The sequence below is a fragment of the Sphingobacterium phlebotomi genome, from assembly GCF_008180195.1.
Classification (GTDB): domain Bacteria; phylum Bacteroidota; class Bacteroidia; order Sphingobacteriales; family Sphingobacteriaceae; genus Sphingobacterium; species Sphingobacterium phlebotomi.
The window spans coordinates 115344-230686 of record NZ_VTAV01000001.1; the positions used below are offsets into that span (position 1 = coordinate 115344).

Genomic DNA, 115343 nt, shown 5'->3' on the forward strand with positions numbered 1-115343 from the left:
GAAGGTTTGGTGAAAGTGCATAAACGTTGGGATGATAAAGAAAACATTGTACGTTTTGCCAAGAAAGGGGATATTGTAGGTCATCGCGGTATGTCACCGAAAAAATCTATTTTCCCGATTTCAGCTACCTGTTTGGAAAATACGGTACTATGTTTTGTCCCGATCGATTTTTTCCAGTCTCTCTTGAAAACCAATCCGATATTGACCTACGAGCTGTTGATGTTTTATGCAGATGAACTTCAAATCTCTGAACAAAAAGTAACCAATCAGGTGCAGTTGTCTGTGAAAGGTAGGGTCGCATGGAGCTTATTTCAATTGGAAGAAAAGATGGGGGTCGATCAGGACGGATACATCGGACTGATTTTGTCCAAAACAGACTTGGCATCCTATGTAGGTTCAACCTACGAAAGTGTGTACCGTATGATGACCGAATTAGTGGAGGAGGATATTATTGAGTCGGTTAATAAGCGCATCAAAATAAAAGATCGAACAATGCTTCTGCACTATAGTAAATCCTGATATTGCACGTAATTAGAAATAGGCTGAAAGGCGTGCTTCCAAGCCTAAATCTCCCTCATTTTTATAGGTTATAGTTTATTTCGGTCGTCTTCCATTTTCTAATACTGTCGGGCGTATTGTAGTTACGGAAATCTTTTGCATTCCCCGAAGCAGGAAGTTTTACCGCGCAAAGATTTTTTATAGCACGTTTTACGGAAAAGCCAGTCAGGTACCCATGTTGGTAATCGAGGAATAGTTTCTGTAGTCCGGAAGCGGTATAAATGGCACACAAGGGTTCGATCTGTTCATTTTTTGTATACAGATATACGTCAGCTCCCACAATCTGCCGACGAATGTCCAACAATCGTTGTAATAGTGGCGTTTCCATATCGATCATATCACAGGGTAGCACGAAGAGGTCTGCTTTGGGAAACAGTTGGTGAGCGCTCAACAAGCCGGCTAAAGGACCCTTTACATCGACTTGATCGATGATCAACGTTTCGGAAGAAAAAATGTGACGATAAGTGCTCTGCTGGAATGGATTAATAGAAAAATAGGTTTCCAGGTCCAGACTTTCTAACCTGTCGCTCATATGTCTAGCCCAGGTACAGCCATTCTTGCGTAACTGTCCTTTGTCGGTTCCCATACGGCTGCTTTTACCTCCGCATAGCACTAATCCTAACAATGTATGTGCTGTGTTTTCCATTGATAAATAGTAGATTTCCATGTCGTCCATTTACTTCTGTTGACAGGAGCAATGTCCTCCCCAGGCCCGCTCACCGTCCACGAAATGCTCACATTTCCATAGCGGAACATGATGTTTGATACGGTCGATGATATACTGATTGGCTGCGTAGGCTTCCTCACGATGGGCAGCAGCAGTAATGACTACCACTGCTGTTTCCATAACCGAAACTTTGCCCAACCGATGGACGACGATAGCAACTTGTAGCCCCCAACGTTGTTTTGCCTCATCCAGTAATGCCGCAATCATCTTGTTGGCCATCTGCTCGGCAGCCTCGTAAGAAAGGTGCGAGACTTCCTTTCCTTGGTGGTTATTCCGTACTTCGCCACTAAACAGCACGACTCCCCCTGCTGCTGGATGATGAGCCTGCTTCCAAAGTGCCATTACATCAATTTTTTCGGCGCTAAGATGTGTCATCACTAGCCTCCGCTACTAGGTGGAATGACTAAGATAAGATCGCCCTGACGAAGCTGGTAGTCCTCCTGCACAAACGTATCATCTACCGCAAACCGACATTGCTCCAATAATGTTGTGGCAAATGATTGCTGATCAATCAGGTAACGTCGTAAACGATTGATGTCTTCTGGGGTCTCTTGGACCTCCATAACGGAAGGAAAATAATCCTTCAATCCCGCAAAAAATTCCAAAGTAATCATATTTATCCTCCAATTGTTAACATACTTATTTCGCTTCCGGAAAATTGCATTTGTTTTTGCCCGAGTGCGGCATATAAACTCGTTTCCAATCCTTTCTGACTGCTGATCTCCCGAAGAGGTATAGGCGTATTACTACTTAAACAACCATAAATATTTCCCTGAGCGTCTAATCGCAGACGATTGCAGTCGGCACAAAAAGGATGGCTTTCATTGGCAATGATCCCGAAGCTATGGTCGCAAGCGGTGTTCCAGTACGTTGCGGTGTCTCCGTATTTCTTTGCCTGTTCGTCGATTGCATAGACACTACTTATTCTTTCCAGCATGGCTTGCCTCGAGAAAAACTTGCTGTCTGTATCGCCAAATAGATGGCCCATGGCCATCAATTCCAAAAAGCGTATTTTAATACCATGCCTAAAGGCAAAATCTAATAAAGGCAGGATCTCCTTATCGTTTTCACCGGCCATAATCACCGTGTTAATTTTTACCTCCAACCCTATTTTTTTGGCGGCTATTATTCCCTCGATCACCTGCTTTACACCCGCCCGTTTTGTGACCCTAAAGAAGGAAGTTTCGGATAATGCATCTAGCGAGACATTGATGGATCGAAGACCGGCTTCTTGGAGAGAAGTAACTTTTTTCGCCAGTAAAAAGCCGTTTGTCGTCATCTTAATATCATGGATACCCAGTTGCCGAATACCCGTTATTAATTTGGGGAGATCGGGATATAGCAGTGGCTCACCTCCTGTTAAACGGATTGTCTGTAGATGCAATACATCGTGCAAGCGACCTATGAGGTCAATGAGCTCATCGCTGGATAACACAACCGGCTTTGGTATGGCTGAGGTGATTCCATCTTCACATACACAATAGGTGCACGCAAAGTTGCATCTATCGAGCAGGCTCACGCGCAGGACTTTGAATGATCTTCCGATAGGGTCTGTCAATGTTTGCATTACATGAAAAATAATAGTTTACAACAAGCGATCAGGAGCACTACGCTCAGCAAGGTGCGTACAGTTGCCATAGGAAAACGCGCACTACCAAAATATGCACCCGTAAATCCTCCGGCAGCTGCCGCACAAAACCAGATGGCGAAGGATGTATCGATGTATATCGGGGTGGTATTACCTAATAAACCGCTGAAAGAATTTAACGTTATAAAAATAGCGGAGGTAGCTGCAGCCTCCTTGGCATTGGCCCAGCCCAATAAGATAAGCATCGGGCTTAAAAAGATACCGCCACCGATATTGAGCATACCCGATAGGAGGCCGATAATGGCGCCTATGAGTAATGCCAGCGGTATATTTACCGTTTTGCGTTCTGGGCGCTCTTTGGGTGTTATCCCCAGCAGCCGGATGATAGGCAATATTAGGGCAAGTCCAAGTAGTACAAAATAGACTTTCCCCTCAAGCGCATACCGTGCACCTAGGAATGCTGTTGGAATAGAGGTGATCAAAAATGGCCAACAGGTAAACCATCTGAAGTATCCGGCACGCCGAAACTGAAAGAATCCTGTGCCGGCAACGAGCATATTGAGCATTAATATAAGTGGTTTGTATTGCGCTACGGGAATGGAAAAGATGGAAAAGACAGCAATGTAGCCGCTGGCACCTCCGTGTCCAACCGAGGCATACAAAAAACCAACAACAAATAGGACGAATGCGATATAATAGAGTTCCATGTCAATGTTTTAAAGATGTGGTGTTGATTTGACAAATGCTATAAATTCTCTTTTGGGAGAACAGCATAGACCACAGGTATAATCTGCAGGTAGATCGTCGAAGGCGATACCTGGTTCTATTGACGCTAATACATCCCCATAAGCGGGATCATAAATACTGAGGCAATGTGGGCAGCGGAATAATGATTGCTGCGGGGTACTATGCGAAAACTCCGGTAAATCGGAGGGATGATGTTCAGGCTCCGGATTGCTGTTTTGTAATGTGGCATCGTAAAAGCAATCACAAAGTGTTTTTAGCGTGGCGGGTAACGATTTCTCTGTTACGCGTTGTTTATAGAGAACGAGGTTATAAGAGTTGGCCTTGAAATCTTGCGTGTGGAAAACATCGAAGTAAGGTTCACTGTTCCCATGGTTGATCTGTTTGATGATAATCGAACCCCAGATGCCACTGTTTGATCCAATCTTAATGCCAAAACAAAGTCGGTAAGTTCGAATATTCCAGCGATCAAAATACCTGACGATGGAACGCTTCAACTTTAGCGCTGGTTCGCACCAGTCTTCGATTTGCCAATTTAGCTCGTTGGAGGCGTGGCGCAAGTTAATACGGTGTTTGTCGAGAATGATATCCCATTCTTTACGATCTTGCTGTCGGATGTCTTTAATGATGAGAGACCGCCAGGGCGTCGTATATATCTGACCTACCCGAGATGTTTGGCAAACGTTGCAAACGTCCAGCAAAAAGGAAACGGTGTAACACTCGTCTGGCCGATAAATGCCTAGCCAATATTTATCGTCATATTGGTTAAAACCTTCATAATAGGGAAGACGGAAATCCGATTCCGTTAGCGGTTCTTGGACTTGTTGAAAATGAAACGCACCCGACGCTTTAATTTTTAATTCCAGATCCACACATACAGCAGCAATGTCGTCTTCTGCTATATCTTTGTTATCCATTATGGCGCTTTCCAGTTCCTTGCTGACGGCGGCAATATCCATGGAATAAATGAGTGATGACCAGCTTCTTACTTGATTTGTTTTGGGCCATCGGATATAGACATGCCAATAATTGCCTACTCCGGAGGATACAAAATTCAAATTACCGGTATAATAAGATACAAAAGACTGATTCGCATCTACAATGTTGATCTTTAGTTTGGGCGTAAATTCAAAGGACGCTAAAATATCTTTATAAATTCCCTCTCTCAACCAATGCGGTTGATTGTAAAGACCATCGGCCACATAAGAACTTACGATATTTGGATAGTGATTTTCATTTACTTCATACAGCAGTTCTTGATTAAAGAGCTGATATTCGATATCTTCCATTTGTGTTGGAGTGGCTGAAAAAAGCAGTTGTTGGCGTGTGCCGATCTTCACGGTTTTAACCTCTGCCGCATGCGCTGCTTCCAGTATGGCCTTGAAATCACCCACCGATACATAGCCTCCGGGTAGATTGATTTTCACGCGTTTCCATTCCTGTTGTATGTGCTTAGCCATTCGTGACCTCCATTTCTTCTTTTTCTGCTAAAAAATTATCCAAAATTGCCATCACCTGCGGACGGCATGAACCGCATCCTGTTCCGGCACCACTGGTTTCGCATAATGTTTTTAGCTCCGTGCATCCGGATTGGATGAGCTTTTGCAGGTTCCCTTCTCCGACTTGGCTACAACTGCAAATCAACTTACCGATAACCGGCTCTTTTGCACTGCCGCTACGCAACAATTGTAATCGTTTTTCACTAAGTTCTGTCTTGTTGGTGATCAGGTCTTTGAATTCTAGAAATTCATTCTTATCACCAATGAGTACAGCGCCTACTAAGCGATCTTGATGAATAATACATTTTTTATAATAGCGCTTTGCCTTGTCAATAAATAAAATCTCTTCATATTCCTCGTTCGGACAATCGACGATGCCAATACTACAAAGATCGAAGCCCTGTATTTTGATGATGTTCATAAAGACAGAACCTGGATATATACTGCCGATGTCGCCGTTATGATAACGGGCCACCACAGCGCTTTGCTGTTCAGCGGCAGCCGAAAAGCCGTACATTATCCCCTCAAATTCGGCAATTTCACCGATGGCGTAGATAGCTGGATCACTTGTTTGTAATCTATTGTTTACCACTACGCCACGCTGGCAGTACAATCCGGCGGCTTTTGCCAGCTCAATATTAGGCGTTGTACCGATAGCAACGATAACGGCATCGCATTTGATCTGTCGGCCACTCTTCAATTCCACCTTATTGACCTTGTTTCTGCCGTAATAGAGTTGTACCTCATCGTTATAAAAGACATCACAGCCTTGGTCAATCATCTCTTCATGGAGCAATTGACTACCAAGGACATCCAATTGCCGGTTCAAAAAGCGCGAAACACGCTGGACAACCGTAACCTGTACGTCCATCTCCCGCAAACTCGCCGCCATCTCCAAGCCCAACAATCCGCCCCCGATAATGACTACAGAAGCGTCCTTACGGAGGAATTTACGGAGATTATCGGCATCCGACCGATGTCTGATGCTGAATATCCCCGGTAGCGATGGAATATCTTTGGGCATTGCCGACCGACTGCCGGTGCCTAGAATCAAGGTGTCATAAGGTGTTTTTATTCCTCTTGAATCTTCGACGTATTTATGCTCGCGATCGATACGTGTCACGGTAACGCCTCTGATATGGTTAATGTTGTAGACATTCTTTTCTTCCTCATCCCGCATTTTGACGAGTTCCTCCCATTGTTGGTCGCCGCTTACATAATGTGGTAGCATGACCCGGTTGTAAAAGGGCAGGTTTTCATTGCTGATCACGGTTATCTCATCCCTTGTATTGATTTCCCGAAAAGCTTTGACGAAACCGAAAGCTCCGGCACCGGCGCCGACAATCACAATGCGCTCAAAGGGCTTCTCGTAAGGAACTACCTGAACGGCGCAGAATTTGAAATCCGGTTCTTTTGAAATGGGATCGAGCAGCGGGTTGGTGAGGTTATTTGCCCGATGTAAGTCCGTGTCACCGAGCTTTCCCCAGTGCATGGGTAAAAAGACACATCCCGGTTTTATGCTGGTGCTGAGGCTGGCCTTGACGCGTACATTACCGCGACGTGAGGTGATTTCGACCAGTTGTCCCTCCGTTACGCCGAGCCGTTCGGCATCCTCGCGATGGATTTCGAGCTGAGATTCGCTGATATGCTGTTTCAGCTTACTGACTTTGCCCGTCTTGGACATCGTATGCCATTGGTCTCGGATGCGTCCGGTGGTCAGAATAAAAGGAAAGGCCGCATCTGGTAATTCGCTACGCAGATCGGTATCCGGACTGTGGATAATGGCTTTCCGGGACGGTGTATAGAAGTCATGATCGGCAAATAAACGCGTTGTTCCTATTTTTCGCCGCTTATTGTAAGGCCATTGAATGGTTTTATGTTTGTCGATCTGTGTATAATCCAGACCTTCGATATGCAGATTTGTTCTGGCTGTGAGTCGCGTATGTTCTTTGTATATGGCTTCGGTGTTTGGATAATCAAAACCTGCAAAGCCCATTTTTTTGGCAAAACGACAAATAATTTCGGCGTCAGGAAGTGCTTCGCCCGGCGGGTCGATGATTTTGTGTAAATGACTGATCCGACGTTCGGAATTGGTCATCGTTCCTTCTTTTTCTGCCCAGGCAGCTGCGGGCAAAATGACATCGGCATAAGCTAAGGTTTGGGGCTTGTTACTGATCTCCTGCACCACGACAAATTTAGCCTTTTCCAAGGCCTGTTCTACTGTTCGCGTATCGGGTAGGCTTGTCAACGGGTTGGTACATAATATCCAGACGGCTTTCAGCTTGCCGTCGGCCAATGCTTTAAACATTTCGGTCGCTGTAAGCCCCGGTTTGTCGGATAGGGTAGTTCCTCCCCAAAAATCAGCCACTTCCCGCCGGTGCGCCTCGTTTTTCAGATCACGATGTGCGGGCAGCAAATTGGCCAGACCGCCGACCTCCCTGCCTCCCATAGCATTTGGCTGGCCCGTCAACGAGAAAGGTCCGGAGCCTGGTTTACCGATTTTTCCGGTAATCAAGTTTAGATTAATGAGAGACAGATTTTTATCCACACCTTTCACACTTTGGTTAAGCCCCATTGTCCACATGGTCAATAGGGTTTTCGATTCGCCGATATAGGTTGCGGCTTGACGGATTTCATATTCAGGTATACGGCAGATATGTGCCGCTTCCGTTGCGGTGCGCTCAAATACACGTGCTTTGTAATCTTCAAACCCCGCTGTATGGTGCGCTATAAAATGGTGATCAATATCATCCTGCTCAATCAGAAGCCTACCAATAGCATAATTCAAAACCATATCTGTACCCGGTTGGATTTGTAGATGTAGATCGGCAATAGCTGCCGAATCCGTTTTCCGGGGATCGACCACAATGATTTTTGTGTGTGGATGATTTGCTTTGTGTGCTTCTACCCGACGCCAGAGAATGGGATGGCACCAAGCGGGGTTAGCTCCTTCTACTAAAAAGCAATCGGAGAGCTCGATATCATCGTAGCAAATAGGCACGGAGTCCTCCCCAAGAGCCATTTTATAGGCAGCAACGGCACTACTCATGCATAGGCGTGAATTGGTGTCTATATTGTTGCTGCCTATAAAGCCTTTTATCAGTTTATTGATGACGTAATATTCTTCCGTGAGGCATTGACCAGATGCGTAAAAGGCGACCGCATCCGGACCGTATTTATCCATCATCGTACGGAATACAGCGGCTGTACGGGTGAGCGCATCTTCCCAGCTGACCCGTTGCATCGGCATATTGCGGTGATATCGCATTTGCGGATAAAGTAGACGGTCGGACTTATCGTTGACCGTGTACTGCAGATTCATGCCCTTGCTGCATAATTTCCCCCGGTTAACCGGATGTTCTCCGTCGCCTATTACCGTTACCGCATTGTGCTTATCTAGCTGAATTTTCACACCGCATCCGACACCGCAATAACAACAGGTACTTGTTACTTCTGTTTCTTTCATGTCTGACAAAAGGCAAATCAATTCCTATTTTATTGTTGAAAGTCGAGCTCTCCTGTTTCCATACTACGCTTGATTGCTGGCTTTGGCTGGAATCTAGTCAGTGCGACTAACAAACCGATGAGTACGACCCCTGCGCCGATATATTGAAAGGCATCCGTATAGGTCAGGTTTTCGGACTTGAACAGAAAACCAACCAACATGGCGCCAATGTTTCCGCCGGCACCTACGATACCGCTGACGACACCAATATTATCTTTGTTGATAAAAGGTACGATCCCATATGTACAGCCATTGGCCATCTTCAGAAACAAGGCGAAGATCAGCATGGAAACAACGGCAAAAACCAAAGTTCCTGAAGCAGCAAACAACGCGATACCCAGACCTTCCAAAACCAAAAGCAGCCCTAACAATGTCCCTTTTCCTTTTAGCCCGAATCGCTTGCCGACTTTGTCACTTACGATACCTCCCAGTGCACGGGCAAAAATATTCATGCCGCCGAATATACCGGCCATTGCACCTGCTACAATGATACTCGTGCCAAAACGGTCTATAAAAAATATGGCCGCCACATTATCTACGGTAATCTCAATGCCGAAGCAGGCGGCGTAAGCGAGTGTCAATACCCATACACGATAGTCTTGCAATGCTTCCACAAGTGATCCCTTGCTTTTTTTCTGATAAGCAGACACACCCTTTTTCTGTAAATCGCTAAAATTCCCTGCAGGTGCATCTGTCGTGTATCGGTAGTAAATAAAAGCCATGATCAGAAGGATGACGCCAGGAACAATCATGGCGAGTCTCCAGGAGTCCGCTTCGCTAACAAAACCCATAGCGGCAAAACCCGCAGCAATTAATGGCATAACCAAATTGGTAACGCCGCCGCCGAGATTTCCCCATCCACCAGTTACGGCATTGGCGGTGCCGACAATATTCGGCGCAAACATCATGGATGTATGAAATTGGGTGATGACAAAAGAAGCTCCAACAATTCCTATACAGAATCTGAATAGCAAAAAAGAGGCATAACTGTTGCTTAGGCCAATAAGCATGATTGGGATAGCACCCACAACTAATAAAATGGTATAAGTGAGGCGTGGACCCAGTGTGTCGCACAACTTGCCGATCAATAAGCGGGCAATAATGGTGGCGGAGACGGACGCTATAATGATATTGCCGACCTCACTCTTGGTCAAATTCAGCTGATCGCGAATCATGGGCATCAAAGGCGCGACACCAAACCATCCGAAGAAACAGAAAAAGAACGTTATCCAGGTGATATGGAATGTACGCATTTGAACACCTTTGAATGAAAAGATGTCGAGCTTTGAAAGGGGGGATTGATTCTGTTGCATCGTTAGTATGGTTTAAATAATATTAAAAAAAGGATGTAAAGAGAGTACCGGTATGCTGTCGTTTTCTGCAATTACATGTTTGTTATGGACATGCCAGCCGATACCGTCGCATCCGACAGTGGCTGTTATATCACCGGAGCCATGGTGAGGCTTCCAGGTGTATCCATATTCCCCAGCATGCCGAAAAACAGGAAAAAACTCATCGAGCGAAGATTTCTTACATCTGGGAATCATTAATGTCGACGTTTGGAAACGTTCGTTCGTAAATCCCAAACATCCGTGGAGATACTCCTCTACAAATAGTTTGAAGGTCATGAAACATGATAAGGGATTTCCGGGCAACGCAAATATAATCTTGCCTTCTGGTAAGCATCCGACCAAAATGGGTTTGCCGGGCTTAATGGAGACTTTATGAAATAGTACCTCTACGCCCAGTTCTCGTAAAATCTGGGGCACATGATCGGCATCGCCAGCAGAAACACCTCCGTTGATCAGGATGAGTTGCTGCTGCGTTGCTTGTTTCAGGGCCGCTGATAACGCTTTGGGTTCATCAGACACATGCTGACAAGACCGAATGGGCAATTGCCATTGTTCGCAAAGCGCGCGCAATAGATATTGATTACTGTTGCGGATTTGAAAGTGTTCTGGTTGCTGATCGATATCGACCACCTCATTGCCGGTGGTGACAATTCCTACAGTAGGCATCCTATAAACAGGAGCTTGGTGGGTGCCCAGCGCTGCCAATGTTCCGATCAGCGAGATATCACAAACCTGCGGTACGGTAACGGCCAGCTCGTTTTTCTTTAGATCTTCGCCTCGTTGTGCGAGGTGTTGTCCACGCGAGATAGATTCACCGAGAATAAGAGCCGTACCGTTTGGTGTAAAGGTAAGGTCCTCTTTCCTGATAATGGTGTCCGCGGGAACAGGGCAAGCGGCACCGGTCATGATCTTATAGCATTCGCCGGTTGCAATAGTTATAGGAGTTTCCATACCGGCAAAAATTGTTGTCCGAATACGGAATTCCCGGATGCCGTTATTCCAGTCGTCGATGCATATGGCTATTCCATCCATCGCTGCACGATGGAATGGAGGATAATCTCTATCCGCGAAGATGGGATGGGCCAGTATGCGATTTGATGCTTGGGTGAGAGGGATGCGTTCTGTGGGAAGTTGCTTTATCATGCTTCGAATCTTGTCCCGGGCTTCCAGATAGGTCAACATATCAATGCCCTCCTCCCATCATCATTTTCCGGGCGTGAAACAAAGCTGGCAAAATCGCCTCTAAACACTCCTTCACACCGTTGGTGCTTCCGGGTAACGTGACGACAAGTGAATTGCCGATTGTGCCTGCAACGGACCGACTCATCATAGCCAATGGTGTCCGTTGCTGCCCGTGTCCGCGCATAGCTTCTGCAATGCCATCTGCCCTTTTGTCTACTAATTCGGACACAGCTTCCACGGTAACATCCCGTGGTCCCAATCCAGTTCCGCCCGTTGTAAAAATAAAGTGTATGTCTCGATCAACCCAAGTTTTGATGGCTTGTTGGATGCGTGATTTCTCGTCCGCAACGATTTGGTAATCCAATACTTGTGCGCCGGTGGTCAGCAACATTTCTTCGATTTTTCGACCACTGTTATCCTGCCGCTGTCCGTTGGCGGTGGCATCTGAACAAACCAAAATAGCGCAGGTGGCAAGGGGTGCTAAAAAGCGATTATGATCCGATTTACCACCTGTTTTATTTGCTAGGCGAATATGGCCAATCTCCAATTGATTGTCGACAGGCTTCAACATATCGTAAAGCTCGAGTGCTGCTATGGATGCAGCAGTAAGCGTCTCCATCTCTATACCGGTACGACCTATCGACTTGGCAGATACTGTAATCAATATCCCGGCACGCAACTGCGGTTCGGTAAAAAAATCTGGATGGGAGCTGGGATAGATATATTCGAAATCGACCTGCATCGCGTCAATATTAACTGGGTGACAGTGAGGCAATAGTTGTGGGGTAGTCTTTGCCCCCAAGAATGCTGCTGCGCGAGCAACATCAAACAGGTTTCCTTTGGGAAGTTCATCCCGTTGGATTTTGACAGCTGTTAACTCGGTAATATAGATCACTGCATGAGCTAGAGCTGTGCGTAATGTATTGATTTTATGGCTTATATCTCGCATGTCTTCATTTCTGGGGTGGTCTCTGTTGGATCGGATTGCAAACTGGAAAAATTAATGACGCGTTTTTGAAGAGAAAGCACATCGAATAAAAGCAATTTACCCGTCAGTTTGTCTGGCAAATCCAATACTACTTTGATGGCCTCGTTTGCCATCAACATACCCGCTATCATACTGCCGATGACGTACGTGCCGGATACTTCACAAGGCATCCCTTCCGCAGCTGGCTGCAGGGTGAATACATCGTCTATGGCCAGGCGTTGCGCTTTATAGTTAAAAATGGTGATCTGCACTTCAGAACGAAAAATAGATCCGTAGATGACTGGTGTACCGAGCTGAATACCCGTATGGCCGATTAATAAGCGGGCAGGAAAGTTGTCCGTTGCATCGATGACGATGTCATATTCCGAAAATATCGAATGGATATTGGTTTCGTTTGCAAAAAATGGATATGCGATGAAGACGGTATCTTGATAACGTATCTTTAATTGGGTGATAGCAGCCGCAGTTTTCAATGTTCCGACTTGTGCTGGCGTATAGAGATATTGGCGCGCCAGATTTTTGAGCTCAACTTTATCGCCGTCTAGTATTCCAATATATCCGATACCGCTAGCGGCTAGTGCGGAAACCACAGGGCAGCCCAGACCACCTGCACCAACCACCAGAACGCGGGTACATTTTAATTTGTCGAGACCCTTCTTACCGATAACCGGCAGCTGAAGATGGTCACTAAAAAATCTGCTATGCATTTCACTCATTCAGTTATTTGTTGATCGCCATCTTATATTAGTTTTGTAATGCAATATATACGAACCCGTCTTCCACTTTTACTGGATAGGTTTTGATGGCGCATTCATCGCCAGAGAGACACTCGCCAGTGTCCAGTGCGAATGTTTTCTTGTGAAAAGGGCAGGCGATCTTGGGTTTGTCTCCTAACGATCCGATCATGCCGCGGCTCAGGATCATTTGCTTTTTATGGGGACATTCATTCTGTGTGGCGTACCATTCATTACGACGCTTGAAATAGAACAGCGCAACCTGCTGATCCTCTAATTTTAAACAGACACCTCCATTTTCAATGGTGTCTTCTACTCGACAAGCTAATTTCCATGAAGTGGTTGTTAACGTTTCCATAATGATATTGTGTTAAGTTTTATCTTTTATTGATTAATATGTTATTGGGGCATTCCAGTCAGCAGCTTTCTTTTGCCCGCGCATTTCTTCGAATTTTACCTTTTCATCTTTTTCGGATGGGGCGTTCACAAAATGAACAAACCGCTTGCGTATATCAGGGTTGTTAACCGCAACCTTCCATTCACATTGATAAGCGTCTACTAATGCCTGCATCTCTTTTTCCCAAGTTTCCGCCATTCCGAGGCTATCTTCCACAACAACATTCCGGAGATAATCGACGCCTCCTTCCATTTTATTTAACCAGGTGGCTGTACGTGTTAATGGATCGGCGGTGTGTATATAAAACATGAGGAACCGATCGAGATAGCGTATACAAGTTTCACTATCGATGTCACTCACCAAGAGATGCGCATGTTGAGGTTTGCTGCCGCCGTTTCCGCATACATACAAATTCCAACCTTTTTCCGTAGCAATGATTCCAAAATCCTTACTTTGAGCTTCGGCACATTCCCGGATACAACCGCTGACGGCCGATTTCAATTTGTGGGGAGATCGGATCCCACGATACCGTTCTTCGATCTGAATAGCAAAGGATACGCTATCGTGAAGACCAAAACGACACCACGTACTTCCTACACAGCTTTTTACCGTGCGTAAAGCTTTTCCGTAGGCATGTCCACTTTCAAAACCAGCTGCAATTAACTCTTCCCATATAAAAGGAAGGTCATTAAGGTGGGCTCCAAACATGTCGATGCGTTGTCCGCCTGTGATTTTGGTATAAAGCCCATATTTCTTAGCGACTTCTCCGATAACGATCAATTTTTCTGGTTGTATTTCTCCTCCCGGTACGCGGGGTACAACAGAATAGGTTCCACCGCGTTGTATATTGGCCAAAAAGCGATCATTGCTATCTTGAGCCACATCATTTCCCTTTCCCAGTATCATTTCGTTCCAAAGGCTGGCTAATAGCGAAGAAACTAGTGGTTTACAGACTTCACAACCGTGCCCTGTTCCAAGATTGTCCAGTACACTGTCGTAGGTTCTTAAATCATGAATCTTGATGAGATCAAATAGTTCTTGTCGACTAAAATTGAAATGTTCACATAGGGTATTGCGAATATATTTACCCTGTTTCTTCATGGTATATGCTACCAGGTCTTTGACCATAGGGACACAGCCACCACAACCAGATCCGGCTTTCGTGCATTTTTTGATATCATCGGCATGCTCACATCCTTGCTGACTTACCGCATCACATATTTGAGCCTTTGTAATGCCTTCGCAGCTACAGATCAAGGCTGTGTCGGGCAAAGCTTCCAGTCCTGTGCCGGCGGGTTTACTTTCACTTTGTTCTCCTAAAAGGAGTGTTTCAGGGTGTTCGGGTAGCGGCATATTGTTATTTACAGTCTGTAACAACATGTTGTAACTCGCTGCTTCACCCACCAAAATACCACCTAATAGCCTTTTGCCATCCGTACTGATATTGAGCCGTTTGTAAATACCTTTATTCTTGTCTTCCAGAAGAATGGTCCGAGCATGAGGCTCCGTGATAAATGGATCTCCAAAACTAGCCACATCGACGCCCATTAATTTTAGCTTTGTGCTCATGTCGAAACCAGCGAAAAGCTTCTGTTCGCCAGAAATAGTGGTTGCAGCGACCTCTGCCATTTCGTATCCAGGAGCTACCAAGCCATATATCATATCGTTATAAAGGGCGCATTCACCGATAGCGAAGGTGTGAGGGTCGGACGTACGCATGTTCTCATCGACTACGATTCCTCCGCGAGGTCCAATAGCTAGTCCCGCAGCTTTTGCTAACTCATCACGAGGTTTGATGCCTGCCGATATGATCAAGATATCGCTGTCCAATTGAGTGCCATCAGCGAATGCAAGCCCTGTTATTTTATTTTTGCCTAGTATTTGGGTTGTGGATTTTTGCAGAAAGCAGGTCAATCCAAGTGCCTGTAGTTTGTTTTGTAATATGCTGCTAGCCATGTCGTCAATTTGTCTGGGCATTAGTCGTGGAGCAAATTCCACAACAGCTGTTTTTTTTATGCCGAGATCTACTAGTGCTTTTGCAGCTTCCAGACCTAACAATCCACCGCCAATGACCGTGCCTTTATTTGCGGCCGAGGCATATGCTTTAATTTGGTCAAGGTCTTCGATAGTGCGATATAAAAATACCCCTTCTTTGTCGACGCCGGGAATTGAGGGGACGAAAGCAGCCGATCCGGTAGCTAGGATGAGGTAATCGTAATCTATCTGGATATTCTTTTTGGAATGGATACGTTTTTTTTCAATATCAATGTCTACAATAGGGTCATGGAGATATAAATCAATGTTATTTTCTTCGTACCACTCATTTTTTGACAAAAATAAATCATCTAGCGTCTTATTTCCGAAATAATCAGTGAGATGTACACGATCATAAGCCCTAATTGGTTCCTCACCGAACACTATTAACTTAAAATTGTTGCTTTTTGTTATTAATTTTTCGCAAAACTTATGGCTAACCATTCCGTTTCCGATTACGACAACTGTTTTTGTATTCATTTTTCAGATATTTAGAGGTAAAAAATGATTTTTCGTTATTTATTTTGCTAATTTATGTTTTTGATATCAATAAATGAAATATTTTCATGATATGTATCATATTATTTTCTATTTTTGATTGATTTGTAGTGAATTTTAATGATTTTTATATGGTAAATGGATTAAAAACTCTAAAAATAGTCGGTTCTGGTCCGGGTGATCCAGAATTATTGACGATAAAAGCGTATAAAAGCATAAAAAATGCCGAGGTAATACTGTATGATAACCTAATTAACGAAGAAATACTTCATATTGCTTCGGGAAAATGTTTAAAAATATATGTAGGAAAGCATCCGTACGGAAAATACATGCCACAGGAAGATATAAATACATTAATAGCTTATTATTGTGGGCGTTTTTCCAATGTGGTAAGGTTGAAAGGAGGCGATCCGTACATATTTGGTAGAGGATTCGAAGAGTGGTTTGTTGCAAAGGAGTTGGAGATGGAGGTAGAATATATTCCAGGGATCAGCAGTATGCAAGGTGTAGGATTGAGTGATATACCGCTGACACATCGTGGTGTTAGTGAAGGAGTGTGGGTCTTGACAGGTATGAAAAAAGACGGTGATATCGCAGCAGACCTTTCATTAGCGGTTCACTGTAGTTCTACAGTCGTTATATATATGGGTATGCGTAAATTGGCAGAAATCGCACGGATCTATCTGATGAATGGTGAGGGAGATCGTCCGGCAGCGATCATACAGCGGGCTTCCAGGGCAGATGAAAAGAAAGTGATATGTAAGGTTAAAGACCTGGTGAAGGCGAGTCAGCAAGCAGGGATGTCTCATCCTGCTATTATTGTTATCGGAGAAGTTGTCAATTTGCAGTATAATCTTTCTACTTTATTGCAGCGAGAAAGAAATATGGTGTAATTGTTTTGATAGTCGAGCGTACTATATTTGATTTTCTGCATGCTTTTTGATAGCATTAACATAGTTAAGGTTATAAACTAGAAAAGATATGAGGAAGATGCTGTTTGTGTGGCTAAGTATGCTGATTGGACTTCAGGCGATAGCGCAAAATAACCAAAATATAGCGGGGAAATGGAAAACTGTGGATGATGAAACGGGAGAGGCAAAATCCATTGTGGAAGTTTTCCAAAAAGCAGATGGTAAGTATTACGGAAAAATTAGTAAGCTTCTCATTAAGCCAGAGAACGATAAATGCATTCAATGTAAAGACGATCGAAAGAATCAACCCTTGTTAGGATTGGAAATTATCCGTGGGATAAGAAAAAATGGAGACGAGTTTTCCGGAGGCACTATCACAGATCCTAAAAATGGAAAGTCGTATAAATGCATCATAACGAGACAAGGAGATAAGCTTCTTGTACGAGGCTATATCGGTTTTTCTTTAATTGGAAGAACACAGACCTGGCAACTTGTAAATTGATATAGTCAAGAAAATATTCGGAAGGTTTGTTTTTCCACATTATTTCGTTTATTTTGGACGAAACAACGCGTCATGTCTGTTAATATGTCTTACCGTGAGAATGTTAAACTTGCCTTACAATCCATTGTAAGCAATAAGTTGCGTACCTTTCTCACAGCGCTTATCATTGCGATAGGCATCATGGCGCTTATTGGTGTGTTAACCTCGATAGATGCCATGCAGAGTTCGTTGACCAACTCTTTTTCGTCCATGGGATCAAATTCCTTCAACATACGTAATCGCGGGCTAAATGTTCAGATTGGAGCATCTGGAAGCCAGGCAAAAGTTTTTCCATCCATCACTTACCGGGATGCATCGGCGTTTAAGGAACGATTTGACTACAATGCCGTGGTTTCGCTTAGTGCAAATGTGACGGGCGGAGCGACTGCAAAGTACAAAGCAGAGAGAACTAATCCTAATATCAATGTGGTTGGTGGCGATAATCATTATCTACAAACCGCAGGTTATAAGCTTGCTGCCGGACGTGATTTTACAGAACAGGATGTGGATAATGCCAGTAGTGTTGCGATTATCGGAGAAGAGCTCAAGACTAAGTTGTTCAAAAACAATAAGAATCCGGTAGGCGAGTATATTACCATAGGCGGAGAACGGTTTACGGTGATTGGCGTTCTGGAAAGTAAAGGCTCCAGTGCGGGATTCGGATCCGATAAAACTTGTTTTATTCCTTTGTCGCGAGGAAGGGCGATGATGCATCAAGGAAACCCTTCCTATGTTATTACGGTCATGTCTACGGATCCTTATAAAATGGAAGGAGCAGAAGGGGAGGCCATTGCAACCTTCCGCAAAATCAGGGGATTGACGGCTAAACAAACCAACGACTTTGAGATTATCAAATCCGATGCGGTGGCACAGATGCTCATGCAGAATCTTGCCTACGTGACCTTGGGCGCCATTGTTATCGCTTTTATAACACTGGTTGGTGCTTCTATCGGTCTGATGAATATCATGTTGGTTTCTGTTACAGAGCGTACACGTGAAATCGGTGTGCGGAAGGCAATCGGAGCAACTCCTGCCGTTATTAGAAAGCAATTTTTAATGGAAGCTATTGTCATTTGCGTACTGGGAGGAATTGTAGGCATTGTCGTGGGTATTGCCATAGGCAACTTATTAGCGTTAGCTTTGGGAGCAGACTTTATTATTCCCTGGAAATGGACGGTTCTAGGCATGTCTGTTTGTGTCGGCGTCGGAATGCTCTCTGGCTATTATCCGGCTTCAAAGGCTTCCAAGCTAGACCCCGTGGAAGCTTTGAGGTATGAGTAATACCTCTATCTTAGCGTTTGTATCCGAAAGCAAACACTTTTGGAATCGTTTTTTACTTTTAACCGAGCTTTAGCGAGCTCATCTTTAGATAATTTTTACTTCAATCATGTACAAAACATTAAAACCAGCATTAGAAAAAGAGCTTGCAGCGATTAAAGAAGCAGGTTTGTATAAAGAAGAGCGCATTATAGTGACACCGCAGGGAGCAGATATCAAGGTCAGTACAGGGCAGGAAGTCATTAATTTTTGTGCAAATAATTATTTGGGTTTGTCTTCTCACCCGAGAGTGATAGAAGCAGCAAAGAAAGCCATTGACCAATATGGCTATGGTATGTCGTCCGTCCGTTTTATTTGTGGAACACAAGATATACATAAGGAATTGGAACGTAAAATATCCGAATTTTTGGGTACAGAAGATACCATTTTGTATGCAGCAGCATTTGATGCAAACGGTGGGGTCTTTGAACCATTGCTTGGCGCGGAAGATACTATTATATCCGATGAACTGAACCATGCCTCTATTATAGATGGCGTGCGTTTGTGCAAGGCGCAGCGCTTCCGATACAAAAACTGTGACATGGAAGATCTGGAAACGCAATTGAAGGTGGCTTCGGGAGCTCGTCATAAAATTATTGTAACCGATGGAGCGTTCTCCATGGATGGGGCAGTTGCGCCGTTGGATAAAATTTGTGATCTGGCAGACCAATATGAAGCGTTGGTAATGATTGATGAGTCACACTGCTCGGGTTTTATCGGGAAAACCGGTCGGGGGACACATGAGCTGTTTGATGTGATAGATCGTGTGGACATCATCACGGGGACCCTCGGAAAGGCATTGGGAGGAGCATCAGGTGGTTTTACGTCAGGTCGTAAAGAAATCATTGATATGTTGCGTCAACGTTCCCGCCCATATTTGTTCTCGAACACGCTGGCTCCGGCAATTGCAGGCGCTTCTGTCGCAGTATTAAACATGTTGAGTGAAACAACTGAGCTTCGTGACAAACTCGAAAATAATACGAAATATTTTCGTGAAAAGATGACAGAAGCAGGTTTCGATATCAAACCCGGTTTTCATCCGATTGTTCCGGTGATGTTATATGACGCTAAATTGGCACAGGAGTTTGCTGCTAAGATGTTAGCCGAAGGGATTTATGTAATAGGATTTTATTATCCCGTTGTGCCACAAGGAAAAGCTAGAATCCGTGTGCAGATTTCGGCGGCGCATGATCGCGAACATCTGAATAAGGCAATTGCTGCTTTCACAAAAGTTGGTAAAGAACTCGACGTAATAAAATAATAATCTAAAAAATAAAAATTTGAGGTGTAAAATGGTTATCTTTGCACCTCAAATTTTTTATAATACATTATCGCTCAATGCAAAACATCAGAAATATTGCGATCATCGCACACGTTGACCACGGCAAGACAACCCTCGTTGATAAAATCCTACATTATACAAATCAATTCAGGGATAACGAGAATACCGGAGAATTGATTTTGGATAACAATGACCTGGAACGTGAGCGAGGTATCACGATTGTGTCCAAGAACGTATCCGTAAAATATAAAGATACCAAAATCAACATTATCGATACGCCAGGTCACGCCGATTTCGGTGGAGAAGTGGAGCGTGTATTGAAGATGGCGGATGGGGTAGTGTTGTTGGTGGATGCGTTTGAAGGGCCTATGCCACAGACTCGTTTCGTTACGGGTAAAGCGCTGGCATTAGGAATTAAACCGATCGTCGTTGTGAACAAAGTCGACAAAGAAAACTGTCGCCCAGATGAGGTCTACGAACAAGTGTTTGATTTATTCTTCAATTTAGGCGCAACGGAAGAGCAACTGGATTTCCCGGTATTATACGGTTCGTCTAAACAAGGTTGGATGTCTACGGACTGGCAGCAACCCACAACAGATTTTACAGAGTTGCTCGAAGCTATTGTTACACATATACCGGCACCGAAAGTTTCTGAAGGTACGTTGCAGATGCAGGTCACGTCGTTAGACTACTCTACGTTTGTTGGACGTATTGCTATCGGCCGTGTTGCGCGTGGTACAATCAAAGAAAATCAACCCGTTTCCTTGGTGAAGCGTGACGGAAAAGTTGTGAAATCCCGCGTAAAAGAATTACAGATTTTTGAAGGTTTAGGACGCGCTAAAGTATCGGAAGTAAAAGCTGGCGATATCTGTGCGGTAGTAGGTATAGAAGGCTTTGATATTGGAGATACCATCGCTGATTTTGAAAACCCAGAGCAATTGGAGGTTATCCACATCGATGAGCCAACCATGAACATGTTGTTCACGATCAATAACTCGCCATTCTTCGGTAAAGAAGGTAAGTTTGTGACCTCTCGTCATATCCACGACCGTTTGCAGAAAGAATTGGAGAAAAACCTCGCATTGCGTGTCGTTCCTACGGAATCTCCGGATGCTTGGTTAGTGTACGGTCGTGGAATTCTGCATTTGTCGGTATTGATCGAAACAATGCGTCGCGAAGGATACGAATTACAAGTAGGCCAACCACAAGTAATCGTAAAAGAAATTGACGGGGTTAAATGCGAACCGATCGAAGAGATGGTTGTCGATGTTCCTGCAGATGTGTCAGGGAAAGTGATCGAGCTGGTTACCCAACGGAAAGGAGAGCTACTCGTGATGGAAACGAAAGGAGAAATGCAGCATTTGGAGTTTTCTATCCCATCTAGAGGTATTATCGGACTGCGTAATAATGTATTGACCGCTACAGCAGGTGAAGCCGTGATGGCGCATCGTCTGAAAGGATACGAACCATGGAAAGGCACTATTCCGGGCCGTCTGGCAGGAGTATTGATTTCATTGGATACTGGATCAACAACGGCTTATTCTATTGATAAATTGCAAGACCGAGGACGTTTCTTTGTTGATCCTGGAGCAGACATTTACGAAGGGCAAGTTTTGGGAGAACATATCCGCGATAACGACTTGACGATTAACGTTACCAAGGGGAAACAGTTGACGAATATGCGTGCATCTGGTTCAGATGATAATACACGCATTGCCCCAGCGATTAAATTCTCATTGGAAGAGTGTATGGAGTATATCCAAGCAGATGAGTATATTGAGGTGACACCTCAGTCCATCCGTCTGCGTAAGATTTATCTAACAGAAAACGAAAGAAAAATAAACGCAAAGAAATTCCAATAAATAAAGAACAAACGATTTTTTATATTTTGTAGAGACGCTATAGGCGTCTCTTTTCATTTTAAACATAGCGAGCGGTCATTACATTTTGTTATCTTTAGGTATGGATAAGGATAATGTGGAATGGTTTGCTATAAAAAAACCACATACGGAAGGAAAAATAGAGAAAGTAGAGGTCGACGGTAATAAACTCTGTATTATTTTATGGAATGGAAAGCTGTACGCGACGTCGAGTCGTTGCCCGCATGCAGGTGCCGATCTCAGTCTAGGATGGTGTGAAGATGAAAAAATAGTTTGTTCTTATCACCGGCATCGATTTGATTTGCAAACCGGAAAAGGAGATGAGGGCCAAGGCAACTATATTGATGTATTTCCCCTAAAAGAAGAAAATAACCAATGGTATGTGGGCATTAAGAAATCTTGGTGGAAGCGATTATTAACAAAATAATCTTTACTTTTGTAACGTATGGCTAAAGATCTTCAAGTAACAATTGATAAAGACTCCGGCTTCTGTTTTGGTGTTGTTTATGCTATTGATATGGCAGAAGAAATCCTTGAAGACGACGGATATTTATATTGCTTGGGCGATATTGTCCATAATGATGAAGAAGTAGCCCGTTTAAAAGCAAAAGGTCTACGTATTATCGGTCACGGAGATTTAGCTAGCCTAAAAAATGAAAAAGTCTTGATTCGGGCGCATGGAGAAGCACCTGAGACATATCGTACAGCGTTAGAAAATAATATTACCCTTATTGACGCCTCATGTCCAGTGGTACTCAAACTACAGAATAGGATAAAGACCTCCTATGATGGACAAGAAAAAATCTTAATTTTTGGCAAACACGGTCACGCAGAAGTAATCGGTTTACAAGGGCAAACAAACAATGAAGCAATTGTGTTTCAGGACTTAGAGGAATTGGATCACGTCGAACTTCCTTCGTCGTTTACCTTGTATAGCCAGACCACAAAAAGCGTCGATAAATTTTATGCTATTAAAGCGGAATTACAAAACCGAGGCTACGAAGTAAAAGCCAACGATACCATATGTCGACAGGTCTCCAATCGTTATGAAGATTTAGGTGATTTTGCTCGTCAATATAACAAGATTGTATTTGTGTCCGGAAAGAAATCTTCCAATGGAAAGGTACTTTACGATGTTTGTAAGCAGGCAAATTCTCAAAGTTATTTTATTTCTGACCCCGCGGAATTGGACGAAACGCTTTTTGAACCCAACGATACAGTGGGTATCTGTGGTGCGACGTCAACGCCCATGTGGCTTATGAAAAATGTAAAACAGGCATTGGAGCAGTTTTAAGCTCGGTCATGTTATTCTCATATTATATGCCTTTCCCCCTCTTCCCTGTAATTTATGGTTATTTTTGTAGCAAATGAATAAGAACGCTACAAAGGGAGTTCTTTTGGTGCAACTAGGCACACCGGACAACCCTACAACAGCTGATGTCCGTAGGTATTTAACAGAGTTTTTGATGGACCCTCGGGTGATGGATATTCCGTATCTGGGCCGTACACTATTGGTAAAAGGAGCAATTGTTCCGAAGCGTGCGCCACTATCGGCGGCAACCTATCACACGATATGGGACGATAAAACAGGATCTCCGCTGATGTATTATAGCGAGTTGCAACGTGATTTACTGCAACGTGAACTGGGAGAAGAATACCACGTGGAGTTAGCGATGCGCTACCAAAACCCATCTATTGCCTCGGCGCTTCAGAAAATGGAGGCCATGAGGTTGGAGTCTATTCGGGTAATTCCCCTTTTTCCACAATATGCTTCCGCAACAACAGGCTCGGTTATTGACAAAGTCATGGAAATTATGCGGAGTTGGCAATACTTTCCGCAGGTAACTTTCGTTAGTAACTATTGTGATGATGAGGAAATGTGCGAGACGTATGCCGATCATGCACGCAAGCACACGATAGAAGAATATGATCATGTATTGTTCAGCTATCACGGGTTGCCCGTAAGACAATTGGGGAAAGTTGATCCGACGGGAGCATTGACATGTCCTGATGCTGGTTGTGCTCCTTGTAGGGAAAGTAAGAAAACATATTGTTATCTTTCACAGTGTTATGCGACATCACGTACAATAGCAGCAAAATTGGGTCTCTCCAAAGAGCGATATTCGGTTTGCTTTCAGTCGCGGTTAGGGAAGACTCCGTGGATTCAGCCCTATACTTCCGATACGTTGCATCAAATGGCGGAACGAGGGTTTAAAAAGTTATTGGTATTTAGTCCGGCTTTTGTAGCAGATTGTATAGAAACATTGGACGAAATTCAGGTCGAATATGCAAATGAATTTAAGTCCTTGGGGGGAGAGGAGATCACGATGGTAGAAAGTTTGAATGACGATCCTAAATGGATTAATGTGCTGAAACGGCTGGCGCAGGGATAAAAAGATTGATATGTTATTATTTAACGCGATATTATTACTGATTTTTGATTTTTATATTTTCTTCGCCTTACGTGCGACGAAAATTAAGGCCGCGAAAACGAAATGGTTTTCATATGTGTGGTGGGGCTATTCTATAGGCCTTTTGCTTGGGCTTTATATCTCGACAAAATTTAATATACCGTTGGCATACAGATCCATTATTTTGGTTGCCTTTTTCATGACGGCGGTTAGTAAGTTTATCTTTATCATTATTTTGCTTCTCGACGATATTCGTCGGGGAGGAATATGGGTGGCAAAGCTTTTTTCACCACGTAGAAAGGAAAGTTTACCGGAGCGGTTAGAGGAGCTTTCGGAGCCCTTACCGGAAAAACCGGTGAATGGAATTTCCCGTTCGGAATTTTTAACCAAATCAGGTATATTGGTCGCATCGTTGCCTATATTCCCTTTGTCATGGGGAATGATTTCCGGAGGATATGACTATAAAGTCATTCGACAGAAATTGTATTTGCCGAATCTTCCTGCTTCCTTTCATGGTATGCGCATTGCGCAGATATCGGACGTACATTCCGGATCTTTTTATAATAAGAAAGCTGTACTGGGCGGGATAGAGATGTTGCTTGGCGAAAAGCCAGATGCGGTGTTTTTTACCGGAGATTTGGTCAACAATGTTGCTTCTGAAATGCGGGATTATCAAGATATTTTTACCAAACTAAAAGCAGATTTGGGCGTGTATTCGATATTGGGTAACCATGACTATGGAGATTACTATTTTGGTCGCGAGGATTCTGACGCAAAACGTAAGAACTTAAAACATCTCAAAGAAACACATAAAGTGATGGGATGGGATTTGTTGTTGGATGAGAATCGGGCCATCGAGGTAAATAACGAGAAGATATCCATTGTTGGAGTAGAAAACTGGGGTACAGGCCGCTTTCCGAAGAAAGGGGATTTGAAAAAGGCATTGATGGGAACGGAAGAATCTCCCGTGAAGTTGCTTCTATCGCATGATCCATCCCATTGGAGGGCACAGGTGTTAGATACCGATGTCGATGTGATGTTCGCGGGACATACCCACGGCATGCAGTTTGGCGTTCGTGGAGAACACTTCCAGTGGAGTCCTGCTAAATACGTATACAAAGAATGGGCGGGACTTTATGAAGAACAAAACCAAAAACTCTATGTAAACGTAGGTTATGGATTTTTAGGCTACCCAGGACGTGTAGGAATTCTACCAGAGATTACTGTTTTCGAATTGATAAAAGGAGAGAAGCCAATTCTTTCTTAACGAGTTTAGCGAATACATAAAGTGTAATAATGACACTTTTTTGTCTCTCCTATTTTGTTTTTGCAAAAAAAAGGTGATATTTATAAAAATATAACCTTAAATCATGTTGGACTTTGCAGAACAACCACACAAACGTAAGAATCTGTTAACTGGAGAATATATTCTTGTTTCTCCCCATCGTAGTAAACGCCCTTGGCAAGGACAAGTAGAGGATTTAGCACCGGACAACCGTCCACAGTACGATCCCAAATGCTATTTATGTCCAGGTAATACGCGTGCAGATGGTACACAAAACCCCGATTACAAAGATAGCTTTGTATTTGTTAATGACTTTTCGGCACTATTGGAAGAAACATCCATTGAACAGTTTGATGAAGAGCATTTGCTCGTTGCTGAATCTGAAAGAGGAATATGTAAAGTTATCTCCTTTTCTCCGCGTCATGATTTGACACTTCCTCAAATGGACTTACCCGCCATTAAGGCAGTAGTAGATCTTTGGCAAAAGGAATTTCGGGAACTTTCGGCAAAAGAATGGATAAGATATATTCAGATATTTGAGAATAAGGGCAGCATCATGGGATGTAGTAATCCACATCCACATGGTCAGATTTGGGCGGAAAGCTCATTACCCGTAGAGATAGAAAAAGAGAGTGCGCAACAGAAGGCTTATTTCAAACAGCACGGGCGTACGCTCCTTAAAGATTATGTAGCGCTCGAATTGAAAAAAGACGAACGTATCATCATCGATAATGAACATTTTGTGGCGCTTGTTCCCTTTTGGGCGGCCTGGCCTTATGAAACGATGATTATCAGTAAACGACCTGTACCGTCTATTTTAGCGTTTACGGAAGAAGAGAAAGAAGACTTTGCGCGTACATTACAGGAACTAACTATTCGTTACGATAATATTTTTAAGACCTCTTTTCCTTATTCGGCGGGTATGCACCAATCGCCCGTAAACTCGGGAGACCACCCAGAATGGCATTGGCACATGCATTTTTATCCGCCGCTGTTACGTTCAGCTACCATAAAGAAATTTATGGTGGGGTATGAGATGCTGGCTACGCCGCAACGTGACATTACTCCAGAGCAAGCAGCGAATACATTAAAAGAACAATCTACGATTCATTACAAAGGATAAATACATGATTTCGAAACAGCAAATAGAAGAAAAATACGCAACTGTTTTTGGATATGCTCCTACACACGTAGTGCGCTCGCCGGGAAGAATCAATATCATCGGCGAACATACCGACTATAACGAAGGTTTTGTGCTACCTACAGCCATTGATAAAGCGATTTATGTAGGAATAGGAAAACGAGATGACGATTTAATCCGCTTATATGCCGAGGACTTTGCAGCATATTTTGAAATTCCGTTAACCGAAATACAGCCTGTAGAGCAGGGTTGGCCAAACTATGTACTTGGTGTGGTGCATCAGCTTCAGTTGAGAGGTGCAAGTCTGGGAGGATTTGATATGTACATTGATGGCGATGTGCCTTTGGGGGCCGGACTGTCATCTTCTGCTGCGCTGGAATGTGCCGTGGGATTTGCACTAAACGTACTCTTTGATTTGGAGATAGAACGCGTGGATATCGCGAAAATAGGGCAGCAGGCAGAGCACACGTATGCCGGAGTGAAATGTGGTATCATGGATCAGTTTGCATCGGTAATGAGCAAAGCCGATCACGTAGTGAAGTTGGATTGTCGTGATCTTTCCTTTTCATACAAGCCTTTAGCGTTAGGCGATTATGCCATCTTATTGTTGAATACAAATGTCAAACATTCGCTCGCATCATCAGCTTATAATGACCGCCGGGCGTCCTGTGAAGAGGGTGTACGCTTGGTACAGCAACAATTTCCCGAGGTGAAGAGTCTCCGTGATGTGACTTTGGATATGTTGGAAGCCCATGTAAAACCGGTTGATTTGGATGTGTATACGAAATGTCGGTTTGTCATAGAAGAGAACGAGCGATTGAATAGTGCGTGTGAAGCATTGGATCAGGGAGATCTGGAAACGCTAGGCCGGCAGATGTTTCGGGCGCACGAAGGGTTGAGTCAAGAGTATGAAGTAAGCTGTCCCGAACTAGACTTTTTGGTAGATTATGTAAAATCTTTCCCGGAGGTAATAGGCGCTCGAATGATGGGCGGTGGTTTTGGTGGGTGTACCATCAACTTAGTGAAGAAATCTTTTCAGGATTTATTGGTTGAACGGCTAGCCCCTATTTATCAGAAACAATTTGATCTAGAATTAACGGCTATCAAGGTCATTCCTTCTAACGGTACGGAATTGTTGTAGACAATTCCTCCGTTTTATTGCGTTGCTCGTTGCCATATATCTTCAAATTTGTAAGCATAATCGTCTCCCATCAATTGTCGATAGTTCTCTGCGAAACGCTTATAGAAAGGCAGCGCACGGGATTCTAGTTTTCCTTTATATAATGCATAAAGCCCTTGTTCCAAGGCTAGTTCATTGGCCGCATCGATGGTAAGTAAGGTGTCTGCTGCACGAAATAACGAAGACCAATCCTTATATTCCCGGCTTTCGATCATACACTTTTGAAGTCTTTCGATCAGCATACTTTCTATATCATGTTTGGATTTGTCGAATACGGGATCGTCCATGCCCAATAAGAATTCACCACGTCCAAGAATACTCAAAATTTCGGAAGAAAGAACGTCAGTACCCTGTGTAAGGAGCCTCTTCAGATGCCAATAATCGCAGTAGCAGGTCGGCTCGAATACCACACGATAATGCCCCTCTTCATAAATAATTTCTACCCCGTCCAATTCGCTTAATACTTTCCTAAGATTATTTATAGCTACGCCTCTAGAAGTCTTAGCCTTATCTTTAGGTTTGTCTGGCCATAGCAAATGAGTAAGCAGATTGGAACTAATGCCCGTTGTGTAGCTATGGAACAGGACTAAACAAAAAACCTGTTGCAATCGCGCACTGAACAGATGAGAAATATCCATCCCTTGTTTATCCACGACGGTGAAATCTCCAAAAAGATAAATACGATTTGTCTGCGGTTGTTCGGGTAATTTTGGTTCATTGTGTAATACTACCGGTTTGGGCTGCTTGGTGTGACGATAATAAATCTGGTACGCTAAAGCACCGATGCAAAGCGTACCAAGGACCATGGCATAGAATCCTATATTTCTTGGTGTATTCGGACCAGGGAAGGCATAGAGTTGGGATTCGCTAATAGCTGGAAAATCTAAACTATACACCGTAAGGGTGGATCGTATATCATCATCCGATTCCTGCACTAGCGCAATGAGTTTCTTGAGGTGTGGATCAAAATGTAAATCAGCATGTGTACTGATCTTATCGGAATAGATAGCAATCGAGTCGCCTAATTCTTCATATTGACCATCGTGGATGGCGAACCGACGTAGTTTGATAAACGAGTGTGTTAAATGCTCGGGGTATCCAAGCATGTAAATCCAATTTGAATCAGGGATAGCCAGTCCGCGGGCCGGCACAAAAAGGCTTTCCTTCCAATTTAGATCCCAAAGTTTTGTTGTTATCCCAGTTGTCGGATCTAACATGTATAGATCGTAGAAATATTTCCGCCCTACGATATGCTGTCCCGACTCATTACCCATACCCCCAAAAATATAGATTTTCTGATCAGCCTCTGACCTACCTATAGAGGTGAAATATCGCGGAAAAATAGAGTCTCCGCGCGTATCCTGAGGTCTAGACCAACTTTTTTCCGTTAGATCATAAAAAAGCAAATCGTTGCTATAAACCATGTTTCCATATCCACCAAATAGCAGTAATTTACGGCTATCGGCTAAAAAGTGTGAAGCATGATGATTCAATTCTCGTTGCAAGTCGTCGCTGCTTTCTATTCTCCAACTAAAATCATTTAAGTCCAAGCTAACGACGGTCGGACCCGTATAAGTTGCCTCGTAATATGTTTCATAGATATACAACCTGTTCTCTTCAGGATCTATAAAGCTGTTTCCAAGTTTAAGTTTCAGAGGACAGGGCGTGTGAAAACGGACACTCCGTTTAATGCCTGTCTGTACCTCATAAATCTGTAAAGAGTCGCTATTGAAGTAATAGATAGATTTTCTTTTTAAATCATAAGCTGATCCCGAGGGGCTTAAAGAGCGCATAGCAATATGGTTATGCCAATGAAAAGCATCGTTCAATAACCAGGTTCCGTTTGTAACTTTTCCCATCACTTCACCGGAGGCATTATGCAGTTTATTTCCCGAGCTTTCAAGTAAAGGGAAGACAATCTCTTTTTCCTTGTTGCCAATGCGGAAATTTCGAAGTGAAAAAGAAGGAACATCAATCATGTAATCGCTACGTCCAAACGTTACGTTGGGAGAGTAAGGTGACTCGATGGGTACCTCTGCAAACTGTGGTGCTTCGTCGGCAATCTGTAGCTTGATTTGCCCCTTCTGTAGATCATACTTAATACGTACTGGAAACCAATGTCGGTCGTTCAGATACTTAAGCGCAATTCGCATCGTAATCAAACTATTTTTACCCTCTTCATTAAGGCGAAATATGGCTTGACTTTCTTCTTCCTTATAGTGTAAATTAAAAATAGAGCCTTGCGTTTCTTCTTTAATCCGAACAATGTAACCCATCGTACTATCTCTAGGCAGTTGTAGGTCAAAATCAATGGCAAACGAATTGTAAAATGTGGGTGCTGCATCGGAAAAAAAAGTGACAGAAGTACGTTTTTCTATAGGTTGGCTACTTCCGGTAAACCGGATACCTTGTCCAAAAGCAGGGCTTTGAACAACCAGCGAAATCATTAGAATGAGAAAGTAAAATAGAAAAGATTGTACTCCGTAAATGCACATGTTTCGGTTTATCACTGCCATAAATGTGATGTACAATTTATAACTTTTGATACAAATGTAACGAATATAACACAAAAAAATTAAGGAAGCATAGAAGAAAAAAGCGGGGCTAGAAAGCTTCCTAGAACATAAATATGCAAAAATAAAGTAGGGGTTAATGTTTTTGTCAGCGGTTAAATCTTGTTTTTAACCCTAGTTTTAATCCTTGACTTCCTATTTTGTGTATGAAATACGTCGAAAAGCGATTTCACCAATTTTAAATTTTGTGTTATAAACTTAATCAATCTCGAAATGAAGATTTTTATTATCGCCATTTATTGTACGATGCTATGGAGCGTTGCTTCGGTAACCGTCGTGTTATCGGGGTGTGCTCGGAATCCGTCACCTCCTGATATGGAGGGGGAACCAGCGGTAAATAATCCCCATGTTTTAGCTTTACAAAACCTGCAACGTTCTATAGATCTAATCGATGTAACCATTACACATTATTTTGACCCAGAGACCTTCGAGATGCGACGCTTTTACAATCCATTTACCAAAGTGAAATCTGAAGAGCGGGCTTCTGTTTGGATGTATACCGCCGGAATTGAAGCGATCAATGCTGCGCTGTTGGGACTTCAGCAGGCCCAGGAGGTAGATGGGAACAGTTTGTACGATGATCATTACGAACGCTACCTAACGCTGCTAGATAACATGTATGCGAATGCAGACTATTATCTTGGCACTTTTGAACTCGTTTCCTATACCCAGACGAAGGAATGGTCTGTATATGCTGTTGATCGAGTTAATCAGAAAGGTCAAGCAAACGTTACCGGCGTTTTGAATGTGTATGACGATCAAATGTGGTTGATCCGCGAATTATTAGACTCCTATAAACTAACGGGCAAAAAGGGATACCTGGAAAAAGCCGAGTATTTAACGGCTTATGTGCTGGATGGATGGGATGTAACCCGCGACAGCAATGGAAAAGAAAATGGAGGAATACCTTGGGGACCAGGCTATACGACGAAGCATGCCTGTAGTAACGGACCATTGATCAGTCCGCTAGTTTGGTTGCATGAAATCTACAAAGATAAGTCTGACGAGATTGAGCATCGTTATATAGATGAAGATGACAAACAAACCCGTCGAACGGAACAGTTGGAAAAACAACAATATTATCTTCAATATGCACAATTAATTTACGATTGGCAGAAACGTAACTTGCTCGATGCGGATGGTGTGTACACGGATATGATGGGCGGTTGTGTGCCAAACTGTGACGTACGCTACGAAGAAGTGGATGGTATACGATATCGTGCAAACACACCACTGACCGAAGCAGTAGGCGAGGCTTATACCTATAACAGCGGAACGATGCTGTCGGGCGCAGCGGATTTATATCGCGTAACCGGAGAAGAGAAATATGCAACGGATGGTCGCGAGCTGGCCAAAAATAGTTTCAAACAATTTGCTTCTTTGGGAAAAGATGTTCCACAGTATTACAGCTTCGAAACGGAAGGATTCAGAAACTGGTTCAATGGTATCCTTATGCGTAGCTACCATGAAGCGATTTTGTTGGATGTTAATATCGGAGATTATTTGACGGCCTTTCAACGGAATCTGGATTATGGTTTTGAACGTTTTCATCACGATGGTTTCCTTCCTACCAATTTGTTGAAAGGTTGGGCAGAAGAAAAAGAAGGGCAGGGTGTCGAAGGCATGTTCATGTTTACCTATGCCGCACAGTACGCCATCTTAGGAAAACATCAATTGACGTCTGATCTGTAAACGCGAAAACCAACATATTATTTAGCTAATCATCATTTTTCCACCTATAAACTAAACCAGAATGAATTTAAGCTTTGAAAAACGAAAACCCCTACATGGAATGGCCATCGTATTGGCATTTCTGCTGCTACCAGGGTGGCTATGGGCGCAAAGTCAGGTTTCAGGGGTTGTGACAAGTTCCACCGGTCAGCCACTGATAGGCGTATCCGTACTCGTCAAAGGTTCATCGCCTCAACTTGCTACCAGTACCGATCTGGAAGGACGATATTCCCTTCAGGTACCCAGCGAGGCGGTACTCCGATACACCTTTGTGGGTTACCGGACCTTAGAGGAACAAGTCGGTAATCGCAGTCGAGTTGATGTCCAGTTAGAAGCGGACGACTCCACGCTGGACGAAGTTGTAGTCGTAGGATACGGTACACAAAAAAAAGTAACGTTAACTGGGGCTGTTTCAGGCGTTAAAGGTACAGAAATGCGGGCCACCAAAAATGAAAATCCGCAAAATATGCTGACAGGTCGTATTGCCGGTGTTCGCGTATGGCAAAAAAGTGCCGAACCGGGTAATTATTCGGCAAATTTTGATATCCGAGGGATGGGAGCGCCATTGGTGATTATTGACGGTGTGCCACGTTCTATAGAAGACTTTCAGCGCCTAAATCCAAACGATATCGACGACATTTCGGTACTAAAAGATGCCTCGGCATCTATATACGGCGTTCGCTCTGCAAACGGTGTTATGCTGGTCACAACCCGTAAAGGTCGAGAGGGTGCTGTATCTGTTGGTTACAACGGATCTTTTACCTTCCAAAAACCTTCCAACATGCCCTTTTTAGCCGATGCCTTTGAGGCCATGACACTGTACAATGAAAAATCGATGAACAATATAAATGGGGGGAGTATAATCTATACCGAAGAGGATTTTGAAGCCTTTCGTAATGGAAGCAGGCGTTCTTCGGACTGGACTTCACTCATCTTTTCCGATGTATCTCCCCAGACATCCCATGATCTGAGCATATCCGGAGGAAGTACTAAAACCCAATACTATATTGGAGCGGGATATGCTTCTCAGGAAGGGTTTTTCAAAACCGGGGATCTGAACTATAACAAGATGAACCTGCGCACGAATATCACAACGGAGATTGTCAACGGTTTAAAATTTGATATCAATCTGGCCGGAATGGCCGATCAACAGAACAACCCTTATTCCAGTTCGGTAGATATTATCCGAAATTATTGGAGACAGGGTATGTTATTTCCCGCCTATGCTGATCCGGAAGGGACCATGTTGAACTACGAAGGACTAGATCTGGAACAGAATACTGTTGCCATGATCGATTCGGACATTTCCGGCTATCGGAAATACAAGAAAAAAACGTTCCAATCCTCTGCAGCACTGAACTACGATTTCGGAACGCTATCCGAATCCTTACAAGGATTTACGGCGAAAGCGTTGTTATCCTATGACTATCGTACGGATAACAATAGTATCTTCCGAAAGGAATATGATCAATATGCTTTTGATCCGATAACCAATAGCTATCTCCAAAAAACCTACGAATTGAGCAGTCCAAATCGTATGCGACGCGAATTCTATGAAAAGCAACAGATATTAAGTCAAGTTACCCTAAATTACGATCGTTTATTTGCCGAGAAGCATCAAGTCGGCGTGGTATTGGGCTGGGAGACGCAGAAGAATGACGGGGATAATTTTTATGCGTTGAAGAATTTGGCCTTTCCCTCTGATAAATTATTCTTGGGAATGGAAGATGGTCGGATGACCGGTATGTCGGACGGACTGTCCGACTATTATGAGGAAGCCAAACAAGCGGCACTCGGACGGGTGAATTACGATTATAAAGGACGCTATATCGCAGAATTTCAGTTCCGCTATGATGGATCTTCTCGTTTTATTAAGGGAAATCAGTGGGGATTCTTTCCTTCAGGGTCAGCCGCTTGGCGTATATCCGAGGAACCTTTTTTCCAGGCTATCGAAGCCCTCAATTTCGTTGATCAATTTAAGATTCGCGCGAGTTATGGTGTTTTAGGCAATGACTTGGACGTAAATAATAATTGGGATTTTGGTTGGATTGGCGGATATGAGTATCCCGCTACAAGCGACAATGCGGAAAATGGCTATTATAATCACTACGTTCCAGGCTACGTGTTTGGTAATCAATTCATAACAACAGTTAGCCGCAAAGCGTTTGCTAATCCATCTATAACATGGTTTGAATCAAAAACCTTCAATGTGGGTGTGGATATGGATGCTTGGAATGGCAAATTTGGTTTTACATTGGATTATTTTGACCGCCGGCGCAGCGGGCTTTTTCAGCGTCGCACGTCGACCTTTCCCACCGTGATCGGTGCATTGGCTCCCCTGGAAAATGTAGACAGCGACCAGCACGTGGGACTGGAGTTGGAATTGCGGCACCGTAACCAAATCGGCGACTTTGGCTATAGCATCAAGACCATTGCTACAGTAACACGAAACAAATATCTCTTTGGAGCAGAAAAAGGTCCATGGAAAAATTCATATGATCGCTGGCGCAACGATAATCTGAACAACCGCTATCAGGGTATTCAATTTGGTTATGAGTCGGACGGACGCTTTATGGATTGGAACGATATTCGGACGTATCCGATCTACACGGAGCGGGACATCTTACCGGGTGATTATAAGTACGTTGATTGGAATGGTGACGGGGAGATCAGCGGCTTGGATGAACATCCCTTTGCATTTGACCAAACACCTTGGGTAAATTTTAGCGCGAATTTGCAAGCTAACTATAAGAACATCGATCTGACGATGTTGTTCCAAGGATCCGCACTCGGCTCGATGGAATACAAAGAACCTTTATATAGTATCTGGGGAACCAATGGCGGAGGAACGTTGACACAATATCTGGATCGTTGGCATCCCGTGGATCCAACCGCCGATCCGTATGATCCAAGTATAGTCTGGGAGCAAGGTCATTATGCCTTTACAGGACGGTACCCAAGAACAAATTCGGAGTTTAACCGAGTGAGCACGAGCTATCTTCGCTTAAAGAGCCTGGAGCTGGGCTACACTTTGCCCACGTTCAACAAGCATCCGAATATGCGTTTACGCGTCTTTGCAAACACGTACAACCTGTTTACCATTACTGCAGTGAAGTTTGTAGACCCGGAGCATCCCGATGATGATCTGGGGCGGATGTATCCTTTGAATAAAACCTATACCATGGGCGTTTCCATGACTTTTTAACGCTTAATAGAGGAAAGAAAATGAACAGAAAAAGATTTTTATCGATATGGACAATAATAGCCGGTGCGGCTTGTATGTGTCTGAACGCCTGTGTGGATTTAGACATTACACCCAAAAATGTGGTTGCAGATGATGACGTGCTAAGTACAGACGCGGGTGTAAATATTTACATGGCACGTATGTATAGTTTGATGCCTTTCGAAGACTTTAAGTATACGGCGCAATGGGGCTTTGAAAACAACGGATGGTTGAACTCCGCCGGTATAGAAGGCACGGGTGAGGCAGTCAATCGCGAGGGACTTTCAGCCGCATTTACCAGCGAGCGCACCCCTTACTGGAATAAAGGCTTTGAACTGATTTTGGAGGCGAACTATCTCCTCGAGAACCTACCGAACTTTAAAGAGAATTTCAGTGAAGAGCTATATAACCATTATCTTGGGGAAGCGTATTACGCCCGTGCCACCGCATTTTATACGATGGCTAAACGTTTTGGAGGTATTCCATTGGTGACTAAAGTTATACCTTATCCAGCCAGTTCAGAAGAAATGGAAGTGCCTCGGGCAACTGAGGAAGAAACCTGGGATCAGATTCTGGAAGACTTTGACCAAGCTGTCGAGCTGATGATGGAAGAATCGCCCATAGAAGGATATTCAAACAAATATGTAGCTTTGGCATTCAAATCGGAGGCTATGCTCTATGCAGGTAGCGTAGCAAAATACAATCAAGATGTATCCGGTCGTCTGACCGGACTAGGGCGTAAAACCGGTGTCCGTGTGATTGGTTTTGACGCAACAACCTGGCAGACGGCTTCTATTCGTTATTTTACGGAAGCTTATAAAGCCGCTAGAGAAGTGATGCAAGACGGAGGTTATTCGCTCTATAAAAAGCGTTGGACTGCGGATGATCCGGAGGCACAATACCAAAATATGGTCGATATGTTTTCTGACTTGAGCAGTCCGGAAAATATCTATGTGAAACAATATATATTCCCCACGACGACGCATGCGTTCGATGCTTATAACCTTCCTTTTACTTTTCGGGCACCATTAGCAAGCGGTACCTGTCCGACATTAGACTTTATAGAGCTCTTCGATGGTTTTGATCGTTATCCGGACGGCAGTATTCGGGTTACGAATGGCGACCAAAATGCCTCGGGAAATTACTTGATGTTTGATAGCCCTTTGGATTTTTTTAAGGATGCGGAACCACGTTTACGTGCTTACGTGATCTTTCCGTCAGACGAATTCAGAAATAAACAGATTGACGTACGTGCGGGTGTATATATTGGAGACACACCCATCAAGCCCTTCTTTTCGAACTACGCCTATAACACCGCGGACACACGATACCAGAATCTATCTATCTATAATGGATCGTCTAAGAGCCTGTACCTCAGTCCGCGTGAAGGTGGTAGCCAAGAGATTGTAGACTACAACGGAAAGCAAATGACGGCGGCAGGGCAGGAAGGGCCATTCTATGACAACGGAGAAGCAACCGTGACGGGGCTTTATCTGCGCAAATGGCTGAATACCGATCCAAATGCCGAAGGAGGAGAAGGAAAGTCTGCACAGCCTTTTATTCTGATGCGCTATGCCGAAGTATTGTTGAATGCCGCAGAAGCCGCTATAGAGCTTCGTTTGGCCGACGCTACCTCGCCCGATGGCAGTGACTTCTTACAGGTAGCGACCGATGCAGTAAATGAAATCCGCGAACGTGCAGGCGCTAATTTGCTACAGGGAACGCTGACGGCTGATATCGACGGTCGTAATACGGTGCGCAAAGAACGTCGCAAGGAGCTGGCCTTTGAGCATAAATCGAAATGGGACATACGACGTTGGCGTGTAGCTCATTACGAAGGAAGGGATGGTTTTTGGGGGGAAACGCGTGATAAAAACAAGTTCAGCAATAATGAAAACTATCGCTTCCGCGGCCTCTATCCGTTTTTTTCGACAAAAACAGGTAAATATTTCTTTGATGCCCGCTTTCAATGGGTAGCATCAAAAACTTATGGATATACACCGTTGAACTATTATTTTGAAATACCGGGGGGTGAAGTCGCGAAGAGTGCTGTTATTGATCAACAACCGAATAGATAAGGATTTAGAATTGAAAAATATGAACAAGATAATACAGAGTGGGCTGTTATGCTTCGTTATGCTAATCAGCTCATGCAGCCTATTTGAGCCGGATAATTTCGATGCACCAGACGTCGCATTGGAAGGGCAGGTAGTGGATATATTGACAGGAAAACCTGTATTGACCGATCAAGGATCGGAAGGAATCCGTGTACGCTTGACAGAATTAAGTTGGGGCGATAATGTAGAACCCAACCCCGACTTCTATTGTATGCCCGATGGTACTTTTCGGAATACTAAACTCTTTAAGGGCAACTACCGTATTACGGTTGACGGACCTTTCATTCCTTTGATACGTGAGGATGAAGACGGTCGCGAACTGGCTGACGAAAGTATCGTTATGGACCTGCAGAGCGATCATCAGATTAAATTCGAAGTGCAACCCTTTTTGCATGTAGAATGGGTTGGAGAACCTACGGTTGAAAATGGCAAAATCATCGCACAGGTGAAAGTCTCTAGAGCTGTAAGTCCCGAAGACTTCAGAACGAAAGTGGAACCTATGGGGAATTATAACGATGATTTCCTAAATATGACCGATATTCAATTTTTCGTAAGCTATTCCTCCAGTGTAGGTTACCGCGCCCGCGACGAGCGTTGGTCGAGTCGCGTAGATTACTCGGGTAATTCGTTTGATCAGCTATTTGGCGAAACAATTACCTTGGAGTCTAATGGTGAGATCCCTGCAGGTCGGACCGTATTTATCCGTGCGGCAGCCCGAATCAACTACGATACGCCGGCAGGTAGCGGAACAAAGCGTTGGAACTATAGTGAAGCGAAAGAAGTATTGGTCGATTGATGAACAGATTGATAAATTAAACGGATGATCATGGTAAATTGGAGAATATTAATTGGGGTGGGATGCCTGCTAGGAATCAATGGGCCGCTTATCGCTCAAAAAAAGGAAGAGCAGGTAAAAACCACTTTTCAGACGTCTCGAGAATGGCGACCAACAATCGATAATCGGGCCGATGCGGTTATGATCTATGGTGTGGGGGGGAATCCTTCGGACAAAAACAAACGGGTGCCGTTCGAAGACCGGGTGAAATCGTGGAAAGATAAAGGATATATTATTCATTTCATGACCGGGATTGCCTGGGGCGAATATCAAGATTATTTTACAGGACAATGGGATGGAGAATGGCATTTGGATGAAGGACAAGTGACGCAAGCACAAGATACCATTTGGCATGGGCACCTGGTTCCCTACATTGTACCTACGGATAATTTCCTTAAATATCTGAAGGAAAGACATGTGAAACCTGTCATCGATGCTGGAATCGACGCCATCTTCATGGAAGAGCCGGAATTCTGGGCACGGGCAGGCTACAGCGAATCGTTCAAAAGGGAATGGAAGAAATATTATGGCTTCGACTGGCGTCCACAACATGAATCTCCAGAGAACACCTACCTTTCTAATAAGCTCAAGTATCACCTCTATTACAAGGCGCTGAACGAGGTGTTTACCTTTGCCAAAGCATACGGAAAATCCAAAGGCATGGATGTGAAATGTTACGTTCCCACGCATTCACTCGTCAATTATGCACAATGGATGATCGTTTCTCCTGAGGCTAGTTTGGCATCTTTGCCTGTTGTGGATGGCTATATCGCACAAGTTTGGACGGGAACTTCACGGGAACCCAACTATTTTAATGGAAAAGAACGGGAACGCGTTTTTGAAACAGCATATCTGGAATACGGTTCGATGGAGTCCATGACCGCGCCTACCGGTAGGAAAATGTTCTTTTTGACCGATCCTATTGAGGACTGTGCTAAGGATTGGGTAGATTATAAAACCAATTACCAGGCAACTTTTGTAGCGCAATTGCTCTATCCAAACATTGCCGACTATGAGGTTATGCCTTGGCCAGAGCGAATTTACGAAGGTTTGTACCGGACAAATCCGAACAGTGACCAGAAGGAACGTATCCCGCGTCATTATTCCACGCAGATGCAGGTTATGATCAATACATTGAACCATATGCCGCTGAGCGAAAATAAATTGTCGGGAAGCGAAGGGATCTCGGTGTTGATGGCAAATTCGTTGATGTTCCAACGTTTCCCAACACACGAAGGATACGATGATCCGCAGTTGGCAAACTTTTATGGTCTTGCTCTCCCTTTTCTTAAACGTGGTGTACCGGTAAAAACGGTACATATAGAGAACCTCGGTTATAAAGAAGCACTGGCGGATACTAAAGTGTTGCTCATGACCTATGCCAACATGAAGCCGTTGGATCCAGCGGCGCATGAGCACTTGGCGGCATGGGTGCATGCCGGAGGACAGCTCATCTATAGCGGAACTGATAGTGACCCGTTTCAAACGGTTCAGGAATGGTGGAATACCGCAGGCAATACATATAAGGCTCCAGCTGATCATCTTTTTGAAAAAATGGACATTAAGCGCGGAGCGGACAGCGGCGTCTATGCATATGGTAAAGGATCCGTACAGATTATCCGGATGGATCCAAAAGATTATGCACTCAAAGCAAACAATAGTCAACAGTTGGTCGATATTACACAAGAACGTTATCGAGCTTCTGGCAGCGGCGCCATAGCGTTCAAAAACAACTTTTACCTACAGCGCGGACCATTTGAGTTGATCGCTGTGATGGACGAAAGTGTCAGCGAAGAAAACTATACAATCCGGGGTACGCTGATCGATCTGTTTGATCCAAAACTTCCCGTATATAGTACGCGATCTATTTCTCCTGGTCAGCAAGCGTACTTTTTTAATATTGATTTAGTCAAGGACAAGCAAAAACCACAGGTCCTGGCTGCTGCTAGTCGTGTTTATAACGAAAAAATAGCTAAAGCGAGTTATTCTTATGTGGCCAAAAGCCCCATAGAAACGACAAACATCTCCAGAATACTGCTTCCAAGGCTACCGAAAAGTGTAACAATCGATGGAAATGAGGTCTTCGATCAAAGAAACTGGGATGAGGCATCAAAAACATACCTGCTGGGCTTTGAGAATAATCCCGATGGTGTCGAGGTAGCGTTTGTATGGTAAACTGATCATATGATGGTCATCATTATAGCAATTAAATAAGTAAAATTTATGAAACAAAATTCTTTTTTTCTGATAACCCTATTATGGATGGCGTGTATCCAAAAAATATGCGCACAATCACCCGATCCTGTTGATTACGTAAACCCATTGGTAGGTACTTTATCTAAATATGAACTTTCAACAGGGAATACCTATCCAGCTATCGCCCGACCCTGGGGTATGAACTTTTGGACACCGCAGACCGGTAATATGGGTGACGGTTGGATATATACCTATACCGCAGATAAAATTAAAGGTTTTAAACAGACACACCAGCCGAGTCCTTGGAATAACGACTATGGGCAATTTTCACTGATGCCTATCACGGGGCAGCCGGTGTTCGATCAGGATGCACGGGCGAGTTGGTTTTCACATAAAGCAGAAATCGCAAAGCCATACTATTATAGCGTATTCCTTGCGGATCACGACGTTACAACAGAATTCAGTCCATCACAACGTGCTGTCGTATTCAAGTTTACCTTTCCGAAAACCGATAGTGCCTATATCGTAATCGACGCTTTTGACAAAGGGTCCTTTATCCAACTTATACCAGAAGAAAATAAGATTATCGGATATAATACCCGCAATAGTGGCGGAACACCGGAAAACTTTAAGAATTATTTTGTAATCGAATTTGACCAGCCGATGGACAGTCATTTCGTTGTGAAGGATGGTGACATGAAAGCTGAAGGCTTAGAAGTAACCGCGGATCATGCAGGAGCAATTGTCGGTTTCAAAGGATTGAAAAAGGGACAACAGATAATAGCTCGCGTAGCCTCGTCGTTTATCAGTTTTGAGCAAGCGTCGCTGAACCTCAATGAAGTACGTGAAAAATCTTTGGAGGAGGTTGCCCGTGAAGGGCGTATCCAGTGGAACGAGGTGCTCGGCCGGATCCGTATCAAAGATCAGGATATCGATCGCCTCCGCACCTTTTACTCCTGCTTGTACCGTTCTACACTCTTTCCACGGGATCTTTCGGAAATAGACGCCAAAGGAAACCGCGTGCATTATAGCCCCTATAACGGTCAGGTATTGCCAGGAGAGATGTTTACCGATACAGGGTTTTGGGATACATTTCGAAGTCTTTTTCCGTTGTTGAATCTGCTTTATCCTTCCATGAACGACCGTATGCAAGAGGGACTCGTGAATGCCTATAAAGAAAGTGGCTTTCTGCCGGAATGGGCATCGCCCGGGCATCGTGCTTCCATGATCGGAAATAATTCGGCATCTGTTGTCGCGGACGCATACCTCACAGGACGAAAAGGCTACGATCCGTTGGTCCTGTGGGAAGCCGTACAATGGGGCGCAAATAACGTGCATCCCAAGAATACGTCAACCGGACGATATGGACATGAATTTTATAACGAAGTAGGGTATATTCCTGCAGATGCAGGTATTTCGCAGAATGCTGCCCGGACATTAGAATATGCCTACAATGATTGGTGCATTTATCAGTTTGGAAAGGCTTTGGGACGCCCGGAAGCAGAAACTAGTGTATATGCCAAACGAGCGCTAAATTACAAGAACCTCTATGATCCCTCCACCAAGCTTATGCGCGGAAAGAACAAAAATGGATCATTTATAGCGAATTTTGACCCGAGTGCCTGGTCCGAAGAATTTACAGAAGGGAATTCATGGCATTGGAGTTTCTGTGTCTTTCATGATCCACAAGGATTGATCGACTTAATGGGGAGCGATGAGGCTTTTACCGGCATGTTAGATACCGTCTTTATGGTGCCTAGTCTGGAGGGGATGAAAAGCCGCGGGATGATCCATGAAATGCGCGAGATGCAGATTATGAACATGGGGCAATACGCGCATGGTAATCAGCCTATACAACATATGCCGTATCTCTACAACTATTCAGCGGCCCCATGGAAGACACAATATTGGGTACGGGAGATTATGGATAAGCTTTACTCTGCTGCTCCTGACGGCTATTGTGGGGACGAGGACAATGGGCAGACTTCTGCCTGGTACGTGTTTTCATCGATGGGATTTTACCCCGTTGCGCCGGGATCAGGAGAATATGTGTTAGGATCACCACAGTTTGACGAAGTAACACTACAACTGGAGAATGGAAAAACAGTAGTCATCTCAGCGGAAAATCAATCAAAAGAAAATGTATACGTTGATCAGCTACGTGTAAACGGCAAGAATTATACACACAATTTCTTGCGTATAGCCGATTTATATAAAGGTGCTAAGCTAAATTTCAGTATGTCTGCGCAGCCGAATCTATCCCGAGGTAAGACAAAAGAAGATAAACCTTATTCGTTTTCAGATGAATTCTGACAAGGTTTACTAATTTTACTCGAATATATTTGTATCCCAAACATAAAAATATGATGAAACGAGTCTTTCTTCTTCTATTAAACTTGATGACATTAGCTGCTTCTTTAAAGCTGTTCGCACAAACGGCAGATTTTGATAGCTATGCAAGGGCTCAGGAAACACTTAAAATCATTGAAAAGCTTTACGCGGTAAGGGATGGAAACAACCTTTTCCGTGAAACATATCCGTATGACGATGCATACAATGCCAGTTATCTAGGAGGCGGTGCCGACTCCAATAAGTCAAATCCTTATGCTTACCTTTGGCCTTTTTCGGGGAGTTTATCCGCTTATACGGCATTGTTGGAAAAATCTCATGATGCAGGTGTGAGAAAACATCTTGATGATTTTATATTGCCGGGGCTAGAACAATATTACGACAAAAGACAGCCGGCGGCCTATGCGTCTTATATAAATTCAGCACCATTGTCTGATCGTTTTTATGACGATAATATTTGGTTGGGCATCGATTTCCTCGATCTATATCTACACACTAAAGAAAAATCGTATCTCGATAAAGCCAACGAAATATGGGACTTCGTAGAAAGTGGTATGGATAATAAATTAGGAGGCGGAATTTATTGGTGCGAGCAGCGTAAGGAATCAAAGAATACCTGTTCGAACGCACCAGCTGTGGTTTATCTGCTTAAACTTTATGAAGCCACAGACTCCACGCATTATCTCAATAAAGCAAAAAGCTTATACGAGTGGACCAAAAATAATTTACAAGATTCCAGTGATAGGTTGTATTGGGATAATATCAATTTGTCGGGAAAGATCGATAAGACCAAATATCCCTATAACACAGGTCAAATGATTCAGGCAGGTGCATTATTATATAAATTAACCAAAGAACAACAGTATTTGCAAGATGCGCAAAAGTCGGCACTAGGAGGATTCACCTATTTTTTTGATGCATCTAAAAGTAAGGAGAAGGGGCTATTATATCCTTTATTAAAAAGAAGCGACAACTGGTTTATCGCGGTGATGTTAAGGGGTTACGTGGAATTATACCATCAAGACCAAAACAAACAATATGTGGATGTGTTCAACGCAAATCTAGCCCATGCTTGGGAAAATATGCGGGATGAAGATGGGCTTTTCGGCAAAGACTGGTTGGGAAACGAAGAAACTGCTATAGGCAAACGATGGATCTTAGATCAATTTGCTATCGCTGAAATGTATGCCCGATTGACGAGACTATAGATTTGTTGATTTTTTAAACTCAGTTATAAACGATAATAGTGAAATGGAAGGAATTCAAAATTTTATAAAAAATGGAATGTACATAGTTGTCGGACTATTCGTTTCCATTTTATGCGTATTGACGGCCCATGGTCAGGACAGTCAGGTTCGAAAAGCACCCGCCTATCCCCTGATTACACATAATCCGAATTTTAGTATCTGGTCGACTAGTGACCTTTTGACAGATAAAGTTACCGAACATTGGACCGGAGTAGCGCATGGCTTGACAGGCTACCTTGAAGTCGATGGTATCATGTACCGTTTTATGGGCAATGAGACGCTGCGTTATAAAACCATAATACCGGAAACTGACAGGGGACAGAGATCTCGCGTAAAATATATAGAGAAATCACAACGTGCGGGATGGAAAGCATCGGACTTCGATGATGCGAATTGGGAAGAAGGCCAGTTACCTATATCAGACAATAAGGCATTATCGGGTACGTTTTGGGAGTCGGATAATATCTGGGTAAGAAGGGAGTTCTCTCTTGACAAAATAGAGGAAAGCGAGCCACTATTCTTGAAATTACATCATGATGATAATATTGACGTGTACTTAAATGGCACGCTCGTGTTTACAAAGGAGGGGTGGAATCATCGGTTCGAATACTTCGATATTTCATCCAAAGCCAAAGGTCTTTTACATAAAGGAAAAAATGTAGTTGCTATACACCTAAAAAATACGGCTGGTGGCCGTTTTCTTGATTTTGATCTCGTCCATAGCGTAGCGTCTAATAAGACGGATGTCGCCGTTGCGAAGCAGACTTCGGTAGAGGTGCATGCTACCCAAACGAATTATTCTTTCGATTGCGGTACGGTAGCGCTGGAGGTTACCTTTACGTCGCCTTTATTGATGGATGATCTTGACCTCCTAGCACGGCCAGTCTCCTATATCTCCTATGAGGTGACGGCAAAGGATGGAAAGAAACATGATGTTAAGATACATCAAGAGGTATCTTCCGATATAGCGGTTTATATGTCCGACCAACAAGAAGTGGAAGGGCAAGCCTATCAAGACGGAGAACTCTCTATACTGAAAGTAGGGACCATTGAGCAGCCCATATTGCAAAAAGGAGCCGACGACATGCGTATAGATTGGGGATATCTATATGTCGCTGCTCCATCCGGTAACGATGTTAGGCAATTTGTGTCAGGCTATGCGGACGAGAAAAGTAGGGTAACCAACGAGAAACGGGCGTTGGGGCCATACCGAGGTAAATCGTTGACTTTGCATACCGAAATTTCATTAGGTCAGGTAGGTACTGCCCCTGTGAATCGCTTTCTGACGATCGGATACGATGAAGTATATGCTATTCAGTATTTCAACGAAGACTTACGTCCTTGGTGGAACAAAAATGGCGATCGCTCTTTCGAGGCACAGCTACATGCGTCGGTCGAGGACTACGGAAAATTGATGCAACAATGTACGGCTTTTGACAATACATTGCGCGACCGGGTAACACAAGCAGGCGGAGAAAAATACGCGCATCTTTGCGTCTTGGCTTATAGGCAAAGTATAGCGGCGCACACCTTAGTCGAGAGCCCGAAAAAAGAAGTTTTATGGCTATCCAAAGAGAACAACAGCGGTGGATTCATCAATACCGTAGACGTGACCTACCCTTCGTCACCATTATACCTAATCTACAACCCCGTCTTATTGCAGGGCATGCTAAATGGTATCTTTTACTTTAGTGAAAGCGGAAAATATCCACATCCTTGGGCAGCACACGATCTGGGGACCTATCCGTTGGCAAATGGACAGACCTACGGCGAACCGATGCCGGTAGAGGAGTCGGGGAACATGCTGATTATGACGGCCGCTATAGCCCGTGCACAAGGAAATGCACAATATGCGGAAAAGCATTGGAAGGTTTTGACCCAATGGGTCGACTATCTCGTGGAGGAAGGGCTCGATCCCAAAACACAACTTTGCACGGACGATTTTGCGGGGCATCTAGCACGTAATGCCAACCTTTCCATAAAAGCAATTATGGGAATAGCAAGCTATGCGAAACTGGCAGACATGTTAGGGTTGACAGATGTCGCTTTGAAATACCGAAAAATCGCGGAAGATATGGTGCCGAAATGGCTTACCTTGGCAGGTGCTGGAGATCATTACGCCTTGACTTTCGATGATCCGAACACCTGGAGTCAAAAATATAATCTCATTTGGGATAAGGTTTTGGATTTCGGCTTGTTCCCGGAAGAAGTGGTTGATAAGGAAATTGCGTATTATATTCCCCGGATGAAGCGCTTTGGTTTACCATTAGATAGTCGGAAGAATTATACGAAGAATGACTGGATTGTATGGACCGCAACGCTGGCGCATGATCAGGAGACTTTTGAAAAATTTATCGATCCGCTATTCCGTCATGTTCTGGAGGCGCCAACACGCGTTCCGCTGAATGATTTTTATGATGCGACAACCGGGATCCGTGAAAATTTTAAGGCACGGAGTGTCGTAGGCGGCTTCTATATGAAGCTGCTCGCCGAGGAATGGAAGTAGATAGGTTGATTTTGATTAGACATTGAGACGATTTGACGCTCTTTTGAATAAAAAGGTCAAGGTTTTGTTTGCTTTATATTGCATTTTTGGGACATAAACCGGGAAATCAAAAATAGAAACAATAATGAAGAAACTTTTTGCAGTTGCATGTCTACTCACAACCAGCTGGTTCGCTACACAGGCGCAGGATTGGAAACCAGCAGGAGACAAAATCTTAACCACCTGGGGAGAACGTCTAGATCCGAACAACCCGCATCCAGAATATCCTCGACCACAGTTGAAGCGCCAGGATAATTGGAAAAGCTTAAATGGATTATGGAAGTACACCGTTGTGAATAAATCCGTCTCGGAAAAACCAACATCTTGGGAAGGCGATATACTGGTGCCTTTTGCGATCGAATCCGCATTATCTGGCGTAGGACGAGAAGTCGGAAAAGACAAAGCCTTATGGTATAATAGAACTATATCGGTACCCAAAGCACTTCGTAGTGGACGTACGTTACTCCATTTTGGAGCAGTTGACTGGCAATGTGACGTATATGTGAATGGTCAGCATATAGGCCAACATGAGGGAGGTTTCGACCCCTTCTCTTTTGATATTACTGCAGCGTTAAAAAAAGGTGATAATCAGGAAATCGTGATACGTGTTTGGGATCCTACAAGTGATGGGCCTCAACCACGCGGAAAGCAAATTAATAATCCACATGGGATCTGGTACACGCCTGTAACAGGAATATGGCAGACCGTTTGGTTAGAAAGTGTGCCCGAAAGTTACATCGTAAACACAAAACAAACCCCGGATGTTGACCAATCCGTATTGCATTTTTCGGCTGAGGTAGCGGGAGCAAAAGCAGGAGATGAATTGCTTGTAGAGATCTATGACGGCACACAGAAGATTGGCGAACAGCAGCTAGCTGTAAACCAAGAATCGGCTTTATCCGTAAAGAACCTGACCTTATGGAGTCCTACAAATCCGAAGCTTTACGACCTGCAAATCAAGTTGCTGCGTGGTAAAAAAGTAGTGGATCAGGTGAAGAGTTATTTCGCGATGCGAAAAATCACCACGAAGAAAGGAAACGATGGTATTCAGCGCATGTATTTGAATGATGAATTTGTATTTCATTACGGTCCGTTAGATCAAGGCTGGTGGCCAGATGGGCTACATACGCCGCCGAGTGATGAAGCATTGAAATTTGATGTCATCAAAACCAAAGAAATGGGCTTCAATATGATCCGTAAACATATCAAGGTAGAACCTGCCCGTTGGTACCGTCATTGTGACAGCATTGGCATTTTGGTATGGCAGGATATGCCGAGCGGCGACCTGGGCGGAAACATCTGGGACATGCAGCCGGGTAAAATTTCTAATGGTGTTCACGACAAGGAAAGAACGCCTGAATCGGAGGCGATTCATAAAAAAGAATGGAAAAATATCATGGACGCGTTGCACAATTTTCCAAGTATTGTCGTTTGGGTTCCCTTTAACGAAGCTTGGGGACAATTTAAAACGAAGGAAATTACGGAATGGACCATGAACTACGACCCTTCGAGATTAGTGAATAGTGCCAGTGGAGGTAATTTCGCCTATGTAGGACATATCCTAGATATCCATAATTATCCCGGTGCCGCGATGCCTGATCCAAATCTTTTCGGTGACAAATTTGTATTGGCTTTGGGTGAATTTGGCGGCTTAGGTTTGCCAGTAGATGGCCACACATGGCAAGAAAAAGACAATTGGGGGTACCAATCGTTTAAGAACAAAGAAGAGCTTAAGGCACGATATCAAGAATTGGTTACAGATTTGAATGAGTTGATCAAACGCGGTCTATCAGCAGGCGTTTATACCCAAACAACGGATGTAGAGGTGGAAACCAACGGCTTGATGACCTATGATCGGAAAGTGATTAAAATTCCCGAAGTAGAGCTTAAGAAAATGCACGAAGTGTTATATCAGCATGTTGTGGAGTAATAACGTGTCAAGATAGCCTTCATGATGAATATCGTTATCAAAAGTATATTCCTAATTGGGTTTCTAACGCAAACCCTTACTTCTTGGAGTCAGGAACAACCCCATATTATCGTGATTTTAACCGATGATATGGGGTTTAGTGATATCGGTGCATTTGGCGGAAATTTCGTTCCAACTCCCCGGCTTGACGAGTTTGCGTTAGAAGGTACCCGGTTCACCCAATACTATAGTGCATCGCCGATTTGTAGCCCGTCGCGCACGAGTATCCTCACCGGTATGTTTCCGGCAGAATGGAATTTTACTACCTTTCTAAACAATAGACGGAGCAACGAACTGGCGGAGCAAACCAACTATCTCCATGTGCACGCACCTTCTATCGCCAAGGTACTGAAAGGTGCCGGTTATACGACGGCACATTTTGGGAAATGGCATATGGGTGGCGGAAGAGATATAAAAAATGCGCCAAAATTTAAGAAATATGGTTTTGATGAGCACGCAAGCACTTATGAAAGCCCAGAGCCGGATCCGGTATTGACAGCTACCGACTGGATATGGTCCGACGTAGATAGCGTAAAGCGTTGGGATAGGACAGCTTACTTCGTGGATAAAACGCTTGACTTTTTGCGTCGGCATCAGGGTACACCCTGTTTTGTAAACTTATGGCCCGACGATATGCACGATCCCTGGGTGCCTGAAGAGAACCGGCGGCAGTCGGGTCAGTTTCCGATGAACCCTAAGGAAGAGGCTGCATTCAAACTGGTGTTGGCGGAGTTTGATAAACAGATGGGCAGACTCTTCGACGGACTGCGCGAACTAGGTATCGCCGAGAATACCTTGGTCATCTTCACCAGTGACAACGGTGCATTACCGAGTTTCAAGGGCAGTCGAAACGGAGGCCTGCGCGGCACGAAGCTTTCGCTGTACGAAGGTGGTATACGAATGCCGTTCATTGTGCGTTGGCCTGGCCAAGTGCCTGCAGGCGCAACAGACAGTGTTTCGGTATTGAATTCGACAGATTTGGTGCCGACACTAGCCAACATCGCAACTGCCGAGCTACCCGCCAATTACAAAGGTGATGGCGAAGATCGCAAGTCCGTTTGGTTAGGAACACCAGCGTCGCGTACTAAAGATATGTATTGGGAATATGGTAGGAATGATTATGCGTTTAATTTCCCACGTGGTAGAGACCGGAGTCCCAATCTGGCCATCCGGTCGGGGAAATGGAAGCTGCTTATGGATTACCATAAAAATAATCCCGAATTGTATGACATGGAAGGGGATCGCAATGAAACGAGGAATGTAGCCGAAGCTCATCCAGATATTGTCAAGGAGCTGCGGACGAAGTTGATTACTTGGCGTAGTTACCTGCCGGAATTGACGACCGGTCGGGCAAATCCACCGGTTGATTGAGGATAGCTGATGAATAAGAGAACTTATCTATTAATCGCGGCGTCGATGGTACTGTCTCTTCTGGTGAGTGCACAAGAAAAGAAGCCTAATATCCTGTTTATTCTCGTCGATGACCTGCGTCCGGCATTAGGGGCGTACGGAGATCCTGTCGCAATTACACCGAACATCGACAAGCTGGCGGCACAAGGATTCCGGTTTGAGCAAGCGTATTCCAACCAAGCCGTTTGCGCACCCTCACGGTTTAATCTGCTGTTGGGTAGTAGGTCTACCTCGTCGGGGATTTACGGATTCGGACAAAATTTTCGAGACTATTATCCAGATGCTGTGACCCTGCCGCAATATTTTAAGCAGCACGGTTATCACACCGAATCAATGGGTAAGGTCTTTCATATCGGCCATGGTACTTACGCGGATGATCTATCTTGGAGCGTGCCACACCACAAGGAGTTGGTCATCGAGTATGCTGATCCGGCCAGTAAAGCGTTGGGATTCACGCGTGAAGAAGCGCTCTTTTCGAATCAGGAAGCTCGTGGACTGCCTCGGGGGGTCGCTTGGGAGTCGCCTGATGTTGCCGACGACACCTATGCGGATGGTCGTGTCGCCAGGCGGGCGGTGAATCGTCTTCGGGAGTTAAAATCGCAACCGGATCAACCGTTTTTCTTGGCCGTAGGTTTCGCCCGGCCGCATCTACCATTCTCTGTGCCTAAAAAGTACTGGTCACTATATGATGAATCGAAATTACCATTACCTACACATCGTGTTCGACCGGAAGGGGCTCCTCCATATGCGGTGAAATACGGTGTGGAAATTGATCAGTATGTTCCCATTCCAGAAAGAGTTACAGAAGCTGCCTTTCCGGACAGTCTTAGCCGTAAATTGATACACGGTTATTACGCGGGCGTTAGCTTTGTAGATACCCAGATTGGCAAGGTGCTGGATGAGCTTAGCGCGCTTGGTCTCGATAAAAATACAATCGTCGTGCTCTGGGGGGATCATGGGTATATGCTCGGTGATATGGGTATGTGGACGAAGCACGTCAATTATGAATTGGCGAACCATATACCTTTGATTATCTCCGCACCAGGGATGATACAACCTGACACGCATAGTGCACAGCTAACCGAGACGGTCGACATCTACCCCACGTTGGTGGAACTTGCAGGGTTGCCGACTCCGAAGGTGTCACAACCCTTTGATGGGTTAAGTATGGTGCCTGTACTCCAGGATCCGGAAGTCCGGGTCCGGGATCATGCCTACCACAGTTTTCCCAGAGGAGGGCGGTTGGGGCAGGCAATCCGTACCGATCGCTACCGGATGATAAAATGGAAGAAAATAGACGATATGGCGGAAACCGCGGAATATGAATTGTACGATTATCAGCATGGGCTGGCCGAAATCAAGAATATCGCCAAGGAAAATCCGAAGGTGCTCCAAGAGCTTCAAGCCATTCTGGAGCAGCATCCCAAACCGTTGCAGGAGCGTACCCGATAATTCCTATAGCGTCTTTTTGACATCTTATTTATGTTTTGCCGCATAATCCTTCGGACTAATTCCAAATTGTTTTTGAAAATTCCGCGAAAAATGGGACGCCGTACTGAATCCCAAAAGGTTAGCGATCTCGTAAACTTTATGCTCACCATCAAGAAGTAGCTGAGAAGCCTTATTCAATCGTGTTTGGTTTATTAATTCGTTTGGAGATAAATCCGACAAGACCTTGATTTTTCGATAAAGTGTCGGTCTACTCATAAACAATCTATCGGCCAGCATATCAACACAGAGCGCAGGGTCAGCCATGTTTTCTAAAATAAGCTTGTTCAGTCTTTTTAAAAATGCTTGGTCGGATTTATTATGACCATCGGTATCTAACGGACTGTTAGGTGTTCGCTGAAAATGATCTTTTACATGTTTCCTATTACGTAGTAAACTTGTGATTTGCGCCTCCAGGAAATTTGGAGAAAATGGTTTCTCGATATACGCATCCGCCCCATATTCCAGCCCTTCAATTTTTGATTGCAAACTGTTCTTCGCCGTCAACATAATAAAAGGTATATGGCTGTACTTGTCATCTTCTTTAAGCTTTGTACAGAATTCGTACCCATTTAATTGTGGCATCATGATATCACTGACGATTAAATCCACCTCGTGCGTATATACGTATTCCAAAGCCTCTTGGCCATTAAGCGCTTTTACTACCTCATACTTATCCTCTAGATCATCCGCTATAAAGTCTAAGATGTCCACGTGGTCATCCGCTAATAAAATAATAGACTTTCCTGTTTCCAAATCAATATGCATATGCATAGCATTATAATGGTATCTCTAAAACAAATATATTCAAATTTTCGGAATTCTTTTTATAAGCCAACGTTCCGCCATGCAAAGAAGCAAACGAAAAAGCTAGTGCTAACCCTAATCCAGAACCTTTGACCCGATAATGTGAGCTGGCGCGTTGGAATGGCTCAAAAATTTGTGTCATCTCTTCGTCGGGCAGCAAAATACCGTCATTTTTAACCTCGATGCAGAAAGTCAGACCGTCGATCTTTTGATACAGATTAATACGAACTTCTTTTTCTGCATATTTGAATGCGTTCGAAAGCAGGTTTGAAATAATCTTGTACATCGCTTCAATATCGATATTCGCCTCCAGTTTTCGGTCCAGCGATTTAAAGACTTTAATTTTTTTGCTCTCAATCAGTGGCGTAAAATCTTGTAAGCATATCAGAATAAGGGAACTAACCGATTGTTTTTTTAGTTTAAGAGAAAATTCATTGCTTTCTACTTTTCTAAAATCCAGCAGGTTGTCTGTCATAGAGAGGAGCTTTTCCGTATTTTGATGAATTGTTTTTAGCCACTTTTCTGACTTTCTAGGCTCAGCACCCAACATTATTTTTTCTAAGGGTGCTTTGATTAAGGTCAGCGGAGTTTTGATGTCATGGGTTATCTGCATGAAAAAATCCATTTTTGCTTTATACAGTTCCTTTTCTTTGTGGGCTTTGATTTTTTCCAGCCGTTGCCTATTCTTATCTTTCATTTTTTGATCGTACCAATACAGCATCATGCCTATGAGGCCGATAGATAATAGCGCATAAATAATATAAGCAGGAACACTAGCCCAAAAGGGCGGAAGTATTACAATTTCCAATGATTTTATTTTTGAAATGGGCGTCTTATTGGCGTCCGCAGCCATCACTTCGAAAGTATAATTGCCTGGGGGGATTTTCGTGAAATTTGCTTTTGTGTTATTTCTTAAAAAAGTCCATGTTGTGTCTAGTCCAACCAACCGATACAGGTAGGATGTCGAATTTGCAGAAGCAAAATTTAAGGCAACGAAATCAAGACTGACAGTGGATTCGTCGTATTTCAATTTTATTTTATGGGTATAGAGAATAGATTTTGATAAGGCGTTGTTTTTGTCGTATATCGTCAACTCTCGTTGGTTTGCCTGGATACCGGTAATGTAAATGGGCGTATCAAAATCCGTTTTATATAAGTCGGTAACAGATGATGGGTCAAACCTGATCAGTCCTTTTGACGCCCCAAAATAGAGTAACCCGTTGGAATCCTTGAAAGCAGAATTATAATTGAATTGAAGATCCAATAGACCATGTTCTAAATTATAAGTTTCAATTCTATGAGACTGGATATCCATTTTAACCAGTCCTTTGGTCGTCGATATCCACAGGTTTTCGGCATCGTCTTCTTGCATGGCCAAGATGAGGTTACTCGGCAGTCCGTCTTTGGAGGTAAAATGCATAAAGGATTGGTTATTTTTATCATAAATACATAAGCCGCTCTCTGTAGCAACCCAAATCTGTCCTTTTGAGTCTTGAAAGACACGGGTCACCCGATTGCTGCTAATGGTAGAGTGGTCTTTTGGGTCGTGTACAAAACGTGTCGGTTTATCTTCTCCCGGATCTAATTTGTATAGTCCGTCGCGCCAAGTGGTGAACCATAAGGTATGCTTCTTATCCTCAAAGATAGACGTAAAGAAAACATGACTGGGTACGCTTTTAAACGGAACAAAACGATCTTCGCCCGGAATAAATTGAAAAATTCCCGGAGCAGTTGCCAGGAGAATTTTGCCGTTGGATGTTTTATAGATATGATAAATAAAGTTACTCTTGAGTGTTTGATGGGTATTGTTAGAATCAAAATGTTTGATCACTTTTTTTTGTCGTACATCGATAACATCGAGTCCTTGAAAAAATGTGCCGATGAGCAAGCTGTCTCCTGTAATGAGCAAGCCATGTATATTGGTATGCGCCAACCCATCTTCCGTTCCAAAATTGATGAAGTTGTTTGTTTTTTGATCCCAATAGGCCAAACCCTGATCCTCCGTGCCTATCCAAAGATTTTGTTGTTTATCTTCCACAATTTCTCTGACAGCATGGCCTCCAATCGAGTTGGGCGAGTTGCGGGGAAATATCTTTTCAAATAGATTATGCTGTGGATGGTAGTAGTTTATTCCACCGAAAAAGGTACCGATCCATATCCCATCTTGATTGTCTTTCATAACAGAATACACGGCGTTATCGGAGAGACTCCACGGATTATCTTTTTCATGAAGTACCTGGGTGGTTTTACGCGTGTCGAGGTCATGTATGATGAGGCCACTTTCTGTTCCAATCCATAGTTGATTTTTGTTTACTTGCGTTATTTCCCGTACATAGAGTGGTTTATTGCCAATATTTTTAATAATGTGTTGTGTTTCTTTGCTGTTCCTGTCCCATTTGTAAACCCCATGATGAGACGTCCCAATCCAGATGTTGTTGTTATCGTCTACAAACAGTGCTTCCACCCTGCCCGTGAATTGCTTGCCATTGGAAAATGGATACTCTTTGCCGCTGTTTACATGGCAAATACTTTCCTTTAGGCCTATCCATACTTCGTTATTCTGATCGACACAAAAGGCGTGGGTTTTTTGTTTCCACCGTTTTGCATAAGTTTCATCAACTATTTGTGTTTTTGGATCGTATCTGTGCAGGCTACTATTGGAAATAAACCAAATATTTCCCGAACGATCTTCTGCAATTTGTAAAGTCTCACTTTTGAAAGTCTTATCGAAGGGTGAAAACTCCTCTTGTTGCGGATCATAGATATAGATGCCTTGGTCGGTACCCACCCAAATCTCATTCGTGTTGCGCACCATAAGGCTATGAATAAGGTTACTTCCTAAACTTTTTTCGTTTTCCGATTCGTGGAAAAAATTTTTGAAACGATATCCATCAAATCGATTCAATCCATCTCGCGTGCCGAACCAGATAAAGCCATCCTGATCTTGTACACTACATAATATAGCGTTGTTGGATAACCCCCGGTTTACTTGGAAATAATTGAAATAATAGGGAGAGGCAGCTAGTCGTAGAGAGAAAGCACAAAAAAACAAAAAAAGCCAAGTTCTTGCTAACATGTAAACAGGTTTATCTCATAAAAATAGCAGAAGTTTTTATAATCGACAAGGCTTAAGAGTGTTTGAGACAAATTCCTATTTTAATGATACAATTTTGATAGTAATTGTCCGGATATGTCTTTATAATGCGTTTCTTTTCAATTGATCCCAAATGTTAAAGAAAATCTTTAATATTGAGAAACTTAAAATAAACGAATGAAGAAAAATCAAATAAACCTACTTTCCGTATTGATCGTGGTACTCGTCGGAGCTTGCCAAAGTAATGCTGAAGAACAGAAAACTGCTTCAGGGCTCGAGCGGAAAAATTTTCAACGTGTTGTAAACGGTCAAGAAACGGATTTATTTACCTTGCGAAATAAATCAGGTGCAGAGGTTTGTATCACAAATTATGGTGGTCGGATAGTCTCCTTGTTGGTGCCAGATCGTGATGGACAGCTGCAAGATGTCGTGCTAGGCTTTGACAATATACAAGAATATGTGGATAAGCCATCCTCATTTGGTGCGACTGTAGGACGGTTTGCAAATAGGATTGCCTACGGGAAGTTCCTATTGGATGGTGATACGATTTCGCTTGATCGGAATAACGGTGAGCACACGATTCACGGCGGAGCAACCGGTTGGCAGAATCAAGTATTTGATGCAGAGCAGCCATCAACTAATTCGCTTGTACTGCGCTATGTATCGCAGGATGGTGAATCAGGATTTCCAGGTGAGGTTCACGTTGAAGTAACTTTTACCTTAAACGATGAAAATGCGTTAAAAATAGATTATTCTGCACAGACGGATAAGAAAACGGTCATCAACATGACGAACCATAGTTTCTTCAATTTGTCCGGTAATCCAGAGACAACCATATTGGATCATGTACTTTTGGTCAATTCGGATGCTTATACACCGTTGAACGAGCAGCTCATCACCACCGGTACGTTAGAGCATGTGACTTCTACTCCTTTCGATTTTATAAACGCGATTTCGATCAAGGATGCATTGGCACGTGATAGTTTGCATGCACAGTTGCAGCTCGCACAAGGTTTTGATCATAATTACGTCCTCCGCACGAATGAGAAACTGGAGACGCCGGCAGCTCAGGTATACTCCCCAGTTACGGGTATCGCCCTTGATGTGTATACAACTGAACCGGGCATGCAGGTTTATACGGGCAATATGTTGGACGGTTCTCGAAAGGGCAAAAGCGGAATATATTATCATAAACAGACAGGGCTTTGTCTGGAACCGCAACATTATCCCGATTCACCGAATAAGCCAGAATGGCCTTCGACAATACTGGAACCAGGAACAGCATATACCAGCTCCAGTATTTACCAATTTGGTGTCAAAAATTAAGCACAGCATACCGAGTTAACAAAAAGGCGATGTATTTAAATCTACATCGCCTTTTTTATGCATTTCTAAATGATACGATTATGCAAAAAAATGAGACAATTTAACGGGTTATTTTTATTGCCTTTCTCTAACATTGTATTAGCAATTAGAAATCGAAAATAGTGATGATGAAGTAACACCGACTAACTAGGTAAATCGAACGTATCTCACTTGTTTTTTATAAAATAAACGCTGCATTAGAACGGTTTAAAATTTTTTGTAATCGTGCTAATGTGGACAATATATTACGCAGACGCTAACACATAAAAGAAAAATTTTAACCAATATAAAAATGTATATGAAAGTAGAGAAGATGAGTAAGAGATGGAAGCCCTTCCATGGAGTATGGCTTGCCTTGATTATGCTTTGCTTCGTGCAGTGTAAAGATAGTAGCGAGGATAGCTCCATAGCAGATTTTGATCCTTCAAAGCCGGTCTCGGTAACCGATTTCCTTCCCAAAGAAGGTGGATCGGGAAGCAATTTGGTCATCTATGGAGACAACTTCGGGAACGACCTATCGCGTATAAAGGTGGTAATCGGTGGGAAGAAAACAAAAGTTGTGAATGTAAAAGGGAGCAGTTTGTATTGTATAGTGCCATCAGAAGCTTTTAAGGGCGATATACAGGTTCATCTATTAGATGAGCAAGGTGAAGAGCTCGTTCAGGCATCCGCAAAGGAAAATTTTGTTTATGTGCCGAAATGGGTTGTTTCCGATTTTATTGGTAAGTACTATGAGGTGGACAATGATTTTGAAGAAAAGGAGGGGCCATTTGATGATTGTGGGGGCTTCAAAGGGATTTCGTGGTTAACCTTTGATCCGTTAAATCCAAACCATCTTTATTTTTCGGCAGACAACCACAGCGCGCGTAAGATCGATTTTGAGAACGAATGGGTCAGTTATTTTCGGCACGGATTTGCTAGGGCGACAGCGATTAACTGGAAACTTGATGGCGACCGGGATATGATTGTTTCCGAGAACCATGCCAGTGATACCAGAAATGCCCATTATATCTTTTCCCGATCTTCGAATTTCCAGCAAAGTACGGTGATTAATCAAGGCGCTCGTGGGGTTCAAGGAGCAATGGTTCATCCTATAAATGGAGAGTTTTACTATTCTTTATTTCGTGCAGGAGAGGTACATCGATATGACTTTGAAACACAACAACGTAAATTAGCTTTTGCAAACCCATACAGTTCTGTGGCCATTTTCATGGTTGTCCATCCTTCCGGTGACTATGCTTATATCACGAACTATAACACCCATTATATTTTACGTAGCGATTACGACTATACCAAGAAGACGTTTAAAGCGCCTTATCCGGTGGCTGGCGGATCACAGAATGCAGGTTGGCTTGACGGTGTGGGAACCAATGCGCGGTTAAATAACCCATCACAGGGCGTATTTGTGAAAAATCCAGATTATGAAGAACAGGGAGGTGACCAATATGACTACTATTTCTGCGACGCATCTAATCATTGCATTCGTGTGTTAACGCCCCGGGGAAGGGTGAGCACCTTTGCCGGCCGTGGCAATAATGGTACGAGTGGCTATTCGAACGGTGACCTTCGCCTAGAGGCGCGTTTTAATATGCCGAAGGCAATTGCATATGACGAGTTAAGAGAATGCTTTTACGTGGGCGATACCAATAATTGGATTATTCGAAAAATTGCAAAAGAAACGCCCGACGAAAATGAAGAAGAAATTGCGGATGAGACAGCCAAACAATAACCAATAAGATAAAATTATGATAATGAAGAATTTGATGATGCTAATATGCTTTGTTTTCTTGAGTATGGTCTCTAAGACGTTTGCGCAACAAGACACTGTACAGCAGGAAATTACTATTACAGGCGTGGTTACCGACACAAAAAATGAACCGCTTGCCGGCGTAAACGTATCGATCAGCAACGTGCCGGGACTCGGTGCCATTACGGACGAGGCCGGAAAATATAGTCTTAACGTACGTCGTTATCAGACAATTGTCTTCGCGTTTGTCGGATACGATAATGTAGAGGTCCTGTTGAAAGAGCAAAATGAAGTGAACATAGCGATGAAGGAATCTGATGCCAGTGTGATCAACGAAGTTGTGGTGACAGCAACGGGAAATCAACGCCGGATTGCGGTCACGGGCGCTATTACCACCGTCGATGTAGAACGGTTAAAATCAAATCCATCGACTTCTATGGTGGACGCTCTTGCGGGACAGGTCCCAGGTGTCATGGCGATGCAAACATCGGGTAGACCCGGTGCGCTCTCCGAATTCTGGATACGCAGTATTTCGACTTTTGGGGGCGGTAGTGCCGCCTTAGTATTGGTCGATGGCTTCGAACGGAGTATAAATGAAGTCAACGTGGAAGATGTGGAGTCCTTTACCGTATTAAAGGATGCCTCCGCCACGGCCATATATGGTAGCCGCGGAGCGAACGGTGTAATCTTGATCAATACCAAACGCGGTAAAGACGGAAAAGTGGATATTAATGCCAAGACCGAAGGTTTTTTAAGTTCTTTTACCAAGCTCCCTGATTTTGTAGACGGATACACGTATGCCTCCATGGCTAACGAAGCCAAGACCACCCGAAATCAGGAACCACTGTATTCAGCCGCCGAACTGGAGATTCTTCGTTTGGGACTGGATCCTGACCTATTGCCTGATGTGGATTGGATGGATGTGCTGATGCGGGACGCTGCATACAGTCAGCGCCATGTGTTGAACTTTCGTGGAGGAGGTAATACCGCACGATATTACCTGTCGGGAGGATATCAGGATCAACAAGGGATGTACAAAGTAGACAAGGCTTTGAAAGATTATAATACCAACACGAATTTCAAAAGGTATACTTATCGCTTATCTGTAGATATGGATGTCACGAAGTCCACCTTGATAAGAGCGGGCGTTTCCGGTTCCTTACGCACGCGGAATGATCCAGGTATTGGAACAGATGCGATCTGGACATCCCTGATGGGCTATAACCCCGTGATATTTCCCATAACCTACTCGGATGGAAAGATACCCTCCTGGTCGAATTCAGATGGTAATATTAACCCATGGGTGCAGGGCACGATGACAGGATATCGTGAGAGTTGGTCAAATAATATACAAACGACGTTAAACCTGGAACAAAACCTAAAGTTCATTACGCCAGGACTCCGGTTTATTGGGCGGTACGGTTATGACACCAACAACCACAACTGGATTAGACGATTTAAGCTCCCTGAATTGTGGAATGTGGCCCGCTTCCGTAACAATGGTGAACTTGTGTTCACACGCGTTGCCGAAGAGAAAATAATGGAACAAACGTCGGGATCCAACGGTGAGCGACGGGACTTTTTTGAATGGGACCTCATTTATAATAAAAACATCAAGAAGCATCATTTTGGGGCCATTGCTAAATACATGCAGTCGTCTAAAGTCTTTACGCAAGGGTTAGGAAGCGACCTTAAGAACGGCATTGCCCGGCGTATTCAAGGTCTGTCCGGACGGGTCAATTACAACTTTGATCGCCGATATTTTTTGGATTTTAACTTTGGTTACACGGGTTCCGAAAATTTTCATCGAGATCATCGTTTTGGTTTCTTTCCGGCCTTCTCCGGTGCATGGAACGTTGCAGAAGAACCTTTCTTAAGAGATGCTGATTGGATAGATATGTTTAAAATACGTTATTCGCATGGGCGAACCGGTAATGACAATTTAGGCGATACCCGTTTCCCGTATTTATATGATATTGAGACTATATATGCAAGAAATGATAATGGAGAAATTATCTATGACAATGGAATTCCACGGCCTAGTGGGGGCTATAACTTTGGTGATATTCAATCCCCTAATTATAGAGGTGGGATGCGCTATAGTTCGGTTTCGTCTCCTTATGTCTCTTGGGAGATTGCCACCAAAAAAGACCTTGGGATTGACTTCTCCTTATTTCAGGACAAATTTTCGGGTGTGATAGATCTATTTTCTGAACGACGCGAAGGAATTTATATGACGCGTGCGTATCTGCCAAGTTTTGTCGGTCTCGAAGGAAATACTTCTGGGAATGTGGGAGTGGTTGACGTCCGAGGTTTCGACGGTAACGTCACGTTTAAACAACGGGTGAATAACGTTAATCTTACCTTGCGCGGAAATATGACCTATAGTAAAAATGAAATACTAGAGCGGGATGAGCAAAACACAATTTATGATTATCGCTTACAACAGGGACATCGGGTGGGGCAAGCCCGAGGACTTATCGCATTAGGGCTTTTCAAAGATTACGATGATATCCGTAATAGTCCAACGCAGACGTTCGGCGAAGTGATGCCTGGTGATATCAAATACAAGGATATTAACGGCGATGGTATTGTGGACGACACGGATGTGGCGGCTATCGGGGCTACTGTTAGGCCTAATTTAATTTATGGCTTTGGCCTCTCTGCCAATTGGAAAGGTTTGGATATCAACATGCATTTTCAGGGTGCAGGAAAATCAAGTTTCTTTATTAACGGTACAACGGTGTATATGTTTCAAGGTGGGCCAGCTGGCGATGGCTGGGGAAATATACTTAGTCAAATGGCCTACGGCAATCGCTGGGTACTCGGAGAAAACGAAGATCCAAATGCGGATTATCCAAGACTCAGCTACGGTGGCAATCCGAATAACTACCGTGCTTCTACCTATTGGCTTAGGGATGGTTCCTATTTGCGCCTTAAAACGCTGGATATCGGTTATTCATTACCTAAATCATTAGTTAATAGGATTCGACTGAATAATGCGCGATTCTTCTTTATCGCGACCAACTTACTTACGTTTTCAAGTTTTAAACTTTGGGATCCCGAACTAGGAAATTCGGATGGAAAAGAATACCCACTAAGCAGGACGCTTTCGTTAGGTTTACAAGTTAATCTATAAACAACACAGAGAATGAAAAAAATCACGATAATATTATCTGCCGTCGGACTAATGTCTATCCTCGGAGGTTGTGCTAAATACCTCGATTCGGAATACCTATTTGACGAACGGATGACGACGGAGACAGCATTTGCCGATAGGGATCATGTAGATAGATGGTTGGCGCGGACTTACTACTTTCTTGGGACAAATGTGATGCAAGATGTCACGAGTAAAAAAACAGTACGTTTCAATTTTGCGGACGATATGTATTACGGCGATATGAGCGATGAATATGCGCGCTGGAAAAAAGGGCAGTACAACGAAACGGGTTTGGGAGGCGAAAATCAGATTATCTGGGAAAGAGCCTACCAAGGTATACGTCAGGCCTCTATTTTTTTAAACAATATCGATATCAATACGGAGATTTCAGATGTTGAAAAAGCGGATATGAAAGGACAAGTACGTTTCTTGAGAGCATACTTCTATTGGGCCCTGCTTCGCACCTTCGGGCCAGTGCCCATTGTACCCGACGAAGGTATAGATTATACAGAGAGCTATGACGATATTGCACAACCGCGCAATAGTTACGAGGAATGTACGGCTTATTTGGCCAATGAACTAGCAGAAGCAGCAAAAACACTACCGATGAGTCGGAGTATACAGCAGATCACCCGTCCTACGCGCGGGGCCGCCCTGTCCCTTCGCGCCAGAGTACTGTTATTTGCCGCGAGTCCGTTGTATAATGGCAAAGCGCCAGCCGATGTTGCTGCAGCATTAGTCGATAAACAAGGAAACCCCTTACTCCCGACGACATACGATGAATCTAAGTGGGCGAAAGCAGCGGCAGCAGCTAAAGATGTAATGGATTTAGGTCGCTACCAGCTGTACGTGGCTTATCGGAAAGAAACGGGCGATATTATGTATCCGGCGACGGTTACACCTCCTTATGATCCCAATTTTTCAGACCATAACTGGCCTTTAGGTTGGCGAGATATCGACCCATTTGAATCCTATCGTGCACTGTTCAATGGTCAGGTTCCTAGTTTCCAAAATCCGGAGTTGATTTTTACACGTGGTCAAAACCAGGGTGGTGAGAATATCCGTGTCATGGTATTGCATCAATTGCCGCGAGGAAACGCTAATGGATACAATTCGCACGGGATGACTCAGAAACAAGCTGACGCATATTACATGAACGATGGAAATGATATACCCGGTATGAACGATATGTACGCTGGTCGGCCGGGATATGCTGGGCGTTATAACACGCTACCCCGCGCATCCGGGGTGGTGACGCCAGAAGAAGTGAGTGACTACCCGGAACTTGGCATTCAGGCCGAGAAAGTCCACAAACAATATGCAAGACGCGAACCACGATTTTATGCTTCCGTTGCCTATAATGGTTCGACATGGAATTTGGACAACGAGATCAATTATCCAGAACTAAAGAATCCACAGATATTCTATTATTTTGACGAAGTAAACGGTTATAGGCCCGGTGTCACGTATTGGTTACGGACTGGTATTGGCATTAAAAAATTTGTCCATCCGAACGATACGAGAATGATTTCAACCAATACGGGTTACGATGTCAGTAATATTGAACAAAAGGCAGACCCGGCCATTCGCTACGCAGAAGTGCTCTTAATCTATGCTGAAGCATTGAACGAGCTAAATGGAAGTCATAGCGTTTCTTCTTATGATGGTAGTAAAACACACACCATATTTAGGGATATAGCTGAAATGAAACAAGGCGTCCAACCCATACGAATTCGTGCGGGATTGCCAGATTACGATGACGAGATTTACAGCGATGCGGACAGATTCCGGATCAGCCTGAAACGCGAACGACAGATCGAACTGTTTGCAGAAGGCCATCGCTATTTCGATCTGCGTCGATGGATGGATGCGCCCACAGAAGAGGCGGCACCAATCTATGGTTGTAACACTTGGATTTCAAGTAACAGGCCTGACTTTTTTCATACGCCTGTTGCAGTCCCTTCTCTACCCTCTATTTTTACATTGAAGATGTGGTTTTGGCCGATCCATTGGGATGAACTGAGAAGAAATAAGGAATTAACACAAAATCCGGGTTGGACAAATCCTGAATAACGAATATAATCTCTAAAATGATGAAGAAGATATATAGCCTATTTTTAGCAATGATTGCCTTGATGTGTTGTTTTTCATGTAACAATGAGTGGGAAGATGAACAGTATGAGCATCTGGTATCTTTCAAAGCGGTACCCAATACAGAAGGGGTGAGCTGGACGTATGTACGCTATAAAGCAGATGGAAAAGTCAAATTTGATCTTCCTGTACTTGTTAGTGGTTCGACGCCGAATACGTTAGATCGTACTGTACGTTTGGGATTGGATTCGGATACACTATCCTATTTGAACCGAGAGCAATTTGGGGAACGGGAGGGACTTTATTACCGGCAATTGGAGGATAAATATTTTAGTATGCCGGAAACGATTACTGTGCCTGCAGGCGAAAGCCAAGTGACTATCCCTATCGAGTTTTCATTGGCAGGCATAGACGAAGCAGATAAATGGGTGCTTCCGTTGCAGATATTAGACGATCCTGCGGGTAGTTATCAGGTTAATCCACATAAGCATTATAAAAGAGCGATGTTGCGTATAGCGCCGTTCAATGATTATTCTGGTATCTATAACGGTAATTTGTATAAAATGATACTGGAAAAAGATACGACGAATTCTTTGACCTTCGACACATATCGGTCTTATGTGGTAGACGAGGAAACGATCTTTTTTTATGCCGCAACTAGGGATGTCGACTATCTTGACCGTAAAAATTATAAGGTTTTCGTACGGTTTACAGACGAGCCAATAGACCTTTTAAATGTTAAGAAAAAGCTGGAGATTTGGAGCGATAATACCGAAAATAACAATTTTAAGATGGAAGGTGATCAACCGTATTATACTATCGACGAAGAGTGGGATCCTGTAAAACCTTATCTAAAGCATATATACATTACCCTCTCTTTTGCATACTCCATTGAGGATTATAGTTCCGTACCAGGGCTGCGATTGAAATATGAAACGGAGGGAACGCTATCGATGCAGCGTGATTTGAATACGTTAATACCGGATGAGGATCAGCAGATTCAATGGTAATTTTATATTTAAAAACACAATGAAAATGTATAAATTAAACTTCATGATAAGCAACTGTTGTATATTAGCACTTGCACTGTTTTGGTCATGCAAAAGCAGTAGTAACGTAGCCCCCATAGAAAACCAAAAAGATGATGACCCAGCGACCGTTGTCGTAGCAGCAATATCCGATTTGGTTGCGGAAGAAACAAGCAAGAAAAACGAACTGATACTCAGTTGGATTAATCCGCCGGGCACGGTGTCGGTAGTCCTTTCTTACACGGAAGAGGGAACCGATGTAGAGCATATTGTCACACCTCATATACGGGTAGATGGTGCAAGTAGAAGTTCGTATGTATTAAAATTGCCGCGATATGCTGCCTATAAAATTACCGCAGTAGCGATGGATAATTATGGAAGAAAATCGGAAGCAAGCACGATAACAGCCACGCCCTCCGAGGAAGATTCCTATGAGATCATCGAAAATAAATTGCCGATTGCCGATCCTTATGTTTTATATCATGGTGGTAAATACTATGCCTACGGTACACGCGTGAACGGCTTTGAAGTCTATACCTCTGAAGATCTGAAACATTGGAAACGTGGTGAACATTTGGCATTATCTCCAGAGAATTCCTGGGGCGATAGGTGGTTTTGGGCGCCAGAGGTATATTATGTGGAATCCAAAAACAGGTTCTATATGTTCTATTCGGTAGATGAGCATATCTGCGTAGCTACATCGAATAGACCTGAAGGGCCATTTATACAACAGGAAAAAAAGCCTGTCGTAAGTGAAAAAGCAATCGATACGCATTTTTATATCGATGAAGATGGTAAACCCTATCTTTACTATGTACGTTTTACGGGAGGTAACGTAATTTGGGTAGCGGAAATGAATGATGATTTAAGGAGCATAAAGCCGGAGACGTTGACGGAATGTATCCGTGCACAAGACCCTTGGGAAAGAAAGCAAGGAACGATTGCGGAAGGACCATCTGTGTTGAAACGCGGTGATACATACTACTTGATGTACTCGGCTAACCATTTCGAGAGTAAAGATTACGCTGTCGGGTATGCCACAGCTACATCGCCGAGAGGACCTTGGAAGAAGTATGAAGGTAATCCTATTTTGCGCAGAGATATGCCTACGGCTTCTGGGCTGGTTGGAACAGGACATGGTGCACCTTTCGTTATGTCTGATGGTGGATTTAAATATATCTATCATGCACACGCCAATGAGAACAGTGTCGGGCCACGTACGTCTTATATCAACGATATGGAATTCTCAGCTGATGGTGTCATTCGTATTTTCGGTCAGGCTATCCATCCGGTAGTGGTGAAATAATTTCTTAAAACAACAGCGTCCGGTGCTTAATATTGCCGGACGCTGTTTTTAACCTTTACAAAATTTGCTCAAGGATTTCCTCCAATTCATCTCCTCGAATATTTTTGGCCACTATCTTTCCGGAAGGATCCAAAAGGAAGTTTTGCGGAATGGCCTGTACATAGTATAGATCGGCTGCGGTATTCTGACGTGTTTTAACGTCTCCAACTTGTTTCCATATTAGACCATCCTCTTGGATAGCCTTTTCCCATGCGGCCTTTTCGACATCAAGTGTGATGCCCAAAATAGTGAAATTTTGCTGCTTGAAACGATCAAAAGCACGAACCAGTACCGGATTTTCCGCACGGCAAGGCTTACACCAGCTTGCCCAAAAATCGATCAACACATATTGCCCCTTGAAATCACTTAGTTTGACCTCTTTCTCATCGACATCATATTGCACAAATTCAGGAGCTTGTGCGCCGATTGCAATGCTTTTGAGCTGGTTGACGACCTGACCTGTTTTCATACCTTTGGGAGAATTTTTTACTTCTTCGGATAACAGTTGGTAGAGCGGTTCAATGATATGAGCATCTTGGGGGATGGGTAATAATAAGTGATCCATGGCATCGAGGCTAACAAAGGAGTCAGGATGTTTCTTTACAAAACCGGTGACAGCCTGAGCAATGAATTCATTATATTTCATATCGCTCTCTAAAGGACGGGATAACAGCTCTTTTAATTCAGCCTTGAGATCTTCTTGTGCGTTGATGTTCGCTATGTATGTACAACAGGCCACGAATAGTAATAGTAATCTTTTCATTTTTTTTCTTATGATGTTATCAATTTTTAATAGGGTCTATTATCTTCCGGAATTTCCCAATGCGGGTTGAACCGTAATATAGGATTCACGATATGAACACGAAAATGTGCAGAAGACACTTCCCCATGATATCTATTTGTCCCAATGATATGCTCTACTGTTTTTAGACTCCAGGGTTTCCCCGTATCGAGCGAATAGCGCTTAATATCCAGAAATCTTTTCAAATGACCGATAGGTAGTTCCCTGCGTCGTTCCTCCAATACCAGTAGAACAGTCTCATCTTGCGTAGCAGGTACGCCCAATGAAGGTGTTCCGGTTTTGAATCTAAACCGTCGCAAGGTATTCAGATCGGCAACAGCTTCGCTTAGCCGATTGGTCCGCGCGTAAGCCTCTGCTCGCATTAAGAGAACCTCGGGATACGTAAAGCCAGAGGTCATTTGGAATTTTGGAGTGCCCGTTGTTCCAGCAGTAGCCCCTCTATAATACTGTATACGCATACCATCATCATACACTATTCCTCCAGAAGTTGTTTTATAACCCGGTGCTTCCAAAAAGAAATATTTAAATCGTAAATCATTTTCTTTGTCGAAGAGATCGATAAAAGATTCCGATGGGTAGGAGTCATTGGCTAAACCGGCACGTTGGTCCGTCGCTCTAAAAAATAGGATTTCTCTACTTCTGGGCAAATTGATCGAATTGTCCGGACTGGTAATAGTGCTACTTACCGGATTTTGTGGATCGGCGAGAGACAGCTCGTTGAAATCATAAACAACTTGATCTACGCCGTTCTGTATTGAACGTTGCCAAGCCCTATCGGCGTAATACAAAACACTGTCATATTGCTGTGTAAACAAGTGATAATACGCCAGCATAGCTTCTGTCGCTGTTTTGTTAGGCCTGGATGGATAACTTGTCGTTTCTGGGGCACCATCAAGCGCGATATGTAAGTCCGTCCATACTTTTTGAAAAACTTCTTCCTGCGTGGATATCATTGGAATCGGCTTACTCACGTCGCTATCGACTACATAGGGTAAGGTTTTTTCGTTATTTTCTTGGTTAGGCCGGTAAACAGGTCCATAGACCAATGCTCCCTGAAAATAGGACCAAGCTCGACCTGCGTATGCTTGGGACATTACGGCTTTTGCATCGGCAGACTGGGCGACCTCATCTCCAAGCCCTTCAATACCATCGATCACGTTATTAAAGAATTTTGCCGAGCGGTACATTCCCCAGTCCCAGAAGTAATCGGATGTATTCGGGTTACCGTAAGGTTGGCGAAAAGTAAAAGCATAGTAATTGTTGAGATTTGGCGATCGGTTCTTCAAATAAGCAATTTCAGCTAACGATTCCGAATAGCTGAGATTGTCTGTCAAATGACCGAGGTAACAAACACTATTATTGCTCAGAAAGGGGTAGCGGACGATATCGATGTTGTCCAACAGATGGTCAAAATCGGCTATTTGGGTTGGGATAAGTTTACCTTTTGGTTTGACGTCCAAATAATGCTGACAGCTTGTCGTCACGACCAATAACGTAAATAGCATGTTATATAAGTTTCTTTTCATTGCTCTATCTTCTAAAATCCAATATTTAAACTGAGGTAAAATTCAGGTCTTGGGCGGAAAGGTGTGAAACCTAACTCCGCCTGTGTACTGGCCGGATTGATCAGTTCGATGGCTTCGGGATCGATTCCCTGCGAATTTTTTGCAATCATGAAAACATTGCGCGCCTGGAACATCAATGTTGCCCTTGATATTTTAAGTTTGTTCAGTGCGTTCGGTTTGAAATGATAAGCTAGCGATGCGTCGCGCATCTTTAAAAAGTTCCCGCTCTCTACGAAGATGTCCGAATACGGGAAATAAAAGAAGTCAAAAGAGAAAGGTGACAATACCGGATATACCGTATGCTCTTCGTCGCCGGGCTCCCGCCACCGTTTGCTGACATCTTTATGCTGTATCTTGCTGCCATCGTAGGTCGGTCGGCGCAAGACATTCCCCGTTCTGGCGACCAACATAAACGCTAATTCAAAATCGCTGTAGCGAAAAGAATTTGTCAGTGAATACGTAAAAGGAGCGCGCAACGTCCCGCTATACACCAAATCGTCGACCTGTATATTTGCCCCATTTTGCTTCTCGCCGTCCTGATCGAAAAAAAGCGCATTTCCGGCATTGTCCAGTCCTGCATTCCGGTAACTAAATAATGCATTAGCAGGATAGTCTACACGATTGACTGAAGTCATTAGGCTGCTGGCGTATTGATAATTTACATTATACTCCACGACTTTATTCCTGTTGTAGGAAAACGTTCCGAATGCGTTCCACTGAAACACTTCCCCTTTGATGAGCTGGGCGTCTATGGAGACTTCCAGACCATCGTTGTTTATCTGTCCGACATTTCTCGTCAAATTGGTGTAGCCCAAGGTCGGATCCACCAAATCCGGCGCCAGTAAATCTTTACTGATTCTCGAATAGTAGTCTACGCTCATGTTTACTCTATTTGTCAGCAGCGAGAAATCAACGCCTACATTGCTGGTGACCGTCTTTTCCCAGCGCAAAGCATTGTTTGGAGGAGAGGAAATGTTATACGAGATATTTCCGGTAAGGTTATTGTAAGTGCCGGGAGCAATGACCAGGAAAGGACCTGAATCCAGCGAGATGTTTCCATTGATGCCGTGTGATGCACGTATATATAATTTGCTGAACAGGTTTGTATTAAAAAACTTTTCGTTAGAAAGCTTGTATGTTCCACCGACGGACCACAACGGTCTGTACCGATAGTCTGGATTGGTACCGAAGAAATTGGTTTGATCCAACCTGATGCTTCCACTGAACAAAAAGCGATTATCATATTCGTAAGATCCATTTGCATAAGCAGAAACAAAACGGTTATCACGATATTGATAAGCACCAAAGCCCGCGGTAGTAGGTCCACCGTACATATCCGCATTATACACCCCGGCATTATAATCCGCGTAATTAAACGGGCTGAATGTTCCTGAAAGGTCATCGTAACCAAACCTCGTTGGGGCAATACTGTTGTCTACAACATCTCTGCTTATTTCGCCTCCCAATAAAGCGATAATTTGATGTGCAGCAACACGTTTATTGTAATTTAGCTGGCCACGTAATACATAGTTTTCGCTGGACAGCCGACTTTCATCAAGTCGATCACCATAAGGGATATAATGTACGCCTTGTTTGGAAATAGATGTATTATCATTGTATATCGAGCGCATCGTAAAGGAATTGCGGTCGGATAAGCTTCGGCTCAATATATTCCCTCTAGACCAAAGGCCACCGATCTGCGCATTGATGTCATCGTTTACCTTCACGCGAAAGGTTCCACCTATCCGCATCTGAAAATTATTACTGCGATTCATTTCCAGCGGTAGATCTTCCAGTAAATTTAAATGCATGGGTTGCATTCCTGTAATCCCGGCATAACGTGCTACCCGTTTAGGGTTGACCGCATATTGGTTTATCGACGTACCGCTGATCGGATCTACAAGCAAGTCATAGGGTTGGAAAGTTGTATTCGAATGGTACTCCAATATACTGGTAGGCGTCCGTAGCGGTGCCGACGACCGACTATAGTTTATATTTGACAACAGCTGCAGGGATAGGAATCGGTTTAATTTCCAATCATTCTTCAAATCAAAAATAAGTCTGTTGTCGTTGCTGCCAACGGTTTGGCCTTGTGTTTCCACGTATCGTAATCCAGCAGAAGTTATATTGTTTTCCTGCCCTCCTGAAAGTTGTATATGATGCTGATGTCGCCATTGGTCACGGAAAAGATGCTCTTCGATCTGACCTAACCCATCGTGCTGCCTGAGCTTGTTCAGTTCCTCGTTTACGAATGCTTCGGTTACTAGGTCTTGGCTTTCAGCAACCTTCAAGTAATTGACATAGGACAGGTATCTGTAGTTGTTATAGCCATTGAGATACGTGTTTGGTGATTGCCTGTATAGATCTAATTCTGCATCGATGTAATCCGAAGAGGAGCTCCTGTTGAGGTATTTCAGCAGTGGTTTTAGTTCCACACTCACCGTAGGTTTATACTCGAATCGAAACGCCCCATCTTTCGCTTGTTTTGTCGTGACCACAATAACCCCGTTGGACGATCTCGCCCCATAGATCGATGCGGCAACGGCATCTTTTAAAACCGTGATATGTTCAATATTATCGATATTCAAGGATTCCAGACCACCTGATATGGGATAGCCGTCCACCACGATTAATGGTGATTTTTCAGAATTGAACGTCGATGTTCCGCGAACCTCTATGTTCCCTTCCCGTGTTACCACCAATCCACTGGCCATACCTTCTATGGCCGTTAAAACATCGGGTTGTAACTTGTTTTTCAGTTTCTCCGCATCAATGATCGCATAGGAACCTGTCGTCCTTTCCCGAGGAATGCTTTGGTAACCTGTATTGATAACTTGTACTTCCTCCAGCTCGCTTGGTAGTAGTTTGAGGTTAATGGTCATCATTTCTTTGCTGACGACAACTTCCGTATGATCATATGCGATGTGACTGATGCTTAGCTTTGCGTTATTTGCCACCTGAATAATAAGAAAATACCCTTGCGGATCGGTCACCGTCGTGATCGGACTTCCTTTGACCCTGACCGTTGCTCCTTCGATAGGATTGCCATTGATATCCCTTACGTAGCCTTGTGCGGGTACTTGTGCTACAGGTTTTTCAGTGGGTCCGGCATGCGGTTTCGGGTATATATGTACCCTTTTCCCTTTTATCTCGTAGGTGTAAGGCTGATTGTCAAAAATTTGCTTCAATGCATCCTGTAAAGATCCGTTTTGTATGTGTACTGTGACGGGAAGGGCATGTTTTAGTGCATCCGTGTCGATAGAAAAACTGTAGCCCGTTTGTTTACGGAGTTTGGACAGTACCTCCTGTAAAGGTCTGTTCTTCTCATTAAGCGTTACTTGTCCGTTGTCCTGGTAAAAACTCTGGAACAGAAAGCTGACAATAACGAAAAGATAAGTCATTAGGTTTTTGTATTTCATTTTAATTCGTAATACGATTGTTAGTTAATGTTTTAATGTGTCAGTTCCATCTACTTTTTCAATGACGCTATTTTACATATAACTTTCCTCCTTTCATTTCAAAGGTTGTTTTACTGTTCGCTTGGATCATATCCAATACCTCAGACAAAGGCAGATTACGGTTAATCTCGGCGTAAAAACGACGGTTAGGCAGGTTGTTATAGTCAATCTCGATATTGTACCACCTTTCTAATTGATGCAGCACATCAGAAAGTGGAGCGTTATGAAATATAAACCACCCGGATTGCCAAGAAACATAGGGCGCTACGTCTACCGTCTCCACAGAGAAGCCCTTATCCGTCCATGTGGCCTGTTGATTTGGCTGCAGGGTCATCTCACTGGCCTTGTAAGCCAACTTTACGCGTCCACTGACCAATGTCGTAACGACACTACTTGGTGTATAGGCGGAAACATTAAACTGTGTGCCCAAAACTTCTATCGTTTCCCTTGTCGTTTTGACCTGAAATGGTTTTTCCGGCATATGGGTAATATCAAAGAAGGCTTCTCCCTCGTCTAATGAGACTATTCTTTTAGATCCCTTGAAACGAATCGGATATCGAACGGTGGAACCGGCATTTAACCATATCGTACTGTTATCTGGAAGGTTTATGCGGTAGGTTCCTCCTTTCGGGGTCGTCATCGTATGATAGATTTCGTCATCATTGATCTCACTGCCTGCTTCCGTGCTATAAGTTAAAGATCCATCATCTTCTATAACAAAAGTAACCCCATTTTGGGTCAAGGATTGTCCTGGCTTTAGTTCCTTCAATGTATACGATGTGCCGTTATCCAAGGTTAAAGTCGCCTGATCGGTCGCGGGAAGGATTTCCTTTAGTGCGGCATGTTGACTGTATTCTAGCTGATTTGTTTGATATTGCCAGTATAGAAATGAAAATAGGGAAACGATAAAAATACAAGCTGCGGCATAGCGAAGTGCTTTGTTTGTTTTGAAGACACTGATGATGGATTTTTTACGTCCTCTTTCCATTTTTTCAAGACGGATCTTCTCTTTTACTATCTTGAGGTTCTGTGATAGGATTTGTTCCGTCTGGTCATCTAAAGTGGGCGCCGGGCGTTTTAATTCGTTCTCTAAAACTGCATGGAGCTCGTTATCATGCTCTGATAGCGCTTTAAGAAGGTAGTCCAGTTCCTGCTTGCTGCAATATCCATCTAAATAGCGCTTGTATATATCCTTGAGTTCTTCCATTTCACAGTGTCTTTTATATATAATACGGCGAATAGGAAGAAGTTCTATGCTCTTTTAGAAAATTTTTTCAAATACTGCTATAGATTTATAGCAGTATACTACTGGCTATGGCCAACACCAATAAATGGAATTCATCCTTTTTAAATTCGGTTTGCAAAAAACGGATGGCCTTTGCCATATGATCTTTAATCGTGCCGACAGATACACCGAAATGAGTAGCTGCGTATTCATATGTCTGGTTTTCCAATTTGATCAGACGGAAAACTTTTTGTCTTTGTGCGGGAAGTTTGTTGATTAGTTTTTCCAGCAATTCCTTTGTTTCGTTATGCCTAATATAGTTTTCGATATCATCTTGTTGCAGCTCCATGTGGCGTAGCAAATTTTCCTTCAATTGCTGCTCTTTTTCTGCTTTTTTATAAAAATCGATAGCGACGTTTTTTGCAATGGTAAATAGGTAGGAAGCTAAAGGTTGATTTTCATCGATACGGGCGCGATATTGCCATAACTTCAAGAATATATCCTGATGAAGTTCATTGACTACTTCAGGAATTTTGATCATACGCTTCAGGTTATGGAATATCCTGTGCTTATAGGTTTCATAAATTTGATCAAACGCAGCTTCATTGCCTTGTTTTAAGGCTAAGAGCAATGTTTTCTCTTGATCATATGTTTGTTTGTTGGTCAAATTGAGCGTATAGAAAGTTATCTCAAAGTAGGATGTTACTCCTTACAATATATGAAAATTACGAATTAATTTTCGGATCGTCTTGATGGCAGCACTAACTTGATTCTTGACGGTGTGGCGGGAAATATGTAATTCGCTGGCAATCTCGTTATAGCTATATCCTTCATCACGCATCAGATAAACGGCTTTGCGCTGGGGAGGCAGTTGGTCAATGGCTCGCTGAAGTTGAATAAGAAACTCTTTGTTCTCCATATTATTGTCTTCTTCGTGTACGAGCTGTTGCATAGATTCCCAAATAGCTTTCTTAAGTTTGGTGTCGGAGGATACTTTACGGAGATAGTCCATCACTTTATTCCGGGTGAGTATAAATAGAAAAGACTCGACGGATTTGATTTCCTGAAGCTGAAAGCGAATTTCCCACAATTTCATAAACACGTCATGCACGATATCGCGGGCAACATGGCTATCTTTTGTGAGGTGAACGGCAAGCTTAAATAGCGCCCTTTCGTAAGATAGAAATATATCGTTGAATAGCAGACGCAAAGATTCTTCCTGCGATGTGGTATTGTCATCCGGTTTGCGGGAATCTGTGGTTATGTATGCTGTGCTATCTTTGGACTTCATAATACGTTAATCCAATAAATTTCTAGAACGCCTTGCAATAGAATTAATCTTTTGGAGGTTTTCTTGCGGATATGACAAATATAAAGAATATGATTTAAAAAAATTAACAAAAAAATAACCTTCATAATAGGACATAACCTTTTGGGCTTCGTCTTTATGAATAGATTAAACGATGAACGCACGGATTAACTATTTACTGAGACAATATTTCCACAATAGATCAAACCAAGAAGAGTTGGACGAACTATTTGGTATGATCCGATCCGCCAAGTACGATCAAGAGTTGGCTTTGCTGATCAAAAAGCTATACGAGGAACTCAAACGAGAAGATCCTTCTTTGACATATGTCGATGACAATGGCAAGCTGTTGGAATTTCCAGATTTTGCAGGACAGCAAGATCGCTTGCAGTTAGATCGTCAGGAAAAATCATCCGGCCGTAGCTTAAGATGGTATATTGGTGTAGCCGCATGTGCAGCGATGCTGTTGGTAGGCTTTTTCTATGGTCAGTGGTCGCAAGATCGTAAACCAGAAGAGCATGTGCGTGTAATCAATAGCGTAGCGCGAGATGAGAACAAGATCATCCACTTAGCAGACGGGAGCAAGGTCTGGATCAATGCTTCCTCCAAACTGGAGTATCCCCAAGAATTTAAGAAAGGACATCCACGGGAAGTTACGTTGACAGGGGAAGCCTATTTTGAAATCGAGCACGCGGAAGACTGGCCGTTTATTGTCCATACGGACGATGTACAGACCAAAGTGCTGGGGACGAAGTTTAATATCAAAGCATATCCCGGTATGGAAGATATATTGGTGACGGTCAAGAGCGGGAAGGTGATGGTCAGCAAGGAGAACAAAGCACTGGCAACATTGCTCGGGAATCAGGAATTGAGCATTCCGATGATGGCAAGTGCTGCTGTCCCTGAGATAAAGGAAAAGGAATTAAAAAGCAAAGTAGCGGGAAGTTGGACAGCAGGATATCTGGAATACGAGGACGAATCCATTGCCTCTGTTCTAGCCGATTTGGAACGTTTTTATCAGCGTTCTATAGAGCTTCATAATCCTAGGTTGGGCGATAAGATCATCACGTTGTCCGTGCCAAAAGAAAGTGACCTCTCTTACGTGTTAGAGATACTAACCGTGTTGACAGAGAGTCGTTTTAAAATAGAAGACAATAACTATATAATTTTTTAACCTGATAAATAGAAGAGAACATATGAAACAGTAAATACACATCAGATAGAGAAGGCCATCTCGGCTGGTCCCCGAAATGGCCAAGGATTCAATAAACAGATTACGTTATACTAAATCATTATCAAAATTATGCATTTAATCCCAAACAAGTGCAATAGGAGATTATTAATGAAAATATCCTCGTTAGCAATATTATTGACTTGGTTTGCTACAGTCGTAGCAGCCAGTTCTACGGCTCAACATCTGACCGAGATAAAAGCATCGTTGCCCTCGCGTGTTACGTCTCTAAAAGAGGCTTTAAAGCAGTTGGAGAACCAGACAGACATCCGCTTCACCTATGTGAGCAAAGATATCAATGCTTACAAACAGGTGCAGGTAAATCGCGGCAGCGCAGATTTTGCTGCAATTTTGGACGACCTGCTGGAAGGTACAAATCTTGCGTATCAGCAGGTTGGCAAAACCGTGATCATCAAAAAGAAAGCTGCTGTTTTAGAGGGTGCGGATAAAAAGGAAAACGGTTTTGCGCAACCGCAACGTCAGGGTCGTATCGTGGATGAAACAGGCAAACCGCTTGCCGGTGTCACTGTCCGAATAAAAGGTACACCTCAAGTGACTTCTACGGATCAGCAGGGTTTTTTTGAGGTCAAAGAAGAAGGAACCGTTACGCTGATTGTCTCTTATATTGGATATCAAACTCAAGAGATCGTGTATGTGAATGACACGCAAGAGATCGTGCTCGCTCCTGATTTTGGTAATCTCGATGCGGTAACCGTGATTGCTTATGGTACGACAAGTAAGCGCGTCAGTACAGGATCTACGGCGAGCATCACGAGTGAGGAGTTGTCCCGTGCACCAGTCAACAATGTGCTGGAAGCGTTACAAGGTCAAATCGCCGGCTTGGATATCAATGCTACGAGCGGTTTACCGGGATCATCTCCCAATGTACGGTTGCGCGGAATAAATTCCATTGCGGCTAGCAGCTCGCCTTTATATATCGTAGATGGTGTGCCATTCTTTTCCGAATCACTCAATATGTTTACGGGCGATAATGGAAATCAAAGTCCCATTGCGGGAATCAACCCCAGCGATATCGAGCGAATAGACGTACTTAAAGATGCCGATGCAACAGCGATATATGGCTCCCGAGGAGCCAACGGCGTTATCCTGATCACAACAAAGAAGGGCAAAGGGGGCAGTACCCGTGTCAATTTCAATGCCTATACCGGGGCTAGTAAGGTAACCAATATGGTCGATATGTTGTCGACGACCGAATACTTGGAACTAAGGCGCGAGGCTTTCCAAAATTCGGAAGTTACTCCTGACCCAGACATACCGGATCTGTTTGAGTGGGATAAAAACTTAGATCAAAATTGGCAGAAGAAAATGATGGGAGGCACAGGAAAGTTGACGGAAGCCAACGTTTCCCTAAGTGGCGGTTCCGAAACAACAAACTTCCTCATAAGTGGTACGTTGCGGAAGGAAGGTACCGTACAACCAGGCGACAATGGCTATAACAAAGGCTCCGGTATGCTCAGCGTAAATCACAATTCGGCAGATGGCAAATTCAGTGCATCGGCAACGGCAAACTATACCGGCGATTTTAATAACGCCATAGCGACCGATATCAGTCAATATTATGATCTGCCACCCAATATGCCGATCTATAACGATGACGGTTCGCTTTATTGGTATGGTAATATCCAGAATCCGTATGCACTTCTGTTGCGCAAACAAGAAACGCGTAACAAGACTTTACTCACCAGTGGTATGTTGCGCTACAGTCCTGTCAAAAATCTGAACCTTTCTGCTACGATAGGTTATAATAATACGACGCTTAATCAACTAAGAATGCTTCCAATTTCTTCGTTCAAACCGGATGCTGGGGCGGTCAGTACTTCGCATTTGGGTAATGGCTCGTACAGTTCGTATAGTATAGAACCACAGGCGAGTTATGCACTGGACCTGGGAATCGGTAAGCTGGATCTATTGGCAGGATTAACCTGGCAACAAGGCGTAAATGACGGAAATTATTTTATAGGCGAAGACTTTACCCTTGAGAGCCAACTGAACAATATTGATGCAGCAGTCAGCGTACGCTCCAATGGTATGCGTTATAGTAAATACCGCTACCAAGCGGGGTTTGCCCGGGCTACTTACAACCTGAACGATAAATACATTATCAATGGTACGTTCAGAAGAGATGGTTCGTCACGTTTTGGCCCTGATCGGCGGGTCGGCAATTTTGGGTCGATAGGTGCGGCCTGGGTGTTTTCGGAAGAAGAATTCATAAAGGACAATACCTCGTTTCTAAGTTTTGGCAAACTACGGGGTAGTTATGGTGTAACCGGAAACGATCAGATTGACGACTATGGATTTATGGACACCTGGAGCTTTAATAGTTATCCGTATGATGGTGTTGCAGGATTATACCCGACTCGCGTAGCCAACCCCCTATACAGCTGGGAAACCACACGTAAGGTGGAGATCGGGCTGGAGCTTGGATTTTTGGACAATAAGTTGACTTTGAATGTAAATCGTTATTTGAATAAATCGGAGAACCAGCTCATAATGTCTAGATTGTCTCCGCAGACGGGCTTTACGGGATATACGGCCAATTTGCCAGCTATTGTCCAGAATAGGGGATGGGAATTCGAGCTGCGTTCGGTCAATCTTAAAAACGAATCCTTCGAATGGAGCACATCCGCAAATTTGACCGTTGCTACCAGTAAGTTGTTGGCTTTCCCGGGATTGGAGTCACTTGAGAGTTATGACAGAGAACGCTTTGCATTAGGTTATTCGCTGGAAAGCGTATATGGTTATAAATTTACAGGTGTAGATTCCCAGACGGGTATTGCTCAATTTGAGGATATAAATGGCGACGGAGAGCTTAACGCGGAATTGGACGATATGTATGTTATGGGGACACGACTGCCAAAGTTCTTTGGCGGTATGAACAACAGCTTCACCTATAAGAACCTAAACCTTAGTTTTCTATTACAGTTTGCCAAACAGGAGGGCGAGCTGCTCAACTACGGCTATATGGCCGCAAGCGCGCTCGGGACGATGACAAACTTCGATGTGTCGTTACGCGACCGTTGGCGACAGCCTAACCAGCAAACGGATATTCCTCGATCGGCATCTACTTCAGCGGACGAAGCCTATAGTACCTACAATACGTACTACCGCCATTCGGATGCGCTATGGGGAGATGCTTCGTATATCAGGTTGAAAAACGTGATGCTTAGCTATGATTTTACATCACTGCTGCCCGCACTGAAGACGCAACGTATTATGCTGTACGGTCAGGGACAAAATCTGTTGACCTTTACAAAATATGATGGTTTCGATCCGGAAACAAAAGGTAGGCTGATGCCACCGATGAAGCAGTACACTGTAGGGATTCGTTTTACATACTAAAAAAATTGACATGAAGATTTTTAAATATATCGCGCTTGCCTGTATGAGTTTAGGGCTTTGCGCATGTGAGAGTTACTTGGACGTGGGGGTGCCGAAGGATGAGGTGGCCTCCGGTTTGGCTTTTTCAGACGATAAAGTGGCGACAGCATCTGTAACGGGTGTGTATGCACGCATGAACCAGCTGAATTATCAATTTGCCAACGTCCTCTCTATGGTACTGCCGGCTATGGAAGCGGATGAGTTTGCATATGCCGCTCAATATGCAGCATACGACGAATATAAAAACAACGCCGTACTACCCTCTAATCAGTTTTTAGGTACGCTCTGGTCACAGCCTTACCAGTATATTGCGCAGGCCAATATGTGTTTGGAAGGGTTGGAAGCCTCTACAGCAATATCTCCACAGGTAAAAAGCCAATTGATAGGAGAAGCTAAATTTCTGCGGGCGTTCTGTTATTTCTATTTGGTGAACAACTTTGGAGCCGTGCCGTTGATACTGGGAACCAATGTCTCGGAAAACAATGTGAAGGGCCGTACACCAGAAGACGAGGTTTATACCGCCATCATCGACGATTTGAAGGATGCGAAAGCAAAACTATTTGATGGTTATCCCAGCGGTACTGATGTTGATGCTACAGGCGAACGCATCCGCCCCAATAAAGGGGCTGCTACAGCACTGTTGGCACGTACTTATCTCTATGCCGGTAAACCAGATTTGGCGGAAATCGAAGCGACAGAAGTCATCAATAATCCGTTATACAAACTCCTGCCCACAACTGCTATGGATGATGTGTTTTTGAAGAACAGTGAAGAAGCTATCTGGCAGATCCAGGCGGTCAATACGGCGGGAGGACGAAATACATGGGAAGGATTTCTCATTATACCGGCGAATTTGGAAACGGGTACCGCCTTGTTTCGTTTGATCCCCAATTATCTCTACGATGCTTTCGAATCGGGAGATGAGCGCCATGAACACTGGGTGGGTAAAATTACCACGGCTGCAGGAGTCACACATAAGTATCCATACAAGTATAAAGCTCGGTTTGGCGTAACGCCCGTTGCGGAATATACGATGGTACTGCGGTTAGGTGAACAATATTTGATACGGGCAGAGGCACGGTACAATCAAGGAAAGTACGCCGAAGCGGAGGACGATATCAATACGGTCCGTCAGCGCGCAGGGCTCAGCCTGCTGTCGTTGGGTAATGATGCAGATGCTGTCCGTGAAGCTGTAGAGCAGGAGCGAAGGGTAGAATTGTTCGCGGAATGGGGCCATCGTTGGTACGATCTGCGCCGTTGGCCCAGTGTAAATGGAACAGCGGGCAAGACGAGGGCGGACGATATCCTTCCGGCGCTTAAGCCAGGTTGGCAATCCAATGCGATTTACCTGCCGCTACCACAGGAAGCCACCATGTCCAACCCTAATCTCTAATATTCGTCTTTTATTAAAAATTCGACCATGATGCATATAAAGAAATTGTTATTGCTCTTTTGCCTTCTGATGGGCGCGGGAATTACCTATGCCGCCAAGGGGAAGACCACGATTACCGGTAAAATAACAGGCTTCAAAGGAGGTGTCGTATCCCTGAGTTATCAGGCATATACGGTACTGAGCACGATGGAAAAACAAGAGCTCGAAGTCGGTCCAGATGGCGAATTTCGCTTTGATATCGACATCTCCGCACCCGTGAGGGCGTTCTTCATGTTCGGCTCCACACCGGTTGAAGAAAAGTTTACTTTAACGAAGGGAGACGGTAAAGATACCACCATGACAACAGGCACCAACCGACCGGAAATGGTCTATCTTTACCTCAAGCCCAAGGGTAAACAACACGTCGAAGTGACCATGGGCGATATCCAAAAAACGCTGCAGATTACAGGAAAAAATCATGCCGACAGCTATTATTTGAATCAAGAAGACTGGCAATTTAACCAATATAGGGATAAGCATTTGAAAAATTATTTTGCCTATGTACATTATGATCCTTTACGGTATCAAGCCTATGTCGAAGAACGAAAATCCGAAAGATCACGATTTCTGGAACAGTATACCCACGAACATAAAGTCTCCAAACATTTGAGGCATGTCAGTGAATGGAATATCTATACAGATGCCATCATGGCTAGATTGCTATATCCATCCATGCGACGTAATTACCGCCAAGACGGCTATCAAGCTGATACGGTTTACTATAGTTTTCTGGACAGCGTGAAAGTAAATACAACCAGAGCAGATAAGGGTATAGCGTATTTTTATTTTCTCGACTATTTTCTAAAGGAATCCCATCGCTTATCTGGTTCCGAAAAAGATTATATTGACTATGTGACGGAAAAACTTTCAGATAGACCGTTATATGAATATTATGCTTTCGCCCTTCAGTCGAACTTCAAACGCAAGTTGTACGATAAATTTGGTTCTGCTTCCCCTTACCGCGATCTGGCAAAAAAGGTAAAAGAAAAATTTAAAGACATGGAAGGGATGCTTGAAGGTAATCCGGCTCCGCTGTTGACGATGCAGGACACTTCAGGTAATGCCTTTACGTGGAAAGACTGGAAAGGCAAGTATATCTATATCGATTTATGGGCGACTTGGTGCGGCCCTTGTATTCAGGAAATTCCTTCACTTCAACTTCTGGAGCATGATTATGCAGATAGGAATATCGTATTTGTCAGCATTTCGGTAGATAGGGAAAAGGATAAGCAAAAGTGGATAAACTTTGTGCGTGAAGAACAGCTAGGAGGGATACAGGTCTGGGTGGATGCGGACAACCATAAACGTATCTCCCAAGCATTCCAAATCCAGCAGATACCGCGGTTTATAGTCCTGGATGATAAAGGTCAGATTGTGGATGCCAACGCGCCACGACCGTCTGATAAGCGAATACGGACCATGCTGAATAAATTGTTGAGATAACGAGAACGACTGGAACAGTAAAGTCGAGAAGATGAACATCGGCGCAGATTATGAGAAATATCCCGGTGTGATTATGACGATTAAGGGGACGGAATAAAGCCATGTCTCGTGCGAGCGTGCGGATATTCTAGATGCGTTTGATTTATAATTTGCATATTTGTTTTTGTACAAATAATATTGATGAAAGATGTTAAATCAGAATTACAAAATATCATTTGTGGAAATGGACAGGTTGGCGATCAAAGCCAACTCCGAAAAATCCAAAATTTCCTTAGAATTCATGCGTGCACAGGTCAAGAATCTGAAAAACAAGAGCGTCTCAAAAGTGAAGAAGAAAAGCTTGTCGTAAATGTAGAAGGGTTCAAGTATCTGACGGAATCACAGATTTAGTTCTGTTAAGACAATTCTTGGAGTATAATACCTTTACCAACATTCGAAATAATGATTACGAGAGTAAGCAACATGGTATTATCCTTGAAGACCTTCATGACGAAAATGTTCTTTTTAGAGCAGGAGTATTCTATTTTTTTGATACCGTGTTCTATCTAAGTAAGCGCTTTTTTGACAAAAATTAGTGCAAAGCCTCCCTTTTGTACATATACATAGCCTCGCCCACCATGTACTTAACGACTATGTACAGTGACATAATCAACCAAGCAATGAAGTTTTCAGTTTCGAACAGTGTCAAAACGAACTTGTTGCCTGACATAACGACAATGTCCTTTGAATGGTCAATGACCACACGGGACTGTTTGGAGATGTTCCGCGCGTGAATGACAGAGTCCTTGTAGTGGACGGCAATGTCACGGGACATAATCAATAACTCATCTGACATATTAACTATGTCCGGGGACAATGTCAATATGTTCCGTGCGCGCATCAACATGTACATGTACAAAGACCCGATGAAATATACCATCGCTGTTTTCCCGTACGCAGGCGTGCTGTCGTCGTACGACTTTAACAGTTCGCCGAGCAACAACACTACGTCGTTGTACGGGAATACAAACAACCAGTCCAGGGAAGTGATCAAGATGTCCTTCCGATTGGTCTCCCTGTACGGGAGATTCGTTTTTCCCTACGCCGAAGCTAAGCTGCTGTCCATCATGCTCATTCTTTCGTCTGCCGAGATGATGCTTCCGGCCATCCTGATCGCTTTGACGTATGTTGACACCATCTTCCCGTACGTCGATATGTTGTCGGCATACGGGGTTAACGTTTTTTTGGACAGGGGCAACGTTTCGCCATACGCCGAGAGGACTTCCCAATATGCCGACGTGAAAAAGATGGGCGGAAGGAGCGTAAAGATGGGCAACGAAATGACGTCGACGCACGACGGCATAACACTTCCGTCCGCCGGCGTCGCATTTCCGTTCGGCGTAATGATAAAAATAACTAAAAAAATTAGTTTTTTTAGTTTTAGTTTTTATCTTTGAAGCTGAATCCAATTGTAAGTGTTATGAAAAAGAACAGAAATTTCTTGGGCAAGTATGTAGATATGTGTACCGACTTCGGCATGAAACTATATTTCGGCCCGGATGGTGGAAAACCAAATCTCATCAATTTTCTTAACGGTCTTTTTGATGGGGAGAAGGTCATCAAAGATCTCGAATATCGTCCAGCCGAGCACAATGGTACGCAGGATAAAGATCGTAAGGTCGTCTTTGACCTCTACTGCACCAGTGCGGACAATAGTCACTTTATCATCGAAATGCAGCAGCTGTCGCAGGAGTTCTTTAAGGATAGAACGGTGTACTATACCTCTCGACTAATCAATAAGCTCGTTCCGCGTGGACACAAAGGCAATACATATGAATTGCCGGAAGTTTACTTCGTTGGTATACTAAACTTTGTTCTGGATCGATCGATACCTAATCAGTATTATTACGATGTGGCCTTGTGTGATCAGCAAAACAAAAAGGTTTTTTATGACAAGCTAGGATACAAGCTATTGGTCTTGCCTTGTTTTAATAAGGAACATTCTGAAATTAAGAGCTATATGGATATGTGGCTGTATCTGTTCAGGCATATGGAAGAGCTGGATGAAATGCCGAAGTTTTTGGATAATCGGGTATTTGGGCTTATATTTGACATCGGAAAGGTAGCAAATTTAACGGAATCGGATATGAAATTATACGAGTCAAGTTTGAAGAACAAGCGGGATGCGGAAAGTGTCCGCCTTACCGCAATTAAAGAGGGGCGTCGAGAAGGATTAGAGAAAGGAATAGAGAAAGGTCGTCTGGAAGAACGCGCCAAAGCCGAGGCAGAAAAACTAAAATATGCGTTGAATTTAAAAAAGAGGGGGATTTCAGTAGAAGATATCGCCGAAGATTTAGGGCTTACTGTTGAGCAAGTCCAGAAACTGAAGTAGCTCGTTCAAAACTCCAATACCGTTAAATTCTGCGTTCTGCTTAAGGTATATAGTAGTAATTTTTATTCGAAATTCTCTTACTTTTTAGTTGACCTTGGTTGACCAAGGGTCGTGCTTGGTCGGTAATATCCTTATTGGTAAGGTCGCCATAGAGAAAATCTTTGTCTTTCCTCAATTTATCTATGATATCCAGCACAGACTTTTCAGATTTGAAAAAATTAGTATCAATTAAAGAATTCAACCTCTCTCTTATTGCATTTGCCTTCTCCCAATATTGTTTAGCATTCTTTTTCGGCAGATCTTGAACAACAGCGGTGTGCGGATAAAAGTCGTGAGGAGAAATACCTAAATCTAGCGCAATAGCATTTATTTGATCGTGGGTATACATTTCCGGTCTAAGAGGATTTTCAATGTGGCCAATATATCCATCCGTCACATCCAATATCATAGCAATATATGACTGTGATTTCTTATGATACGTTCTTATCTGAATACTTCGGTTAATGATTTCAAGCTCAAATAGAGATTTTTTGTGCATTTTGTTCGTTTTTTTTTGCAATCTCTATAGTTATGACTATATTTGGCTATAGTTATAGCTATAGAAATATAATTAGGTATGAATAAAGAGTAATTAGATAACTATTTTTAACACTTCAATTCGAATGTGAGGTGTTTACTTAAAGGTCTCGTTCGAGCAATGTGGTAATTGATTAGGACACGAGCGGTAAGTGAACACCTCGGTACAATATTTATATTGGGCCGAGGTATTACTGATTGTGTCTGGTAGTTTACTACCCCCGATTACCACCGGGAGCTCGAACGTCAGTATGCCTCGGCCTAATTATTTAGGTATTGCGAGGCTCTATAAAAAATAGAGCAATGAAAACCGAAAAAGAAAAACTTTACAAAAATTTGATTGCTCCGCCAGACTAGGTGGATCCGTTCAGCCATTATGGCTTTCCCATAGGTGCGACAGCTTAGAACCGAATCATAAAACCAGTTATGAAGCCTCGTATTGTTCGCATCATTTCTAATATCATTTTACTAATTGTGTGGTCTAAGCTAGGCTTAGGCGCAGTGATGAGCTAGCAGAGGAAAAAGTCGCCGAAGCGCCTTAGTCCACACCCTAAAAACCTTAAAAATGAAGAATTTTTACGAGGGTGGGAGAGGGCTGGCTTTTAGCCTACGCAAAGACAGAGCCCGTTTTCGAAATGAAAGGACCCCCGAACCAAGAACGACCCAAACTCAACCTAAGAATGACCTAAGGATCACCCAACAACGACCCAGGGTTGGCCCTAGTTTGACCCAAGAAGCAGCTAACAATGACACGAGAAATGTACGATTAATGTACCGCGAGTGTACTGTTAGTGTGCGGGGAATGTACCGAAAAGGTACTGGAGATCTACTAAGAAGCTACTGGAGATCTACTAAAGATCCACTAAACGCATGTACCTCTGGCGTAGATCAGCGGTACAGTAAAAGTAGGAGAGAGGTAGAGGCAATGACGAGCAGAGTAACCCTTTGTCTGACAGGGTTACTTTGTTTCATGTTGTTTAATCTATCAGACGCCTGGGCGCAGTCCGCGATTCCGCGGACTGCCGAAGGGCAAAAACGAATTTTGTTAGGTGAGGTGCGTTCTGCTACTGATGGCAAAGCAGTTGAAGGTGTTTCATTGCGAATCGGCGGAACCTTGACCCGTACAGATGAGGAAGGAAAATTCCAGATTACGATCTCTGTAAATACGGGGAAACTAGAGGTCAGGCATATCGGCTTTCAGCCTCACTCTATTAACTTCAATGCGGATACCGAATATTTAGAAATTCTGTTACAATCCTTAGAAAACCAGATCGAGGAAGTCGAAGTCGTGAGTACGGGATATCAGCATATACCGAAAGAACGAGCAACCGGGAGTTTTGTGCAGATCGATAATGAACTGCTGAATAGGAGGGTAAGCACTAATATCTTGGATAGATTGGATGGTGTGACCAGTGGTGTACTTTTTGATCGGAACCAAGTCGGTAACAATCAGTCTATTGCTAGTGTGCGTGGTCGTTCTACAATTTTTGCAGATCCGAATCCCCTAATAGTTGTCGATAATTTTCCTTTCCAAGGTGATCTGAGTTCAATCAACCCCAATGATGTCGAAAGTGTAACGATTCTGAAAGACGCTGCCGCTGCTGCGATCTGGGGAGCAAAGTCTGGAAATGGTGTCATCGTAATAACCACGAAGAAGGGCCGATTGGCAGAGAGAACGAAGGTTGAACTAAATACCAATATCACTTTGGCAGATAAGCCCAATCTGTTTTACAGACCTCAACTTACATCTTCCGAATATATTGGACTGCAGGAATTTTTGTTCGAGAAGGGTTATTACGCAGGTAGCCTACGCAATGACTACAGTCATATCCCAGAAGCGGTCGTTATATTTCAAAAGAGATCAACGGGTGAAATTTCGTCGCAGGAAGCCCAAATGCGGTTAGATGAACTTGGCCACAACGATGTGAGGGACGAGTTAAATAAGTATTTTTACAGAAAGGAACTTAACCAACAATATGCCGTAAATATCAGCGGGGGTACAGAAAAGACAAGTTTCTTTATATCGGGAGGTTACGATAATAACCGATTAAATCTAAGACCGAATAGCTCCGACCGCAAGTCCATAAACAGTACGGTAAATACAAAGTGGCTTGACGATCGCTTGGAAATGTCTGCCGGAATATCTTATACGAATACCGTAAATCGATCGAGCGCCCATAGTTACTCGCCTCTCGCACCTTATGATCGCTTGGTAGACCAAGACGGCAATGCCATGGCGCTTTCTTCTAGCATGTTAAGAGCTGAGTATGCCGATACCGCGGGGAGTGGCCGTCTGTTGGACTGGAGGTATAAGCCCATAGAGGAAATTGACCGACATAACACGCATGGCAATATCAACATGCTACGGACCAACTTGACATTGAACTATAGACCAATTCCACAATTACAGATCGCAGCAATGTATCAGTATCTGAATCAACAATCGACACGGCATGTCGAAGCGGCTCCCGATTCATATGCGGCACGTGATATGATCAATAAGTTCACGCAAATCGATAGTGAGAGAGGCGCTCTTTTCTATCCGGTACCTCTTGGCGGTATTCTCGATAAATCGTATCAGCACAGGGGTGGCAACTATGGACGACTACAGGCGAATTATAGAGATGTAGTTCTCGAGAAGCTGGAGATCAATGCCATTGGTGGGATCGAGGTGAATGATAATGTGTTTGGAGCAAACTCTTTTCGATATTATGGGTACATAGCGGAGACCGGTGTGAATGCCAACGCCACTATGAATTTCCTGACACCTTTTTCGATGTATTACAATCCATCGTCAACGAGCAGGATACCTACAAATGCCTCCGAATCTGGCGGTGTTGATCGTTATTTTTCATATTATGCCAATGCATCAGTTGATTATGACCACCGGTATGTATTGTCTTTGAGCGCAAGGAAGGATGCCTCCAATCTGTTTGGCGTAAAAGCGAATCAACGTGCTGTACCTTTATGGTCGGCAGGATTATTATGGAACCTTCATGGAGAAGAATTCTATAATATTCCATGGTTGAGCAAATTACAATGGAGAGCAACTTATGGCTACACTGGGAACGTTGATAAATCTGTTTCCGCGTTATTAACATCGACCACGGGTAGTTCGAGCAGTAATGGCATAAACCATTGGGGAAGCTATTACACGGAAATAAGAAATCCACCTAATCCATCGTTGCGTTGGGAAAAAATAAATAAAATCAACGTAGGGCTCGCTTTTGAGGTGCTAAATGCTAGATTATCGGGTTCTGTCGACTACTTTTATCATCATGCTAACGATCTTATCGGTGACAGTCCCATCGCTCCGCAAACTGGTTTGACGACATTTCGGGGTAATTCTGCTCGAACGAAGACTGACGGTTTTGATATAGTCTTACGCTCTCAAAATATCAGGTCTGCCGATTTCGTATGGACCACACACTGGCTTTTGAATTGGATAAAGGATGAAGTCGCTGAATACAAAGGCGAAAAGGGATCTAACCGTATGATCGTTGAATCGAACTGGAGTAATCCGTTAGAGGACTATCCCTATAATTCCATATTTAGCTTTGCTTGGTCTGGGTTAAATGAGGAGGGGCAGCCCGTCGGCATGTTGGATGGAGAGGAAAGTGTGAATTATAGCGCGATACGCAATCTTTTGGAGCCTTCCCAACTCATTTTCCATGGCGCTGGTACCCCGACATCCTATGGAAGTATACGTAATGAATTTCAATTTGGTTCCTTGAACTTCTCTTTTAATATCTTGTATAAATTCGGATACTTCTATAGAAATCGGAATATATTCAATGGTGGAAGTTATGGTTACAGACAGGAAAAATTTGCTTATCGTTGGCAGAATCCTGGAGATGAAGCCGTCACCGATATTCCGGCGCTCACGTATCCCACGAACTCCAATAGAATAAATTTCTACAGTTATTCCGAAGCGACTGTGGAAAGGGGTGATCATATTCGACTGCAGGATATCCAGTTGTCTTACCGTTTTGCCATTGGTCGACCAAAAAACGCGCGTAACCTCGATGTTTACGCGTATGTGAATAATCTGGGCATACTTTGGCGCGCGAACCGATCGGATATCGATCCCAATTCCATAACAGGGATACCTGCTGCACGTAGCTGGTCTCTGGGTATCCGAACTAATATTTAGTTGTATTAAATGTACTTACGATGATGAAATATAAACTTTTTAAATATCACCTTCTACTTTTCTTATTATCTGTGTTATTTGCTGCATGTGATTCAGCATTCTTAGATATGAAACCATCTAAAGATATCGACATGCTGAACGATTTGGATGATTTGGAAAATTTATTGGAAAACTCCTACGTTTTCGGTAAAACCGGAAGCTTAAAAGTAGCCTCATGTGATGATTATTATTTGGTCAGTCGAGTGGAGTGGGAAGGATTGTCTTCAATGACCGAGAGAAATACCTATGTCTGGAATGCCGATCTTTTTGGTGGTGAAATCGAACAATCTGATTGGAACGATCAATATAAAGCTGTGTTCTACGCGAACGCCGTGTTGGATAGATTGGTTGAATTAAATATAGACCTAAATACCGAACAAAGTAAATACGTCAAGGGTGCCGCGTTATTTCTTAGAGCCTATGCGTATTATGACCTTGCGGCAGGCTTTTGTGAAGCCTATGATGAGGAGACTGCCCACGAAGTTTGGGGACTTCCCTTACGGACGGAAGCAGCTATAGATGAGATTGAAAGTAGGTCCACATTAAAGGAGACCTTTGATTTAATTATCGGAGACGTGGAAGAAGCTGCCAGATTATTAAAAGGGCGCCCTTTTCCAACGAATAATCGAAATCGCCCATCTATGGAAGCTAGCTACGCTATGCTAGCTAGAGTATATTTATCTATGAGAAAATACGAACAAGCATCAGCTTACGCGGATAGCTGTTTGATAAGGTATTCAACTCTAGTTGATTATAATGACATATGTAAAGACTGCGCTACGCCTTTTCTGAACGATCTAGATGAAGTCATATTCAGTTCGAATCATCTCATTGCAAACGCAAGGTTGACCTCAGTAGGTGAAAGGTTATGGATGGCAGTTGATACTTTATTAATAGATGCTTACGATCCCAACGATCTACGGTTATCCATTAATTTCCTTAAAAACAGGGAAGGAAATTTCAATAAAAAGAGGGGATATATCATGACGGGATTTTATGATTTCTCCGGCTTGGCAACAGACGAAATGTATTTGATACGCGCCGAGGGCTACGCGCGGAGGGGAGACGTCGAGCGAGCAGCGACAGACTTAGAAATGTTGCTCAATAAGCGTTTTGTTCACGACACTTTTAATGGCATCATGACCCTTGATGCCAACGATCTGCTCGATTTGATATTAGAAGAAAGGAGAAAGAGTTTGGTATGGAGAGGATTGCGTTGGTCTGATCTGAAGCGGCTAAATAAAGAAGGGCGTAATATTGTCCTCACAAGACGTTTGGGATCTGAAGAATATGTATTACCTGCTAACGACGCTCGATATGTTTTTCCGATACCTGATGACGAGATCGCGCTTTCGAACATAAACCAAAATATAAGATAGTAATGAGAAAATTTTTAGTATTTTTTGTGATATTAAGTTTGTCTTTATTAGAGACTTATGCTGAATCGAAAATTTACGGAACAGTAGATTCAAAGATTTTAGATGGGGGGCAATTGTATGTCGAAGTTCATCGTAACTATCTCCGTTCTCTTCATAACTCTTTTGCGGAAGTCCATCAACATAACCTAGATCATCAAGGTGATTTTCAAGTGGTTTTTGACGTGCTAGAGGACTATGCTTACGTTAACATCCGGTATGTGAACTCTGCAGGTAAGAGCTATTTTTTGTTTAGAAATATGAATTTATTGCTTGTGAGAGACGGCGCAGAAATAATAGTAACGATAAATTCCGAAGGTGTTGATCTATCCGATAACGTTGACCCACTTATAAGAATCCAAGTCGAATATGCCGAAACATGGCCTGAGGCAAAAGCGTTTGGCACTATGGATAAGTCGGCCTATGAATGGAAATATAAAAGTTTGATAAAATGTTTGGACTCCTTGCAGACGATGTATGATAAAATAGATGACATCGCATTAGATTTAAAGAAAGGATTGTTGCTGAACTACCAGTCTTTTCACGTCGTCGGATTTCTCAAATCACTGTCGCGGAGGGCGCTTTCAAAGGAAGGGGGGATAATCGACAACGCGGCTTATGTAATGCTGCAAAAGTTATTGGAGGATTCTAAGCAATATCTGACACCAGATGTAATTACGAAATACGCATATAACTATATCGATTTTCTTAAACATCATATAGTTAATGATTTAAAAGCCAATAGTCTAATGTGGGATGAGCGTGAACGAGGCAAGCAGTTCTGGCACATACTTAATGTGGATTATTCAGGCTATGTTCAAGATCAACTTTTAGTATCTTTCTATTTTGACTATGTCAAGCATCCTCGTCGATATTTCGATGAAGAATTGCGGAGCACGAAAGACGTGATTGATGATAGGCGTTTTCGCCTAATGATTTCTTTTCTTGACAGTCAGATGCATGGGGCGCAGGCTTATCCTTTTGCATTTCGAGACGTCGCTGGAAATCTTAAAAAATTAGAAGATTTTAGGGGAAAGATTCTGGTTTTGGAGTTTTGGTTTAACGGTTGTCAGCCTTGTGCCATCTTGAGTGGTCATATCAAACAATTTTTAGACGCCTATCCACATAACGAGAAAGTCACGCTAATTACTATAAATGTTGATAAGAACAAGGAACATTGGCTTTCTGGGGTGACTTCAGGTAAATATACAAGCGATACATCAATAGACCTCCACGTCGGAGAGCAAGGATATTTCCATGAAATGTTGCGTCAATATAATTATGTGGGTTTCCCTCAATTGATGGTTATTGGTAAGGACGGAAAGTTAATCACTGCCTTCGCCGAAAAACCTACTAACAAGGAAGGCAAACTTGCGTTTCAGAAACTCTTGGATGAGAATATATAAATCGGATCCGGGTTAATTTACCTGGATCCGATTTTTAGTTATTTTGAAAGTTACTGATTGCTAAAATCATATTGACTTTCACTGGGTCCATTCTGTTCCATTAGATGGATGTAATCACCTAAGTCGTCTAACGGTATTTCGGAAGGGACTTGACCAGGAGATGATCCTGCAGGAGCCTCGGTTTTATATGAACAGATTTCCGTTCCCGGCTCACAGTTCTCATCACTATAGTTCGAAACTTCTTCGTACTGATTGGTTGTTGCGTTATAGGCAAGTACCCGTTCAGTTTGTGTTTCGCTTTCAGCCGCTTTAAAAGCCGAAAAACCTATTATTGCTGCCAGAGCAATGCTCATGGCTATAGCGTTATTTTTGATGAAAGATATAGCTTTCATGATATGGCCTTTTTTATAGTCTCAAAAAAAGATTACCTCAAAAAACTCTAGATTAATTATCTGTTGACCGATACGTTGCTTTAACGAGGTGTATCTGTCTGTCTTTGACCTCGGTAGTGTTTTTTACGATTACACCACAAACGTATAATTTAGGTTTAAACGTACCGGCCTACCCGGGAATAGGGCGAATCTTCTCGGAAACCTTCTGATAAAAACTAAGAAAACCAAATAAACCGGTACGGCAAGGAGCAGCATATACGTTCGGAACAGCGCTAGGGATCGTTTCGACCTCATTCCACAATTGTCCATGGGGGCAGTTGGTCCACTCAAGTACCACCCCAGTATAGACAGGCTGAATAAAGCAAGATTCACGGTAAGGTGCCATTCCCAGGTCAATCCTTTTAATACTGAAGCACAGCCGCAGGGTCGTTCAGCATATAGACCAGCTATTCCGAAGGCTATATAGACGGAAAATAAAAGAAGCAAGAGTGCCGAAAAGAGAAAAGCAAGCCGTGTACGCTGCTGGAAGACGAATAACAACCCGATACCGAGTTCAATCATCGGTAAACTCCAGTATAACATATCGGCCCAGCTATCCGGAAACGGCTGACGCAGTAGAGCCGAATGGAAGCCCTGCAGGTTCCATAACTTTTCCACCCCGACGTACAGCCAGAATATCATTAGGAAAAGCTGGATGCTAAATGGGGCGATATGTAGGTTTTTTGTTTTCATAGTTGATATTTTTTCATTACAATGTCAGGTCGCTATTTTTCTGCAACTATTTGTAAATCAATATTTTGTTTTGATTTTTTCTTGTGTATTTCTGTTTTTTACTTTACCTTTGGTTTAACTAATTAAATCTTTCTTATCGTTTTCTATATACTACTAGCAGAAACGGGTTTTTCGTACCTGCTAAAAAGCAAAATATTTTTTATCTTATTGATTGTCAGTTAAATAAATTTTTATGATGACGTAAAGGAAAAAGGGGGTAACCTATGAATGAACAAGAAAACCACAGCAGAAATGATCCTTTCAAAGACTTGGTACATTGTCCGGAAAAGGCCATGGAAGCGATCTTCGAGTGCTATGAAGCGGAGCTTTATCAATACGTGAAGAAGTTTATAAGCGATGATGACATTATAAAGGACGTGATTCAGGAGACATTGATAGCATTATGGAAGCAAAAGGAAAAGATCGCAGTGCTGGATACCCCCTTTTTCTATATGTTGCGTATCGCAAAATATCAGGCGCTCAGCATCGTTCGTGAAGTGCAGCGGAAGAATACATTGCCCTTAGAGGAAAACTATGATGTGCCAGGAACCGATAAAGCGGATGGTAAGCTTAGACTACAGGAAATCGATCGGCAGATACGGGAAATAACAGATACCCTGACACTGAGAGAACGCGAAATTTTTATCGAATCGCGCTTTCTTGGATTAAGTAACAAAGAGATCATGGAACGGCATAACATGGCCGAACAGACTGTGAAAAACTACCTTTCCAGAACACTGAAGGTGGTGCGGGAAGGGCTAAAGGATCTGCTCACCTTATTTATATAGCATAAGATTAAGTTATAAAGCCATGATATACGAAAGAGAATATGTAAAGGCATTGATCAGGAAGAAAGTATTGGAAACATTGTCCGCCCAGGAATGGGCGGAATATCAGGCATCGCAACGAATATATACCGACGAGGAGTTCGACGACATGTTTGCAGAAACGCTGTTGGAAATCGGCGATGAGCTACCTGCTAACCCGCTAGGGGGGTGGAAACCTGATTTCAAACGGATATGTAGAGGAGACGGTCCAACCGAAAGACGACTCAAATCGCAATGGTTGCAAGTTGCAGCAGCATTTGCCATCGTAGGTTTTGCTGTTTGGGCTTTCTACCACTATCAGGGAGGCCAGCAGCCCTATAACATTCTAAACGGCCCGTGTGCTGGGCTGACCAGCGATGTGGAGATTTCATTAACCGAATCGGTCGTGTCCATTAGATGGGGCGATACAGCGCACAGGAAAGTCGCAAGTGCGGAACACGGCCTGCTGTTGCGTCAAGGAAATATACAGGTTTTCAAAACGGATGACGGTATATTCCAGTTACGGCAGCGCAAGGGTGAACCGGCAGGAGGCATCGTATTGGAAACAGGCGTACAACAGCAGGCGATGGTCGAGCTTCCGGATGGTACATATATCCGTCTAAATGCACAGTCTACCTTACAGTATGCCCCCGAAAAACAGAAAACCGAGCAGATAAAGGTACAAGGCGAGGCTTATGTGCAGCGACCAGCACAACGTTACATGGATTCCTTGATAATCGCTACGCACAATGGTTTTGTCACATCCTTTGATGGAGACTTTGCGTTGCTAAGCCAAAAAAATGTAACAAGAGCGGCAGCTTTAAGCGGGGAGCTGACCCTGCACGCTAACAGCAGAAAGGAAACGTTGCAACTGGACTGCTATGGGGCGCAGGGTTCCGTTGCGCGTTTTGTCAATAAAACCAACGGCGAGGAAAAGGATAGCCTGCAATATGGGGTACGTAAAGAACCCGAGACGTTGCTGCGCTGGACAAAAGCGGTACGCCATTATAAGGATATACCATTACGGGAGTTCGTAGGGCAAATGAGCCGTTGGTATGGCTTTCAGGTAAAAGATTATAGTTGTCTGCCAGCAGATAAACGTATTACAACGACGGTGTGCTACCGTAAGGATAGGGAAGCGGTATTTGCTGCCATCCGGCAAGCGGGTGTTTTACTATACGAAAGTAAGGGTATGATCAGTTTCTGCCCAGAGGATGCTGAAGTAACGAAGAAAACGGAGGGGAGATTAGCTTGGTGGGAGTGATGCGTTATCATGATCCGGCTTCATAAAAATGTTATAATCCGAGTTCCGTTAACATTTTTTTATAGTTATTTAAGAAGTATTTACTCAGCCGATATTGCTCAGTTTCCTCATAGTTTACCAATTTTAGACCATCCGGAGACACCTGATAGATATCAGCGTTTGGGTAAGCCAACAAAATAGGGGAGTGTGTAGCAATGATAAATTGCGAGCGTTTTTCGACTAGTTGACTGATTCTCGTTAACATATTAAATTGACTGATAATGGACAAAGCTGATTCTGGTTCGTCAAGGATATACAAGCCGTTGCCGTATAACCTATTATGCAACAATGCCAAAAAGCCTTCTCCGTGAGATCGCTTATGTAAAGACCCTCCATAAGCGTCATGTACGATATACTCATCTATTGCTGTTGCCACATTATAAAAGCTTTCTGCTCTTAGAAAATAGCCGTCCTTATTCCGGTAAGCTGATCGAATGAGTTTAATGTCGTGGTATAGATCCGAGTGCGAATCTTGGGTTTTAAAATTAAAGTTACGACTTCCACCTTCGGGATTGAATCCCGCATTAATGGCAATGGCTTCAACCAGTGTCGATTTTCCAGAACCGTTTTCACCGATAACAAAGGTGACGGGTTTCTGAAATTCGAGTTCATTTAATTTAGCGATGGATGGGATATTGTACGGATAGGTGCTACGTTCATTCAAAGGCTTGTTATTTCGCAACCGTTCAATGTAGATCATGATAGTTTTAGTAAGATGATTTTGAATCCACTCATTCTTAATCAATCAGTCCTTCTTTTTTGAGAAATTTTTCTAGCGTATAAAACTTATCTAACATTTGTCCGTAATCTTGATCGGTTAACGGAAATGATCCGAAACTTTTTACTTCGTTGTCTATTAGTTTAACTGCGACGGATGGTGTTAGGCTTGTTATTTTGAATTCTAGGTTATCCTCTTCTATGTTCAAGTGAAAATTTTGTTTCTCAATCTGATTCATAGTCTGTTCCGAAGTCACCTCCCATCCTTGTAAATCTGTATAATAGTCACCGTATCTTTGGTAAATCAAAACAGAGGTAAAAGGAACTGCAGGAATCAAAAAGGTACGTTCTTTATATTTAAACTCGATAGCCTTCATTTGATAAATCCTTGTTTAGTTAATATCTCTTTTAGATTATAGTAAACGTCGAGTAGATCCTTAGAATTCGTCAACGTTTTTTCCAAAGGAGGATCAGTAAAATCTGTATCAATGGGCGTAATATTAATTTTATCGCCCATATTGACTGTAGAAGAGTTCCACCGTAATGAAACCCCTTCTTCGTCATCCGCGCCTGTAATAGAAAGCCCAAATTTACATGAAATACTTATAATTACCGTTCCCTTGTTTACAGCAACTGTTTGTTGTTCATCGTTAATCGTTATCTCAAATCCTTTCATTGCATTCATGATTTAAACATAAATGGGAGATTCTGTAGGGTTAATTTACTGCTCCAATAAAGCATTCACACACCACAGGTAGGGGAACTGTCCGTGAAAATCACCTGTCCTGCGCGGACGATCATAATAATATTGCTTATCGTTCTTTTTGTTAGTACCAACACACACCTCCGATACACTCCCCTTTTCATCCACATAGTCTACTAATGCTATCCAAGCTTTACGGGCTGCCGGCGCATATTCTTTCGAATCCAACCAACCTTGCTTCACGCCGGTGATGAAGGCGTACGCAAACATAGCTGATCCAGATGTTTCTGCCCAACAATCCGCTTCATCAATCAATTGGTTCCACATACCATTCGGTTGTTGATATTGTTTTAAACTGGCCATCATCTTGCGGTATCCTTCCAAAATATGTGGACGATATTCGCTGTCCTCCGGTAAATAGCGAAGCAATTCGGTTACACCCGCGGCCATCCAACCATTGCCTCTACCCCAATAAAACGGAACATCCGGCGCGTGGTAAAATAACCCGTTCGGACGTTGTAGCTCATCCAGATAAAGCACCATTTCCTTTGCGGCACGGTCGATATATTTCCGATCACCGGTTACCTTATAAGCTTCGCTCTGCACAATCGTGATCATGTACATATCGTCTATCCATAGGCGTGTCTGCCAAGAGAAACCCTCATTAGCCCAAGCCTTCTCTTCGGTTTTAGCATCCGCAGGCACTTCCCATTGCGTGTCGGCGTAGGGTAATCCAAGATCGAAGTAACGTTTGTCTTCCGTGATACGATATAGCGTCAAGGGTAAACTACCGAACATGTTCAGATCCACATGGTTCTTAATAGGAAGTAATGCCTTGTCCTTGTCGAACAGAAGTTCAAAGCGGTTTTTTAAGTATGTGGTAAGCGATTTGTCCTGCGTCAGCTCGGCAAAGTTGAGTCCACTTTTCCAATAAAACGTCTGCGGATAGCCAATCCACTTTCCAGCATGTAGGGCATTGCCCATATACACAAAACGATACGCGATAAGTTTGCCAACCTCTTCTGGAGCATAACCTTCGGGAAAGTCTGTCAGTTCTTTATGTTGGGCGAATGAGAACTGAAAACTACAAATTGTCAATAAAAATAGAACTGTTTTTTTAAGCATCCTATTGATTTTGGTAAAAGAATTCATAATTAATTTTAGTTTTTGATTTTGGGGTCGTACACAGCAACACCTACTTGGCTGTCGGCACACCCGTAGTACAGAAACCACTTATTTTTAAAATAGGCAAGTCCTTGAATGAATACGGTGCCGTCCGGGTATTGTCCACTTTTTTCGAAGGGCTCGGTGGGCACAAAGAAAGGTTTGTCTAGCCGACCGATAACCTTCGAAGGATTGTTGAGATCAAAGAGTACCTGTCCGGATGCATAGGTTCTAGCGGTATAGTTTGTATCTCTGCCATCACCTCCTTTATTTTTACCGTTGTACAACACTAAAATACCGTGTTCGGTTAGGAGAGCCGGAGGGCCACATTCTGTTAAATCACTATCAAAATAGCCTCGGCGTGGTGTAACTACCAAATCCAGATCGCCCTTCTCATTTAAGGTAGGTACCCAATTGATGAGGTCGTCCGATGTGGCAATATTCATATAGCGTTCGCCCCAATACATCATGTACTTTCCATTGACCTTCGTAATGATCTGCTTGCCGTTGTCTAACTTCGTAACCACAGAGCCAGACTTGCAAAATAGATCTTTAAATTTGCCATTATGCGCTTTTTGGAAAGCAGGACCATGTTTAGTCCAATTTTTTAAGTCTCGGGAGGTTGCTACAGCTAGTCTTGCCACTTTCCGATTCCATTGGGTGTAAAGCATGACATATAGGCCGTCTGCTGTGACAGCGATACGTGGATCTTCACAACCGCCAGGCCATTCATTTTCCTTCTGTTCGTCTTCATCGGGATAAAATACAGGTTTCTTTTCCCGCTTCATATGAATACCGTCTTTACTTTCGGCAATCCCGATACGGGAGGTACGTTTGCCGATACCCATGCCGGATTTGTCTTCTCCACGATAGAGGACGTATATGCGATTATCCTTTACGACAGCGGCAGGATTGAAAATGTCACCCGCCTCCCAGGCGATTTCCTGTTTGCTCATCGGATCGAAAAAAGTGTTGTTCGGGTCGGGAGAGATAATGGGGTTCACGCCATCCGGCCGGACGAACGGACCTAAAGCCCAGTCATCGTGTATTTGTTGTGCTGACGAATACAGTACAACAGATAGCAAGAGTAGGAGCAAGCGGAATCGTATCATGTTATCGTTTATTGTGGTTTTATTTCTAAATTAAAAATTTTGCTGTGTTTTTTCTCCATAACAATTTTAATCGTGTATAAACCATCGAGTACTTTATTCAGCGGCACACTTTTGCCATTGAGTGTGGCTTGATAATCGTAAGCATCATTCAAGCAGAAAAGCAGCGAGGAAGAATGTTCACCGTGATCTGCAAACAATCGAAACTGGCCCTCAAATCCATTGTTTTCCGGATAGAATTTTTGTGCAAGTGTCCATACATTGAATCCGTGCGTCACGTTTCCAGGTCGGTATAAGGAATTGAACCAATTCAGTACGGGCGAAGATAGTGCCCCAAACTGATGCCAACCACCGCCGTTTCCCGTTTCTACACTAAAATTTTCCCAACAGTTATATGTCGCTTCTGTTTCCCTTTTCCAAACGTCCAATGCCGTTTGTGCAATCTGTATCGCTTTTTCCGGCTCATTCAGATCCAACATCGTCTTCCAGATAAACCATTGATGCGGCATCCAAACCCGTCCGTTCCAATACCCGTCCTTGTTGTAGTAAGGGGCGGATTGGTCGATAGCCGTAATCCCTTGATCCGTCCATAGCTTATCTTTGTTGAACATATGTTCGATTAACCTCTTTTGCTGTTCGGGTGTACAGATACCGGCCACTAACGGGCTCACACCGTCGAGTCCCATGTTGAAATTAACACCGGAATCGTGTTGCAATATACCTGTTGGTTCTCCATCATCATTATGCTGGACATAACCAAAATAACCAGATGATTCGTCCCATGACCATTCTTGAAGCGCTTTGCTGTATAGCTGAATATCTTCGTCGTAGTTTTTGACATCCTGTCGGTATCCCAAATGGATGGCCGCCATTTTCAGTAATTTGGCGAATCGGATCTGATGGGCGGTGTTGACAGTCGCTGCGGTCGATCTGGCCAGTTTATGTCTATGCATATACACTTGCGGGCTATAGTCGTCCCATCCGCCGGAGTTATAGAATATATCCCAAGTCTGTATCAGGTTCGATTTAAGTTTTCGGGTAGACGAACTTTCCGCACCATTTAGATAGTCGTAATAGCGTTTCAGTCGTGGATAAAAGTAGGTGAGGTATTCGTTGTTTTGCGTGTCATTCCACAGTTCGTTAAAGAGATAAGCTTGTACCGGTAGGGGAGTGCCGTGCTCCAAAAAAGCAGACTGCTCATTCGTATCCATGGTATAGGCATTAAGGCTCTCCAGTGCACGTCCTGCATTCAATTTGCTGTAACCCAAACCGATGAATCCGGCATCCCAGGTATAAAACGCACTCCACCTCTTTCCCGGCGTTGTGTGTTTCAGGTATTGATTGCCCGCGAATGTGGGATAGTTGACATTGGTGAGTGTGGTGGCCGCCATCAGCTGTTGGCTAAAAATATACGGTTCTCCCGCTTTATTGGTCTCCCAACGATCGGAAATAGCTTGCTGTTTATGGTAAATGTTTTCTACTTCTCGCTCAGCAAAACTTAACGTTCTGATTCTATCGATAACTTCTTTCTCACTTCGACCCGATACAATATAAGCATAACGATTTACTTGCTGTCCGGGAGCGACGTTGATAGGCGCCGAAAATATATTTTCGAAGTACCCGCTATTGTTACCACCTATTCTTGATTTGTCGGAAGATCGATGTTCTTTTTTGACGAGATGGTTAAAATGGGCCAAAGCCTTATCGGGATTATCGTCAAACAGCGCTCTACGGTCGGCCAGGCTATCACTCCAAAGGATGCCATAGTATTCATCGATATCATCGTATTTAAAGACAGCTGAATTGTTTACGCCACTTTCAATTTCCTGTGGTATCCGGTTGATATGCTCTTCCTGAAATTTTATAATTTCAATTTCATCCTGTTTTAAAAGGATAAAACCGTCCAGCGCAATTTTGTTTTTGCTTAAGGTTTTCAAAGTGAGATCAAAATTACCGGTGGGTAAATCTTTTACCGCCACTTCGGCTAGTGTGTATTCCTTACTATAGGGCAAGACGATGTTTTGAGCCGTTTGATGATGCAGCCTGAAACTTATTTTTGCGTTAGCCTTGTCGACGGAGCGGTACCGCAACAAGATAACACCTTCTTGCAATTGTCGGTTATTGATAAATTGATAGGATAGCTGCTCCCCCGGATTTTTTCCGGTTACAATAGCGGTTTTGCTAGCGGCGTTTTCATCTTTGATCTGCCCTCTTAACTGCCCGTCGTAAACCAAGTTATAGTTAAAGGCCTTGATGGAATCCGTGAAGTTAATATAGTCTGAGGCTTTGTAAAAATGGGTGTCGTTCGGCCTGACTATGCCCATCCTTTTTTGATAGGGATACATGATCGAGCTGAAGATGTTTAGTGCCATGCTGCGGGTACGGGCTGTATTATTCACGTAAGCCGCCCGAATAAGACGACTGTTTTCGTCTATTTTACTAAACGATACGTCGCAGTATACCTGATCCTTCCATTCCAGCTGAAACCTATAGACAAAATAGGAAAGGTCTGCTGAGGCATCCCACGGATGATAACCGGATTCCCGTTGTGTGCTGGCCAATGGTATGACGTTTCGAAAATAGAGCGAGGGTTGTACCACCACATCAAATCGAATACCGTCGTTTTTTGCAGGCACATGTGATATGCCGTTAAATTTAGTGGAATATGGCCCCCATGCAGGTAGAGCCATATCATGTGTATGCTGCAGCGAATGCGTAAAACCCGGCTCCCACTTGGTATAGATAGTAGGAGCGGGCTGGGCAATAAGATTAGATACTACCGTTAACAGAAGTACGGCAAGGGATAGATGTTTATATTTTTTTTTGTTGTTAATAACCATGTGAATAGGCGATGATAAAGTCGGCTAGTTTAGGACACGAGCGGGAAAAATAGCCGCTCGTATCCTTGTTTTTGATTAGAGATCCATGACCGATATCCACTTCGCTGTGCTTGTCCCGTTAGTACGTGTAACAGCATCTTCGCCACTTTCATTATCTTGAATGGCAAAATTAACGAGTATCTGTTCTGACTTGATCGTTAATTCGGAACGTGGGATGGCCAGTTCAACCATATAACCGTGATCTCGATCAAAGTTATTGTCAAGCGTGCCTCTAAAGTTGGACTTGGCGTTCGCACCTAAACTGCCGCTCGTCCATCCATTTGTGTACGTGGACGTTTCTTTCAGGCCATTATGCGCTACTTTTAAGCGGTAGGCCCCTTCGTCTAAGGCATCTTTGTCAGCAGCTGCTATATAAATCATGGCATGATCCTCATCCGTAAGAATGTGGTCAAGCACCTCAACCAAGAAATATACACTGTCATTGTCTGCAGCTACCCGAAGTGTTCCTTGTGCCTGTGATTTTTCGCCGACGAAAAGCGCTTCATCGGTGTTTTCCCAGTCGGTATTATCCCCGTCTATATTGACGGTTCGCTGCGAAGCATGTATAGTATGATTGAGTATGAATTTTGCCAATGTTATTTCCTTTTCGCCTGTGTTTGGCATAACGCCGATAATTTGATGGCTATCTTCCACTTCTAGTGACCCCCAATATCCTCCCGTAAAAACCGACGGTGAATAGTTCTCACCAAATGCGCGTGCTTGGGCATTTCCCATCTTGAGATGGAATCTAGAATTGTGATTATACGATAGAATAGTTTCGCCCGAAGGAAACTGCCGGAGATACGGCGCACTTCCCGAGAAAGCGAGATCGTTGCGATCCGCAGGACCTTCTTCATCTTTAGAGAGGTGTTCCCATTGACCATCTTCGCCAGAATAAGCAAAAGATATGTGGTAACCTCCGATATTCGCTTCAAGTGCTGCGGCCAGCTCATTGCTATTGTTTAATTTGATGACAGAAGGCATTTGGTTGTTGAAGTACGTGCCGCCGTCTATGATGTGTTTTGTACGTAATACATAATACGGATCAGAACCAAAAGATGGTGTCCAGTTATTGCCGTTGTCGTTGGATACCACCATCGCCGTGCCAGTATCTGTACCGTGATCACTGGTACGATCACTATCGGTGAAGTAACAATGGATTTCGCCTGACGGCAGTTCCAAGAGATAAGGTTCCCAGTTTACACCCTGGTATATTTCAATAGGTTCGCTCCATGTTTGACCATGATCGGTGCTTCTCCGCAGCACAAGACCCGCATCGAGCGGCTTTTCGCGATAGCCTCTATTTGCGCGAAACGAGGCAACGGCTAAAATGTCGCCATTTGCAAGTACCAGTGCGTCGCAGGTAGCAAATCGACGTTCGTTATCTTCTCCATGACTATCAACGATTTCGTAATTTTGGTATATTTTTCCCTTAGACGTCCACGTGACCAAATCATTACTGACGGCGTAATCGCAACTAGCGCCAATACTTTGTGGAGCGTTGTGGAAAAACAGGATATAGGTTCCGTTGGCAAGCTTTTTTATCCGCGGATAACGCGGATTATCAACACCAAGACCAGTTTTACCTATACCGATATAACTTCTATAGTTCATTTTCAACGATGAACGAGACGTGAAATCCGCGTGGGAATTGATGTCAACTTCTCCTTGATTGAGCTGTTCTATTGACGTAATCTCCAAGTCGGTTCCTGAATTTTCCGAATCATTTTCTTTCGGCTCTTCTATTTTGGGTTCTTCTTGTTCCTGTGGGTTCGTGCTTTTTTCACAGGCTGCAAGTAAACAAAACGGAGCAGTGAGTAAAACACTCATTTTTAGTAAACCTTTATTCCAACGCATAACTTAGTTTATTGATGTTACGGAAGCTATGGTAGCTCTATCTCCTGCTAATACTCTTTATTTACTTAATAGTGCGGCTGCACACCAAAGATACGGTGCCTGTCCGTGAAGATCTCCTGGGTTGCGTGGGCGGTTGAGGTAATGCTGCTTATCATTTTTTTTGCCCGTACCGATACAAACTTCGGTAACGTTATTACGCTCATCGATATATGGAATCATGGCTAGCCAAGCTTTGTGCGCAGCAGGAGCATATTCTGCGGCATCCAACCATCCTTCCTGAACACCAATGATAAAAGCATAAGTGAACATCGCTGTTCCAGACGTTTCTGCCCAAAAGGTTGGTTCATCGATCAACTGGTTCCACATACCGCTGGGTTGCTGATAGTCTTTAAGACTTTTCATCATTTTCAGATAACCCTCCATAATACGCGGGCGATCTTTATGATCTTCAGGCATCATACGCAGGAGGTTAGGCATACCGACAGCCATCCAGCCATCGCCGCGCGCCCAATAGTAAGGTACATCAGGTGCATGATAAAACAGGCCATTAGGACGTTGCAATTCATCTAGGTATAAGACCATTTCCTTGGCGGCGCGGTCAAGATATTTTTGATCACCGGTCACTTTATAGGCTTCTCCCTGAACCACCGTAATCATGTACATATCGTCAATCCATAGACGTGTTTGCCAAGAATAGCCCTTTTCCGCCCAAGCTTTTTGTTCCGGTTTAGCGTTGGCAGGGACTTCCCATTGTGTATCGGCATATGCTAATCCCATTTCTTTATAACGCTCATCTTTCGTTATTTGATAAAGTTTCAAGGCAAGGCTGCCGAACATATTGTAGTCGACATGGTTCATGGGAGGAAGCAATGCTTTTTCGTGTGTGAAAAGGGGTTCGAATTTGTCTTGTAAATGCTTGATAAGCTTCTTGTCATTGACTTCCAGTGCGTAGTCTAATGCGCCGTTCCAAGTGCATACTTCAGCATAATGTATTGATCGATCGTAAAGTTCATGCCTGCCATTGATAAAATGATAAGCTAATTGCTTGCCGATTTCTTTCGGCGTTGATCCCTTTGGGAACTTTTTTAGCGAATTGTCTTGGGCAGATAACAGTTGAAATGAACAAACTGTTAATAACAATAGAAGTGGTTTTTTAAGCATAAGATGTATTATTAGTTAATAGATTTAAAATTTTGTGTCCATATCTATACCAGAGTCGCCTTGTTCTTTCATCCAGTTCTGCAGACGATCCGTATATTTTGTGATTAATTTTTTATAAGCAGATTCTTCCGCGAGATTCTCCAGTTCATGGGGATCTTGTTGCAAATCGTAGAATTCAACCGCTGGTTTGTGCGCTATACGATTTGTTAACTCTGCTGCTGCAGCATCGTGTTCAGCTTGAGCGATCCAAGTTGTCCACACCAGTTGAGGTTTTTTTAAGTTCATCATCCATTTGATACTATACGTGGCATCAGGCAAGAGGTTTAAAATTAATTTATACTTGTTGTCCCGGATGCTGCGCATAGGATATGCCGGACCTTCTGGAATATTGTTGTGAATGCCGAACGCGACCTCCCGATGTGGTTTTTCGGGATGAGTCAACACCTGTTTAAAACTCTGACCATCCAAACCGGTAATCGCCTCACCTCCCGCAATATCGACTAGCGTAGGTGTGATATCTTCGTATTGTACGATAGCATCTGTTTCTACGTTTGCGCTGACTTTCTCCGGCCATCGAACGATCATGCCACTTTTTTGGCCGTAATCATAAAGTCCCCATTTACCTCCGGGAAATTGTGGGCCTTGTTCGCCTAGAAAAATGACAATGGTATTTTTGTCCTGTCCGGTCTTCTCCAACATCGCTAAGACATCACCTACTTGGTTGTCTAAGCGTCTAACCTCAGCTAAGTATTTGCGAAACTCCGTACGGCTTTGTTCGGTGTCAACCCAATGTGCAGGTAGTGTTAATTCTGAGGGGTTAAATTCACGCGGATCTCCAACGGTCCATGGGGCATGAGGGTTGTTGCTCATGATGAAAAGACAGTAGGGTGAATCCTGCGTGATATAGTGTTGAACGCTATCCAAAAAATAGACATCCGTTGGTGATACACAATTAGGTTCAAATCCGTCGACGCGGTCGAAAGGAAAGATAGCTTTCGGTTTCGTCATGTGGTCTTTACCCGTTAGTCCGACACGGTATCCTAAATCACCGAGGTAATGTACGACACTTTTGAGTCCATCATATACCGGTTTATGATTTTGATAAGCACCGTGCCGTGCTGGATATAAACCTGTTAATAGGGAAGCTCGCGTGGGAATACACATCGCTTCCGAAGCAATCATGGAATTGAACATTAATCCTTCTGACGCGAGTCGGTCAATATGTTTCGTCTCTAGATTTTTCCCGCCATAACAACTAAGCTGCTGCACATCCAGATCGTCCGCCATGATGATGACGAAATTGGGCTTGTGGTGGTGCTGTTGAGCAGAAATATCGTATGGGAAAAATGTATATAAAACGACGAATAATAGGAACTTAATCCTATTATTCGTTGTAGTGGAAGTATTCATATCGACGTGTCTGTACATATTTATGATTAGCTATTCTCCTGAACTATCTTCATCGGCTACCGCATCTTCCCAATTCGTCCACACTTCAACACTTGGGTCATAACCGTCATAGCCAGGGTTCTGACGTAATTTACCGAGAATATTAGCATTTATGGCATTTTGCGGAATAGGCCAGTAAATATTATGCGGTGCCATGGTGTACTTTCTATTTCTTACCGTTACCTTATCTTTATTATAATAATCGTTATAATGCTGAATACGTTGATACCAGTAACTGTTTTCTGACAATGTATTCTCATCATAGGTGTTGCCAAATTCGTCCGGCTTGCCACTCAAAGCTAGACTATATGATATCCGGCTCAATTCCATGTGTCTCCATTCTTCCATGTACAATTCGCGGGCGCGTTCGTTGACAATATCGCCAATATTAACGGTGGTGTAGAGCTGGCTGCACTGCGCTCTTTCTCTTACGACGTTTACATCCGCTGTTGCTTCTGCAATGTTTCCTTTATAAAAATGGGCTTCTGCTCGCAATAAATACGTTTCTGCTAAACGATAGAAATACCAGTCGGCGGCTCCGCCATCATTTCTATTCGAATTAGGAGTTGCCAAAAAAACCGGATCATCTATATATATTTTATAATGTGGCCAGTTGAACCAGCTGCGAATAGTATCTGTACACAAAAGGGTTCCATTATGCTCCAACCTGAGATTTTCTCCAAAATAGGCATCGGTAGGATCATTATATTTGAGCATTTCCATGCGTGCCCAGTTGCCTGTCTCACTGTTATGGCGCAAGTCAGTTTCATCGTCTACCCCGTTGACATACCACAGACCATGCTGTGCAAAATGAGTTGGTCTTATCGTTGATATACCCCTTCCAACAGCACCATTAATATCATATTCGGCCCTGTATTTTGGATCGGTTTTACCCACGGCTAATAAACTTTTTCCGTCAGGGGATTTCAATGCGGTACCCTGATTCCACATCGGCCCCCAGTTACGCATAGATTTGTATTGTATAGTCGCATCTGTCGCTTCGCGGTTTGGCATGACGAAAATAGCTTCTGTATTTGCCGCGATGGCCTTGTTAACGGGTCGGTGTAAATCCCAAATTACATTACGGGTTACAGGCCAGCTAATAGGACTGGGGTTGTCAAATGTGCCAAAGTTGTCGGTCATTAAAGCATATCCGGATTGATCGATCAGGATATTGGCCTGCTCTATAGCCTTATCCCACTGACCGGTCGCTAGGTAGCATTTTATTAACAATTGACGACAAGCTCCTTTGTTTACCAAACCAACAAGATCCATTTGCGATTGATCCGGCACCCATTCTATTGCTTTCTCCATATCTGCAGTAATCATTTCAAGAATGGCCTCGCGACTAGTTGTTTTAAAATTCCGTTTTGGAAATCTGAGTATCTTGGTTACCAACGGCACATCGTTGTACTGAAAACAAAGCGCTAAATAACGGAAAGACCGATGAAAATATGCTCGACCCAAATACTCCTGCTTGGTTGTCTCATCCAAATCGGGTACGTTGTCAATAAAACTTGTAATCGCATTGGCGTGTTTGATACCAGCATAAGTTTGACCCCAAAAGAAGCCAATTGAGTTGACGTTATTGTCGTACGCCCCATCTGTTGGGGTAAGACGTGTAGCCACGTCGGCAAAAATGTTACCAGCATCTGTTTTACCAGAAACGGCAATATCAGACAGCATATACTCAGTGCTAATCGGTACCCAAGCATCTCTTGTTGTTGTGCCTCCCCAATACGTACGCAAATGCCTGTCGGCGAGAGCAAGAGTTGCATCAAGACCAGAACGAGTTGAAAATGTTGTCTCAGGCTCATAAAAAGATAGTGGATCAGGCTTTAAAAAATCCGTTGTACAGCCGGAATAGAGGACGGCCGATGCGATACTTATTGCACTTAATGTCGATATATAAAATTTAATCTTTTTCATATTTTTTCAATGCTGATGAATCTGTTACAAAATGATATTTACGCCAAAGGTGAATATTCGTGGCGCCATTTGACCCGTCTCTATATCCCAGTACTGCCAGTTTTTATCTTTGTGCCATACGACGGCATTACGTATGGAACCAAAAACCTTTAACTTTTCGATATTATAAGGCAAGGTTAGGCGAGAAGGAAATGTATATCCTAAACTGATATTATCCAGTCTAATAAATGATCGATCGAATAGTCTTTGAGGGTTATTAAGACCACTTGGTCCCTTAGATTCTAGTCGAGACCAAAAATCGCTTGGATTCTCTGGTGTCCAATATTGTTTTTCGTAGGTGTTCGCGAGCCCTTCACTAATCGTGGACGTTCCATTATCTTGGTTCAGATAGGCGCGGTGACGACTTTTCCCCCCCCAATAGGAATACATATTAAAGGAAAGGTTGAAGTTTTTGTACGCAAAATCGTTACGCAAAGACCACATTATAGGTGCCTGAGATTGTCCAAGGAACTCTTTGTCATTATCGTTGTATACTGGTGTCGTCGATCCGTCTGCGTTTTGTTTGTCATCTGCTGTATAATTATTGGCGACCTTTGGATCTCCAGGACGTTGTTCGTACCTTGCCGCTTCCTCGATTTCATCGACCTGCCAAATTCCTGTTACCCTATAGTCCCAAATAGCACTGATAGGCTGGCCAATAAACCATTCGTTTCCTATATCATCAAGTTCTTTGCTTGACACCACATTCCCGTCTGCATCAAGGACATCCTCGTATTGATAATAAAGATGTTTAATGGAATTCTTGTATTTTGAGAATCCAAATGTGGTATTCCAGCTAAAATTTTTTCGCGTAATATTTTGAGAGTTTACCGATATTTCAAATCCATTGTTTTGTACTTCTCCCAAATTTGTAGTTATACTGGAAAATCCTGCAAAATCGGGTAAAGACTGGTTCATAATCATATCTGTAGTGGACATTTGAAAATAATCCAGTGTTGTGGTGATACGGTTATCTAGAAAACCCAGATCTAAACCTATATTAAAGGAAGCGGTTTTTTCCCATTGTAAATTGATGTTTTCCATGCGGTCTATTACGAGATATTGATACTGTATATAATCCCCACCAGCATTCAGATATCCTTGTGTTCCCGCGCCATTGGCAAGATTAGCTAATGCGATGTAAGGGCTTTCCAACGATCGATTACCGTTTTGTCCGTAAGACAAGCGTAACTTACCATTACTCATAGGGGTCCAGTTAAAGAAATTCTCTCTGGTAAATGTCCAGGCTAATCCGGCAGAAAGAAATGTAGCCCTTGGATTGGCGGAGCCAAATGCCGAATAGCCATCGCGGCGTACGGAGCCGGTAAACATATACTTGTCGTCATAAGAGTAGAATAAACGCGCCAGCATACCATCTGCCGTTTCACGGACATCGTGGGAATCAAACTCACTGAGTAACTTGTCTCCACCACTGGTTTCATGGAGACCTAAAGCATCAGTCGGCTTAATATTTCGGGCATTTATTACATCCATCCAGGACTGGCGCTCTTCTACCTCCTGCACCAGCGTTACATTTACGCGGTGTTTTTCGGCAAAGGTTTGCTCCCAGTTTAGTGTATGATTTAACGACCAATCAAATCGTTTAGTATTTTCGCGTTCAACGCCGGCATTGTTAGTAAGTGGGTTCCAGTCCGGATGTTCGGAGGATGCAAAATAGCGTCTGTGAAAAAATTGATAGCGTGGTGCAGCATTAAATGAATAGGTGATGTTGAACGGCAATTTTACTTTAGCAGTAAAAATTGAGTTTAAAACAGTAAAGCCACTTTCCAAATCCTGAAACTGCCTGTTATAATCATAATTGTAGCCTCTGATTAAACCAGTAAGTCCTGATCCTTGCGGATGTATTTCAAGATTTCCGTCCTCATCTCTATAAGAAGCAAAAGGGCTGTTTAAAGTTATTGCCCTTTCCCAATTGGTCGCGATATTTCCATTTGAGCGATCCTGAAAGTTTATATTGGCACCAATGTTTAGCCAATCGGTTATTTTACCATCTACTTTGAGGTTGGAACGTACCGCGCGGTAATTGTCGCCTACGATAACACCTTCGTTATCAAGGTATCCGGCGGACATGTAATAATTGATCTTATCGCTTGCACCCGAAACACTGAGGCTATAATCCTGATTGAAGCCGTCACGGAAACTATGATCGTACCAGTCGAACGATTTTCCGGCAACGTAATTCGCCAAAACGTTATGATCCAAGCCAATACGCCTGGCATATATTTCTTCATCCGAAGCATCTGCTCCATTAACAGAGTAAGCCCTCCATTGTGCTTCCGTTATACCATATTTAGACAACATCCCTGGAGTTAATTTTTCATAGTAACCCGGTTTGTTTTGGGCCACTTGTGCCTGCGAATCATCGGACATATAAGCCTCATAAATTCCGGTAGCAGGATTGATAGCGTAAGTGGCTGACTTGTAAAAGTCTTCCCTGTACTGCAAATAGCCGTCGGGACCCCATACAGGGCGATTGGCTCCCATGGTTGAAAGACCAAAGTTTGAAGTAAAGTTAATCTTTGGCTTTCCTTCCTTTCCTTTTTTGGTGGTAATAATAATTACCCCGTTAGCAGACTGTGCTCCATAAACTGCAGCCGCCGAAGCATCCTTCAGTACATCGATCTGTTCAATATCATCCGGATTTATTTCGGACAACTCGCCGTAGAAGATCATGCCATCTAGAATAAGCAAAGGCGAATTATGGCTAGCCGCTGTATATACAGATCGTTGCCCGCGGATATTGATGCTGCCGCCGTTTTTCGCCGACGCGTCTAATCCAATCGTTAAACCAGGAGTGCCTCTTAGGATATCCTGGACCGTACGCGGATTTTCATCGGCGATATCATCTGGTTTGAGCTGTGTGATTGCGCCCGTCAGATCTTTTTTCTGCATAGTTCCATATCCCACCACAACGACCTCCTCTAATACATCGGTCCCGCTCGATAAAGAAACGTTAATCACATTTTGTGATCCGATTTGCAGTTCCTGCGTTTCGTAACCTATAAGTGTCACAAATAATGTTTGTGCGGTGCTAGGAACCGATAAGGTATATTGTCCTTGTTCGTCAGAGGCTGTGGTGAGGGATGTACCTTTAACTGTAATGGTTGCGCCTGCTAAAGGTGCGCCTTCCAAATCGGTTACTCTTCCTCGGATCTCTTTGTTTTGTATGCCCAGGTTTTCGACCGGTATGGTTAAATGAGCCGCCGATGCAGTATTCGGGTTACCGACCGCAATCAAACAAAACAAACAACTGGTCGATATCCATTTTGTTTTCGCCAGCGAAAAACGGCGATTGGTTTTATAGGGAATTAACATAAGACTTATATTAGTTACATCGTTAAAACATGTTTATATTGGTTCCTTAATAGAAACTTAACAGACAAAGTTTGGTAATATTCATCGATAGAAATTGCTTGATTGTATCAATAAATTGTTGTTTTGTCTCAATCTGTAAAATCGGACCAATGATACGAAATGGTGCGTTTTTGAACCGAAATGATAACTTTTAATAAAGAGCAATTTGCAATTTTGGTTGCGGTTTTGCGAAAAAAATACAAACGCTTAATTAAAATGCAATTATAAACAAATGCGTATTAAATTGAAGAAAAAAAATAAGAGGTCTATCCTGTCTGTTTTGCAAGTGATTGCCTCCTGCTTGTTTCTCGCTTGTGCGAGTAGCAACGGTGGACAAGGACAAGCCTATCGGCAAAGTGAACGCAATGTGGTAGATCAGTTTGTGAATCCCGTATTTGAGCCAATTCTGGCTGACCCCACGGTTCTTCACGACCCTATTTCGGGAAGCTTTTATGCTTACGGTACCCAAGACGACTGGGGTGATGGAGCGGGAAGTAGACTGGTCCCTGTGTTGAAGTCGCAAGATCTGACAAAGTGGGAAGTGATAGGTGAAGCGTTTGAATCCAAGCCTAGCTGGAAGAAGAGCGGTGGTATATGGGCGCCAGAGGCTGTTTATATGGAAGATAAATATTTTCTGTATTATGCGTATTCTACTTGGGGTGACGCTAACCCTGGAGTCGGTGTGGCAACGGCGGACAAACCGGAAGGGCCATTTAAAGATCACGGAAAGATTTTTGATAGTAAATCGATTGATGTGCCTAATTCGATTGATCCTTTTTTGTGGGAGGAAAACGGGGAAAAGTACCTGTTCTGGGGTAGTTTTGATAATGGTCCAAAGCAAGGAACGTATGGGGTACCTTTACAGGAGAACGGTATCCAGATTATGGATCCCGCGGATAAGTTTAAAATTGCTGCAGGCGACCTCGAAGCCGTTATTATCCATAAACGTGACAATTATTACTATTTTATTGGTTCGCGCGGCTCTTGTTGCGAGGGGGTGAGGAGTACCTACCATATGGTGGTAGGAAGATCTAAAAATCTGAAAGGGCCATATCTGGATAAAGAAGGGCGCGACTTACGCGAAAGGGGCAATGGAACGCTTATGCTAAAAGCAAACGACAAATTTGTAGGTGTGGGGCACGGTTCTCGTATAATGACGGATGATGCTGACCAGGATTGGATTATATACCATGGAATTGATGTCGCTAAAGGGAAGGTCTCCGGAGGTGCGAGTAGGCGGATGCTATTCTTGGATAAAGTAGATTGGGTAGATGGCTGGCCGACTATAAACGGAGATATGCCAAGCACAAACGCGCAGAATAAACCTTATTTTAAACAAAAGAAATCATGAATAAACTATCTTTTACCCTAATCGGATTGCTGTTCACTATGCTGTCGTGTAATAGTAATCGTACGGAAAGTCAGGAAAGTCAAGAAATTCCCGAAAGCCAAGATAATAAAACAGCGGTATATGAGTCGAATAACCCGTTGGATGTAGCTTTTGGTGATCCATTTATCGTCTATGATGATGAGTCGGATATGTATTATATGTATGGAACCGGTGGTGTTAAAAATGGTTTCATGGCTTACTCCTCAAAGGATTTGAAGACTTGGGAGAAACGTGGACAGGTATACTCTTCTGAGCAAGAAAAAGCTTGGGGTACCAAAGATTTTTGGGCTCCCGAAGTATATAAACGAAACGGAAAGTACTATATGTTTTATAGTGCGCATTGGAAAAACAACCCGAATAATGAATTGGAAAACTATAAAATAGGTGTTGCCGTCTCCGATAGTCCTGTCGGGCCATTTATCGATATGACAGGAGAACCTCTTTTTGACCCGGGCTATCCCATTATCGATGCGAATGTTTATTTCGCTGAAGACGGTAAATTGTATCTGTACTATTCGAGATGCTGCTACAAACATGCGGTAGAATCTGAAATTGCCGACTGGGCACGTGAGAAAAAAATGTTTAACGAAATCGAAGAAAGCTGGATTTATGGCGTGGAGCTAGCGGCTGATTTCTCCTCGGTGATAGGAGAGCCTGCGTTGTTACTTAGACCGCCTGTTTCTATGAGCGACCAACAAGCGGAATGGGAAAGCCGTTCGGTAACGTCGGGCGAGGTGAATCGCAGATGGACCGAGGGATCCTATCTTTTTAAGCATAACGATACCTACTACATGATGTACTCCGCTAATTTCTTCGGAGGGCAACATTATGCGGTTGGTTACGCGACAGCATCCAGTCCTTTAGGACCATTTGAGAAGTCCGAGACCAACCCTATTCTACAAAAAAATACCGAAAGTGGAGGGATTGTGTCGGGGACAGGGCATAACAGTTTGTTGAAAGACAGAGAAGGAAAGCTTTGGTGTGTATATCACGGTAGAACGAATAAAACAGGAGATGATCGTTTGGTGTTTTTAGATGAGCTTCAGCTAACAGAAAATGGAGAATTGAAAGTAAACGGCCCTACCGTTAAAGCGGATGAAGCTATATAGCAAACTATAATTAGAGATACTTTATAGATAACATTTATGGACAAGGGCACTTTTGTTAAACATCAAAAATCCATTGGTTTATTTTTATTAATAATGTTTACTACTGTTTCGTGTGGTATAATGCGAGACAGATCCGTGTCAAAGCAAGTTTTTAGCGATCCAATAGCTCCAATAGGAGATTCTTCTCTCACCATTCCTCCAGATGTGAGACCGATTTTAGATGTATGGATGAGAGATACGTATGTGACCTACGGTCCCGATGGATATTATTATCTCACAGGAACTACGGCAACTCCGGGTAGAGTTTTCATCGGCCAAATACATTGTTGGGATTATAACGATGGGTTATACTTATGGAGATCCAGCGATCTTAAAAATTGGGAATCAAGAGGTTTAATCTGGTCTTTTGATAAAGATGCAGCTCCTTGGCAAAAAAAAGGTACCCCCGTTAAACCTGGTGAACAATCTCCTAATGGAGACCCTTTAGATTCTCTGTATAGGGCAGTATGGGCGCCGGAATTACATTACATAAAAAGTCAAAAAAAATGGTTGTTAACAGCCTGCTTAAATGGTAACAATGGTTCGTTCGTTTTAGAAAGTTCATCAGGTAAGCCGGAGGGGCCGTATAAAAATATAAAAGGAAACGAAACCAAGGCCATATTTGATAATATAGATCTCAGCATTTTTGAAGATACAGATGGTGAAGTTTATCTAATTGGGCACAATCATTATATAGCTAGGATGAAAAAGGATTTAAGCGATATTGCGGAACCCTTTAGCGCATTGAAAGAAACGCCATATGAATCCGAGCCCTATATAGAAGGTGTTTGGTTAGATAAGTACGAAGGTAAATATCAGCTATTACAGACGGTATGGTCCGTTTCTCATGCAGATAGCACGTATTCTTATATAAGGAACGATTACAAGAACGATAAACTATATAGTTACGATGTAGTGGTCGCTGAATCGGATTATATTTATGGGCCGTATGGGCCTCGTTATCCGGCTATTTTGCAAGGAGGACATAATAATCTATTTAAAGACGAAAACAATAACTGGTGGTCCACCACGTTTTTTAATCCCAGAGGCGTAATGGGGACGAGATTTCCCGTAACCTGTCGCCCAGCGATAGTTCCCTTAAAATGGGAAAAGGATAAGTTAATGCCAGACATAAAAACGGCAAATGACTTTTATTCCACGTTGGATATTAAATAGACATTATAATTACAACGTTTTCGTAAATTAACTATTACGCGTGCAGAAACTACGTTCGATATTCTTTACATTTGGTT

81 protein-coding genes (1 of these 81 only partly in view) are annotated in these 115343 nt (G+C 43.3%); 45 read left to right on the plus strand and 36 right to left on the minus strand.

The features are described 5' to 3' along the window. Positions 1-519, plus strand: the 3' portion of a protein-coding gene (locus FXV77_RS00445) for a Crp/Fnr family transcriptional regulator (protein ID WP_148917260.1). 165 nt of this gene lie to the left of the window's left edge; 519 of the gene's 684 nt are visible here — the last part of the coding sequence; its start codon lies off the left edge, out of view; it ends in the stop codon at positions 517-519. A gap of 61 nt (positions 520-580) precedes the next feature. Here the strand turns inward: FXV77_RS00445 and mobA are convergent, their stop codons facing one another. From mobA to nirB, 13 genes are read right to left on the minus strand one after another with little or no spacing between them, the layout of a single operon-like run. Further along, positions 581-1204: a molybdenum cofactor guanylyltransferase gene (gene mobA / locus FXV77_RS00450; RefSeq protein WP_222867673.1), complete on the minus strand. Its 624-nt coding sequence runs from the start codon at positions 1202-1204 to the stop codon at positions 581-583. A 30-nt stretch (positions 1205-1234) separates the two neighbouring features. Then, entirely contained in the window at positions 1235-1660 is a 426-nt protein-coding gene (locus FXV77_RS00455; RefSeq protein WP_148917262.1) for a molybdenum cofactor biosynthesis protein MoaE, read from the minus strand. 2 nt (positions 1661-1662) lie between these two features. Next, positions 1663-1899: a MoaD/ThiS family protein gene (locus tag FXV77_RS00460; RefSeq protein ID WP_093099114.1), complete on the minus strand. Its 237-nt coding sequence runs from the start codon at positions 1897-1899 to the stop codon at positions 1663-1665. Positions 1900-1901: 2 nt separating this feature from the next. Further along, positions 1902-2852, minus strand: coding sequence for a GTP 3',8-cyclase MoaA (moaA, locus tag FXV77_RS00465; RefSeq protein ID WP_148917263.1), 951 nt, complete (start codon positions 2850-2852; stop codon positions 1902-1904). Further along, positions 2852-3580 (minus strand): sulfite exporter TauE/SafE family protein, encoded by a 729-nt coding sequence (locus FXV77_RS00470; protein ID WP_148917264.1) that lies wholly within the window; start codon positions 3578-3580, stop codon positions 2852-2854. Before FXV77_RS00470 ends, moaA begins: the two co-directional genes overlap by 1 nt. A 9-nt stretch (positions 3581-3589) precedes the next feature. Further along, entirely contained in the window at positions 3590-5077 is a 1488-nt protein-coding gene (locus FXV77_RS00475; RefSeq protein WP_148917265.1) for a rubredoxin, read from the minus strand. Next, positions 5070-8582, minus strand: a complete 3513-nt coding sequence (locus tag FXV77_RS00480; RefSeq protein ID WP_148917266.1) for a nitrate reductase — start codon at positions 8580-8582, stop codon at positions 5070-5072. Before FXV77_RS00480 ends, FXV77_RS00475 begins: the two co-directional genes overlap by 8 nt. A 29-nt stretch (positions 8583-8611) precedes the next feature. Beyond that, positions 8612-9934 (minus strand): MFS transporter, encoded by a 1323-nt coding sequence (locus tag FXV77_RS00485; protein WP_148917267.1) that lies wholly within the window; start codon positions 9932-9934, stop codon positions 8612-8614. Positions 9935-9946: 12 nt separating this feature from the next. Continuing rightward, a complete protein-coding gene (locus FXV77_RS00490) occupies positions 9947-11155 on the minus strand; it encodes a molybdopterin molybdotransferase MoeA (RefSeq protein WP_148917268.1) in 1209 nt (402 codons plus the stop codon). A gap of 1 nt (position 11156) precedes the next feature. After that, the gene (gene moaCB, locus FXV77_RS00495; RefSeq protein WP_148917269.1) at positions 11157-12104 is read right to left on the minus strand and encodes a bifunctional molybdenum cofactor biosynthesis protein MoaC/MoaB; all 948 of its coding nucleotides are present in this window, start codon (positions 12102-12104) and stop codon (positions 11157-11159) included. After that, positions 12092-12859 carry a HesA/MoeB/ThiF family protein gene (locus FXV77_RS00500; protein ID WP_148917270.1) on the minus strand — a complete coding sequence of 256 codons (768 nt, stop codon included), beginning with the start codon at positions 12857-12859 and terminating at the stop codon, positions 12092-12094. Before FXV77_RS00500 ends, moaCB begins: the two co-directional genes overlap by 13 nt. Positions 12860-12887: 28 nt before the next feature. Next, on the minus strand, positions 12888-13235 hold the full coding sequence (gene nirD, locus FXV77_RS00505) for a nitrite reductase small subunit NirD (RefSeq protein ID WP_148917271.1): 348 nt from the start codon (positions 13233-13235) through the stop codon (positions 12888-12890). Positions 13236-13268: 33 nt separating this feature from the next. Beyond that, the gene (nirB, locus tag FXV77_RS00510; RefSeq protein WP_148917272.1) at positions 13269-15788 is read right to left on the minus strand and encodes a nitrite reductase large subunit NirB; all 2520 of its coding nucleotides are present in this window, start codon (positions 15786-15788) and stop codon (positions 13269-13271) included. Between the two features lie 149 nt (positions 15789-15937). Between nirB and cobA the strand changes: the two genes are divergently transcribed. From cobA to galK, 11 genes are all read left to right on the plus strand, one after another. Beyond that, a complete protein-coding gene (cobA, locus tag FXV77_RS00515) occupies positions 15938-16699 on the plus strand; it encodes a uroporphyrinogen-III C-methyltransferase (protein WP_148917273.1) in 762 nt (253 codons plus the stop codon). 88 nt (positions 16700-16787) lie between these two features. Next, positions 16788-17219: a DUF2147 domain-containing protein gene (locus FXV77_RS00520; RefSeq protein ID WP_148917274.1), complete on the plus strand. Its 432-nt coding sequence runs from the start codon at positions 16788-16790 to the stop codon at positions 17217-17219. Between the two features lie 72 nt (positions 17220-17291). Next, positions 17292-18539: an ABC transporter permease gene (locus FXV77_RS00525; RefSeq protein ID WP_148917275.1), complete on the plus strand. Its 1248-nt coding sequence runs from the start codon at positions 17292-17294 to the stop codon at positions 18537-18539. Positions 18540-18645: 106 nt separating this feature from the next. Beyond that, entirely contained in the window at positions 18646-19836 is a 1191-nt protein-coding gene (kbl, locus tag FXV77_RS00530) for a glycine C-acetyltransferase (protein ID WP_148917276.1), read from the plus strand. Between the two features lie 77 nt (positions 19837-19913). Next, a complete protein-coding gene (gene typA / locus FXV77_RS00535; protein WP_148917277.1) occupies positions 19914-21719 on the plus strand; it encodes a translational GTPase TypA in 1806 nt (601 codons plus the stop codon). A gap of 100 nt (positions 21720-21819) precedes the next feature. Then, positions 21820-22164, plus strand: coding sequence for a Rieske (2Fe-2S) protein (locus FXV77_RS00540; RefSeq protein ID WP_148917278.1), 345 nt, complete (start codon positions 21820-21822; stop codon positions 22162-22164). 18 nt (positions 22165-22182) lie between these two features. Beyond that, positions 22183-23031 (plus strand): 4-hydroxy-3-methylbut-2-enyl diphosphate reductase, encoded by an 849-nt coding sequence (locus FXV77_RS00545; protein ID WP_148917279.1) that lies wholly within the window; start codon positions 22183-22185, stop codon positions 23029-23031. A 73-nt stretch (positions 23032-23104) separates the two neighbouring features. Further along, positions 23105-24130: a ferrochelatase gene (gene hemH, locus FXV77_RS00550; RefSeq protein WP_148917280.1), complete on the plus strand. Its 1026-nt coding sequence runs from the start codon at positions 23105-23107 to the stop codon at positions 24128-24130. A gap of 10 nt (positions 24131-24140) precedes the next feature. Then, positions 24141-25415, plus strand: a complete 1275-nt coding sequence (locus tag FXV77_RS00555; protein WP_148917281.1) for a metallophosphoesterase — start codon at positions 24141-24143, stop codon at positions 25413-25415. Between the two features lie 103 nt (positions 25416-25518). Beyond that, positions 25519-26556, plus strand: coding sequence for a UDP-glucose--hexose-1-phosphate uridylyltransferase (locus FXV77_RS00560; protein WP_148917282.1), 1038 nt, complete (start codon positions 25519-25521; stop codon positions 26554-26556). A 4-nt stretch (positions 26557-26560) separates the two neighbouring features. Continuing rightward, the gene (galK, locus tag FXV77_RS00565) at positions 26561-27715 is read left to right on the plus strand and encodes a galactokinase (protein ID WP_148917283.1); all 1155 of its coding nucleotides are present in this window, start codon (positions 26561-26563) and stop codon (positions 27713-27715) included. A gap of 14 nt (positions 27716-27729) precedes the next feature. On the opposite strand, the gene FXV77_RS00570 is transcribed toward galK, so the two are convergent. Then, entirely contained in the window at positions 27730-30270 is a 2541-nt protein-coding gene (locus tag FXV77_RS00570; protein WP_148917284.1) for a Kelch repeat-containing protein, read from the minus strand. A 270-nt stretch (positions 30271-30540) separates the two neighbouring features. Here FXV77_RS00570 and FXV77_RS00575 point away from each other — a divergent pair, with 270 nt between their 5' ends. The 11 genes from FXV77_RS00575 to FXV77_RS00625 all read left to right on the plus strand — a co-directional run bounded on the left by FXV77_RS00575 (position 30541) and on the right by FXV77_RS00625 (position 51401). Further along, positions 30541-32019, plus strand: a complete 1479-nt coding sequence (locus FXV77_RS00575) for a glycoside hydrolase family 76 protein (RefSeq protein ID WP_148917285.1) — start codon at positions 30541-30543, stop codon at positions 32017-32019. Between the two features lie 61 nt (positions 32020-32080). Next, complete coding sequence (locus tag FXV77_RS00580) at positions 32081-35263, plus strand: SusC/RagA family TonB-linked outer membrane protein (RefSeq protein ID WP_148917286.1); 3183 nt, start codon at positions 32081-32083, stop codon at positions 35261-35263. Positions 35264-35283: 20 nt separating this feature from the next. Beyond that, a complete protein-coding gene (locus FXV77_RS00585; protein WP_148917287.1) occupies positions 35284-37359 on the plus strand; it encodes a RagB/SusD family nutrient uptake outer membrane protein in 2076 nt (691 codons plus the stop codon). Positions 37360-37378: 19 nt separating this feature from the next. Then, the gene (locus FXV77_RS00590) at positions 37379-38194 is read left to right on the plus strand and encodes a DUF3823 domain-containing protein (protein ID WP_148917288.1); all 816 of its coding nucleotides are present in this window, start codon (positions 37379-37381) and stop codon (positions 38192-38194) included. Between the two features lie 30 nt (positions 38195-38224). Further along, the gene (locus tag FXV77_RS00595; RefSeq protein WP_148917289.1) at positions 38225-40408 is read left to right on the plus strand and encodes a hypothetical protein; all 2184 of its coding nucleotides are present in this window, start codon (positions 38225-38227) and stop codon (positions 40406-40408) included. A 48-nt stretch (positions 40409-40456) separates the two neighbouring features. After that, positions 40457-42742, plus strand: coding sequence for a GH92 family glycosyl hydrolase (locus FXV77_RS00600; protein WP_148917290.1), 2286 nt, complete (start codon positions 40457-40459; stop codon positions 42740-42742). Between the two features lie 50 nt (positions 42743-42792). Then, a complete protein-coding gene (locus FXV77_RS00605) occupies positions 42793-43986 on the plus strand; it encodes a glycoside hydrolase family 76 protein (RefSeq protein WP_222867675.1) in 1194 nt (397 codons plus the stop codon). 76 nt (positions 43987-44062) lie between these two features. Continuing rightward, the gene (locus tag FXV77_RS00610; RefSeq protein ID WP_148917291.1) at positions 44063-46531 is read left to right on the plus strand and encodes a glutaminase family protein; all 2469 of its coding nucleotides are present in this window, start codon (positions 44063-44065) and stop codon (positions 46529-46531) included. 124 nt (positions 46532-46655) lie between these two features. Then, complete coding sequence (locus FXV77_RS00615; RefSeq protein WP_148917292.1) at positions 46656-48500, plus strand: glycoside hydrolase family 2 protein; 1845 nt, start codon at positions 46656-46658, stop codon at positions 48498-48500. Between the two features lie 21 nt (positions 48501-48521). Then, positions 48522-49910 carry a sulfatase family protein gene (locus tag FXV77_RS00620; protein WP_246162128.1) on the plus strand — a complete coding sequence of 463 codons (1389 nt, stop codon included), beginning with the start codon at positions 48522-48524 and terminating at the stop codon, positions 49908-49910. 9 nt (positions 49911-49919) lie between these two features. Then, positions 49920-51401, plus strand: coding sequence for a sulfatase (locus tag FXV77_RS00625; protein ID WP_148917293.1), 1482 nt, complete (start codon positions 49920-49922; stop codon positions 51399-51401). A gap of 24 nt (positions 51402-51425) precedes the next feature. On the opposite strand, the gene FXV77_RS00630 is transcribed toward FXV77_RS00625, so the two are convergent. After that, positions 51426-52211: a response regulator transcription factor gene (locus tag FXV77_RS00630; RefSeq protein ID WP_148917294.1), complete on the minus strand. Its 786-nt coding sequence runs from the start codon at positions 52209-52211 to the stop codon at positions 51426-51428. Positions 52212-52215: 4 nt separating this feature from the next. After that, positions 52216-55320 (minus strand): ligand-binding sensor domain-containing protein, encoded by a 3105-nt coding sequence (locus FXV77_RS00635; protein ID WP_148917295.1) that lies wholly within the window; start codon positions 55318-55320, stop codon positions 52216-52218. Positions 55321-55515: 195 nt separating this feature from the next. Between FXV77_RS00635 and FXV77_RS00640 the strand changes: the two genes are divergently transcribed. From FXV77_RS00640 to FXV77_RS00665, 6 genes are all read left to right on the plus strand, one after another. Further along, the gene (locus tag FXV77_RS00640; protein ID WP_148917296.1) at positions 55516-56664 is read left to right on the plus strand and encodes an aldose epimerase family protein; all 1149 of its coding nucleotides are present in this window, start codon (positions 55516-55518) and stop codon (positions 56662-56664) included. A gap of 337 nt (positions 56665-57001) precedes the next feature. Next, entirely contained in the window at positions 57002-58432 is a 1431-nt protein-coding gene (locus FXV77_RS00645) for an IPT/TIG domain-containing protein (protein WP_148917297.1), read from the plus strand. 22 nt (positions 58433-58454) lie between these two features. Then, the gene (locus tag FXV77_RS00650; protein ID WP_148917298.1) at positions 58455-61589 is read left to right on the plus strand and encodes a SusC/RagA family TonB-linked outer membrane protein; all 3135 of its coding nucleotides are present in this window, start codon (positions 58455-58457) and stop codon (positions 61587-61589) included. Between the two features lie 12 nt (positions 61590-61601). Beyond that, a complete protein-coding gene (locus FXV77_RS00655) occupies positions 61602-63683 on the plus strand; it encodes a RagB/SusD family nutrient uptake outer membrane protein (RefSeq protein WP_148917299.1) in 2082 nt (693 codons plus the stop codon). 17 nt (positions 63684-63700) lie between these two features. Beyond that, positions 63701-64711, plus strand: a complete 1011-nt coding sequence (locus tag FXV77_RS00660) for a DUF4973 domain-containing protein (protein ID WP_222867676.1) — start codon at positions 63701-63703, stop codon at positions 64709-64711. A 25-nt stretch (positions 64712-64736) separates the two neighbouring features. After that, positions 64737-66035, plus strand: a complete 1299-nt coding sequence (locus tag FXV77_RS00665; protein ID WP_222867677.1) for a glycoside hydrolase family 43 protein — start codon at positions 64737-64739, stop codon at positions 66033-66035. A gap of 55 nt (positions 66036-66090) precedes the next feature. On the opposite strand, the gene FXV77_RS00670 is transcribed toward FXV77_RS00665, so the two are convergent. The 6 genes from FXV77_RS00670 to FXV77_RS00695 all read right to left on the minus strand — a co-directional run bounded on the left by FXV77_RS00670 (position 66091) and on the right by FXV77_RS00695 (position 74415). Then, positions 66091-66837, minus strand: a complete 747-nt coding sequence (locus FXV77_RS00670) for a TlpA family protein disulfide reductase (RefSeq protein WP_148917300.1) — start codon at positions 66835-66837, stop codon at positions 66091-66093. A 26-nt stretch (positions 66838-66863) separates the two neighbouring features. Further along, positions 66864-68402: a RagB/SusD family nutrient uptake outer membrane protein gene (locus tag FXV77_RS00675; RefSeq protein ID WP_148917301.1), complete on the minus strand. Its 1539-nt coding sequence runs from the start codon at positions 68400-68402 to the stop codon at positions 66864-66866. An 11-nt stretch (positions 68403-68413) separates the two neighbouring features. Further along, positions 68414-71860, minus strand: a complete 3447-nt coding sequence (locus FXV77_RS00680; protein WP_148917302.1) for a SusC/RagA family TonB-linked outer membrane protein — start codon at positions 71858-71860, stop codon at positions 68414-68416. A 67-nt stretch (positions 71861-71927) separates the two neighbouring features. Beyond that, positions 71928-73106: a FecR family protein gene (locus FXV77_RS00685; protein ID WP_148917303.1), complete on the minus strand. Its 1179-nt coding sequence runs from the start codon at positions 73104-73106 to the stop codon at positions 71928-71930. 85 nt (positions 73107-73191) lie between these two features. Further along, positions 73192-73791 (minus strand): RNA polymerase sigma factor, encoded by a 600-nt coding sequence (locus tag FXV77_RS00690; RefSeq protein ID WP_187443961.1) that lies wholly within the window; start codon positions 73789-73791, stop codon positions 73192-73194. A gap of 42 nt (positions 73792-73833) precedes the next feature. Further along, entirely contained in the window at positions 73834-74415 is a 582-nt protein-coding gene (locus FXV77_RS00695) for an RNA polymerase sigma factor (RefSeq protein ID WP_148917305.1), read from the minus strand. A 172-nt stretch (positions 74416-74587) separates the two neighbouring features. Here FXV77_RS00695 and FXV77_RS00700 point away from each other — a divergent pair, with 172 nt between their 5' ends. The 8 genes from FXV77_RS00700 to FXV77_RS00730 all read left to right on the plus strand — a co-directional run bounded on the left by FXV77_RS00700 (position 74588) and on the right by FXV77_RS00730 (position 84309). Next, complete coding sequence (locus FXV77_RS00700; protein WP_148917306.1) at positions 74588-75607, plus strand: FecR family protein; 1020 nt, start codon at positions 74588-74590, stop codon at positions 75605-75607. A 168-nt stretch (positions 75608-75775) separates the two neighbouring features. Further along, the gene (locus tag FXV77_RS00705) at positions 75776-79024 is read left to right on the plus strand and encodes a TonB-dependent receptor (RefSeq protein WP_246162130.1); all 3249 of its coding nucleotides are present in this window, start codon (positions 75776-75778) and stop codon (positions 79022-79024) included. 10 nt (positions 79025-79034) lie between these two features. Continuing rightward, on the plus strand, positions 79035-80456 hold the full coding sequence (locus tag FXV77_RS00710; RefSeq protein WP_148917308.1) for a RagB/SusD family nutrient uptake outer membrane protein: 1422 nt from the start codon (positions 79035-79037) through the stop codon (positions 80454-80456). 27 nt (positions 80457-80483) lie between these two features. Then, entirely contained in the window at positions 80484-81938 is a 1455-nt protein-coding gene (locus FXV77_RS00715) for a TlpA family protein disulfide reductase (RefSeq protein ID WP_246162131.1), read from the plus strand. 180 nt (positions 81939-82118) lie between these two features. Further along, positions 82119-82328, plus strand: a complete 210-nt coding sequence (locus tag FXV77_RS00720; protein ID WP_148917309.1) for a hypothetical protein — start codon at positions 82119-82121, stop codon at positions 82326-82328. 17 nt (positions 82329-82345) lie between these two features. Next, complete coding sequence (locus FXV77_RS22640) at positions 82346-82513, plus strand: putative polyvalent protein kinase domain-containing protein (protein WP_222867678.1); 168 nt, start codon at positions 82346-82348, stop codon at positions 82511-82513. Between the two features lie 267 nt (positions 82514-82780). Beyond that, complete coding sequence (locus tag FXV77_RS00725) at positions 82781-83374, plus strand: hypothetical protein (RefSeq protein WP_148917310.1); 594 nt, start codon at positions 82781-82783, stop codon at positions 83372-83374. 23 nt (positions 83375-83397) lie between these two features. Continuing rightward, the gene (locus FXV77_RS00730) at positions 83398-84309 is read left to right on the plus strand and encodes an Rpn family recombination-promoting nuclease/putative transposase (RefSeq protein WP_148917311.1); all 912 of its coding nucleotides are present in this window, start codon (positions 83398-83400) and stop codon (positions 84307-84309) included. A 40-nt stretch (positions 84310-84349) separates the two neighbouring features. Here the strand turns inward: FXV77_RS00730 and FXV77_RS00735 are convergent, their stop codons facing one another. Then, positions 84350-84847, minus strand: a complete 498-nt coding sequence (locus FXV77_RS00735) for a helix-turn-helix domain-containing protein (RefSeq protein WP_148917312.1) — start codon at positions 84845-84847, stop codon at positions 84350-84352. 603 nt (positions 84848-85450) lie between these two features. Here FXV77_RS00735 and FXV77_RS00740 point away from each other — a divergent pair. From FXV77_RS00740 to FXV77_RS00750, 3 genes are all read left to right on the plus strand, one after another. After that, the gene (locus FXV77_RS00740) at positions 85451-89038 is read left to right on the plus strand and encodes a SusC/RagA family TonB-linked outer membrane protein (RefSeq protein WP_148917313.1); all 3588 of its coding nucleotides are present in this window, start codon (positions 85451-85453) and stop codon (positions 89036-89038) included. 107 nt (positions 89039-89145) lie between these two features. Next, the gene (locus FXV77_RS00745) at positions 89146-90456 is read left to right on the plus strand and encodes a RagB/SusD family nutrient uptake outer membrane protein (protein ID WP_187443962.1); all 1311 of its coding nucleotides are present in this window, start codon (positions 89146-89148) and stop codon (positions 90454-90456) included. Between the two features lie 2 nt (positions 90457-90458). Continuing rightward, on the plus strand, positions 90459-91898 hold the full coding sequence (locus FXV77_RS00750; protein ID WP_148917315.1) for a TlpA family protein disulfide reductase: 1440 nt from the start codon (positions 90459-90461) through the stop codon (positions 91896-91898). A gap of 50 nt (positions 91899-91948) precedes the next feature. On the opposite strand, the gene FXV77_RS00755 is transcribed toward FXV77_RS00750, so the two are convergent. Then, on the minus strand, positions 91949-92290 hold the full coding sequence (locus FXV77_RS00755; RefSeq protein WP_148917316.1) for a hypothetical protein: 342 nt from the start codon (positions 92288-92290) through the stop codon (positions 91949-91951). A gap of 129 nt (positions 92291-92419) precedes the next feature. Further along, positions 92420-93022: a MauE/DoxX family redox-associated membrane protein gene (locus FXV77_RS00760; RefSeq protein WP_148917317.1), complete on the minus strand. Its 603-nt coding sequence runs from the start codon at positions 93020-93022 to the stop codon at positions 92420-92422. A 263-nt stretch (positions 93023-93285) separates the two neighbouring features. On the opposite strand from FXV77_RS00760, the gene FXV77_RS00765 reads away from it, so the two are divergent. Both FXV77_RS00765 and FXV77_RS00770 read left to right on the plus strand, forming a co-directional pair. Continuing rightward, positions 93286-93849, plus strand: a complete 564-nt coding sequence (locus FXV77_RS00765) for an RNA polymerase sigma factor (protein WP_148917318.1) — start codon at positions 93286-93288, stop codon at positions 93847-93849. A gap of 22 nt (positions 93850-93871) precedes the next feature. Further along, a complete protein-coding gene (locus FXV77_RS00770) occupies positions 93872-95131 on the plus strand; it encodes a FecR domain-containing protein (protein WP_148917319.1) in 1260 nt (419 codons plus the stop codon). Between the two features lie 31 nt (positions 95132-95162). On the opposite strand, the gene FXV77_RS00775 is transcribed toward FXV77_RS00770, so the two are convergent. From FXV77_RS00775 to FXV77_RS00825, 11 genes are all read right to left on the minus strand, one after another. Further along, positions 95163-95870, minus strand: a complete 708-nt coding sequence (locus FXV77_RS00775) for an AAA family ATPase (RefSeq protein WP_148917320.1) — start codon at positions 95868-95870, stop codon at positions 95163-95165. Positions 95871-95907: 37 nt separating this feature from the next. Beyond that, the gene (locus tag FXV77_RS00780) at positions 95908-96264 is read right to left on the minus strand and encodes a hypothetical protein (protein WP_148917321.1); all 357 of its coding nucleotides are present in this window, start codon (positions 96262-96264) and stop codon (positions 95908-95910) included. Further along, positions 96261-96572, minus strand: a complete 312-nt coding sequence (locus FXV77_RS00785; protein ID WP_148917322.1) for a hypothetical protein — start codon at positions 96570-96572, stop codon at positions 96261-96263. Before FXV77_RS00785 ends, FXV77_RS00780 begins: the two co-directional genes overlap by 4 nt. 36 nt (positions 96573-96608) lie before the next feature. Further along, a complete protein-coding gene (locus tag FXV77_RS00790; RefSeq protein WP_148917323.1) occupies positions 96609-97715 on the minus strand; it encodes a glycoside hydrolase family 88/105 protein in 1107 nt (368 codons plus the stop codon). A gap of 35 nt (positions 97716-97750) precedes the next feature. Further along, positions 97751-98866, minus strand: coding sequence for a glycoside hydrolase family 130 protein (locus tag FXV77_RS00795; protein ID WP_148917324.1), 1116 nt, complete (start codon positions 98864-98866; stop codon positions 97751-97753). A gap of 8 nt (positions 98867-98874) precedes the next feature. Next, a complete protein-coding gene (locus FXV77_RS00800) occupies positions 98875-101703 on the minus strand; it encodes an MGH1-like glycoside hydrolase domain-containing protein (RefSeq protein ID WP_148917325.1) in 2829 nt (942 codons plus the stop codon). 75 nt (positions 101704-101778) lie between these two features. Further along, entirely contained in the window at positions 101779-103599 is a 1821-nt protein-coding gene (locus FXV77_RS00805; protein WP_222867679.1) for a sugar-binding protein, read from the minus strand. Between the two features lie 57 nt (positions 103600-103656). Next, positions 103657-104760 (minus strand): glycoside hydrolase family 88/105 protein, encoded by a 1104-nt coding sequence (locus tag FXV77_RS00810; protein WP_148917326.1) that lies wholly within the window; start codon positions 104758-104760, stop codon positions 103657-103659. Positions 104761-104784: 24 nt separating this feature from the next. Then, positions 104785-106188: a sulfatase family protein gene (locus FXV77_RS00815; RefSeq protein WP_222867680.1), complete on the minus strand. Its 1404-nt coding sequence runs from the start codon at positions 106186-106188 to the stop codon at positions 104785-104787. 12 nt (positions 106189-106200) lie between these two features. Further along, positions 106201-108138: a RagB/SusD family nutrient uptake outer membrane protein gene (locus tag FXV77_RS00820; RefSeq protein ID WP_148917327.1), complete on the minus strand. Its 1938-nt coding sequence runs from the start codon at positions 108136-108138 to the stop codon at positions 106201-106203. Positions 108139-108162: 24 nt separating this feature from the next. Then, positions 108163-111513: a SusC/RagA family TonB-linked outer membrane protein gene (locus tag FXV77_RS00825; RefSeq protein ID WP_148917328.1), complete on the minus strand. Its 3351-nt coding sequence runs from the start codon at positions 111511-111513 to the stop codon at positions 108163-108165. A 271-nt stretch (positions 111514-111784) separates the two neighbouring features. Here FXV77_RS00825 and FXV77_RS00830 point away from each other — a divergent pair, with 271 nt between their 5' ends. The 3 genes from FXV77_RS00830 to FXV77_RS00840 all read left to right on the plus strand — a co-directional run bounded on the left by FXV77_RS00830 (position 111785) and on the right by FXV77_RS00840 (position 115266). Then, positions 111785-112903 (plus strand): family 43 glycosylhydrolase, encoded by a 1119-nt coding sequence (locus FXV77_RS00830; protein ID WP_148917329.1) that lies wholly within the window; start codon positions 111785-111787, stop codon positions 112901-112903. Beyond that, positions 112900-114051, plus strand: a complete 1152-nt coding sequence (locus FXV77_RS00835) for a glycoside hydrolase family 43 protein (protein ID WP_148917330.1) — start codon at positions 112900-112902, stop codon at positions 114049-114051. The genes FXV77_RS00830 and FXV77_RS00835 overlap by 4 nt, the downstream gene beginning before the upstream one ends. 135 nt (positions 114052-114186) lie before the next feature. Then, the gene (locus tag FXV77_RS00840; RefSeq protein WP_246162133.1) at positions 114187-115266 is read left to right on the plus strand and encodes a family 43 glycosylhydrolase; all 1080 of its coding nucleotides are present in this window, start codon (positions 114187-114189) and stop codon (positions 115264-115266) included. Positions 115267-115343: the final 77 nt, after the last annotated feature.

Excerpts from the sequence above, each read along its gene's own strand:
- FXV77_RS00815 (WP_222867680.1), bottom strand. The coding sequence starts at position 106,188 with ATGTACAGACACGTCGATATGAATACTTCCACTACAACGAATAATAGG.
- FXV77_RS00830 (WP_148917329.1), top strand. The coding sequence starts at position 111,785 with ATGCGTATTAAATTGAAGAAAAAAAATAAGAGGTCTATCCTGTCTGTT.
- FXV77_RS00460 (WP_093099114.1), bottom strand. The coding sequence starts at position 1,899 with ATGATTACTTTGGAATTTTTTGCGGGATTGAAGGATTATTTTCCTTCC.
- FXV77_RS00735 (WP_148917312.1), bottom strand. The coding sequence starts at position 84,847 with ATGCACAAAAAATCTCTATTTGAGCTTGAAATCATTAACCGAAGTATT.
- FXV77_RS00725 (WP_148917310.1), top strand. The coding sequence starts at position 82,781 with ATGTCCGGGGACAATGTCAATATGTTCCGTGCGCGCATCAACATGTAC.
- FXV77_RS00525 (WP_148917275.1), top strand. The coding sequence starts at position 17,292 with ATGTCTGTTAATATGTCTTACCGTGAGAATGTTAAACTTGCCTTACAA.
- FXV77_RS00580 (WP_148917286.1), top strand. The coding sequence starts at position 32,081 with ATGAATTTAAGCTTTGAAAAACGAAAACCCCTACATGGAATGGCCATC.
- FXV77_RS00800 (WP_148917325.1), bottom strand. The coding sequence starts at position 101,703 with ATGGTTATTAACAACAAAAAAAAATATAAACATCTATCCCTTGCCGTA.
- FXV77_RS00630 (WP_148917294.1), bottom strand. The coding sequence starts at position 52,211 with ATGCATATGCATATTGATTTGGAAACAGGAAAGTCTATTATTTTATTA.
- typA (WP_148917277.1), top strand. The coding sequence starts at position 19,914 with ATGCAAAACATCAGAAATATTGCGATCATCGCACACGTTGACCACGGC.
- FXV77_RS00770 (WP_148917319.1), top strand. The coding sequence starts at position 93,872 with ATGATATACGAAAGAGAATATGTAAAGGCATTGATCAGGAAGAAAGTA.
- FXV77_RS00575 (WP_148917285.1), top strand. The coding sequence starts at position 30,541 with ATGAAGATTTTTATTATCGCCATTTATTGTACGATGCTATGGAGCGTT.
- moaA (WP_148917263.1), bottom strand. The coding sequence starts at position 2,852 with ATGCAAACATTGACAGACCCTATCGGAAGATCATTCAAAGTCCTGCGC.
- FXV77_RS00620 (WP_246162128.1), top strand. The coding sequence starts at position 48,522 with ATGATGAATATCGTTATCAAAAGTATATTCCTAATTGGGTTTCTAACG.
- FXV77_RS00740 (WP_148917313.1), top strand. The coding sequence starts at position 85,451 with ATGAAGAATTTTTACGAGGGTGGGAGAGGGCTGGCTTTTAGCCTACGC.
- FXV77_RS00520 (WP_148917274.1), top strand. The coding sequence starts at position 16,788 with ATGAGGAAGATGCTGTTTGTGTGGCTAAGTATGCTGATTGGACTTCAG.
- FXV77_RS00650 (WP_148917298.1), top strand. The coding sequence starts at position 58,455 with ATGAAGAATTTGATGATGCTAATATGCTTTGTTTTCTTGAGTATGGTC.
- FXV77_RS00560 (WP_148917282.1), top strand. The coding sequence starts at position 25,519 with ATGTTGGACTTTGCAGAACAACCACACAAACGTAAGAATCTGTTAACT.
- FXV77_RS00570 (WP_148917284.1), bottom strand. The coding sequence starts at position 30,270 with ATGGCAGTGATAAACCGAAACATGTGCATTTACGGAGTACAATCTTTT.
- FXV77_RS00475 (WP_148917265.1), bottom strand. The coding sequence starts at position 5,077 with ATGGCTAAGCACATACAACAGGAATGGAAACGCGTGAAAATCAATCTA.
- FXV77_RS00750 (WP_148917315.1), top strand. The coding sequence starts at position 90,459 with ATGAGAAAATTTTTAGTATTTTTTGTGATATTAAGTTTGTCTTTATTA.
- FXV77_RS00600 (WP_148917290.1), top strand. The coding sequence starts at position 40,457 with ATGAAACAAAATTCTTTTTTTCTGATAACCCTATTATGGATGGCGTGT.
- FXV77_RS00645 (WP_148917297.1), top strand. The coding sequence starts at position 57,002 with ATGAAAGTAGAGAAGATGAGTAAGAGATGGAAGCCCTTCCATGGAGTA.
- FXV77_RS00655 (WP_148917299.1), top strand. The coding sequence starts at position 61,602 with ATGAAAAAAATCACGATAATATTATCTGCCGTCGGACTAATGTCTATC.
- moaCB (WP_148917269.1), bottom strand. The coding sequence starts at position 12,104 with ATGCGAGATATAAGCCATAAAATCAATACATTACGCACAGCTCTAGCT.
- FXV77_RS00470 (WP_148917264.1), bottom strand. The coding sequence starts at position 3,580 with ATGGAACTCTATTATATCGCATTCGTCCTATTTGTTGTTGGTTTTTTG.
- FXV77_RS00775 (WP_148917320.1), bottom strand. The coding sequence starts at position 95,870 with ATGATCTACATTGAACGGTTGCGAAATAACAAGCCTTTGAATGAACGT.
- FXV77_RS00805 (WP_222867679.1), bottom strand. The coding sequence starts at position 103,599 with ATGCGTTGGAATAAAGGTTTACTAAAAATGAGTGTTTTACTCACTGCT.
- FXV77_RS00610 (WP_148917291.1), top strand. The coding sequence starts at position 44,063 with ATGTACATAGTTGTCGGACTATTCGTTTCCATTTTATGCGTATTGACG.
- FXV77_RS00555 (WP_148917281.1), top strand. The coding sequence starts at position 24,141 with ATGTTATTATTTAACGCGATATTATTACTGATTTTTGATTTTTATATT.
- FXV77_RS00480 (WP_148917266.1), bottom strand. The coding sequence starts at position 8,582 with ATGAAAGAAACAGAAGTAACAAGTACCTGTTGTTATTGCGGTGTCGGA.
- FXV77_RS00685 (WP_148917303.1), bottom strand. The coding sequence starts at position 73,106 with ATGGAAGAACTCAAGGATATATACAAGCGCTATTTAGATGGATATTGC.
- FXV77_RS00705 (WP_246162130.1), top strand. The coding sequence starts at position 75,776 with ATGAAAATATCCTCGTTAGCAATATTATTGACTTGGTTTGCTACAGTC.
- FXV77_RS00680 (WP_148917302.1), bottom strand. The coding sequence starts at position 71,860 with ATGAAATACAAAAACCTAATGACTTATCTTTTCGTTATTGTCAGCTTT.
- FXV77_RS00810 (WP_148917326.1), bottom strand. The coding sequence starts at position 104,760 with ATGCTTAAAAAACCACTTCTATTGTTATTAACAGTTTGTTCATTTCAA.
- hemH (WP_148917280.1), top strand. The coding sequence starts at position 23,105 with ATGAATAAGAACGCTACAAAGGGAGTTCTTTTGGTGCAACTAGGCACA.
- galK (WP_148917283.1), top strand. The coding sequence starts at position 26,561 with ATGATTTCGAAACAGCAAATAGAAGAAAAATACGCAACTGTTTTTGGA.
- FXV77_RS00670 (WP_148917300.1), bottom strand. The coding sequence starts at position 66,837 with ATGAAAAGATTACTATTACTATTCGTGGCCTGTTGTACATACATAGCG.
- FXV77_RS00605 (WP_222867675.1), top strand. The coding sequence starts at position 42,793 with ATGATGAAACGAGTCTTTCTTCTTCTATTAAACTTGATGACATTAGCT.
- FXV77_RS00585 (WP_148917287.1), top strand. The coding sequence starts at position 35,284 with ATGAACAGAAAAAGATTTTTATCGATATGGACAATAATAGCCGGTGCG.
- FXV77_RS00625 (WP_148917293.1), top strand. The coding sequence starts at position 49,920 with ATGAATAAGAGAACTTATCTATTAATCGCGGCGTCGATGGTACTGTCT.
- FXV77_RS00615 (WP_148917292.1), top strand. The coding sequence starts at position 46,656 with ATGAAGAAACTTTTTGCAGTTGCATGTCTACTCACAACCAGCTGGTTC.
- FXV77_RS00490 (WP_148917268.1), bottom strand. The coding sequence starts at position 11,155 with ATGTTGACCTATCTGGAAGCCCGGGACAAGATTCGAAGCATGATAAAG.
- FXV77_RS00540 (WP_148917278.1), top strand. The coding sequence starts at position 21,820 with ATGGATAAGGATAATGTGGAATGGTTTGCTATAAAAAAACCACATACG.
- FXV77_RS00710 (WP_148917308.1), top strand. The coding sequence starts at position 79,035 with ATGAAGATTTTTAAATATATCGCGCTTGCCTGTATGAGTTTAGGGCTT.
- nirD (WP_148917271.1), bottom strand. The coding sequence starts at position 13,235 with ATGGAAACGTTAACAACCACTTCATGGAAATTAGCTTGTCGAGTAGAA.
- FXV77_RS00595 (WP_148917289.1), top strand. The coding sequence starts at position 38,225 with ATGGTAAATTGGAGAATATTAATTGGGGTGGGATGCCTGCTAGGAATC.
- FXV77_RS00485 (WP_148917267.1), bottom strand. The coding sequence starts at position 9,934 with ATGCAACAGAATCAATCCCCCCTTTCAAAGCTCGACATCTTTTCATTC.
- FXV77_RS00730 (WP_148917311.1), top strand. The coding sequence starts at position 83,398 with ATGAAAAAGAACAGAAATTTCTTGGGCAAGTATGTAGATATGTGTACC.
- FXV77_RS00715 (WP_246162131.1), top strand. The coding sequence starts at position 80,484 with ATGATGCATATAAAGAAATTGTTATTGCTCTTTTGCCTTCTGATGGGC.
- FXV77_RS00785 (WP_148917322.1), bottom strand. The coding sequence starts at position 96,572 with ATGAATGCAATGAAAGGATTTGAGATAACGATTAACGATGAACAACAA.
- FXV77_RS00500 (WP_148917270.1), bottom strand. The coding sequence starts at position 12,859 with ATGAGTGAAATGCATAGCAGATTTTTTAGTGACCATCTTCAGCTGCCG.
- FXV77_RS00635 (WP_148917295.1), bottom strand. The coding sequence starts at position 55,320 with ATGTTAGCAAGAACTTGGCTTTTTTTGTTTTTTTGTGCTTTCTCTCTA.
- FXV77_RS00835 (WP_148917330.1), top strand. The coding sequence starts at position 112,900 with ATGAATAAACTATCTTTTACCCTAATCGGATTGCTGTTCACTATGCTG.
- FXV77_RS00640 (WP_148917296.1), top strand. The coding sequence starts at position 55,516 with ATGAAGAAAAATCAAATAAACCTACTTTCCGTATTGATCGTGGTACTC.
- FXV77_RS00825 (WP_148917328.1), bottom strand. The coding sequence starts at position 111,513 with ATGTTAATTCCCTATAAAACCAATCGCCGTTTTTCGCTGGCGAAAACA.
- FXV77_RS00720 (WP_148917309.1), top strand. The coding sequence starts at position 82,119 with ATGAAAGATGTTAAATCAGAATTACAAAATATCATTTGTGGAAATGGA.
- FXV77_RS00760 (WP_148917317.1), bottom strand. The coding sequence starts at position 93,022 with ATGAAAACAAAAAACCTACATATCGCCCCATTTAGCATCCAGCTTTTC.
- FXV77_RS00455 (WP_148917262.1), bottom strand. The coding sequence starts at position 1,660 with ATGACACATCTTAGCGCCGAAAAAATTGATGTAATGGCACTTTGGAAG.
- cobA (WP_148917273.1), top strand. The coding sequence starts at position 15,938 with ATGGTAAATGGATTAAAAACTCTAAAAATAGTCGGTTCTGGTCCGGGT.
- FXV77_RS00665 (WP_222867677.1), top strand. The coding sequence starts at position 64,737 with ATGTATAAATTAAACTTCATGATAAGCAACTGTTGTATATTAGCACTT.
- FXV77_RS00820 (WP_148917327.1), bottom strand. The coding sequence starts at position 108,138 with ATGAAAAAGATTAAATTTTATATATCGACATTAAGTGCAATAAGTATC.
- nirB (WP_148917272.1), bottom strand. The coding sequence starts at position 15,788 with ATGAATACAAAAACAGTTGTCGTAATCGGAAACGGAATGGTTAGCCAT.
- FXV77_RS00660 (WP_222867676.1), top strand. The coding sequence starts at position 63,701 with ATGATGAAGAAGATATATAGCCTATTTTTAGCAATGATTGCCTTGATG.
- FXV77_RS00675 (WP_148917301.1), bottom strand. The coding sequence starts at position 68,402 with ATGAAAAGAAACTTATATAACATGCTATTTACGTTATTGGTCGTGACG.
- FXV77_RS00700 (WP_148917306.1), top strand. The coding sequence starts at position 74,588 with ATGAACGCACGGATTAACTATTTACTGAGACAATATTTCCACAATAGA.
- FXV77_RS00745 (WP_187443962.1), top strand. The coding sequence starts at position 89,146 with ATGAAACCATCTAAAGATATCGACATGCTGAACGATTTGGATGATTTG.
- mobA (WP_222867673.1), bottom strand. The coding sequence starts at position 1,204 with ATGGAAAACACAGCACATACATTGTTAGGATTAGTGCTATGCGGAGGT.
- FXV77_RS00795 (WP_148917324.1), bottom strand. The coding sequence starts at position 98,866 with ATGATACGATTCCGCTTGCTCCTACTCTTGCTATCTGTTGTACTGTAT.
- FXV77_RS00695 (WP_148917305.1), bottom strand. The coding sequence starts at position 74,415 with ATGAAGTCCAAAGATAGCACAGCATACATAACCACAGATTCCCGCAAA.
- FXV77_RS00780 (WP_148917321.1), bottom strand. The coding sequence starts at position 96,264 with ATGAAGGCTATCGAGTTTAAATATAAAGAACGTACCTTTTTGATTCCT.
- FXV77_RS00590 (WP_148917288.1), top strand. The coding sequence starts at position 37,379 with ATGAACAAGATAATACAGAGTGGGCTGTTATGCTTCGTTATGCTAATC.
- kbl (WP_148917276.1), top strand. The coding sequence starts at position 18,646 with ATGTACAAAACATTAAAACCAGCATTAGAAAAAGAGCTTGCAGCGATT.
- FXV77_RS00755 (WP_148917316.1), bottom strand. The coding sequence starts at position 92,290 with ATGAAAGCTATATCTTTCATCAAAAATAACGCTATAGCCATGAGCATT.
- FXV77_RS00765 (WP_148917318.1), top strand. The coding sequence starts at position 93,286 with ATGAATGAACAAGAAAACCACAGCAGAAATGATCCTTTCAAAGACTTG.
- FXV77_RS00790 (WP_148917323.1), bottom strand. The coding sequence starts at position 97,715 with ATGCTTAAAAAAACAGTTCTATTTTTATTGACAATTTGTAGTTTTCAG.
- FXV77_RS00545 (WP_148917279.1), top strand. The coding sequence starts at position 22,183 with ATGGCTAAAGATCTTCAAGTAACAATTGATAAAGACTCCGGCTTCTGT.